This is a genomic window from Halorientalis sp. IM1011, from assembly GCF_001989615.1.
Lineage (GTDB): Archaea > Halobacteriota > Halobacteria > Halobacteriales > Haloarculaceae > Halorientalis.
This window is the reverse complement of record NZ_CP019067.1, coordinates 165,470-275,288: the sequence shown is the minus strand read 5'-3', so window position 1 is coordinate 275,288 and position 109,819 is coordinate 165,470. Positions and strand designations below refer to the sequence as shown.

At 67.1% G+C, this 109,819-nt stretch carries 121 protein-coding genes, 2 tRNA genes and 1 pseudogene (2 of these 124 cut by a window edge); 58 read left to right on the top strand and 66 right to left on the bottom strand.

From position 1 onward, the window contains the following. The 4 genes and pseudogenes from BV210_RS01450 to BV210_RS01435 all read left to right on the top strand — a co-directional run. A protein-coding gene (locus BV210_RS01450; protein ID WP_077204923.1) for a 4Fe-4S ferredoxin N-terminal domain-containing protein crosses the window boundary here: on the top strand, window positions 1-942 show its 3' portion. 303 nt of this gene lie to the left of the window's left edge; 942 of the gene's 1,245 nt are visible here — the last part of the coding sequence; its start codon lies beyond the left edge, outside the window; the stop codon is at window positions 940-942. Next, window positions 939-2,267 carry an NrfD/PsrC family molybdoenzyme membrane anchor subunit gene (gene nrfD, locus BV210_RS01445; RefSeq protein WP_084802537.1) on the top strand — a complete coding sequence of 443 codons (1,329 nt, stop codon included), beginning with the start codon at window positions 939-941 and terminating at the stop codon, window positions 2,265-2,267. Before BV210_RS01450 ends, nrfD begins: the two co-directional genes overlap by 4 nt. 35 nt (window positions 2,268-2,302) lie before the next feature. Continuing rightward, a pseudogene (locus BV210_RS01440) lies at window positions 2,303-2,500 on the top strand (hypothetical protein); the annotation flags it as partial. A 50-nt stretch (window positions 2,501-2,550) separates the two neighbouring features. After that, on the top strand, window positions 2,551-3,651 hold the full coding sequence (locus BV210_RS01435) for an Mrp/NBP35 family ATP-binding protein (RefSeq protein WP_077204921.1): 1,101 nt from the start codon (window positions 2,551-2,553) through the stop codon (window positions 3,649-3,651). A 41-nt stretch (window positions 3,652-3,692) separates the two neighbouring features. Here BV210_RS01435 and BV210_RS01430 read toward each other — a convergent pair whose 3' ends face one another. Continuing rightward, a complete protein-coding gene (locus tag BV210_RS01430; RefSeq protein WP_084802536.1) occupies window positions 3,693-4,475 on the bottom strand; it encodes a winged helix-turn-helix domain-containing protein in 783 nt (260 codons plus the stop codon). A 211-nt stretch (window positions 4,476-4,686) separates the two neighbouring features. On the opposite strand from BV210_RS01430, the gene BV210_RS01425 reads away from it, so the two are divergent. The 16 genes from BV210_RS01425 to BV210_RS01350 all read left to right on the top strand — a co-directional run bounded on the left by BV210_RS01425 (window position 4,687) and on the right by BV210_RS01350 (window position 18,426). Then, entirely contained in the window at window positions 4,687-5,541 is an 855-nt protein-coding gene (locus BV210_RS01425) for a hypothetical protein (protein ID WP_077204920.1), read from the top strand. 64 nt (window positions 5,542-5,605) lie between these two features. After that, entirely contained in the window at window positions 5,606-5,977 is a 372-nt protein-coding gene (locus tag BV210_RS01420; RefSeq protein ID WP_077204919.1) for a hypothetical protein, read from the top strand. A gap of 47 nt (window positions 5,978-6,024) precedes the next feature. Then, on the top strand, window positions 6,025-6,882 hold the full coding sequence (locus tag BV210_RS01415) for a hypothetical protein (protein WP_077204918.1): 858 nt from the start codon (window positions 6,025-6,027) through the stop codon (window positions 6,880-6,882). A gap of 108 nt (window positions 6,883-6,990) precedes the next feature. Further along, on the top strand, window positions 6,991-8,172 hold the full coding sequence (locus tag BV210_RS01410) for a thiolase domain-containing protein (protein WP_077204917.1): 1,182 nt from the start codon (window positions 6,991-6,993) through the stop codon (window positions 8,170-8,172). After that, complete coding sequence (locus BV210_RS01405; protein WP_077204916.1) at window positions 8,169-9,593, top strand: zinc ribbon domain-containing protein; 1,425 nt, start codon at window positions 8,169-8,171, stop codon at window positions 9,591-9,593. The genes BV210_RS01410 and BV210_RS01405 overlap by 4 nt, the downstream gene beginning before the upstream one ends. Window positions 9,594-9,646: 53 nt before the next feature. Further along, complete coding sequence (locus BV210_RS01400) at window positions 9,647-10,546, top strand: 3-hydroxyacyl-CoA dehydrogenase family protein (RefSeq protein WP_077204915.1); 900 nt, start codon at window positions 9,647-9,649, stop codon at window positions 10,544-10,546. A 4-nt stretch (window positions 10,547-10,550) separates the two neighbouring features. Continuing rightward, complete coding sequence (locus BV210_RS01395; protein ID WP_253741581.1) at window positions 10,551-11,183, top strand: DUF2391 domain-containing protein; 633 nt, start codon at window positions 10,551-10,553, stop codon at window positions 11,181-11,183. An 87-nt stretch (window positions 11,184-11,270) separates the two neighbouring features. Beyond that, window positions 11,271-11,450, top strand: a complete 180-nt coding sequence (locus BV210_RS01390) for an HVO_2753 family zinc finger protein (protein ID WP_077204914.1) — start codon at window positions 11,271-11,273, stop codon at window positions 11,448-11,450. 39 nt (window positions 11,451-11,489) lie between these two features. Further along, entirely contained in the window at window positions 11,490-11,756 is a 267-nt protein-coding gene (locus tag BV210_RS01385) for an elongation factor 1-beta (RefSeq protein ID WP_077204913.1), read from the top strand. A gap of 213 nt (window positions 11,757-11,969) precedes the next feature. Beyond that, a complete protein-coding gene (locus tag BV210_RS01380; protein ID WP_077204912.1) occupies window positions 11,970-14,249 on the top strand; it encodes a methyl-accepting chemotaxis protein in 2,280 nt (759 codons plus the stop codon). Between the two features lie 185 nt (window positions 14,250-14,434). Beyond that, complete coding sequence (locus tag BV210_RS01375) at window positions 14,435-14,725, top strand: 50S ribosomal protein L21e (RefSeq protein WP_077204911.1); 291 nt, start codon at window positions 14,435-14,437, stop codon at window positions 14,723-14,725. Then, a complete protein-coding gene (locus tag BV210_RS01370; RefSeq protein ID WP_077204910.1) occupies window positions 14,722-15,078 on the top strand; it encodes an RNA polymerase Rpb4 family protein in 357 nt (118 codons plus the stop codon). Before BV210_RS01375 ends, BV210_RS01370 begins: the two co-directional genes overlap by 4 nt. A 49-nt stretch (window positions 15,079-15,127) precedes the next feature. Further along, window positions 15,128-15,724: a DUF655 domain-containing protein gene (locus BV210_RS01365; RefSeq protein ID WP_077207926.1), complete on the top strand. Its 597-nt coding sequence runs from the start codon at window positions 15,128-15,130 to the stop codon at window positions 15,722-15,724. Window positions 15,725-15,758: 34 nt separating this feature from the next. Continuing rightward, window positions 15,759-16,631: a 16S ribosomal RNA methyltransferase A gene (locus tag BV210_RS01360; RefSeq protein ID WP_077204909.1), complete on the top strand. Its 873-nt coding sequence runs from the start codon at window positions 15,759-15,761 to the stop codon at window positions 16,629-16,631. Further along, window positions 16,628-17,848 carry a mechanosensitive ion channel family protein gene (locus BV210_RS01355; protein ID WP_077204908.1) on the top strand — a complete coding sequence of 407 codons (1,221 nt, stop codon included), beginning with the start codon at window positions 16,628-16,630 and terminating at the stop codon, window positions 17,846-17,848. Before BV210_RS01360 ends, BV210_RS01355 begins: the two co-directional genes overlap by 4 nt. Then, window positions 17,845-18,426: a HemK2/MTQ2 family protein methyltransferase gene (locus tag BV210_RS01350; RefSeq protein ID WP_077204907.1), complete on the top strand. Its 582-nt coding sequence runs from the start codon at window positions 17,845-17,847 to the stop codon at window positions 18,424-18,426. The genes BV210_RS01355 and BV210_RS01350 overlap by 4 nt, the downstream gene beginning before the upstream one ends. Before the next feature lie 72 nt (window positions 18,427-18,498). On the opposite strand, the gene BV210_RS01345 is transcribed toward BV210_RS01350, so the two are convergent. Further along, complete coding sequence (locus BV210_RS01345) at window positions 18,499-18,699, bottom strand: hypothetical protein (protein ID WP_077204906.1); 201 nt, start codon at window positions 18,697-18,699, stop codon at window positions 18,499-18,501. A gap of 272 nt (window positions 18,700-18,971) precedes the next feature. Here BV210_RS01345 and BV210_RS01340 point away from each other — a divergent pair, with 272 nt between their 5' ends. The 4 genes from BV210_RS01340 to BV210_RS01325 all read left to right on the top strand — a co-directional run bounded on the left by BV210_RS01340 (window position 18,972) and on the right by BV210_RS01325 (window position 23,364). Further along, window positions 18,972-19,967: a 5-methyltetrahydropteroyltriglutamate--homocysteine methyltransferase gene (locus BV210_RS01340; protein WP_077204905.1), complete on the top strand. Its 996-nt coding sequence runs from the start codon at window positions 18,972-18,974 to the stop codon at window positions 19,965-19,967. Beyond that, a complete protein-coding gene (locus BV210_RS01335; protein ID WP_077204904.1) occupies window positions 19,964-21,028 on the top strand; it encodes a methionine synthase in 1,065 nt (354 codons plus the stop codon). Before BV210_RS01340 ends, BV210_RS01335 begins: the two co-directional genes overlap by 4 nt. 54 nt (window positions 21,029-21,082) lie before the next feature. Beyond that, window positions 21,083-22,876 (top strand): glycosyltransferase family 39 protein, encoded by a 1,794-nt coding sequence (locus BV210_RS01330; RefSeq protein WP_077204903.1) that lies wholly within the window; start codon window positions 21,083-21,085, stop codon window positions 22,874-22,876. 101 nt (window positions 22,877-22,977) lie between these two features. Next, entirely contained in the window at window positions 22,978-23,364 is a 387-nt protein-coding gene (locus tag BV210_RS01325; protein ID WP_077204902.1) for a hypothetical protein, read from the top strand. An 18-nt stretch (window positions 23,365-23,382) separates the two neighbouring features. Here BV210_RS01325 and BV210_RS01320 read toward each other — a convergent pair whose 3' ends face one another. Next, window positions 23,383-24,417 carry a lysylphosphatidylglycerol synthase transmembrane domain-containing protein gene (locus BV210_RS01320; RefSeq protein WP_077204901.1) on the bottom strand — a complete coding sequence of 345 codons (1,035 nt, stop codon included), beginning with the start codon at window positions 24,415-24,417 and terminating at the stop codon, window positions 23,383-23,385. A gap of 1 nt (window position 24,418) precedes the next feature. Then, window positions 24,419-25,312 carry a polysaccharide deacetylase family protein gene (locus BV210_RS01315; protein WP_077204900.1) on the bottom strand — a complete coding sequence of 298 codons (894 nt, stop codon included), beginning with the start codon at window positions 25,310-25,312 and terminating at the stop codon, window positions 24,419-24,421. Between the two features lie 230 nt (window positions 25,313-25,542). Between BV210_RS01315 and BV210_RS01310 the strand changes: the two genes are divergently transcribed. From BV210_RS01310 to BV210_RS01300, 3 genes are all read left to right on the top strand, one after another. Then, window positions 25,543-27,087 carry an alkaline phosphatase family protein gene (locus BV210_RS01310; RefSeq protein WP_077204899.1) on the top strand — a complete coding sequence of 515 codons (1,545 nt, stop codon included), beginning with the start codon at window positions 25,543-25,545 and terminating at the stop codon, window positions 27,085-27,087. 63 nt (window positions 27,088-27,150) lie between these two features. Continuing rightward, window positions 27,151-28,107, top strand: coding sequence for a ribose 1,5-bisphosphate isomerase (locus BV210_RS01305; RefSeq protein ID WP_077204898.1), 957 nt, complete (start codon window positions 27,151-27,153; stop codon window positions 28,105-28,107). A gap of 10 nt (window positions 28,108-28,117) precedes the next feature. Continuing rightward, a complete protein-coding gene (locus BV210_RS01300; RefSeq protein WP_077204897.1) occupies window positions 28,118-29,002 on the top strand; it encodes a carbohydrate kinase family protein in 885 nt (294 codons plus the stop codon). Between the two features lies 1 nt (window position 29,003). On the opposite strand, the gene rbcL is transcribed toward BV210_RS01300, so the two are convergent. Beyond that, window positions 29,004-30,251, bottom strand: a complete 1,248-nt coding sequence (gene rbcL, locus BV210_RS01295) for a type III ribulose-bisphosphate carboxylase (RefSeq protein WP_077204896.1) — start codon at window positions 30,249-30,251, stop codon at window positions 29,004-29,006. 119 nt (window positions 30,252-30,370) lie between these two features. Here rbcL and BV210_RS01290 point away from each other — a divergent pair, with 119 nt between their 5' ends. Both BV210_RS01290 and BV210_RS01285 read left to right on the top strand, forming a co-directional pair. Further along, complete coding sequence (locus BV210_RS01290; RefSeq protein WP_157525748.1) at window positions 30,371-30,613, top strand: hypothetical protein; 243 nt, start codon at window positions 30,371-30,373, stop codon at window positions 30,611-30,613. A gap of 82 nt (window positions 30,614-30,695) precedes the next feature. Continuing rightward, the gene (locus BV210_RS01285; RefSeq protein WP_077204894.1) at window positions 30,696-31,307 is read left to right on the top strand and encodes a hypothetical protein; all 612 of its coding nucleotides are present in this window, start codon (window positions 30,696-30,698) and stop codon (window positions 31,305-31,307) included. 50 nt (window positions 31,308-31,357) lie between these two features. Here BV210_RS01285 and ndk read toward each other — a convergent pair whose 3' ends face one another. The 4 genes from ndk to rpl7ae are packed head-to-tail and all read right to left on the bottom strand — an operon-like array spanning window position 31,358 to window position 32,902. After that, a complete protein-coding gene (gene ndk / locus BV210_RS01280) occupies window positions 31,358-31,831 on the bottom strand; it encodes a nucleoside-diphosphate kinase (RefSeq protein WP_077204893.1) in 474 nt (157 codons plus the stop codon). After that, window positions 31,832-32,299, bottom strand: coding sequence for a 50S ribosomal protein L24e (locus tag BV210_RS01275; RefSeq protein ID WP_077204892.1), 468 nt, complete (start codon window positions 32,297-32,299; stop codon window positions 31,832-31,834). Further along, the gene (locus tag BV210_RS01270) at window positions 32,299-32,529 is read right to left on the bottom strand and encodes a 30S ribosomal protein S28e (protein ID WP_077204891.1); all 231 of its coding nucleotides are present in this window, start codon (window positions 32,527-32,529) and stop codon (window positions 32,299-32,301) included. The genes BV210_RS01275 and BV210_RS01270 overlap by 1 nt, the downstream gene beginning before the upstream one ends. Before the next feature lie 10 nt (window positions 32,530-32,539). After that, the gene (gene rpl7ae, locus BV210_RS01265; protein WP_077204890.1) at window positions 32,540-32,902 is read right to left on the bottom strand and encodes a 50S ribosomal protein L7Ae; all 363 of its coding nucleotides are present in this window, start codon (window positions 32,900-32,902) and stop codon (window positions 32,540-32,542) included. A gap of 307 nt (window positions 32,903-33,209) precedes the next feature. On the opposite strand from rpl7ae, the gene tmcA reads away from it, so the two are divergent. Both tmcA and BV210_RS01255 read left to right on the top strand, forming a co-directional pair. Further along, on the top strand, window positions 33,210-35,456 hold the full coding sequence (gene tmcA, locus BV210_RS01260; RefSeq protein WP_077204889.1) for a tRNA(Met) cytidine acetyltransferase TmcA: 2,247 nt from the start codon (window positions 33,210-33,212) through the stop codon (window positions 35,454-35,456). Further along, the gene (locus tag BV210_RS01255) at window positions 35,453-35,965 is read left to right on the top strand and encodes a DUF456 domain-containing protein (RefSeq protein WP_077204888.1); all 513 of its coding nucleotides are present in this window, start codon (window positions 35,453-35,455) and stop codon (window positions 35,963-35,965) included. Before tmcA ends, BV210_RS01255 begins: the two co-directional genes overlap by 4 nt. 189 nt (window positions 35,966-36,154) lie before the next feature. Here BV210_RS01255 and BV210_RS01250 read toward each other — a convergent pair whose 3' ends face one another. The 13 genes from BV210_RS01250 to BV210_RS01190 form a co-directional block, all read right to left on the bottom strand. After that, window positions 36,155-36,889 carry a GNAT family N-acetyltransferase gene (locus BV210_RS01250; RefSeq protein WP_077204887.1) on the bottom strand — a complete coding sequence of 245 codons (735 nt, stop codon included), beginning with the start codon at window positions 36,887-36,889 and terminating at the stop codon, window positions 36,155-36,157. A 297-nt stretch (window positions 36,890-37,186) separates the two neighbouring features. Further along, a complete protein-coding gene (locus tag BV210_RS01245) occupies window positions 37,187-37,603 on the bottom strand; it encodes a DoxX family membrane protein (RefSeq protein ID WP_077204886.1) in 417 nt (138 codons plus the stop codon). Window positions 37,604-37,655: 52 nt separating this feature from the next. Continuing rightward, on the bottom strand, window positions 37,656-38,048 hold the full coding sequence (locus BV210_RS01240; RefSeq protein WP_077204885.1) for a hypothetical protein: 393 nt from the start codon (window positions 38,046-38,048) through the stop codon (window positions 37,656-37,658). Window positions 38,049-38,069: 21 nt separating this feature from the next. Beyond that, on the bottom strand, window positions 38,070-39,737 hold the full coding sequence (locus BV210_RS01235; protein WP_077204884.1) for an FAD-dependent monooxygenase: 1,668 nt from the start codon (window positions 39,735-39,737) through the stop codon (window positions 38,070-38,072). Then, window positions 39,730-41,394, bottom strand: a complete 1,665-nt coding sequence (locus tag BV210_RS01230) for an electron transfer flavoprotein subunit alpha/FixB family protein (RefSeq protein WP_077204883.1) — start codon at window positions 41,392-41,394, stop codon at window positions 39,730-39,732. The genes BV210_RS01235 and BV210_RS01230 overlap by 8 nt, the downstream gene beginning before the upstream one ends. Window positions 41,395-41,396: 2 nt before the next feature. Then, complete coding sequence (locus BV210_RS01225; protein ID WP_077204882.1) at window positions 41,397-42,257, bottom strand: electron transfer flavoprotein subunit beta; 861 nt, start codon at window positions 42,255-42,257, stop codon at window positions 41,397-41,399. A gap of 148 nt (window positions 42,258-42,405) precedes the next feature. Next, complete coding sequence (locus tag BV210_RS01220; RefSeq protein ID WP_077204881.1) at window positions 42,406-42,735, bottom strand: ferredoxin family protein; 330 nt, start codon at window positions 42,733-42,735, stop codon at window positions 42,406-42,408. Between the two features lie 72 nt (window positions 42,736-42,807). After that, window positions 42,808-44,580, bottom strand: a complete 1,773-nt coding sequence (locus tag BV210_RS01215; RefSeq protein ID WP_077204880.1) for a glutamate--tRNA ligase — start codon at window positions 44,578-44,580, stop codon at window positions 42,808-42,810. A gap of 87 nt (window positions 44,581-44,667) precedes the next feature. After that, window positions 44,668-45,393: an MBL fold metallo-hydrolase gene (locus tag BV210_RS01210; protein ID WP_077204879.1), complete on the bottom strand. Its 726-nt coding sequence runs from the start codon at window positions 45,391-45,393 to the stop codon at window positions 44,668-44,670. A gap of 41 nt (window positions 45,394-45,434) precedes the next feature. Next, the gene (locus BV210_RS01205) at window positions 45,435-45,962 is read right to left on the bottom strand and encodes a hypothetical protein (protein WP_084802535.1); all 528 of its coding nucleotides are present in this window, start codon (window positions 45,960-45,962) and stop codon (window positions 45,435-45,437) included. Between the two features lie 95 nt (window positions 45,963-46,057). Further along, on the bottom strand, window positions 46,058-47,101 hold the full coding sequence (gene idsA3, locus BV210_RS01200; protein WP_077204878.1) for a geranylfarnesyl diphosphate synthase: 1,044 nt from the start codon (window positions 47,099-47,101) through the stop codon (window positions 46,058-46,060). Beyond that, window positions 47,098-48,447: a ribonuclease J gene (locus BV210_RS01195; RefSeq protein ID WP_077204877.1), complete on the bottom strand. Its 1,350-nt coding sequence runs from the start codon at window positions 48,445-48,447 to the stop codon at window positions 47,098-47,100. Before BV210_RS01195 ends, idsA3 begins: the two co-directional genes overlap by 4 nt. 296 nt (window positions 48,448-48,743) lie before the next feature. Next, window positions 48,744-49,553 carry an SDR family oxidoreductase gene (locus BV210_RS01190; protein WP_077204876.1) on the bottom strand — a complete coding sequence of 270 codons (810 nt, stop codon included), beginning with the start codon at window positions 49,551-49,553 and terminating at the stop codon, window positions 48,744-48,746. A gap of 139 nt (window positions 49,554-49,692) precedes the next feature. Here BV210_RS01190 and BV210_RS01185 point away from each other — a divergent pair, with 139 nt between their 5' ends. Beyond that, entirely contained in the window at window positions 49,693-50,871 is a 1,179-nt protein-coding gene (locus tag BV210_RS01185; RefSeq protein WP_077207924.1) for an acyl-CoA dehydrogenase family protein, read from the top strand. A 3-nt stretch (window positions 50,872-50,874) separates the two neighbouring features. On the opposite strand, the gene BV210_RS01180 is transcribed toward BV210_RS01185, so the two are convergent. The 17 genes from BV210_RS01180 to BV210_RS01100 all read right to left on the bottom strand — a co-directional run bounded on the left by BV210_RS01180 (window position 50,875) and on the right by BV210_RS01100 (window position 60,867). Next, a complete protein-coding gene (locus BV210_RS01180) occupies window positions 50,875-52,179 on the bottom strand; it encodes a hypothetical protein (RefSeq protein WP_157525746.1) in 1,305 nt (434 codons plus the stop codon). Between the two features lie 131 nt (window positions 52,180-52,310). Further along, window positions 52,311-53,060 (bottom strand): isopentenyl phosphate kinase, encoded by a 750-nt coding sequence (locus BV210_RS01175; protein ID WP_077204874.1) that lies wholly within the window; start codon window positions 53,058-53,060, stop codon window positions 52,311-52,313. Beyond that, complete coding sequence (gene mvk, locus BV210_RS01170; RefSeq protein ID WP_077204873.1) at window positions 53,057-54,049, bottom strand: mevalonate kinase; 993 nt, start codon at window positions 54,047-54,049, stop codon at window positions 53,057-53,059. The genes BV210_RS01175 and mvk overlap by 4 nt, the downstream gene beginning before the upstream one ends. 39 nt (window positions 54,050-54,088) lie before the next feature. After that, window positions 54,089-54,460 (bottom strand): DUF5518 domain-containing protein, encoded by a 372-nt coding sequence (locus BV210_RS01165; RefSeq protein ID WP_077204872.1) that lies wholly within the window; start codon window positions 54,458-54,460, stop codon window positions 54,089-54,091. Between the two features lie 188 nt (window positions 54,461-54,648). Further along, window positions 54,649-55,464 (bottom strand): 30S ribosomal protein S2, encoded by an 816-nt coding sequence (gene rpsB / locus BV210_RS01160; RefSeq protein WP_077204871.1) that lies wholly within the window; start codon window positions 55,462-55,464, stop codon window positions 54,649-54,651. Continuing rightward, complete coding sequence (gene eno / locus BV210_RS01155; protein ID WP_077204870.1) at window positions 55,461-56,663, bottom strand: phosphopyruvate hydratase; 1,203 nt, start codon at window positions 56,661-56,663, stop codon at window positions 55,461-55,463. Before eno ends, rpsB begins: the two co-directional genes overlap by 4 nt. Then, the gene (locus BV210_RS01150; RefSeq protein WP_077204869.1) at window positions 56,660-56,836 is read right to left on the bottom strand and encodes a DNA-directed RNA polymerase subunit K; all 177 of its coding nucleotides are present in this window, start codon (window positions 56,834-56,836) and stop codon (window positions 56,660-56,662) included. Before BV210_RS01150 ends, eno begins: the two co-directional genes overlap by 4 nt. A 3-nt stretch (window positions 56,837-56,839) precedes the next feature. Further along, window positions 56,840-57,034 carry a DNA-directed RNA polymerase subunit N gene (locus tag BV210_RS01145; protein ID WP_077204868.1) on the bottom strand — a complete coding sequence of 65 codons (195 nt, stop codon included), beginning with the start codon at window positions 57,032-57,034 and terminating at the stop codon, window positions 56,840-56,842. 12 nt (window positions 57,035-57,046) lie between these two features. Further along, on the bottom strand, window positions 57,047-57,445 hold the full coding sequence (locus BV210_RS01140) for a 30S ribosomal protein S9 (protein WP_077204867.1): 399 nt from the start codon (window positions 57,443-57,445) through the stop codon (window positions 57,047-57,049). Next, a complete protein-coding gene (locus BV210_RS01135; protein WP_077204866.1) occupies window positions 57,439-57,876 on the bottom strand; it encodes a 50S ribosomal protein L13 in 438 nt (145 codons plus the stop codon). Before BV210_RS01135 ends, BV210_RS01140 begins: the two co-directional genes overlap by 7 nt. Further along, window positions 57,873-58,223: a 50S ribosomal protein L18e gene (locus tag BV210_RS01130; protein WP_077204865.1), complete on the bottom strand. Its 351-nt coding sequence runs from the start codon at window positions 58,221-58,223 to the stop codon at window positions 57,873-57,875. Before BV210_RS01130 ends, BV210_RS01135 begins: the two co-directional genes overlap by 4 nt. Before the next feature lie 69 nt (window positions 58,224-58,292). Next, a tRNA-Leu gene (locus tag BV210_RS01125) sits at window positions 58,293-58,377 on the bottom strand. Window positions 58,378-58,491: 114 nt separating this feature from the next. Next, the gene (locus tag BV210_RS01120; RefSeq protein WP_077204864.1) at window positions 58,492-59,307 is read right to left on the bottom strand and encodes a DNA-directed RNA polymerase subunit D; all 816 of its coding nucleotides are present in this window, start codon (window positions 59,305-59,307) and stop codon (window positions 58,492-58,494) included. A gap of 3 nt (window positions 59,308-59,310) precedes the next feature. Then, window positions 59,311-59,703 carry a 30S ribosomal protein S11 gene (locus BV210_RS01115; RefSeq protein WP_077204863.1) on the bottom strand — a complete coding sequence of 131 codons (393 nt, stop codon included), beginning with the start codon at window positions 59,701-59,703 and terminating at the stop codon, window positions 59,311-59,313. A gap of 1 nt (window position 59,704) precedes the next feature. Beyond that, a complete protein-coding gene (locus tag BV210_RS01110; RefSeq protein WP_077204862.1) occupies window positions 59,705-60,223 on the bottom strand; it encodes a 30S ribosomal protein S4 in 519 nt (172 codons plus the stop codon). After that, a complete protein-coding gene (locus tag BV210_RS01105; protein ID WP_077204861.1) occupies window positions 60,223-60,762 on the bottom strand; it encodes a 30S ribosomal protein S13 in 540 nt (179 codons plus the stop codon). Before BV210_RS01105 ends, BV210_RS01110 begins: the two co-directional genes overlap by 1 nt. A gap of 20 nt (window positions 60,763-60,782) precedes the next feature. Continuing rightward, window positions 60,783-60,867 (bottom strand) — tRNA-Ser (locus BV210_RS01100). Window positions 60,868-61,266: 399 nt separating this feature from the next. Here BV210_RS01100 and BV210_RS01095 point away from each other — a divergent pair. Continuing rightward, window positions 61,267-62,097 (top strand): hypothetical protein, encoded by an 831-nt coding sequence (locus BV210_RS01095; RefSeq protein ID WP_077204860.1) that lies wholly within the window; start codon window positions 61,267-61,269, stop codon window positions 62,095-62,097. Here the strand turns inward: BV210_RS01095 and moaA are convergent. Beyond that, complete coding sequence (gene moaA, locus BV210_RS01090; RefSeq protein WP_077204859.1) at window positions 62,094-63,074, bottom strand: GTP 3',8-cyclase MoaA; 981 nt, start codon at window positions 63,072-63,074, stop codon at window positions 62,094-62,096. The genes BV210_RS01095 and moaA overlap by 4 nt on opposite strands. 137 nt (window positions 63,075-63,211) lie before the next feature. Here moaA and BV210_RS01085 point away from each other — a divergent pair, with 137 nt between their 5' ends. After that, window positions 63,212-64,306 (top strand): Mrp/NBP35 family ATP-binding protein, encoded by a 1,095-nt coding sequence (locus BV210_RS01085; RefSeq protein WP_077204858.1) that lies wholly within the window; start codon window positions 63,212-63,214, stop codon window positions 64,304-64,306. Between the two features lie 80 nt (window positions 64,307-64,386). Then, complete coding sequence (locus BV210_RS01080) at window positions 64,387-64,773, top strand: hypothetical protein (RefSeq protein ID WP_077204857.1); 387 nt, start codon at window positions 64,387-64,389, stop codon at window positions 64,771-64,773. Between the two features lie 27 nt (window positions 64,774-64,800). Here the strand turns inward: BV210_RS01080 and BV210_RS01075 are convergent, their stop codons facing one another. After that, on the bottom strand, window positions 64,801-65,262 hold the full coding sequence (locus BV210_RS01075) for a hypothetical protein (protein ID WP_077204856.1): 462 nt from the start codon (window positions 65,260-65,262) through the stop codon (window positions 64,801-64,803). A gap of 103 nt (window positions 65,263-65,365) precedes the next feature. On the opposite strand from BV210_RS01075, the gene BV210_RS01070 reads away from it, so the two are divergent. Both BV210_RS01070 and BV210_RS01065 read left to right on the top strand, forming a co-directional pair. Beyond that, window positions 65,366-66,397 (top strand): tyrosine--tRNA ligase, encoded by a 1,032-nt coding sequence (locus BV210_RS01070; RefSeq protein ID WP_077204855.1) that lies wholly within the window; start codon window positions 65,366-65,368, stop codon window positions 66,395-66,397. A gap of 50 nt (window positions 66,398-66,447) precedes the next feature. After that, the gene (locus tag BV210_RS01065; protein ID WP_077204854.1) at window positions 66,448-66,921 is read left to right on the top strand and encodes a universal stress protein; all 474 of its coding nucleotides are present in this window, start codon (window positions 66,448-66,450) and stop codon (window positions 66,919-66,921) included. Between the two features lie 194 nt (window positions 66,922-67,115). On the opposite strand, the gene BV210_RS01060 is transcribed toward BV210_RS01065, so the two are convergent. After that, window positions 67,116-68,957: a DASS family sodium-coupled anion symporter gene (locus tag BV210_RS01060; protein ID WP_077204853.1), complete on the bottom strand. Its 1,842-nt coding sequence runs from the start codon at window positions 68,955-68,957 to the stop codon at window positions 67,116-67,118. A 94-nt stretch (window positions 68,958-69,051) separates the two neighbouring features. Here BV210_RS01060 and BV210_RS01055 point away from each other — a divergent pair, with 94 nt between their 5' ends. Continuing rightward, on the top strand, window positions 69,052-69,426 hold the full coding sequence (locus BV210_RS01055; RefSeq protein WP_077204852.1) for a tautomerase: 375 nt from the start codon (window positions 69,052-69,054) through the stop codon (window positions 69,424-69,426). Between the two features lie 3 nt (window positions 69,427-69,429). Further along, window positions 69,430-70,626: an MFS transporter gene (locus BV210_RS01050; protein ID WP_077204851.1), complete on the top strand. Its 1,197-nt coding sequence runs from the start codon at window positions 69,430-69,432 to the stop codon at window positions 70,624-70,626. Window positions 70,627-70,669: 43 nt separating this feature from the next. On the opposite strand, the gene BV210_RS01045 is transcribed toward BV210_RS01050, so the two are convergent. Next, window positions 70,670-71,023: a helix-turn-helix domain-containing protein gene (locus BV210_RS01045; RefSeq protein ID WP_077207923.1), complete on the bottom strand. Its 354-nt coding sequence runs from the start codon at window positions 71,021-71,023 to the stop codon at window positions 70,670-70,672. A gap of 139 nt (window positions 71,024-71,162) precedes the next feature. Between BV210_RS01045 and BV210_RS01040 the strand changes: the two genes are divergently transcribed. Then, the gene (locus tag BV210_RS01040) at window positions 71,163-71,582 is read left to right on the top strand and encodes a DoxX family protein (protein WP_077204850.1); all 420 of its coding nucleotides are present in this window, start codon (window positions 71,163-71,165) and stop codon (window positions 71,580-71,582) included. A 57-nt stretch (window positions 71,583-71,639) separates the two neighbouring features. Beyond that, on the top strand, window positions 71,640-72,230 hold the full coding sequence (locus BV210_RS01035; protein WP_077204849.1) for a flavin reductase family protein: 591 nt from the start codon (window positions 71,640-71,642) through the stop codon (window positions 72,228-72,230). A 27-nt stretch (window positions 72,231-72,257) separates the two neighbouring features. Here BV210_RS01035 and BV210_RS01030 read toward each other — a convergent pair whose 3' ends face one another. The 4 genes from BV210_RS01030 to BV210_RS01015 form a co-directional block, all read right to left on the bottom strand. Continuing rightward, window positions 72,258-73,340 carry a hybrid sensor histidine kinase/response regulator gene (locus BV210_RS01030; RefSeq protein ID WP_077204848.1) on the bottom strand — a complete coding sequence of 361 codons (1,083 nt, stop codon included), beginning with the start codon at window positions 73,338-73,340 and terminating at the stop codon, window positions 72,258-72,260. Window positions 73,341-73,342: 2 nt separating this feature from the next. Beyond that, on the bottom strand, window positions 73,343-73,786 hold the full coding sequence (locus BV210_RS01025) for a response regulator (RefSeq protein ID WP_077204847.1): 444 nt from the start codon (window positions 73,784-73,786) through the stop codon (window positions 73,343-73,345). After that, window positions 73,783-76,143 (bottom strand): PAS domain-containing protein, encoded by a 2,361-nt coding sequence (locus tag BV210_RS01020; RefSeq protein ID WP_077204846.1) that lies wholly within the window; start codon window positions 76,141-76,143, stop codon window positions 73,783-73,785. Before BV210_RS01020 ends, BV210_RS01025 begins: the two co-directional genes overlap by 4 nt. Before the next feature lie 117 nt (window positions 76,144-76,260). Beyond that, entirely contained in the window at window positions 76,261-77,337 is a 1,077-nt protein-coding gene (locus tag BV210_RS01015) for a phosphotransferase family protein (protein ID WP_077204845.1), read from the bottom strand. A gap of 188 nt (window positions 77,338-77,525) precedes the next feature. Between BV210_RS01015 and BV210_RS01010 the strand changes: the two genes are divergently transcribed. Continuing rightward, window positions 77,526-78,746 carry an acyl-CoA dehydrogenase family protein gene (locus tag BV210_RS01010; RefSeq protein ID WP_077204844.1) on the top strand — a complete coding sequence of 407 codons (1,221 nt, stop codon included), beginning with the start codon at window positions 77,526-77,528 and terminating at the stop codon, window positions 78,744-78,746. Between the two features lie 43 nt (window positions 78,747-78,789). Further along, entirely contained in the window at window positions 78,790-80,469 is a 1,680-nt protein-coding gene (locus tag BV210_RS01005; RefSeq protein ID WP_077204843.1) for a rhomboid family intramembrane serine protease, read from the top strand. Here the strand turns inward: BV210_RS01005 and BV210_RS01000 are convergent. Further along, window positions 80,466-81,089 (bottom strand): METTL5 family protein, encoded by a 624-nt coding sequence (locus BV210_RS01000; RefSeq protein WP_077204842.1) that lies wholly within the window; start codon window positions 81,087-81,089, stop codon window positions 80,466-80,468. The two genes, BV210_RS01005 and BV210_RS01000, sit on opposite strands and share 4 nt — an antisense overlap. Before the next feature lie 215 nt (window positions 81,090-81,304). Between BV210_RS01000 and BV210_RS00995 the strand changes: the two genes are divergently transcribed. Beyond that, entirely contained in the window at window positions 81,305-82,246 is a 942-nt protein-coding gene (locus BV210_RS00995; protein ID WP_077204841.1) for an alpha/beta hydrolase, read from the top strand. Between the two features lie 9 nt (window positions 82,247-82,255). Here the strand turns inward: BV210_RS00995 and BV210_RS20435 are convergent, their stop codons facing one another. The 4 genes from BV210_RS20435 to BV210_RS00975 form a co-directional block, all read right to left on the bottom strand. Then, window positions 82,256-83,329, bottom strand: coding sequence for a hypothetical protein (locus BV210_RS20435; protein WP_216640633.1), 1,074 nt, complete (start codon window positions 83,327-83,329; stop codon window positions 82,256-82,258). A 128-nt stretch (window positions 83,330-83,457) separates the two neighbouring features. After that, window positions 83,458-84,333, bottom strand: a complete 876-nt coding sequence (locus tag BV210_RS00985; RefSeq protein WP_077204839.1) for a hypothetical protein — start codon at window positions 84,331-84,333, stop codon at window positions 83,458-83,460. A gap of 158 nt (window positions 84,334-84,491) precedes the next feature. Next, the gene (gene dph2 / locus BV210_RS00980) at window positions 84,492-85,547 is read right to left on the bottom strand and encodes a diphthamide biosynthesis enzyme Dph2 (protein WP_077204838.1); all 1,056 of its coding nucleotides are present in this window, start codon (window positions 85,545-85,547) and stop codon (window positions 84,492-84,494) included. Window positions 85,548-85,611: 64 nt separating this feature from the next. Continuing rightward, complete coding sequence (locus BV210_RS00975) at window positions 85,612-87,042, bottom strand: hypothetical protein (protein ID WP_077204837.1); 1,431 nt, start codon at window positions 87,040-87,042, stop codon at window positions 85,612-85,614. Window positions 87,043-87,222: 180 nt separating this feature from the next. On the opposite strand from BV210_RS00975, the gene BV210_RS00970 reads away from it, so the two are divergent. The 4 genes from BV210_RS00970 to BV210_RS00955 all read left to right on the top strand — a co-directional run bounded on the left by BV210_RS00970 (window position 87,223) and on the right by BV210_RS00955 (window position 90,882). Next, on the top strand, window positions 87,223-87,618 hold the full coding sequence (locus tag BV210_RS00970; RefSeq protein WP_077204836.1) for a YlbF family regulator: 396 nt from the start codon (window positions 87,223-87,225) through the stop codon (window positions 87,616-87,618). An 87-nt stretch (window positions 87,619-87,705) separates the two neighbouring features. Continuing rightward, complete coding sequence (locus tag BV210_RS00965) at window positions 87,706-88,536, top strand: MBL fold metallo-hydrolase (RefSeq protein WP_077204835.1); 831 nt, start codon at window positions 87,706-87,708, stop codon at window positions 88,534-88,536. A 111-nt stretch (window positions 88,537-88,647) separates the two neighbouring features. Beyond that, the gene (locus tag BV210_RS00960) at window positions 88,648-89,940 is read left to right on the top strand and encodes a hypothetical protein (protein ID WP_077204834.1); all 1,293 of its coding nucleotides are present in this window, start codon (window positions 88,648-88,650) and stop codon (window positions 89,938-89,940) included. A gap of 42 nt (window positions 89,941-89,982) precedes the next feature. After that, entirely contained in the window at window positions 89,983-90,882 is a 900-nt protein-coding gene (locus BV210_RS00955; RefSeq protein WP_077204833.1) for a hypothetical protein, read from the top strand. Between the two features lie 50 nt (window positions 90,883-90,932). On the opposite strand, the gene BV210_RS00950 is transcribed toward BV210_RS00955, so the two are convergent. From BV210_RS00950 to cyoE, 5 genes are read right to left on the bottom strand one after another with little or no spacing between them, the layout of a single operon-like run. Beyond that, complete coding sequence (locus tag BV210_RS00950; protein WP_077204832.1) at window positions 90,933-91,706, bottom strand: ABC transporter permease; 774 nt, start codon at window positions 91,704-91,706, stop codon at window positions 90,933-90,935. Further along, window positions 91,703-92,665, bottom strand: a complete 963-nt coding sequence (locus BV210_RS00945) for an ABC transporter ATP-binding protein (RefSeq protein WP_077204831.1) — start codon at window positions 92,663-92,665, stop codon at window positions 91,703-91,705. The genes BV210_RS00950 and BV210_RS00945 overlap by 4 nt, the downstream gene beginning before the upstream one ends. 49 nt (window positions 92,666-92,714) lie before the next feature. Continuing rightward, a complete protein-coding gene (locus BV210_RS00940; protein ID WP_077204830.1) occupies window positions 92,715-92,945 on the bottom strand; it encodes a SelT/SelW/SelH family protein in 231 nt (76 codons plus the stop codon). Between the two features lie 37 nt (window positions 92,946-92,982). Next, window positions 92,983-93,669, bottom strand: coding sequence for a hypothetical protein (locus BV210_RS00935; RefSeq protein WP_077204829.1), 687 nt, complete (start codon window positions 93,667-93,669; stop codon window positions 92,983-92,985). After that, a complete protein-coding gene (cyoE, locus tag BV210_RS00930) occupies window positions 93,666-95,096 on the bottom strand; it encodes a heme o synthase (RefSeq protein WP_253741579.1) in 1,431 nt (476 codons plus the stop codon). Before cyoE ends, BV210_RS00935 begins: the two co-directional genes overlap by 4 nt. 145 nt (window positions 95,097-95,241) lie before the next feature. Here cyoE and coxB point away from each other — a divergent pair, with 145 nt between their 5' ends. Further along, window positions 95,242-96,246 carry a cytochrome c oxidase subunit II gene (coxB, locus tag BV210_RS00925; RefSeq protein WP_077204828.1) on the top strand — a complete coding sequence of 335 codons (1,005 nt, stop codon included), beginning with the start codon at window positions 95,242-95,244 and terminating at the stop codon, window positions 96,244-96,246. Between the two features lie 39 nt (window positions 96,247-96,285). Here the strand turns inward: coxB and BV210_RS00920 are convergent, their stop codons facing one another. Continuing rightward, entirely contained in the window at window positions 96,286-96,555 is a 270-nt protein-coding gene (locus tag BV210_RS00920; protein WP_077204827.1) for a DUF2250 domain-containing protein, read from the bottom strand. 104 nt (window positions 96,556-96,659) lie between these two features. Continuing rightward, window positions 96,660-97,400 carry a CAP domain-containing protein gene (locus BV210_RS00915; RefSeq protein WP_077204826.1) on the bottom strand — a complete coding sequence of 247 codons (741 nt, stop codon included), beginning with the start codon at window positions 97,398-97,400 and terminating at the stop codon, window positions 96,660-96,662. A gap of 234 nt (window positions 97,401-97,634) precedes the next feature. Here BV210_RS00915 and BV210_RS00910 point away from each other — a divergent pair, with 234 nt between their 5' ends. The 4 genes from BV210_RS00910 (at window position 97,635) to BV210_RS00900 (ending at window position 100,966) form a co-directional block, all read left to right on the top strand. Beyond that, window positions 97,635-98,486 carry a CoA ester lyase gene (locus BV210_RS00910; RefSeq protein WP_077204825.1) on the top strand — a complete coding sequence of 284 codons (852 nt, stop codon included), beginning with the start codon at window positions 97,635-97,637 and terminating at the stop codon, window positions 98,484-98,486. Between the two features lie 44 nt (window positions 98,487-98,530). Then, complete coding sequence (locus tag BV210_RS20735; RefSeq protein ID WP_256385545.1) at window positions 98,531-98,656, top strand: hypothetical protein; 126 nt, start codon at window positions 98,531-98,533, stop codon at window positions 98,654-98,656. Between the two features lie 7 nt (window positions 98,657-98,663). Further along, the gene (locus BV210_RS00905; RefSeq protein WP_077204824.1) at window positions 98,664-99,143 is read left to right on the top strand and encodes an SRPBCC family protein; all 480 of its coding nucleotides are present in this window, start codon (window positions 98,664-98,666) and stop codon (window positions 99,141-99,143) included. Window positions 99,144-99,211: 68 nt separating this feature from the next. Continuing rightward, entirely contained in the window at window positions 99,212-100,966 is a 1,755-nt protein-coding gene (locus BV210_RS00900) for a DNA mismatch repair protein (RefSeq protein WP_077204823.1), read from the top strand. Here the strand turns inward: BV210_RS00900 and BV210_RS00895 are convergent. Next, the gene (locus tag BV210_RS00895) at window positions 100,963-101,166 is read right to left on the bottom strand and encodes a hypothetical protein (RefSeq protein WP_077204822.1); all 204 of its coding nucleotides are present in this window, start codon (window positions 101,164-101,166) and stop codon (window positions 100,963-100,965) included. The genes BV210_RS00900 and BV210_RS00895 overlap by 4 nt on opposite strands. A 160-nt stretch (window positions 101,167-101,326) precedes the next feature. After that, window positions 101,327-101,608 carry a HalOD1 output domain-containing protein gene (locus BV210_RS00890; RefSeq protein WP_172824867.1) on the bottom strand — a complete coding sequence of 94 codons (282 nt, stop codon included), beginning with the start codon at window positions 101,606-101,608 and terminating at the stop codon, window positions 101,327-101,329. Between the two features lie 215 nt (window positions 101,609-101,823). Between BV210_RS00890 and BV210_RS00885 the strand changes: the two genes are divergently transcribed. Then, complete coding sequence (locus tag BV210_RS00885; protein WP_077207919.1) at window positions 101,824-102,057, top strand: hypothetical protein; 234 nt, start codon at window positions 101,824-101,826, stop codon at window positions 102,055-102,057. 31 nt (window positions 102,058-102,088) lie between these two features. Here BV210_RS00885 and BV210_RS00880 read toward each other — a convergent pair whose 3' ends face one another. After that, complete coding sequence (locus BV210_RS00880; protein ID WP_077204821.1) at window positions 102,089-104,092, bottom strand: DEAD/DEAH box helicase; 2,004 nt, start codon at window positions 104,090-104,092, stop codon at window positions 102,089-102,091. Window positions 104,093-104,163: 71 nt separating this feature from the next. Further along, entirely contained in the window at window positions 104,164-104,298 is a 135-nt protein-coding gene (locus BV210_RS20730; protein ID WP_256385544.1) for a hypothetical protein, read from the bottom strand. 77 nt (window positions 104,299-104,375) lie between these two features. Between BV210_RS20730 and BV210_RS00875 the strand changes: the two genes are divergently transcribed. Both BV210_RS00875 and BV210_RS19625 read left to right on the top strand, forming a co-directional pair. After that, entirely contained in the window at window positions 104,376-106,544 is a 2,169-nt protein-coding gene (locus BV210_RS00875; protein ID WP_077204820.1) for an AAA family ATPase, read from the top strand. Window positions 106,545-106,699: 155 nt separating this feature from the next. Continuing rightward, window positions 106,700-106,837, top strand: coding sequence for a hypothetical protein (locus BV210_RS19625; protein ID WP_157525744.1), 138 nt, complete (start codon window positions 106,700-106,702; stop codon window positions 106,835-106,837). Window positions 106,838-106,845: 8 nt separating this feature from the next. On the opposite strand, the gene BV210_RS00870 is transcribed toward BV210_RS19625, so the two are convergent. Together BV210_RS00870 and BV210_RS00865 are read right to left on the bottom strand one after the other, a co-directional pair. After that, on the bottom strand, window positions 106,846-107,559 hold the full coding sequence (locus BV210_RS00870) for a cytochrome c biogenesis CcdA family protein (protein WP_077204819.1): 714 nt from the start codon (window positions 107,557-107,559) through the stop codon (window positions 106,846-106,848). Beyond that, the gene (locus BV210_RS00865; protein ID WP_077204818.1) at window positions 107,556-108,089 is read right to left on the bottom strand and encodes a TlpA disulfide reductase family protein; all 534 of its coding nucleotides are present in this window, start codon (window positions 108,087-108,089) and stop codon (window positions 107,556-107,558) included. Before BV210_RS00865 ends, BV210_RS00870 begins: the two co-directional genes overlap by 4 nt. A 129-nt stretch (window positions 108,090-108,218) precedes the next feature. On the opposite strand from BV210_RS00865, the gene BV210_RS00860 reads away from it, so the two are divergent. Together BV210_RS00860 and BV210_RS00855 are read left to right on the top strand one after the other, a co-directional pair. Next, window positions 108,219-108,827: a DUF998 domain-containing protein gene (locus BV210_RS00860; protein ID WP_077204817.1), complete on the top strand. Its 609-nt coding sequence runs from the start codon at window positions 108,219-108,221 to the stop codon at window positions 108,825-108,827. 78 nt (window positions 108,828-108,905) lie between these two features. Next, window positions 108,906-109,736: a hypothetical protein gene (locus BV210_RS00855; RefSeq protein ID WP_077204816.1), complete on the top strand. Its 831-nt coding sequence runs from the start codon at window positions 108,906-108,908 to the stop codon at window positions 109,734-109,736. Here the strand turns inward: BV210_RS00855 and BV210_RS00850 are convergent. Beyond that, a protein-coding gene (locus tag BV210_RS00850) for a TrkA family potassium uptake protein (RefSeq protein WP_077204815.1) crosses the window boundary here: on the bottom strand, window positions 109,733-109,819 show its 3' portion. Its footprint extends 1,545 nt past the window's final position; only the last 87 of its 1,632 coding nucleotides appear in the window; its start codon lies off the right edge, out of view; it ends in the stop codon at window positions 109,733-109,735. The two genes, BV210_RS00855 and BV210_RS00850, sit on opposite strands and share 4 nt — an antisense overlap.

Below are 109,819 nucleotides of genomic sequence, written 5' to 3'. Positions count from 1 at the left end.
GGGAAGGACCTCTCGCGCAGGGAGGTGATGAAGAAAGGCGGTGCGGCCGCGCTCGCGCTCGGGATGATCACGAGTGCCGGCGGGGGCGGTGCCTCCGCGGCCGAGGAGGAGTCCAGTGGCGACGGCACTCGATACGGGATGACGATCAACCTCAACAACTGCGACGGGTGTCTGGCCTGCGTGGTCGCCTGTCAGGAGGAACACGGCACCTCCCGCGGCGCCAACTGGATGTACGTCTTCACCTACGAAGACGAGGATCAGGGCGACGAGAACTTCCTCGTCCGGCCCTGCCAGCACTGCACCGACTCGCCGTGTACGAAGGTCTGTCCCGTCGGCGCGCGCCACACCCGCGAACAGGACGGCCTCGTGCTCACCGACTACGACATCTGTATCGGCTGTCGGTACTGCGAGGTGTCCTGCCCCTACGGAGTCAACTACTTCCAGTGGGGCGAACCCGACGTGCCCGAGTCGGAGATCGACGACGAGCACCAGATCGACGAGCGCGGGAAGTGGGTCGGTGCCCGCCCGCCGAAGGGTGCGATGGGCAAGTGTACCTTCTGTGTCGATCGCCAGGACGGCCAGATGGGCGAGGACAAGATCGGCACCACCGCCTGCGAGGACGCGTGTGCCATGGACGCCATCCACTTCGGCGACCTCAACGACCCCGAGAGCGCGCCCAACCAGCACCTAGAGGAGTACAAGGGCGAGCAGGAGAACGACCAGTCGACCTACCCCAACCGGAAGGACCACACCGTCTCGACGTTCGAGCTGATGGAAGAGCGCGGGACCAACCCAAACGTCAAATACATCGGCAACTCGCCGTCCCAGCACGCCGAACAGGTCGAGGGCCCGGTCGAATACGAGGACGTCGGGCTGGTCGACAACCGCAAAGAAGGAGTGCTGAGCGAGGGCGCGGCGGCCAACGAGGGTGAGAGCGCGTGAGTACCGACGTGACCGACGTGGGGCGGGACACGCTCGTTCGCCCCATCGAGTCCACCTCCAAGAAGTACCTGCTGGCGCTACTGGTGGCGCTCGCTGCCATCGGCGTCTGGCTGTTCTTCTACGTCCAGCAGCTCCAGCACGGGCTGATCGTCACGAACCTCGCCGACTGGGGTTCGGGCGGGGGCGTCCCCTGGGGGCTGTACATCGGCGCGTTCATCTGGTGGGTCGGCATCGCCCACGGCGGGATCATCCTGTCCGCGGCGGTCCGGCTCATCGGGCTGGACACCTACCAGCCGGTCGCCCGGATGGCCGAGTTGCTGACCATCGCGGCGCTGTCCTGTGCTGGGCTGTACATCCTGATCCACGTCGGGCGACCCGACCGGCTGGTGACGAGCGTCCTGCCGGCGTGGCCGTGGCGCGTCCAGTGGTCGCCGCTCGCGTGGGACGTGACCGTCATCACCGCCTACTTCGTGCTGACGGCGACCTATCTCCTCCTGACCATCCGGTACGACATCCACCGGCTGCGTGACCGGCTCCCGGACAAACTGGAGCCGGTCTACAAGATGCTGATGGTCGGCTACACCGAGACGGAAGACGAGATCGTCGAGCGGATGGTCTGGTGGGTCGCGTTCGCGATCATCATCATGGCCCCGCTGCTCCTGCACGGCGGCGTCATCCCGTGGCTGTTCTCGACGCTCCCCTCGATGGCCGGCTGGGCCGGCGGCGTCCAGGGGCCGTCCTTCCTCTCCATCGCGCTGACCTCCGCGGTGGCGGGGATCATCATCATCGCCGCGACCTTCCGCTGGATCTACGACTGGGAGGACCTGATCCCCCGGGCGGTGTTCCAGGGGCTGGCCAAGTGGCTCGGCTTCTTCAGCGTCATCTTCCTGTGGCTCCAGCTTCAGCAGGTGCTGACCGGCATCTTCGCCGCGCCGACGACGCTGCGACACGCCACACAGGTCAAGATCAGCACGCCCATCTACTGGGTCGCGCTGGGACTGGTCGGGATCACCCTGCTGTACATCTTCGTGACGGCGCTGAAGCCCCACCTGTTCAGCATTCCGGTGATGGTCGGCCTCTCGTTCGCCGTCCTCGTCGGAACCCTGATCGAGAAGACGCTGTTCGTCGTCGAGGGGCTCCAGCACGCCCACTTCGCGCTGTACGACGGCGTCCCCGGCCCCTACGTCCCCTCGGTCGTCGAACTGTCGTCGCTGCTGGGCACCGTCGGCATCGTCGCGTTGTTCTTCCTGATCGTCTCGAAGGCGATCCCGGTGGTCGAACTGCACGCCATTCAGGACGAACACGACGGAGGTGATCACGAATGATGCCACTCGCGAGTTCGCCCGAGTACACGCTCCCGTTCGTGGGTCCCGGCACGTACCTGATCTTCGGCATCGTGCTGGTGCCGGTGTATATCATGATCGCGGCGTGGTTCCTCGGGGACCCCAGTGACACGAAGAAGGGACTGCTCGGCGTCGGCTACGTCGTCGGGATGACGACGTCGCTGTGGGGCGGCCTCTTCGTCGCCACGATGGTGATCGACGTCCTGTTCTTCTGAGGAACAGGCCCGGTATCGCGCGCAAACCACGGCGGAGACACCACACACCCATGACACTCACCGAAGCGGAACTCGAAGACAGACTGGCCGAGGTAACGGATCCCCAGAACGACGACGACATCGTCTCGATGGGGCTCGTAAACGACATCCGGATCGACGACGGCACCGCCTCGGTGTCGCTGGCGTTCAACGCGCCGTACTCGCCGGCCGAAATAGACATCGGGAACGCGATCCGGGACACCGTCGAGGAAGCCGGGCTCGAACCCGACCTGACCGCCCGCGTCGGCGAGGAGATCGGGTTCGACGAGTCGATCCTGCCCGGCGTGAAGAACGTCATCGCCGTCGCTTCCGGGAAGGGCGGCGTCGGGAAGACCACCGTCGCCGCGAACCTCGCGGCCGGGCTCAACGACCGCGGGGCCCGCGTCGGCATCCTCGACGCCGACGTGCACGGCCCGAACGTCCCGCGGATCCTCCCGACCGAGGACGAACCGGGCGTGACGCCCAACGAGGACATCGTGCCGCCCCGCTCCGACGGCGTGATGGTGATGAGCACCGACCACCTCATGCCCGACAACGACGACCCGGCGGTGATGCGCGGCCCGATGGTCAACAACGTGATGATGAAGTTCATCGACGAGGTCCAGTGGGGCCGACTCGACTACCTCGTCGTCGACCTCCCGCCGGGGACCGGCGACGCGTCGCTGAACCTGCTCCAGACGCTGCCCGTCGCCGGCGTCGTCATCGTGACGACGCCACAGGAGATGGCAGTCGCCGACGCCCGGAAGGGGCTCAAACTGTTCGACGAGCACGACACGCCCGTGCTGGGCGTCGTCGAGAACATGAGCGGCTACCACTGTCCGAACTGCGAGGAGACCCACGAGGTGTTCGGGTCGGGCGGTGCCGACGAGATCAGTGAGGACTACGACGTGCCCACGCTCTCGAAGCTCCCCGTCCATCCCGATTTCGACAGTGCCGAGAGCGACGGGCCGACGATCCGCGACGAGGACAGCGAGATCCGCGACGACCTCTTTTCGTTCGTCGACTCGGTCTCGGACCGCGTCGGTGCGATAAACCGCCGCACCGTCGCCGAACACGTCGGAACCGCCGACGTGGAGGGCGAGACCATTCCGACTGACGCCGAGTCGGTCTAGTCGGTCGGATTCGCCGTTTCTGCCGTCGCCACCTGCGCCGGTCAGTCGGCGAAGATGGGCGTCGCGGCGGCCGCGGTCTCCTCGAACAGCCGGGTCGCCCAGCCGACGGCGACTCGGCTGTCGTTCTCGACGACACCGCCGATACCGTTCCTGCTACAGAGAATGAGGACGGCGACCCGGCGCTCCCCGCAGTCGAAGACGCCCAGCCCGAACGGGAACGGCGCCCCGTCCGCGTAACGCCGGATGTCTGACTCCGAGAGGACGACCGGCATCCGCTCGCGGTACCGCGATCGGAGACAGTTCAGTACCTCCTGGGTCACCACGAGTTCGAGGTCCAGCTGTCCGGTCGCGATCCGTTCGTGACATGCGTCGACGAGCTGGCCGAGGACGACCGGGGTGACCCCGCGGAACCGGTCGGCCGTCTCGACGCGGTCGAGGAGGTGCTGGAGCGGGCGGTCGGGTTCGTGGGGCTTCGGCCGGACGATCTCGGCACCGTCGAACACGGCGTGTTCCCCCAGCTCACCCCTCGGGAACGTCGATTCGACGGCCGACGCCGCGTAGACGCCCTCGATACTGTTCCAGAAGGAGTCGCGGGCGGCCGAGAGGAGCGAGCCGAGTTCGGTCTGCCGGTAGCCGTCCGGCGGTGATCGCTCGACGATATCGTAGTCGTCCAGTTCGTCGATCGCCCGATCGACGGTCGACCGCGACACCTCGACCGCCTCGCTGATCTCCGACTTCGAGCGCGGTCGCTCGCGGATGGTGTCCAGTACCTCCGCCCGCTTCGAGAGAACCGAAGCGACCTCGGCCGGCGACGGTCGTGACATGTACCGCCGTATTTGCTACTGTTGTAATAATTTTTCTAGGCCAGAATGTAACGACGAGCAGCCTGTCGTCGTTCCGGCGGACACGCGTCAGACGATATCGCCACACATCGGCGACGTTCGGTGACAGCTGACCCGCTTCCTCAGGACCCGGTCCGGATGCACGGACAGTAAGATAATATCAGTGCAGAACACTGTTTCATTCGAATTCACGATGGACGACACGCACGACGATACGACGGACGACTGGTTCCGAGCTGGCCACGGCGTGCTGCCGGACGACGCGGACGGCGTCGGTGGGCTGTGGCGCACCCTCGGCGGAATGGGGCCGGCGGGGGAGCGGGGCATCGCCGCACGACTCGTGCTCCGGGCGGACAGCGCGGGGGCCGTGGCAGCGCTGTTTCCCGACGCCGCGACGCGGGATCCCGACCGCGAGATCGACGTGGAGTGGCTGGCCGGGGACGCGGCGAACGGGGTGGCCATCCGGGCGCGCCGGACCGACGAGTACGCACGACTGCTGGACGTGGCTCGCAAACGCCACAGCCGGATTCGTCCGATCCCCGAGACGACGACGGCGGCCCGCGTCACCGACGGCGATCGGGTCCGCGAGGTCGTCACGTTCGACGTGGACACCCTGCAGACCGACACGGCCCACCTCACGGTCAGCCACCACCCGAACCGCGGCACGCGACCGGTCGCCGCCCTGGAGTACACGACCCGGAACGCGGACGACCGACCCGAAGCCGCGACAGTCTACCGCACCGACAGCCGGGCCCTCGACCAGCAGCGGATCGACGTCGCCCGCGCGCTGGCGACATCGAGCGAGACGGACGAGGACGGGCCGCCCTCGACGATAACCTGTGATTGCTGTCGGGTCGCAGTCGGACTCGTCCGCAGGGTCGGCCACACCGCGCCGCTGACGTTCACCTGTGGCCTCCTCGGCCCGTCGGAGATCGGACGGTTCGACACCCTCACGTTCGCCGCGATCGTCTCGCGTCTCGACGACCCCGATACCGCGTCCTCGCCCCGCGTAATCTGTGAACAGCCCGAAATCACACTTTGTCCCTGACCCGCCTTCCCGGTCGTTGCGACAAGTCCACACTTTCTTTACCCGATAGGGGGAAGGTTCAGATATGTCCGATGCCGATCTCGACGCCGTCGATCCGTTTCACCGGTTCGTGCTCCTCTCGGTGATCGATCTGCGGGCTCGTGACGACGTGCCCGTCCACTCCTTCGACGTGACCGGCGTCTGTGAGGACCTCCTCGACGAGTTCGAGGGACTGGACGAGATGGCTCCCGGCGGCGTCACGCGCCAGCGCGTCATCAACGCCCTGACGGAACTCGAATCGGCAGACCTGTTGGGGGAGGAACGGAAGGAGTCGCCAACGGGGAAGGGGCGTCCGGCCTACTCGCTCGACATCGCCGAGGAGGAGATCCTCGAGACTCTCGCCGAGGACGACCGGTTCGCCGACGCAGTCGAACTGATTCGCGACCGCCGCGACTAATCTGTCGCGCCGATACGTTTTCCTTCCACTCTTCGGTACCGGGAACCATGGGAACTGTACTGGATCGGGTTCGACGCCCCGAGTACACCGGGGAGAACCGCTGTGTCCCGTGCACGGCGGTCAACACCGTCATCGCGGTCGGGGCGAGCGCCGCCGTCGGCTACGCCATCTGGGTCACCGCTGATGGTGTCGCAGTCGCGGGTGGCGTGGGGGCCGTCGTCTTCCTCGTCTGTGTCGCCGCAATTTACCTTCGGGGGTACCTCGTTCCGGGGACGCCGACGCTGACCAAACGGTACTTCCCGGATCGCGTGCTGGCCTGGTTCGACAAGGCCGAAACCGGGGCTGCAACGGGGACGGAGACGGCTGGGGGCCCAGACACCCCCGACATCGACGTGGAGAGGGAACTGGTCGAGGCGGGCGTCCTGGAGGAGAAACCCCACGGCGATCTGGGATTGACGGCCGACTTCGCCGAGGCATTCCGCGAGCAGGTCCAGCGGGAACGCGACGCGGACGCCGACCGCGAGGCCGTCGCGGATATCGTCGGGATCGAACCATCGGACCTGGAGTTCGAGGAGTACGGTGACGCGTTCGTCGCTCACAGCGGCGGCCGCACCGTCGGCCGCTGGGAGTCCCGTGCGGCATTCCTCGCCGACGTGGCCGCCGGTCGCGTTCTGCCCGACTACTACGACGACTGGGCGGACACGAGCGCGGCGGGACGCGGCCAGTTGCTGGCCGGCCTCCGCCTGTTCGTCGAGCGCTGTCCGGCCTGTGACGGCCAGGTCCGGTTCGGACAGGAGGTCGTCGAGTCCTGCTGTCGGACCGTCGACGTAGTCGCGGTCACGTGCGAGGACTGTGAGGCCCGACTGTTCGAAGTCGAGGCATCGAATCTCGCGGCAGAGGTCTGAACGCTTCCCTGCGAGAACGTCCGGTCCAGACCCGATTGTGTGTCGAATTCTCTACAAACGAACGTTCCGTAGTGACAAGTTTATAGCCTGCCGGTTAGCAGGACAGGTATGCGCGACGCCTACCTCATCGGGGCGGGTCAGTCCGACTACGGCTCGTTCCCGGGCGAGAGCTACCGGTCGCTGTTCGCCACGGCGTTCGAGAACGCCTGCGACAGCGTCCCGGACGGTATCGAGACCGAGGACGTGGACGAAGCGGTCGTCGGCACCCTCGGCGTCGGCGGTCGGCAACTCGGCCTGTCCGGCCCCGCCGTCACCGAACACGTCGGCCTCCACGGCATCCCCGTCACCCGCGTCGAGAACGCCTGTGCGGCCTCCGGCTACTCCGTCCGGCAGGGCGTGCAGGCCATCCGCAGCGGGATGGCCGACGTGGTGCTGGCGAGCGGCGTCGAGATCATGACCGACGTGTCCGGCGACGCCGTGCGCTACTGGCTCGGCGTCTCCGGCGAAACCGAGTGGGAACGCCTCTCGGGTACTACCTTCGCCGGTGTCTACGCCCAGATGGCCAGCCGGCACATGCAGGAGTACGGCACGACCCGCGAAGAACTCTCCCACGTCGCCGTCAAGAACCACGAGAACGGCGCGAAGAACCCCCACGCACAGCTCGGGTTCGAGTGTTCGCTGGAGGACGCCATGGACGCGCCGACGGTCGCCGACCCCCTCAACCTCTATCACTGCTGTCCGACGACCGACGGCGCGGCCGCCGTCCTGCTGGCCAGCGAGGACGTGGTCGAGAACTACACGGACGACCCGATCCGCGTGGCCGGCGTCGGTGCCGGCAGCGACCGCGTGGGCCTGTTCCAGCGCGACACCTACACCGAAGTCCCCGCGTCGCAGTACGCCGCCGACCGCGCCTACGAGATGGCCGGCTACGGCCCCGACGACCTGGACTTCGCCGAGGTCCACGACTGCTTCGCCATCGCGGAACTGATGGCTTACTCCGACCTCGGGCTCTGCGAACCCGAGGAAGCCGGTGAGTTCGTCGCCAGCGGGAAGACGAAACGCGACGGCGAGATGCCCGTCAACACCTCCGGCGGCCTGAAGTCGAAGGGCCACCCCATCGGCGCGACCGGAGCTGGACAGGTCGTCGAGGCGTTCAAGCAACTCTCCGGCGACGCCGGCGAACGCCAGCTCGACGACCCGCAGGTCGGGCTGACCCACAACGTCGGCGGCTCGGGCGGTGCTGCCGTTGTCCATCTGTTCGAGAAGGGTCTCGGGGGTGATGCGGCATGACGGACGGTGCCCACGACGGCATCCACGCCGTCGGTGCCTACGCGCCCCGGCTCCGGGTGTCGGCCGAGGAGTTCGCCGACGCGTGGGGGAGCTTCGAGGCGTCGGGCATCGAGGAGAAGGCGGTCCCCGAGGCCGACGAGGACGCGCTCACGATGGGCTGGGAGGCCGCCCGTCGCGCCCTCGAAGCAGGCGACGCCGACGCCGCCGACGTGGACTGGGTCGGGTTCGCCACGACTACCCCGCCGATGGCTGAGGAAGACCCGACCGTTCGACTCGGCTCGTTCCTCGGCGTCGACGACGACGCCACCCGCCAGACGTTCACCGGGAGCACGCGAGCCGGCACGCGCGCGCTGTTCGCCGCGCTGGAGGCCGAGACCGACGGACTCGCACTCGTGGTCGCCGCGGACTGCCCGCGTGGCGAACCGAGCGACGAGCGCGAACACGCCGCCGGCGCGGGCGCGGCAGCGGTCCTCGTCGGCCCGGACGCCCCCGCGCCGATCACCGACCGCGCGGAACACGCCGAACCCTACCCAGGGACGCGGTTCCGGCGGGCCGGGAGCGACGACGTAGAGGGCATCGAGGTGACCAGCTACGACCGCGAGGCCTTCCGCGAGACGCTCGCGGCCGCGGTCGACGCCGTGGACGCGCCCGAGGACCCCGACGCCGCAGCGGTCCAGGCCCCCGACGGAGGCCTGCCCTACCGCGCCGCCGGCTCGATGGGACTCGACAACGAGACGATCCACACCTGCGCGACGGTGCAGGACCTCGGCGACACGGCCGCCGCGAGTGTGCCGCTGTCGCTCGCGCGGGCCCTCGCCGACGGCCACGAGACGGTGCTGGGCGCGGGTTACGGCAGCGGCGGCGGCGCGGACGCGTTCGTCGTCGAGGCCGACGACGACGTGCCCGCGGAACTTGCCCTCGACGGCAATACGGACCTCAGCTACGCCGAGTACCTGCGCCGGCGGGGCGACGTGACCAGCGGCGAACCGTCGGGCGGCGCGGCGTACGTCTCCGTTCCGACGTGGAAGCGATCGATCCCCCAGCGCCACCGCCTCGTGGCGGGCCGGTGTCCCGAGTGCGGGTCGCTGGCGTTCCCGCCGGAGGGTGCCTGTCCCGACTGCCGGGAACTGGTCGAGTTCGAACCGGTCGAACTGCCGTCGACCGGCGAAGTCGAGGCCGTCACCGCGGTCTCGCGGGGCGGGGAGCCGCCGGAGTTCGCGGTCCAGCAGCAGAAAAGCGGCGAGTACGGCGTCGCCATCGCCTCGTTCACGGCCGACGGCGAATCGGTCAGCATGCCCCTCCAGGTCGTCGGGGCCGAGACCTCGCCGGCAGTTGGCGACGCGGTGACCACTGTCATCCGGCGGATCTACGAGCAGGAGGGCGTGATCCGGTACGGCCGGAAGGCCCGGACGACGGAGTAGCCAGTGGGGAAACTCTCGTAAACGTTTAACCCCTCGCACTCGCGGTCTGTAGCATGCGAGTCACAGTTCTCGGCGCAGGGACGATGGGTGCCGGCATCGCCCACGTCTGTGCGGCGGCCGGCCACGACGTGAGCGTCCGCGACATCGACCCGAACATCGTGATGGACGCTATCGACACGATCACCAACCGCCTCAGCGGGGGCGTCGAGCGCGGCTACCTCACCGAATCCGAGAAGGAGCAGGCGGTCGAGGACCTCGACGGGACGACCGACCTCGAATCCGCGCTGTCGGGGGCCGACCTCGTCATCGAGGCCGTCCCCGAGGATCTGGACCTCAAACGCGAGACCTTCGCCGACACCGAGGACCACGTCGCCGAGGACACGATCATCGCGACGAACACCTCCTCGATGGCCGTCTCGTCCATCGCGGCGGCGCTGAAACACCCCGAGCGCGCGGTGGGCCTGCACTTCTTCAACCCGCCACACAAGATGGATCTGGTGGAAGTCGTGCTGGCCGACCAGACCGACGAGGAGACCGCCGAGCGCGCCGAGGAGTTCGTCGACGGTCTCGGCAAGGAACCAGTCGTCGTCACCGACACGCCCGGCTTCGCCTCCTCGCGACTGGGCGTCGCGCTGGGCGTCGAGGCCATGCGGATGGTCGAGAACGGCGTCGCCAGCGTCGAGGACATCGACGCCGCGATGGAACTGGGGTACAACCACCCCGTCGGCCCCCTCGAACTCACCGACCGCGTGGGACTGGACGTGCGCCTCGACATCTGTGAGTACCTCCACGAGGAGCTGGGCGACCGGTTCGAGCCGCCCGAGGTCCTGCGCGAGAAGGTCGAGAACGGTGAGACAGGGAAGAAGGTCGGCCGCGGCTTCTACGTCTGGGAGGGCGGCGAGCCCAAGGACGTGGCCGACGACGAGGACTACGACATAGAGGACGTAATCTGAGGCGATGGCCGACCGCGCTGGCGAGGACCTCGACGAGTTCGACGCCGACGAGCGTCGCCGATCCCGAAGCGATCGGGAGGGTGATGGGGACGAGGAGCCGCCGACGTTGGGCGACCTGCTCGACGAACTCGGCGAGTACGAGGAGTCTCTGACCGATCAGGCCCGCCGCGAGCGGATCCGGGACATCATCGAGACCGCGACCGAGGTCGAAGAGCCCGCCGTGTTCGGGCGGACCATCGTCGGCTTCGACCGCGCGGACCTCATGGAGGCGATGCTCGGCGCGCTCCTCTTCGGCATCCCGATGATGGTCGAGGGCGGCACCCAGGAGGTCGGCGCGTTCGTCGCCACCCATCCCCTCTATCTCGTCGGCACGCTCGCCTTCGCCGTCGCGACCACTGTGGGCATCCTCTACGTCGCGGAGTTCCAGGACGTTCGGATCTACAGGCCGATCCTGGGGTTCATCCCGCGACGGCTGCTGGGCGTCGTGGGGGTCGCGCTCGTCCTGTCGCTGGTGATGAGTACCGCCTGGGGCCGCGTGGACTGGGCGGACCCGTGGCTGGCGTTCTGTACCTGCGTCGTCGCGTTCGTCCCGATGGTCATCGGCGCGGCGCTGGGCGATATCCTGCCGGGGTCGTGATCGGCGAGTTCCGCCGTCCGGATCGGCCACGGTCCCCACCCGCGCCTTTTGTTAAGGGTTATATGTCGGGCTGTCCTCGCCGTAGGTATGAGCGACACTCAGCAAAAGCGGAAACAGAAGTGTATCTCCTGCGGGATCAACATCTCGGGGACGAACGCGGCCGCGTTCAAGTGCCCCGACTGCGGCCACCAGATCTACCGGTGTGCCAAGTGCCGCAAGCAGAGCAACCTCTATAAGTGCCCGGACTGCGGGTTCACCGGACCCTGAATCGCAACGGCAATCAACCCCCTGCCGCAATCTACTACCATGGGAAAAGTCGCAGCCAAGATCAAGGTAATGCCGCAGAGCCCGGACGTCGACCTGGACGCCCTCCAGGAGCGTCTCGAACAGTCCCTCCCGGAGGGAGCCAAGATCAACGGATTCGAGCGTGACGACGTGGCTTTCGGCCTCGTCGCGCTGTTCCCGACCGTCGTCGTCCCCGACGACTCCGGCGGCACCGACGCCGTCGAGGAGTCCTTCGCCGACGTCGAAGGCGTCGAGTCGATCGAAGTCGACTCGGTCGGCCGCCTCTAACTGCCACTGCCGCTTTCGTTGCCCCGGCCCGGAACCGCCGCTATACCTCGGTAGCTACGTCTCCACCGTGCCGTTCTCGGCATCGATACTGTTCTCGTGTACCTCCGAGGGAGTATCGGTCCCTGAAGTCGGATGCACGCCTCACTACGTAGATTATCAGGCCGAATAATGGGGGACGAATCCTTATGATAGTCGCTGGAGGAGCGGCGAGGTATGGATCTGGGACTCGCGCGGTTCCTGCCGAACAGCGTCCGCCGGACGTACATCCGGCAGTTCGTCTTCACAGTCACGGTGATTCTCCTGTTGCTGGCGGTGGCGCTGATCGGCGTCGTCGGCGTGCTCGGCGACACCGAACGCCAGACGGTGTACGATCGACTCGAAACGGATACCGACCGGAACAGCGGTGAAGTCGAGGGCTGGTTGACTCAGTACCGGACGACGGCCCGCACTGTGTCGACCTCCCGTGCGCTCGCGGCCGACCCCGGCCCGGCGCTACAGCGCGCGCTCAACGACACCGAGACGGGATTAGCCGACGAAGTGAGCGCGGTCCACTACGTCGACCTCACCCGGGGATCGGTCGTCGGGAGTACAGCCGACATCGAGACGGCGAGCAGGCGCATCCCCTGGATCACCAGACAGAGCTACGGTCTCGCCGGTACGGACGACGTGTACCTGTCCCAGTCGTATCTCGTCGACGGGCAGCGCTACGTCGCGTTCGTCAGTCCGGTTCCGGACGAGAACCGGTCGGTCGCGGTCGAAGTCGCAGTGAGTGATTCCTTCGACTTCCAGACGCAGGTCAACGGCTCGTCCGCGGTCGTGATGGACGGCAACGGCTTCATACTGTACGATAGCAACCAGTCCGGGACGTCCCTCTACACCGATGTCGGTGAGGAACGGATTCTCACGGAGACGGTCGCCGAAGGGGAGATCTTCGAGGCTAACGGGACGGTGTTGAGCTACACGCAGGTGCCGGGGACCGAGCTGATCGTGTTGCTGCGGGCACCCCAGTCCGCCTACGCTGTCGGCTGGGACTCGCTCCAGTATCTCGTGCTCATCTTCGGGATGGTCGCCGCGAGCCTGCTCTTGCTCGGCCTGCTGATCGTCCGCCCGACCGCGACGTCGATCAACCGGCTCGTCGACCGGGCGAACGCGATCGAGAACGGCGACCTCGACGTATCGATGGAGACGAACCGGAACGACGAGATCGGGACGCTGTTCGAATCGTTCGCGAGCATGCGCGACTCGCTCGCCGCCCGGATCGACGAGATCGAAACCGCCCGCGAGGAAGCGCGCGCCGACGCCGAGGCCGCACGCGAGGAGGCCGAAGCGGCCCGCCGGGAGGCCGAGGAGTTCACCGAACACCTGGAGGCGACCGCCGACGAGTACGGTTCGGTGATCCGGGCCTGTGCCGACGGGGACCTCACCCGCCGGCTCGATCCCGACGAGGAGAGTTCGGCGATGGCCGAGATCGCCCGGGCGTTCAACGAGACGATGAGCGAACTGGAGACGACGGTCGCTCGCGTCCGGGCCTTCGCCGACGAGGTCGCCGAGTCGACGACCCGCGCCGTCGAGGCCACGGAGTCCTCCCGGGAACGCAGCCGGACCGTCTCCGAGAACGTCCAGGGGATCGCCGAGGACGCCGTCGACCAGAACCGGCAACTCGGTAGCGTCACCGACGAGATGAACGACCTCAGCGCGACTGTCGAGGAGGTCGCGGCGACCGCCGACACCGTGGCCGAACTCGCGACCGAGACGGAGGCCGCGGCCGCGGAGGGGGCCGAGGCGGCCAGCGAGGCCACCGCGGAGATGACGGCCATCGAGGCGGCCACGGAGGAGACCGTCGCGGACGTGCGGGCGCTGGACGACGAGGTCGAGCGCGTGGCCGAGATCGTCGATCTGATCGACGACATCGCCGAACAGACGAACGTGCTGGCGCTGAACGCCTCCATCGAGGCGGCCCACGCCGACGGCGACGGCGACGGGTTCGCCGTCGTCGCCGACGAGGTGAAGGAACTCGCCGAGCAGACCCGCGAGGCCACCCAGGAGATCGATCACCTCCTGTCGGAACTGTCCGACCAGACCCGCGAGGCGGTCGCCGACATGGAAGGCATGCGGGACGACGTGGAGAGCGGCGTCGAGACGACCCAGGGCGCGCTCGACGCGCTCGAAGACATCGCGGACAAGGTCGAACACACGACCGACGGCGTCCGTGAGATCAGCGAGGCGACCGACGATCAGGCGGCCTCCGCACAGGAGGTCGTCACGATGACCGACCAGGCCACCGACGTCAGCGAACGAACCGCCGACCGCGCCGGCGAGGTGGCCGATACCGCCACGACACAGGCCGATCAGCTGGAGTCGGTGGCCGGAACCGCCCGAACCATCGCCGATCAGGCCGACGACCTCCGCTCGCTGATGGACGAGTTCACCGTCGACGCGACCGACGTGACGGTCGACGCCGCCGACCCGGACGTGGCGAGTTCCGACGATTGACTGGAGGCCGACCGCAGGGAGGCCTCCGAACGGGCGAACGGGGAGCGCGAGGTCCTCGACCTCGAATCGAACGGACGCAGTCCGTGAGATCGTCGCGACCCGTGAGCTGCGCGGGGCGCCGCCGCGGCCCCGACGGCGTCGGAACGCACGATTTATAAGCCCGACCACACAACCGACAGCCACGAATGCCCAATTCGCACGGTCCACTGAAGAAGACGCGCCACAAGCTGAAAAACGACCCCCGCGATCGGGGGACTTCGCCGCCCCAGCGCTCGATTCAGGAGTTCGAGGAGGGCCAGAAGGTCCACCTCAAGATCGACCCCTCGGTCAACGACGGGCGGTTCCACCCGCGATTCAACGGGTACACCGGAACGGTCGACGGCAAGCAGGGTGAGGCCTACAAGGTCCTGATCGAGGATCAGGGCAAAGAGAAGACGATCATCGTCAAGCCCGCCCACATCTCCGCTCAGGAATGACGATCTTCAAGGAGAAGGTCGGCGAGGAGTACCTGACGCTCGCCGAGACCAAGGAGATCCTCGAGACGCTCGAACTCGAGCGCGCCGAAGACGAGGATCGGGAGATGCGCTACGAACTCGCGCGGGCCATCGAGCACGTCAACCGGTTCGCGACGCTCGACCCCGAGGAGTCCCAGGAGTTCGTCGACGAACTGCTGGACCTCGAGAAGGTCGACGAGGCGACCGCCTACAAGATCGCCAACACGACGCCACGGGACCGCGACGAGTTGCGTGCCATCTACGCCCAGGAGCGATTCTCCCTCTCGGGCGACGAACTCGACGACATCCTCGACGTCGTCGCGAAGTACGTCTAACCGCTCGTCGGCTGGGGCTTTTATGTATCCCGTCGCCGTATCGGATCCCATGAGCGATTCCGAGAGCGGCGACCCGGCCGCCGACACCGAGCGCGAGACGGGTGTCGTCCTCGATTACCTTCCCCACGGTCGTACGGAGGACGACCGCCCACAGTACGAGAAGTCGCCGCTCGCGTACGTCCTGACCGAATCCGACTTCGAGCTCTTCGAACTCCGGATCGACGACGACGCCGGCGTCCAGATCGGGGACCGCGTCCCCGTCGAGCGCGGCGACGACAGCCCGGTCGAGCGCATTCGCCGCATCGAGTACGAGGATCTGCCCAGTGGCGCGCGCTCGGAACTGGAGTACGTCGTCGAGGAAATCGTCACCACCAACGAACAGCGGTTCGTCGACTTCTACAACGACGCCCAGCCGATCACGCTGCGGCTCCACCAGCTGAACCTGCTGCCGGGGATCGGCAAGAAGCTCCGCAACAACATCTTAGACGAGCGCGACCGCCGCCCCTTCCAGAACTTCGAGGATCTGGAGGCGCGCGTCAACGGCCTCCACAACCCCAGAGAAGTGCTCGTCGAACGCGTCCTCGAGGAGATGCGCGAGGACGACCTGAAGTACCGGACGTTCGTCGGGGCCGACGACCAGGACTGACACGTTTTTGGTCGGCGAGGTTCTGGATCCGCCAATGACTGGTGGCCACGCCGACGACGCGCCGACGACTGGCAGCCGCGATCCCGACGCCCTCCTCGCCCGTGCCGGCGTGCGCGGCGACCCCGGCCGGGACCAGCACTTCCTCGTCGACGACCGCGTTCTCGACCGACTCCCGGACTACGCCACCGAGATCGACGCCGACACGAGTCACGTCCTCGAGATCGGCGGCGGGACGGGCGCCCTCACCGATCGCCTGCTCGCCGTCGCCGACCGGGTGACCGTGATCGAACGCGACCCCGACCTGGCCGCCTTCCTCCGGACGGAGTTCGCCGCCGAGATCGACGCCGACCGGCTGACCGTGATCGAAGGCGACGCGCTCGACGTCGCCCTCCCCGAGTTCACCCTCTCGGTCTCGAACCTGCCCTACGGCGTCTCCAGCGAGATCGCCTTCCGGCTGCTCCCTCGCGACCGCCCGCTAATCCTGATGTTCCAGCGGGAGTTCGCCGAGCGGATGGCCGCCGAGCCCGCCACCGACGAGTACGGCCGGCTCTCGGTGACGGCCGGTCACTACGCCGACGTGGAGGTCGTCGAGACGGTCCCGAAGGAGGCGTTCTCGCCGCCACCGGCCGTCGAGAGCGCCGTCGTCCGCGCGCGGCCGCGCGATCCGGACTACACGGTTCCGGACGACGACTTCTTCCTCGATTTCGTCACGGCGGTGTTCACCCAGCGCCGGAAGACGATGCGTAACGCGGTCCGGAACACGGCGCACATCTCCGGGCTGGACGAGCCCGACGCGGTCGTGGACGCGGCCGAAGAGGAACTGATGGGTCGGCGGGCAGGCAAAGTCACGCCCGCGGAGTTCGCCGAACTGGCGCGGCTGGCGTGGGAGGTGGGTGATCCGACGTGACGGTCCTGCTGATCGACGGGATGCAGAGCGCCTTCGCCTCGCGGACGAGCCGACTGCTGGCGAGTCTCGCCGTGTTGCTGGCGCTCGCGGTCGTCGGGGTCGCGATACGGCGAGCGGGGCCGTGGCTCGAATCGCGATTCTCGGCCGACGACTCGGAGGCGATCCAGTCGATCACGTTCAGTCTGGTGGCCGCGCTGGCGAGTGCGTTTCTGGTGATCATCTGGCACGCCGTCGACGACGTCGAAGACAGTTTCCAGACGGTCAGGATCGGCCCGGAACAGGGGGTGCTCGCGCTCGTCGGCGTGCTCACGCTGATCGTCGCGTACACGATCACCCGGGTCAGCAAGGGGTTGCTCGAAACCCGAGGTGGTGACGTCCTCACGGCCCACCGGAGTGAGATAATCCACCACCTGATCCAGCTCGCGGTCTACGCCTTCGCGGCGGTGTTCATCATGTCACTGGCGGGCGTCAACCCGACCGATCTGCTCGTGGGGGCCGGTGTCATCGGGCTCGTCGTCGGGCTCGCTGCCCGCCAGACGCTGGGCGCGGTGCTCGCCGGGTTCGTCCTCATCTTCGCCCGTCCGTTCGAGGTGGGCGACTGGATCGTCGTCGAGGACCGCGAGGGCGTCGTCACCGACGTGTCTCTGTTCAACACCCGGTTGCGGACCTACGACGACGAACACGTCCTGATTCCCAACGACGAGGTGACCGCGACTCAGGTCGTCAACCGCTCGAAGTCCGGTCGGCTCCGGGTCTCCGTCGACGTTGGGGTCGACTACGAGGCCGACGTGACCCGCGCAGCCGAGGTCGCGGAACGGGCCATGCGGGACTGCGAGGCCGACCCGCTACTCTCCCACCCCGAACCCGTCGTCGTCGGCAAGCAGTTCGGGGACTCCGCGGTCGTGCTGGAGTGTCGGTTCTGGATCTCGGATCCGAGCGCGCCCCGGAAGTGGGAGACACAGACCGCCGTCATCGACGCCATCAAGGGGGCCTTCGCCGAGGACGGCATCAAGATTCCGTTCCCCCAGCGGGAACTGCTCGGCCGCGAGGAAGCCGGCGGCCTCCGGCTCGCGGGCAACGGCGTCGAGGTGGCCACCGGCGACACGTCGAACGGGGATCGAACGGCCGAGAACGGGGCTGAAGGCGAGTCTGCTGGTGACCGTGACACTCCTGCCGACACCGACGGCGAGTCCGCGCCGGAGACAGAGGACCCATGACGGACCTCGCCGAACGCCGGGACCTCGATCAGGTGTATCAACCCGCCGAGGACTCCCGGCTGCTGGCCGAGACGGCAGCCGACCGCGTCGGGGACGGCGACCTCGTGCTCGACGTGGGCACCGGGAGCGGCTACGTCGCGAGCGTCGCCGCCGACGCCGGGGCCGACGTGGTCGGTGCCGACATCAACCCGCTGGCCTGCCGCGAGGCCCGCGAGAACGGCGTCCCGGTCGTGCAGGCGAACCTGACCGCCCCGTTCCACGAGGGAGTCTTCGACTTCGTACTGTTCAACCCGCCGTACCTGCCGACACCCCCCGAGGACGAACGCGACGACTGGATGGAGTACGCACTCTCGGGCGGCGAGGACGGTCGCGCGGTGATCGAACCGTTCCTCGACGACGTGGGTCGGGTCCTCGCGCCCGGCGGCGAGGTGTTGTTGCTGGTGTCGACGTTAACCGGTGACGACGCGGTCATCGACTACGCCGACACCCGGGGGTTCGACGCCACCGAAGTGGCGAGCGAGAAACACGCCTTCGAGCGTCTGCTCGTACTGGGGCTTCGACCCTCGACCGACGGCTGACCACTGGGCGAGTTCGGACGGTCAAAAAGGAGGCGTCCGCGTTCCGTGAATCCGGAACGCCGTCACCACGATCTACACGAGACCGAGTGACGTTAGCAGGTCGAGGAGTGCCTGGTTCACTTCCGCCGGCAAATACTCCACCGACAGTCCGACGAGCTCCCCGAGGATCTGATCGAACTTGCTGGTGTCTCCCCCTGACTGTGCCGCTGCTGTTCCAACCCCGAACACTCCCGCCAGGACGGCGAGGATCACTTTCGTGGCAACTCGTTTCATGCCACTACCCCCTACTGGAACCTGTGAGTTATAGTAGGCGAAGAGACACGTACCGCTGTCTCAACGAAGATTATTTCATACACTTCCTAGAGAAAATTACCGACTCGGATTGGAACGGTGGATGTGATAACTGGATGGGAGACCCGACCCCTCCATCAGCGCCGTGTGGGCGCGACGCTATTCGTCCGGGCTCACCGCGACCGTGTAAGATAACTCACATGCATCAAATGGATTAGCAAATATTAAAGGCCGTCATTTCGTAGGAGGGTGCAATGTCAGAGGTAGTTACGACGACGCCGGGGTTGTACCCCTTGCCCGACTGGGCGAAAGACGAGTTATCCGATCTGAAGGGCCATCAGAAGGCCGATCTGATCGACGGGACGGAGGGCGACGAGATCACGGACGCGTACGACCGCGTCCGGAGTGAGTACGTCGAGCATCAGCAGTCGGCCGGCCTCGACCGGATCGTCGAGGGTCAGGGCCGCTGGGACGACATGATCGCTCACCCGCTCGCGGTCGCCGACGCCGTCGAGACGCGCGGGATCGTCCGGTACTACGACAACAACAACTTCTACCGGGAGCCGGTCGTCACCGAGGACCTCGCCGCGACCGGCGACGTGGCCGCCGAACTCGACGCCGCGAGCGAACAGGTCGACTCCGGCCTGCAGGCGGTCCTCCCAGGTCCGTACTCGCTCGCCGACCTCGCGACCGACGAACACTACGGCGACGACGCCGCGTTCCTCGACGCGGTCGCCGACTTCCTGGCCGACGAGATCGCCGAGTTCCCCGACGTGGAGACGCTGTTCCTGCTCGAACCCTCGCTGGTCGAGAACCCGCCCGCTGACGGCGAGGACGAACGTGCCAGCGAGGCCATCGACGCGGTCGCCGACGCCGCCGACGCAGACGTGGTCGCCCACACCTACTGGGGCGCGCTGGACGAGAAAGTCTACGCCCACCTGATGGACGCCGACGTGGACGCCGTCGGCTTCGACTTCGTGGCCGACCACGAGGACAACCTCTACAACATCAGCGAGTACGGCACCAAAGACGACATCGCGCTCGGCCTCGTCGACGGCCAGAACACGCTGGTCGAAGAGCCCGAGACCATCGCCGAGCGTATCGAGTGGGTCGAGGACAACACGCCCAGCACGGACTTCGAGACGATCTACGCGACGATCAACACCGAGACGTTCTATCTGCCGGTCAACAAGTACGAGGCGAAACTCGATGCGCTGGCCGCCGTGAACGAAGAGGTGATCTCCGCATGACCGACAACCGCGAGCAGTTCCGTCCCGAGAACCACCCGAACGACCACTTCCTGCTGACGACGGTCGTCGGCAGTTACAAGAAACCCAAGTGGCTCGACCGCGCCCGCGAACTCCTCGAAGACGAGGACGCGAGTTTCGACGAGGACGACTGGGAAGAGGCCACCGACGACGCCGCCCGCCTCATCACGAAGGAACACGAGCGCACCGGGATGGACGCCGTCGTCGACGGCGAGATGCGCCGGAACGAGATGGTCGAGTACTTCGCCCACCTGATCGAGGGCTACGAGTTCAACGGCCGCGTGAAGGTCTGGGGTCACAACTACTTCGATAAACCCTCCGTCGTCGAGAACGTCGAGTACGGCCAGGAGTGGCTCGTCGACGAGTTCGAGTTCACCGACTCCGTCTCCGAGCGCCCGGTCAAGGTCCCGATCACCGGCCCCTACACCCTCGCCAGCTGGTCGTTCAACGAGGTCTACGACGACGACGAGGCGCTGGCCTACGACCTGGCCGACCTCGTCAACGAGGAGATCGAACGCCTCGTGGACGCCGGCGCGAAGTACATCCAGATCGACGAGCCGGCGCTGGCGACGACGCCCGACGACCACGCCATCGTCGGGAACTGTCTCGACCGGATCGTCGAGGACATCCCCGAGGACGTGCGCGTCGGCCTCCACGTCTGTTACGGCGACTACTCGCGCATCTACCCCGAGATGCTCGACTATCCCGTCGACGAGTACGATCTGGAACTCTGTAACGGCAACTACGAGCAACTCGACGTGTTCACCGAGCACGAGTTCACGAAAGACCTCGCGCTGGGCGTCGTGGACGTCCACGTCGCCGAGGTCGAACCCGTCGAGGAGATCAAGGAGAACATCAAGAAAGGGTTCGAGATCGTCCCGCCCGAGCAGTTGACGGTCTCGCCCGACTGCGGGCTGAAGCTCCTGCCCCGCGAGGTCGCCTACGGCAAGATGGAGAACATGGTCCAGGCCGCCCGCGAGGTCGAGGAAGAACTCGACGCCGGCGAGATCGACGTGGGCCTGGCCGCGCCGACGAGCGACTGACGACGAGCGAGCGACTCCGGTCAGTTTTTACCCCAGTCGCGGATTGGGTCCGGTATGGCACTGCGAGCCCTCCTCGCCCGTGTCCGTGCGCAGGTCGAAGACGATCTCCGCGCGGATCCGTACCTGCCCTACATCGTCTTGCTCGCCGGTGTGCTCTGTAGCTTCTGGTTCTGGCACCGTATCCCCAACTTCGCCACCAGAGACGAGAAGAGCCGCCTGCTGGACGCGATGGTCCCCATGGGCCGGATGCTCGCCGATCCGAGCATCGAGACGCTCCAGCGCAGCGTCGAGTGGAGCCGCGTCCCGTTCGGCCCCACACTCTACCTGTTCGGGCTGGCGCTGTTGCCCGTCCTGCTCGTCTCGGTGCTGACCGGCGATCTGAACGCGTTCACCGGGCTTGGATTTCCCCCCGATCCGGAGTTCGGCTACTACCCGGTCTGGCACGGGACGCCGGAGTGGATCTGGACGTGGAGTCTCGTCTTCGTTCGGCTGTTCAACGTGGCGTTCGCCGTCGGCGCGGTCTATCTGACCTACCGGCTCGGCACCGAACTCCGGGACCGTGCGACCGGTCGGCTGGCGGCCCTCGTCCTGACGCTCACCTTCGGCTTCCTCACGATCGCCCACGAGGGCGGGGAGGACATGCCCGCACTCTTTTTCCTCCTGCTCGCACTCGTCCTGCTCGTCCGATACGTCCGGGCCGGCGACGGAACCGCCTTCTTCGCGGCCAGTGCGGCTGGCGGGATCGCCATCGCGTTCAAACTGACCGCCGCCCCCATCGTCCCGCTGATCGGCGTCGGGTTCGTCCTGCGGGCCTGGGGGACCGACGGGCCGACGTTACGGGCGCTGTTCCGGCCGCGACTGGTCGTCGGCGGCGCGCTCCTCGGACTGGTCGCGATTCTGGCCGGCTACCCGACCTTCCTCGTCGGGAGCTTCGAACCCGTCTTCGAGCGACTGTTCGGCCAGTCGATGGAACGCGGGACCCGCGTCACCGGCCCGACCGCACCGGTCTGGTGGTGGTTCCTCCGCGGGTACTTCAGCGCACTCGGCCTGCCGCTGTTCGTCGCGGCGCTGGCCGGCGTCGTCGCCAGTCTCGCCGCCGTGCGCGACCGGGCGACGTACACGCCCGCCTACGCGCTGACGGTCCTCCCGCTCGTGACCTACCTCCTGTTGTTCTCGCGCTGGCACGACTTCCGGGTTCACCACCTGCTGCCGACCTTCCCGCTGATCGCGCTCCTGCTCGCGCTGTCGCTGATCCGGTTGCGCGAGTGGGATCGCTCCGTCGGGACGGTCGTGATCGCCCTCATGCTGGTGACGACGGGGATCTACGCGGGGGTCGGCGTCGGCGGCTACGCCTCGATGCCTCGCGACGAGGCGACCGATTGGCTCCAGGAGAACGCCGACGAGAACGCGACGATGGAGGTGTACCGCCGGGACTTCCACGACGCCGCCATCCCCCACGACATGCGGATCAACCACCTGTTCGGGCCCGAAAGCGACGCCGAGGAGGCCGCCATCGACGACTGCCCCGAGTACATCCAGCTCGGGTACCGGGACCTGCTCTACCTGAAAAACGGGACGTACTACCGCAACGGGAAGGAACAACAGCAGTACTTCCGAGAACTCCTCTCTGGCGAGTACAGCTACCGGATCGTCGCGGAGTTCGGGCCGCGACCGCCGAACTTCGTCCCCGACCGACCGACGCCGGGGTCGCTGACCGACCTGTTCCACGTCGGGCTGGTTCCCCAGACCGACCAGTACGCCGACGAGCAGGAACTCGCGGAGAACCAGTACACGGTGATCCTCCAGCGGGACAGCGCCTGTGGCTACGGTCGATTCCCCCCGTTCTAGAAGTGCGGTACGGTTCGGGCAATCGATCTACCCGATCCCGCTACCGATCAGCCGGCACCCGGAAATCGAACTTTTCCGTCCGTTCGTGGTGCGTTCCGCGTATGTCCGCTCCGTCGTCCGCGACCGAAGGCGCGCAACCCCTGTTCGAACTACCGTCGAACCCCGTCGCGTACGTCGCCGTGTTCGCGGCGCTCCTGACGGGGGTGATCCACCTCGTTCTCGCGCCGCAGGTGGTCGGGTTCGATCCGACGACCGCGCTCCTGTTCGCGCTGAACGGCCTCGGATTCCTCGGCGGCCTCGTCCTGTTCGTGAGCCGCTACTGGCGACGCGAACTCTACCTCGTCGCGGCCGTCTACGCGCTGGTGACGGTGGTCGCCTACGTCGTGATGAGCGGCCCCGTCAATCCCCTCTCGATCGCCGCGAAGGCCGCGGAACTCGTGCTCGTGCTGGTTTCTCTGTACCTGTATCGCGCTACGCCGAAGAGGTGATGCAGAGGGGACCCACTGCTAGGCTTCCTGGTCCGGGGCGAGCGACGATACGTCGACTTTCAGCGAGGGGTACCAGCCCGCGACGGCGGGGAGGTAGGTGCCGAGGAAGCGGTCGATCAGGACGACGGTGACGATCACGTCGCCGGGGACACCCAGCGCGACGAACACGGCCGTCGCGGTCGCCTCCGTGACCCCGACCCCACCCGGCGTGAGCGGGAGCAGCGTGACGCTGTAGGCCGCCACGAGAACGAGCGGGAGCAAGACGGCGGGCTCGAAGCCCGACCCGAAGCCCCACAGCAGGAGCAGGACGCGCAGGCCGGGCGCGAGCACCAGTGCACCGAGCCAGCCTACGCCGTACTGGAGCCAGACCCGCGGATCGGTCGTCAGCCGCCGGAACGAGTCGGTCGATTCGGTCGTGTACTCCGTGATGTTGTGCAGACGTTCGGCTATCCGACCGCCGACCCGGGGAACGCGAGCGACGAGGCCGGCGAACCCCTCGATGAGCCGATCCAGGAATTCGAGGTTCATCCCGGCGAGCAACACGAACCCGCCGGCGGCGACGTAGAGGGCGGTCGACATCCCGACCAGCGCGAGCAGGCCCCAGGGGAGCCGTCCGAAGACGAAGCCCACGCCGACCAGTGCGACGAGACCGTAGTACACAGCGTAAATTCCGGTGTGGACGCCCGCCACGGCCGTCGCGTCGGCGTAGCCGATCCCGGTCTGGCTCCGGATGACGAAGGGCGCTGCGACCCGCCCGGAGAGCCGGGAGGGGAGCAACTGGTTGACGAACTTCACGATCAGATCGGCGCTGGCGGCCTCGCGGTAGCGAACCGCCCCGAACGGTCGGCTCACGACGTACCAGGTGTAAAACCGCGCCAGCAGGCCGGCGACGCTCACGGCCAGCACGGCCAGAATCGTCGCCGCGTCCAGGTTCCCGAGCAGATTCAGGACGTTCGCGATGTCGATCTGCGTGAGTAGCCACGCGAGCGCCGCCAGCCCGACCGCGTACTGCAGGATCGTGACCGCGATCCCGCGACGGGTGCGCCCGGACACGCTACCGTCCCTCCGGCCAGCTCTCGGCCCCACCGGCTCCACGTGCTGTCTCGGCCGGATCGACCGGATCGGTCGCGATGGCGTCGGCGACGACCGATCGGGCAGTCACGAACTCGAAGGGCTGTTCGAGAATGCGTTCGACCGCCCGCCGCATCCACTCGCCGGTGTGGTAGTAGACGCGACTCGGAACGCCCTCGACGGCCGGGAGGTCGACCAGTTCCCACGGGTGGACGTACAGTACCGGCGTAATTCCTCTGCGGGCGAGCAGTTTCATCCCGAGGATCGTGTAGCGCGGGCCGAAAAACCGGATCCAGGTCCCCGTCAGCGGGAGGCGCAGGCCCGGCATGACGCTCACGGGCAACTCCGCGAGTTCCTCGGGAGCGTCAGGGTCGACTTCGGTGGCGGGTGCGGGCCGGTGAAGGTCGAACTCGCCGCCGTACCAGCCCGGAATCGCCCGACTCGAAACGATGCTCGAGTCGTACCGGTAGCCGGCCTCACCCAGCGCTTCGAACTGGTTCGGGCCGATGTCGAACGAGGGTGCGCGAAACCCCGTCACCGGCTCGGCGGTGGTTCGTTCCAGTATCTCCTTCGAGCGGCCGATCTCCTCGCGGCAGTCGGCCGGCGACAGTTCGGAGAGATGGCGGTGCGTGTGCGTGTGCGACCCGATCTCGAAGCCGGTGTCGGCCAGCGCGGTCACGGCGTCGGGAAACTCCTCGGCCACCTCGGAGACGACGAAACAGGTCGCCGTCGCGTCGTGGGCGGCCAGCGTCTCCCGGAGGAACTCGCCACCCTCCAGCCCGACGCCAGTCTCGTCGGTCTCGCCGGCCGCGGATCGGTAGGCCGGCGTCTGGGAGAACAGCTCGAAGTCGATCGAGAGGACGGCGCGGTCGCTCATCGGCCCACCTCCGACGGCCGAAGCTTGGACTGCATGGACGAACCGCTCGCTGGTGAGGGGGAGGGGCGGCCGCGCGTACCGGCGGGACGGGCGACGGAAGGCACTGGTGAAGTGGCCCGGGTCGGCTCACTTCAAGCTGTCGTTGTGGCGGTTGCGGGGTGATCTCGGCCGTCTCGGGTTGCCAGCCGCGGACGGAAAGACATAGTTGCGTCCGTGTCGTCGACTCGGGCATGACACGGACGTTCGTCGTGGGCCTCGACGGGGCGAGCTGGCGGTTGCTCGACCCCTGGATCGAGGCCGGCGACCTCCCGAACCTCGCCGCCCTCCGCGAGGAATCGGCCTGGGCCGAGCACCGGAGTTGCCTGCCGCCCGTCACCTTCCCCAACTGGAAGTGCTACTCCTCGGGGAAGGACCCCGGCGGATTCGGCGTCTTCTGGTTCGAGCGGGTCGACCTCGACGAGGGGGTCATCGAGGTCGTCAACGGCGGCGACTACGACACCGCCGAACTCTGGGACTACCTCAACGACGACGGTCAGAGCACGGGCGTCGTCAACATGCCGACGATGTATCCACCCCGCGAGATCGACGGCCCCGTCGTCGCCGGCGGCCCCGACGCCGTCGAGGGTGAGTACCGCTCGATCGACTCGGGCTACACCACTCCCGAGTCGCTGGCCGCCGACCTCGAAGATCGGTTCGACTATCGGGTTCACCCCGACCCCCTCCTCTCGTCGAACGAGGAACGCGGCGCGGAAGTCGACGCCATCCTCGAGCTACTGGACAAGCGCTTCGAGGTCGCTCTCTCGCTGTTTCAGGAAGAAGAGCTCGACTTCATGCACGTGACGCTCTTCTATCTGAACGTCATCCACCACTTCTTCTGGGACGAAGAGCCCAGCAAGCGCGCCTGGGAACTCGTCGACGAGTGGCTCGGCCGACTGGACGATCTGGAGGATACCAACCTCGTCATTATGTCCGACCACGGCTCGGCGGCCACCCAGACGGAGTTCTACGTCAACGAGTGGCTGGCCGAGAACGACTACCAGACCCGCACCCAGACCGTCGACGGCCTCCTCAAGCGGGTCGGCATCGACCGAGAGACCGTCCTCTCGGCCGCCAAACGCGTCGGCGCCGTCGACTTCCTCGCGAAGGTCGTCCCCGAACGGATCCAGGAGCTGGTGCCCCAGAGCGCAGGGCTGAAACGCTCCCGGAAGCTGGAGGCTATCGAACTCGACGAGACGAAGGCCGTCGCCAGCGCGCAGGGACCGATCTACCTCAACCCCGACTTCGATACCGAGTCGGTCCGGGAAGAACTGATGGCCGACCTCGCCACCGTCGAGGACGAACACGGTCGGATCTTCACCGACGTCTACCGCGGCGAGGAGGTCTACGAGGGGCCATACGTCGACGAAGCGCCAGAAATTGTCGTCGACCAGCGCCCGGGCGTTCACGTCAACGACGGCGTCGGTGGCGGCGTGATCCAGACCGGCCCGGACCGCTGGGCTGCCGAGAACACCCCCAACGGCATCTTCGTCGCGTCGGGGCCGGACTTCGAGGAGGCGGGCGAGATGGACGACATCAGCATCCTCGACATCGCACCCACAGTGCTGGTCGCCAGCGGCTGTGACGTGCCCGAGGATATGACCGGCGAGGTGCTGGACATCTTCGCCGACGACCGCGACTGGGAGCGCAGGGAGCCGATCACGCTCGCCGATGAGGACGACAGCCGCGACGACGCCGAGGTCACCGAACGCCTCCAGCAGTTGGGCTACATGGAGTGAGATTACTGAAACGGGGGCCCTGCGCCCGGTCACTTTTTACTGCCGCCCTCGTAGTTCCGTGTCATGGACGGAGAGGTTGCCCCGGCGGTCGAAGCCGTCGCCGCCGACATCGCCGACATGGAGATTCGTGGGGCGGCGACCATCGCCCGCGCCGCGGCTGGCGCGCTGGCCACGCAGGCCAAAGCGAGCGACGCCGACTCCCCCGACCGATTCCGCGCTGACATGCACGCGGCCGCAGGCGTTCTCTACGACACCCGCCCCACCGCCGTCTCCTTGCCCAACGCCCTGCGCTTCGTCTTCCAGAGCATGGACGGGACGACCGTCGAGTCGCTCCGGCAGTCCGCCGTCGACGCCGCCGAGCGGTTTCAGTCCCAACTCGAACGCGCTCAGGACGACCTCGGCGAAATCGGGGCCAACCGCCTGCGCGACGGGGATACGGTGATGACCCACTGCCACTCGACGGACGCGCTGGCCTGTATCGAGGCCGCGCTCGAGCAGGGCAAGGAGCTATCGGCGGTCGTCAAGGAGACGCGACCGCGAAATCAGGGGCACATCACCGCCGAGCAACTTCGGGAGTGGGACGTACCGGTGACGCTGATCGTCGACGGCGCCGCCCGCCGGTACCTCGACGAGGTCGATCACGTGCTCGTGGGAGCCGACGCCGTCGCCGCCGACGGCTCGGTCATCAACAAGATCGGCACCAGTGGGCTCGCGGTGTCGGCCCGCGAGCGCGGCGTCCCGATCATGACCGCGGCCCAGACGATCAAGCTCCACCCGGGCACGCTGACGGGCCACACCGTCGAGATCGAGATGCGCGACGAAGCGGAAGTGATCGACGACGAGACCCGCGCGGATATCGGCGAGATCACCGTCGAGAACCCGGCCTTCGACGTGACGCCGCCCCGCTACATGGACGCCATCGTCACCGAGCGCGGCCAGTTCCCGCCCGAGAGTATCGTCACGCTGATGCGAGAGTTGTTCGGCGAGGCCTCCGCGCGACCGTGGGAGGGGCCGGCGTGAGAGGTGAACCGTGGCGCGCGTGATCTGTGCCGGGCACGTCAACTGGGACGTGACCCTCTCGGTCGACCGACTGCCCGTCGCCGACGGCGAGGCGACGATCACCGGCCAGACCCACGCCTGTGGCGGGAGCGCCTGCAACGTCGCGACCGGACTGACTGCGCTCGGGGACGAGGCAGCGATCCTCGGCAGCGTCGGCGACGACGAACACGGCACCCGCGCGGTCCGGAATCTCGAATCGGCCGGGGTCGACTGCGATCCGCTCGTGGTCACGGACGGCGAGACCGCGGTCAAGTACCTGGTCGTCGACCCCGACGGTGAGGTGGCGATCCTCGGCAACGACGGGGGAAACGAGGCGTTCGCGGCCGACGATCTTGACGAAGCGGACATCGCGGCCGCCGACCACCTCCACCTGACGAGTCAGGACCCCGAGACCGCCGCCGCGCTGGCCGACCGCGCCCACGACCACGGCCTCCGGGTGAGTTTCGACCCGGGACGACGGATCGACGCCCGGGACTTCGCGGCCCCGCTCGCCCGCGCCGATCTGGTGTTCGTCAACGAACGCGAGGCGGCGACGGCCATCGAGGATCACTTCGGCCCGGCCGACGACCTGGAGAAAACCGTCGTACTCAAACACGGATCTGGAGGCGCAGAAGTGCTGACGCCCTGCGGGCACTATGCCAGCCACCACGGGTTCTCGATCGAGGTCGTCGATACGACCGGTGCTGGCGACGCCTTCGCCGCCGGCTTCCTCTCTACCTGGCTCGACGGCGGGGCAGAGCCGGACTTCGACCGCTGTCTGGCCGTCGGCAACGCCTGTGGTGCCCTGGCCGCGGCCGAGCGCGGACCGCACGCCCCACTGTCACGGGACCGGGTAGCAAGCCTACTCGACGACTGACTCACCGCGGCGTCTCGGTTCCCCACATCTCGATGGCAGTCGCGAGTTCCGGCACGTCCTCGGCCTTCGACTCGATGTTCTCGCCGGAAGCGGCGGCGTCGACCGCCGCCCGGAGCGCTTTCGCGCCAGCGTGGGTGCCGTCGGGGTGGCCGTGGACGCCGCCGCCGGCCTGCACGCAGACGTTGGTTCCCACCCGGTCGATCAGTTCCGGAACGAGCCCGGGGTGGAGGCCGCCCGACGCGACCGGGAGGACGTCGTGCAGGCCGTACAGATCGGAATAGAGCCACTCGTTGATCCCCGTGGTGTCCTCGTTTTCGAGTTTCCCCAGGTCGGCGGTACCGGTGTGCAACTGGTCGGCACCGCAGAGCCGGGCGACCTGTGCGATGACGCGCATCGATACCCCGTGGTCGGGAATCCGGTCGAAGGCGGCGTGCATCGCGCGGTGGGCGTGGATGGCGAGGCCGTGCTCCTCGCAGCGCTCGCGAACCCGCTGGACGGCCGCCCAGCCACAGGTCACCACGTCGACCATGACGTACTCGCCGCCGTGTTCGGCCACCATGTCGACCCGTTCGAGCATCCGCCGGGTGTCGGCCGTGACGTTCACGAGGTAGGACTTCCGCTCGCCGGTTTCGTCCTCGGCGCGGTCGCGCTGGGCGAGCGACTCCGTGAGCCGGTCCCCGAAGGGGTTGAAATCCTGACTCGTGAGGTTCTCGTCGTCCTTGAGCAGGTCGAGCCCGCCGGTCCAGGCCTCGTAGCCGATCTGTGCGTGCTGATCGGTCGACAGTCCGACCTTCGGTTTGGGCACCGTCGCCGTGATCGGGCGGTCGCCCGCATCGAAGATCTCCTCGCGGACGCCGGTTCCGAACTGCGGTCCGGGGAAGGAGGTGGCCAGCGGTTCGGGCCAGTCACAGTCCAGCAGGCGGATGCGCTCGACGGCTTTCATGCCCATGATGTTGCCGGCGATACACGAGAGGACCTGGGCCATGTTGCCATCCTCGAACAGCGCGTCGGGGTAGGCCACCGTGACCCGATTATCGTCGATAGCACAGGCCGTCGCCGAGAGGTCGGTGATCGACCCCTCGACCTGGAGTTCGGCCCACGTGCCGTTGGAACTCTCGGAGGCGACGCGGCCGGCCGCGTCGTCCATGTCCATGTCGCTCGCGGGTTCGACGGCGAAGGTACAGATCAGATCCGAATCGCGGGGTTCGTAGCCGAGGTCGAGGAAGTCCTCGTAGTTGATGCCGGGCATGTCCCGACATTCGTGGGCACGGGACATAAACGCCGGGTAGCGGCCGCCGGGTCGCGATCTCGAAGTGTTGTCGGGAGCCGAAACGTGTAAGACGCCGGTTGGCGGAAAATGCACGTACGATGACTACCGCGCCCGCGGGCCGCGTCTCGCGCATGCTCGATCAGATCGACGACCCGGAGCGGGCCACCCTGTTGCGCGGACTCTGGCAGGCCTACCGCCTCGGCCGGCGCGTGGCCCGCACCTACCGCGTGTTCCTCTCGCTCGTCGAACGACTCCTCTCGACGTTCGCGGTGGCCGTTATCGCTCTCGTCGAGGCGTCGATGGATATCTTCGCCGGCGCGAACACGACCAGTAGCGCCTAAGATCGTCCGGATCATCGTCCTGTCGGGCGGATATCCGGCGTAAACGACTTTTCGATTCGCCCACTACGTTCTCGAACACGCGATGATGGCGACCACTCACGGGTTCCTCGGGGCCGCCCTCGCGAGCGTGACCGTGTTCTTCGCCCCCGAGGTAGCCCCGGCCGCGGTGGCCGCTGGCTTTCTCGGTGGTTTCCTGCCGGACCTCGATATGGTCTTCGAGCACCGCCGAACCTTCCACTTCCCCGTTCTCGCCCCGGTCGGTGCCGCCGCCGTCGTCGCCGCGGCGGCCGCCGTCCCCTCGCCGACGACGATCACACTCGCCGCGTTCGCCGTCGGCTTCGGCGTCCACGCCACGACCGACATCCTCGGCGGCAGCACCGAACCTCGTCCGTGGCGGCGCGAGTCCGACGAGGCCGTCTTCGACCACGTCCGGGGCCGCTGGCTGCGCGCCCGCCGTGTGATCCGCTACGACGGCGCACCCGAGGACCTCGCCGTCGCGACCGTCGCCAGCCTCCCGATGCTCGCGCTCGGGTCGAGGACGACCCGGGCGGTGGCAGTGGCCGCCCTCGCCGTCTCGGCCGGCTACGTCCTGCTCCGCAAACGGCTCTGGGACATCGCCGCCGTCATCCGACGGACTGCCCCGGAACCGATCGTCAGGCTCCTGCCGGTCGACGAGTGGCCCGACGACAACTGACGCTGTTCGACCGTGAAAATAGGGAAAATGCGACGGGATTCGTCGGTCGCTTACGCGTCCTCGTACACCCACTCGGCGTCCGATTTCTCCCAGTCGACCAGTTCCTCCTCGTCGAAGAACAGGTCGATCTCCCGCTCGTTCGCGCCGGAATCCTCGTGGTCGGAGCCGTGGATGACGTTCTGCCCGAGGTCCAGGCCGAGGTCGCCCCGGATGGTGCCCGGTGCGGCCTCGGCGGGGTCGGTCGTTCCCATCATCTGGCGGACCTGCCGGGTGGCGTCAGCGCCCTCCCAGACCATGGCCATCACCGGACCGGAGGTGATGAACTCGACCAGGCCGTCGAAGAAGGGCTTGTCCTCGTGTTCACCGTAGTGCTCGTGGGCGAGTTCCTCGTCGATCTGCATGAACTTCGCACCGGCGAGCTTCAGGCCGCGCTCTTCGAGACGGCCGATGATCTCGCCGATCAGGCCGCGCTGGACGCCGTCGGGCTTGACCATCACGAACGTGCGCTCGTCGTGATGACTCATTTACGCCTCGGCCTCCTCTTCTTCCGCGTCTTCGTCCTCTTCGTCGCTCGCGTCCTCGTCGACGGCCTCGGCGGAGTCGGCGTCCGCGTCGGCGGCCGCCTCGTCGGCACCCTCACCCTCGGGGCCGGGCGTGGCCTCGGACTCGGCGTCTTCGAGGTCGGGGGCTGCGCCCGTGTCCTCGACGACGTCGGCCTCGGTCGCGGCCGGGTCTTCGGGTTCGGCTTCGGATTCTTCCTCGGCTTCGGGTTCCTCGTCGGGTTCGTCGGCCGTCTCGGCGGCGCGCTTGCCGCCGGCGGCACGGCCGGCCTCGGTCCAGCCCACGTCGCGGGCCTCGCGGCCGAGGTCGGCGTTCTTCTCGCACTTCGAGGAGCAGAACATGACGGTCGACCCGTCGTTCTGCACGAACATGGTGCCCGTGCCGGGTTCGATGTCGTCGCCACAGAAGTCACATTCGCGGGTTCGTGGCATTATTGTCCTCCGATCTGGTCGGCCTCGCGGGCCGTCTCCCGGAGCTGTAGCACGTCGCCCTCGCGCACCGGGCCGAGGACGTTCCGGGTGATGATGCGGCCCTGGTTCTCGCCCTCGCGGATGCGACACTTGACCTGCATGGCCTCCCCGTGCATCCCGGTTCGGCCGACGACCTCGATGACCTCCGCGGGCGTCGAGCCGCCGTCGTCTTCAGTTTCTTCTGCGCTCATATCGAGTCACCTACTGGAGGTCCTCGAGTTTCTCTGCGATGTCGTCGACGTCGCCGCTGGCGTCGCCGGCCGTGACGATGGCCGCCGCGGCACTGCCGACTTCCAGTCCGGCTGCGTGACCCACGTCGGACTGGGACTCGACGAACAGATAGGGAACGTCCTTCTCGTCGGCCAGCTCGGGGAGATGCATGACGATCTCCTCGGGCTGAACGTCTTCGGCGATGAACACGAGGTCCGCGTTCCCTCGCTCGACTGCTTTGGTCGTCTCGTTTGTCCCTTTCTTTACAACTCCTGTGTCCCGTGCGACCTCGAGCGCCTCGAGGGCGTCCTCTGCGAGGTCGGCTGGGACGTCGAAATCGACGTATACTGACATTGGTAATCACCTCCCGCGCGTGGGCTCGCGCTCCCCCGCCTGAGAGTCGGCCGATCGTCCGTGCCGGCCGACGGTAAAGTCCTGAGAGGCTAGGAGCATCATCAACCCCGCGCAGGCTGTACCCTTCATTGGCTATCCCCTGCTAAAAGCGCTTTCGATGCCGCCACAACCGTGTCAGCCGTCCACATGTGATTTCTGGGCCGGTTGGTTCGGCCGGGCCCTGCTCACGACCGACGACAGTCCCTCGATGCGCTCGCGGACCCCCGAGACCGCCAGACCCAAGCCCGCGGCTCGTCGATGAGGCTGTATGATCGACGGCGTCGTCCGCCGGTTACGTGAGCAAGCCCGCGAGACGGACGAGCGCCGGCTGCTCGTCCTCGCGGGGGAGCCGGACGGGACGCGCCGCACCGCGGCCGACGCGCTCGACGCCGCGGGAATCGACCGATCCGACGCGACCCTCGTCGGTCCCGACCCCGCCCTCGACTGCGAACACCTCCTGCCCGAGCGCTCCGCGGAACTGCTCGGCACCACCCGTGACGCCGTCGTCCTCGACCTGCACGCGGCCTGTCGCCCCAACGCGATCGGTCGGGCCGTCGGCGTCGTGGACGGTGGCGGTCTCCTGATCCTGCTGACCCCACCGCTCGACGACTGGCCCGACCGCCGCGACGGGTTCGACGAGGGACTCGCGGTTCCGCCCGCCGACCTGTCCGCCGTCACCGGGAACTTCCGCCACCGGCTGGTCGAGACGCTCCGGGCACACCCCGGGATCGCCATCGTCGACGTCGGCGCCGAGCGAGTCGAACGCGACGGGCTGACCGATCCCGCGCCGGTGCGGGCTGGTGGCGGGCTCTCCGTGCCCGACGGACGCACGTTCCCCGATGCCGTCTACGAAGCTTGCCTGACGGACGATCAGGCGACGGCCGTGAACGAACTCGAACGCCTCCGCGACGAGGGGGCGGCCGTCGTGGTCGAGGCCGACCGCGGGCGCGGGAAATCCAGCGCCGCGGGACTGGCCGCCGGGGCGCTCGCGCTCGCCGGCCGAGACGTGCTGGTCGCAGCCCCGACCTATCGCAACGCTGCGGAAGTCCTCGCACGTGCCCGCGAGCGCCTCGCTGGCGCAGACGCCCTCGTCTCCGTCGACGACCCGGAGACGCCCCACGACCTGCGGGCCACCGACGGCCGGATTCGGTTCCGGCGAGCGGCCGACTGCGCCGACGGGGACGGCCTGCCCGGCGACCCGGACGCCGTGATCGTCGACGAGGCCGCAGCCCTCCCGGTCCACGTCCTCGAGTCGTTCCTCGACGCGCCGGCAGTCGCGTTCACCACCACCGTCCACGGCTACGAGGGCGCAGGCCGAGGTTTCTCCGTGCGGTTCCGGGACCGCCTCGACGAGAGCCACCACGAGGTGATCGAGGTCCGCATGGCCGAACCGATCCGCTACGCGGCGGGCGATCCAGTAGAGGTGTGGGCCTTCCGGGCGCTGTTGCTGGACGCCCGGCCGCCGGTCGATCCCCTCGTGGATGACGCACGACCCGAGACCGTGACGTACGAGGCCATAGATGCTGCCGGCTTGCTGGCCGACGAACACCTGTTGCGGGAGGTGTTCGGACTGCTCGTGCTCGCCCACTACCGGACCGAACCCGACGATCTGGCGCGGTTGCTGGACGCCCCGAACGTTGCGGTCCGCGCGCTCGTCCACGACGGCCACGTCGTCTCCGTCGCGCTGCTGGCTCGCGAGGGCGGGCTCGACGCCGGGACGCGCGCGGACATGTACGACGGCGGCCGGATCCGCGGGAACATGCTCCCGGACGTGCTGACGACCCAGCTCCGCGACGAGTCCGCCGGCGTCCCGGTCGGCTACCGCGTCCTCCGCATCGCGACCCACCACGCGGCCCGGTCGCGTGGCCTCGGGTCGCGCCTCCTCGACGAGATCCGCGCGGAGTTCGCCACAACTGCCGACTGGCTCGGCGTCGGCTACGGCGCGACCCCGGAACTGCTCTCCTTCTGGGCCGCCAACGGCTATCGATCCGTACATCTCTCGACGACCCGCAACGACGAGAGCGGCGAGTATTCCGCACTCATGCTCGACCCCACGAGTGAGGCGGGGACCGATCTGTTCGAACGTCACGCCGACCAGTTCGTCGCGCGCGTCGGCGACGTGCTGGCGGACCCGCTCGCCGACCTCGATCCGGACGTGGCGCGAGCGACGCTCTCGGCGCTGGACCGGGACGGCGACCCCGACCTCGACGACTGGGAGTGGCGACACGTCGCGAGCGCGGCCTTCGGCCCCGGCCTGTTCGACATGGCCCCTGGGTCCTACCGCCGGCTGGTGGTCGCGTACTTCGTCGGGGATACCGAACTGGACCTCACGGCCCGCGAGGAGCGACTGCTGGTCGTGAAACCTCTGCAGGGACGCCCGTGGGACGAAGTAGCGGCCGATCTCAACTATCACTCGACGGCGCAGGCGATGCGTGCGCTCGGCGACGCGCTGGAACCGCTCGTCGACGCGTTCGGCTCGGACGCGGCACACACGGAGGCCGATCGATACAGATGACTGGACCTGTCCTCACGACCGTTCTCGGCACCGACCTCGTGGTATGGCTCGCAGTCGGACTGGCGCTGGCCGGCGTCGTCGGATCACTCGTCCCGCTGGTTCCCGGCGCCCTCCTCTCACTGGGGGGCGTCTACCTCTACTGGTGGTCGACGGGCTACGTCGATCCCGGCCTGCTCGTGCTGGGCGCGCTGACGCTGCTGGGGCTGCTGATCGTCGTCATCGACTGGTTCGCCGGTGCGGTGTCGGCGAAAGTCAGCGGGGCCGGGAACCTGACGACGGTCATCGCAGGGGTGGCAGGCTTCCTCCTCTTTTTCGTCGCCGGTCCGTTCGGTATCCTCGCCGGCGTCGCCAGCGTCGTCTTCCTGTCGGAACTGCAACGCACCGGCGACACCGGTTCCAGCGCGCGCACGGCCGTCTACACGACCGTCGGGATGCTCGCCAGCACCGTGGCGCAGTTCCTGCTGACGACGTTGCTCGTCCTCGGGTTCCTGCTCGCCGTGTTGATCTAATCGAGTGAACGAAGTGGGCGGGCGCCAACGGTCACGCATGGCCACCTGTTCGGAGGCCGATTGCGAGGCGGCGGCCGCCGTCGAGTTACACATTCCCTGGGCGGATAACCGACTGGTGTGTGCCGGTCACGCCCGGGTCTGGGCGCAGAAAGACGGTGTCGTTGCCGATCCACTGGACGACGCAGACCTCTAGAGGTCGATCGCCAGCATCACCTCGTCGATGTAGTCGCCGTCGAGTTTGTAGTGGTCCTCGCGCCGGGCTTCCTCCTCCCAGCCGTGTTCTTTCAGGAACTCGATGGCGACCTCGTTGGTCGACGGGACGCTGTTGTAGATCCGCTCGTAGCCCTGCTGAGCGGCCCACTCCAGCCCGCGCTGGAGGAGGTGACTGCCGACCCCGTGTCCCCGGTACTCGTCCAGAACGCCGACGGTGAGTTCGGCCGTGTGTGACAGCTTCTCCATCTCCGGGTGGTCGAGGTGAACCCAGCCGACCACGTCGCCCTCGACGCAGGCCACGAAGAACATCCGCGACTCCAGTTCGTTGTGCCGGAGCAGGACCTCCTCGTGGTCGATCATGTCCGCGACGCTCTCGGCGACCACGTAGGTCTCCGCGTCGATCGCCGACCGCATCACGCCGACGATCCCCGTCATGTCCGCCTGCCGGGCCTGCCGGATGGTGTACTCGATATCGTCTTCTTCGTACTCCTCCTGCGCCCCCTCGTCGTAGGATATCTGGAGGTGCCCCTCTTCGGTCTCCGTGAGGACCCCGTCGCGTTTCAGGATCGCCACGTGGTGGCCGAACTCCCGTGGCTCCATGTTCAGGGCATCACGCGCCGTCGATTGGGATACGTCACCGTGACTCTCGACGTACTCGTACACGTCCTTGCGCCCGCGGTGCCCGAACTCTAACTGCTCCGTGAGCTCCATGGGCTACGTTACCACGCCGCGATACTTAACTGTTTGTCAACTGGGAGGCTGCCCGCTCCCGTACGTTCGAGGGAACGTAATCCACCGATACGGCCGTCGGAACTAATTCGGACAGATCCGAGATGGAACAGGACTTGCCGTCTGGTGACGGCAGTGTGACTACGTGATAGACGAACGGTATTTCTCTGCGACGGAGTTGTCCGCCCGACCGATTGAGGGGCACACGTCGCCGATATCACTCGGACACACGGCTGGTCGATTACCGTCACCGAGAGCGTCTGAGCCGGTGGCAACCAGTCAGATGGCGTTCTCTGGCGGGTCGGCCGTGTACCACCACGCCCACACGACGAGGACCACCTGAAGCGGGAGTCGGACCCAGCGCCCGACCCCAGGGTCCGCGATGGCCGGAGGTGCGCCCTGAATCACCACGCCGGAGGTCGCCATGTAGACGTTCGCCGGAAAGACGGCCAGCAACAGAGCCACCAGGCCCCAGGCGGCGACCCGTCGCGTCCGGGGCACCATCACACCGATACCGAGTCCGATCTCGGCGATCCCCGAGAGGTAGACGAGCGCCGTCGCTGCCGGCAGTTGCGGCGGGACGATCTGGGCGAACAGGTCCGGGACGAGGAAGTGCCCTACGCCCGCGATCACGTACACCGATCCCATCACGTACACGAGCGGCGTCTTCAGCCGCGCGAGTCGCTGCGTGGACATATCTCCAATCGGACCCGTCCGGGTTTCGGTCCTTCGCATCGCGACGAGGCGCTCAGTGCGCGTCGCCGGTCGCCGCACGCTCCGGAACACCGGTCAGCACCGCCGCAACGTCCCGGATGTTGTGGGTGTCGAGCAGGAGTTCGGCCGCTGCCCGGACCGTCGTGTCGGGGTCAGTCTCGACACCGTAACAGGCCGCGTACAGCGAGAGGTAGCCGTTCAGCGCCTCGTGGAGCAGGTCGAACTCGCGCTCGGAGAACTCCACACCCCAGTCGTTGGCGCGGGCGTCGACGTAGATCATCACCGTGGGGCCGAGCCCCTCCCGGCAGAAATCCATCGCCGACTCCTCGGCCGGCGGGTCGGCCGGGCGCTCGAACGCTTCCCGGTCCCGCCGGTATCGCTCGACGACGGTCTGGATCCGGGCGTGGTACGATTCTGTTTCGGTCATCGAAAGTGGGTGCCGTGGGCCTCAGCCCTGCTTGAACTCGACGCCCTTGCCGCCGGCGGGGTGTTCCCACTCCGTGTCGGCGACCACGGCGCAGGTCCCACACTCCACGCAGGGCTGGGTGTCCAGACTCACGAGGTGTTCCTCGTGGCCGTTGGTCTGGACCGTCTCGTCGCGGTAACAGCCGCCGCCGAAGTCCTTCGCGCTGACCGGGCAGGCCGCGACAGCCGCCCCGCTGGCCGCGTAGGAGTTGTCTTGCAACTCGATGTGGGGGTCGCCCACGTCGTAGGTCAGGTCGCCGATCCTGTCGTCCAGGTCCGGCGGTTCCACGTCGTTTTCCTCCCGAACCGGGGTTCCAAGCGCTTCCGCGATAGCCGTCGGCGCCGTGACGTACGGCGTCTTCGTGTCGGGCATGACCGACATCAGGAACGGCGAGTTGAACGCACGCTTGAGGACGCCCAGCCGATCGGCCGCCTTGATGCCGAGCCGACCTACCGCCGAGTCGACCAGACTGTCGGTCAGCGAGGCCACCGCGCCGTTCTCCCCGACCGCGCTCGCGACGTTGTACCGGGTCGGGCGGAGCTTCTTCATCACGCCCTCGTCGCGCAGTTTCGTCTCGTAGCGCTGGCCGGCCTCCTCCGGGCGGCCCCGGGACTCGGCCTCGACGAACGCCTCGGCGGCCAGTGCGCCCGCCGACACGGCGTGGTTCATCCCCTTGATGATCGGCCCCTGGGCCTGCATCTGCCCGGCGGCGTCCCCGACGAGCATGAGCCGACCCCGGTGGGGCGAGGGGTGGGCCACCTTCTTCGAGTCCGGGACGAGTTTCGCCCCGTACTCCAGTTCCTCGTACTCGCCCTGCAACCACTGGTCGAGCAGCGGGTGGGTGAGCAGGGCGTCCAGCAACTCGTGGGGTTCGGCCTCCTCCGCGACCAGCGAGTCCAGGTGGAAGACGGTTCCGATGGACAGCGAGTCGTCGTTGGTGTAGAGGAACCCGCCGCCCCGGACGTCCTCGAAGAGGTCGCCCGAGAACAGGTGCGCCGCGCCCTCGTCCTCGTCCACGCCGAACCGCTCGGCGACGGCTCCCTCGGGCATGTCGACGACGGCCTTGACGCCCTGGAACCACTCTTCCGGGTCCTCCCAGTCCATCAGCCCAGCGTCGCGGGCGAGTTCGGAGTTGACGCCGTCGGCGGCGATGATCGCGTCGGCTTTGATCGGATCGAGCTCCTCGCAGGTGACGCCGACGATCTCGCCGGCCTCCCGGAGGAGGCCGTCGACGCGGACGCCCGTCAGGAGGCCGCCGCCTGTCTCGCGAGTCATCTCGTGGACGCGTTGCTCCAGCCAGGAGTCCATCTGCCGCCGGAGGACGGCGTCGGACCACTCGGTGTCGTGTTCGTGGATGTCGGTCAGGTCGATCGTCTCGACCTGCCGGCCGGCCACGTTGTGGAGGTAATACTCCGTGATGGGCCGTTCGCTGGCTTCTTCGCGGAAGTCGGGGAACAGCCCGTCGATGGTGTAGGGTGCGGACGATTCGGCGTAGATCAACCCGCCCGAGACGTTCTTCGAACCGGACTCGACGCCCCGTTCGAGGACGAGGGTCTCCACGCCGTTCTGTGCGAGTGTCGCCGCCGCTGCCGCGCCGCCGGGGCCAGCCCCCACGACGACGGCCTCGTAGTGTTCGTAGTCGTCAGTCATCTGATGCACCTCCAGCCAGCGCCTGTACGTCCAGTTCGCCTTTCTCCAGCGAGTCGATCAACTCCGGCAGGATCTCGAAGAGGTCTCCCTCGATGAAGTAATCGGAGAAGTCGACGATGTCCGCCTCGGGGTCGGTGTTGATCGCGACGATCGTGTCCGACTCGTCCATGCCGACCTTGTGCTGGACGGCCCCGGAGATACCCGCCGCGATGTACACGTCGGGTTCGACCTCCTGGCCGGACTCGCCGATCTGGCGCTCCTCGGCCACGTACTGCTCGACGTGCCCGTCGAACTGGTAGGAGGCCGTGATGACGCCACGGGAGAGCCCGAGGTCGGCCTCCTCGAACTGATCGACCAGGTCGAGGCCGAGTTCGATCCCCTCGGTGGGTTCGTCGCCGATACCCCGCCCGAGCGCGACGATCACGTCGTTGCCCGTGAGGTCGACGCCGCCCTCTAGCTGGTCGTAGTCGGTCACTTCGACCTTGAACCAGTCGTCGTCCAGCGGCATCTCGTGTTCGATCACCTCACCTTGCCGTTCGGGGTCTGGGTCCGGCACGTCGAAACTGCCCGGGATCACCGAGGCACCCTGTGGGTGGAACTCCCGCCCGGGCTTGTCGAGACAGAGGATCGTCGAGTACTCGAACCCGGAGAAGTCCGGGCGCTTCATGTGGAGTACGCGCTGGAACTCGACGGTCTCACCGGGTTTGCCCGTCTTCGCGGGGTTGGAGATGTTCGCGGGCTCGATGAACAGGTCCGAACAGTCCGAGGCCAGCCCGGAGTCGAATTCTGCCTGGGCCAGCGCCGAGAGGTCCCGGCCGTTGTTCGTCGCCGGGAAGACGGTGTAACGCGGTTCGTCGTAGTCGCGCCAGTCGTCTTCGGCCCGGTCCTCGCGGCCGAACGGGTGGCCGCCGTTGCGCGCCATGTCACAGAAGATTTCGGTGTACGGCGTGTGGCGGAACCGGTCGAGCCGGTCGTCTTCGAGGTAGATCACTCGGTCGGCACCGTAGGCGAGGCACTCCTCGGCCAACTCGCCCACGCCGTCGCCGATCAGCACCGCGATGACCGACTCCGATTCGTCGTACTCCTCGTTGTACCCGTCCATCAGCTCACGGGCCTTCGCGAGCATTTCCCTCGACACGTCGATCAACTGTCCCTGCTGGGTCTCACAGTAGACCCACATGTCCCGGTAGTCGCCGTCCTCCAGCGCGCGGACGTGCTTTTTGTCCGCCGTCGGGTGATCGAGGTCCGGGTACTTCTCCTCGGGGGCCTCGATCACGACCTCCTCGTCGTCGCCATCGTCGTCGCTCTGTTGCAGGTTGTCGATCCGGCTCTCGATCTGGCTCTTGGCCGTCTTGCGGTCCTGCCCCGCTTCCTCGCGTTCGAGCAGATCCTCGAGGACCTCGACGTCCTCGATGCCCCGGACCATGTTCGCCACGTCGGCGACGGTCATGTCCTCGAGGTCGGCGTCGCTCGGATCGACGTCTTCGTCCTCGCCCTCGACCTTCTCGAGACGGTCCTCGATGAGCGTCTTCACGGGGACGCGGTCCTCGCCGTCTTCCTCCGCCTCGAGCATCGCCCGCAACTCCTCGGCGTCGTCGACGTCTTTGATCTTCGGTCCGAGGTCGGCGATCTCGTGCTCTGTGGGATCGATCTCCATGGTCAGTCGGCCTCCGCGAACGGCTCGAGTTCCTCGAACACCTGTGCCATCCCCTCCTCGTCACCGGGTTCGACCATCGTCGCCTCACGCTCGGATGGTGCCTTCGGGATCGGGTCGACGCCGGCCACGATGGTCGGCGAGCCGTCCAGCCCGATGAAGTCCGGATCGAGGTTCAGCGCCTCCTGGTCCCAGACCGTGACGTCCTCGTCCAGGTCGAGCTCGGCGGCACGCTCCTGGGTCTCGGCCCGGAGGTCCTTGTGCCGGAGCCGATGCTCGGCCTTCCGGTAGGTCGGCTCGAACTCCGGATCGGCGACGACGAAACAGGGCAGGGGTGCCTCGACCGTCTCGATCTCCTCCACGTCGCCCTCGACGAGTCGCTTGGCTCGCAGGGTGCGCTCCTCCTCGTCGATGTCGAGCGCGACGACGTGGGTGACGATGGGCCAGTCCTGACACCAGCAGGTCTGCGGGCCGGTGTGGCCCGTCTCCCCGTCCGCGGTCTTGAAACCCGCAAAGACCACGTCGGGCTCTTCCTCCATGTGGTCGATGCCCGTCGAGAGCGTGATCGACGTGGCCCACGTGTCGGCCGCGCCCATCTCCCGGTCCGAGAGGAGATAGAGGTCGTCGGCGTAGACGTCTTCCATCCCCTCCTGGAGGACTTCCTTGTAGCCCGGCGGGCCCATACTCATCAGCGATACGGTGCCGCCGTGACGGACCTTGGTCTGCAGCGCTGCCTCCAGCGCGTGCTTGTCGTTGGGGTTCATCACGGTCGGTGTCTTGCCGCGCTCTAAGTGGCCGTCCTCGTCGAACGACACCTGTCCTTCCCGGAAGTCCGGGACGCCTTTCGTAAGTACCAGTGTGTGCATAGGTATCACGCCATTCGGATGAACATCTCTACCACTGTCTTCCTGCTATTTCCCTATTGTGCTTATTCTAAGATTTTACAGATGGTCGAAAGCCTGGTAGGGGCTACCTACGGGCGAAAATCGCGATGTCTGCGTCGGTCGCGCTCGATCAGATGCGGCCGGCGCGGCCGGGGTCCACGTCGATAGCGTCGACCGGACAGACGTCGACACAGAGCATACAGTCGATACACTGTTCTTCCTTGGCGGGATCGGCCTTGATCTCGCTCTCGGGGTGGTCGGGCGTGTCGACCCACTCGAACACGTCGACCGGGCAGTCCTCCAGACACGCGCCGTCCGCGAGACAGATGTCGAAGTCGACGGCGACGTGTGTCCCGTGGATGCCCAGTTCTTCCGGTTCGTCGACCGGCCCCCACACGGCGTGGCCGTCGTGTTCCTCCACCTTCTCGCGGTTCTGCTCGAACTCGGGGTCTATGGCCATTGGTATCTATTCTGTAAGTCTCCGGGGAACTACTTAAAGCTTGGACCGAACGGCGGTGCGGCGATACCGCTGTCAGGAGTGGGCGTAGTAGGCGACGGTATCGTCGTCCTCGTGTTTGTCTCGCGGCTCGCCGTCCTCACCGCTCGACCGTTCCGTGCCCTGTTCGGGCACGCCGTCTATTCGGGCGAATCCGATCCGCTCGAACTGGACCACGGCGTCGGCGTCGTAGTCGGTGATACCGGGTTCCGCGTGGCCCGACACGTCGCCGTCCATCGTCCGGAGTCGGAGGGGCTGGCTCCCTTCGGCGGGCACCCAGTGGATCACGTCCACGTCGCCCGATCGGACGACGTCGATGTCGTCGTCGGTGTATTCGAGCGCGTCACCGTCTCGACGGACCGGTCCGAAGCCCTTCAGCCAGACCCGCTCGCCCTCGGCCGGGACGTCGTCGGGTTCGAGCAGGACCGCCTCGCCCACCGGAATGTCGCGCTCCCCGCGGTCCTCGTGGTTAGGGTGGATCGGCGGGTGTGCGGCGTCGGGGCCGCCCTCGATGGGGAACTCCTCGCCATCCCGAACCAGGAATCGCCGGTCGGTGTCCTCGTCGATCAGGTCGCGATTGTTCGCGTACACCGAGGACATCGCCAGATCGACGTTCGAGGTGGAGGTTCCCAGTTCGACCATCGCGTCGACGATGGCCTGTCCGCGAATGCCTCGCCGGCGGAGACTGGCGAGCGTCGGCGCGCGCGGGTCGTCCCAGCCGTCGAGTTCGCCGGCCTCGATCTGCTCCTTGATCGTCGAGGTACTCATCGACACGTCGTAGTCCTCGACCTGGACGTGACCCCAGTGGATCACCTCGGGGTACTCCCAGTCGAAGTAGTCGTAGACGAACCGCTGGCGCTTCGCGGAGTCCTGCAGGTCGATCCCGCGGATGATGTGGGAGATGCCCGTGAGGTGATCGTCGACCCCGCTCTGGAAGTCCAGCATCGGCCAGCACCGGTACTCGCTAGCTTCCTCGCGGGGATGGGGCGTGTCGATCATCCGGAAGGCCACCCAGTCCCGGAGCGCGGGGTTCTTGTGTTCGATGTCCGTCTTGACCCGGAGGACCTTCTCGCCGGCGGAGTACTCGCCGTCGATCATGGCCTCGAACTCCTCGCGGGTGGTCTCGATATCTTTGTCCCGGTGGGGACAGGCCTCGCCGGAGTTCTTCATGTCCGAGAACTCGCCTTGGGGACACGAGCAGGTATAGGCCCCGCCGAGGTCGATCAGTTCGCGGGCGTGGTCGTAGTAGGTCTCCAGGCGGTCGCTGGCCCGGATCACCTCGTCGGGCTCGAACCCGAGGTAGTCGATGGCGTCGAGGATCTCGTCGTAGGCGTCGAGATCCGGTCGCTTGGTCTCGGGGTCGGTGTCGTCGAACCGGACGACGAAGCTCCCGTCGTACCGGTCCTTGTACGTCCCGATGACCGAGGGCATCCGGGCGTGGCCGAGGTGCCACGGACCGTTCGGGTTCGGGGCGGCGCGCAGGCGGATCTCGTCGTACTCCTCGGCGTTGGGCAGATCCGGAAGGTCGTGTTCGTCTTCCTCGTCCTCGGCGTCGAGTTCTGCCACGAGGTCGGGGTCGAGTTCTTCGAGCCGCTCGCGGCGCTCCTCGGTCGACATGTTCCCGATCTTTCCCACGACCGGACCGATCACCTCGGGAATCTCGTCGCCGTACTCGCGGAACTCGGGGTTCTCGCCCATCAGCGGCCCCATGATCGCCCCGACCTGCGGATCGCTGTCGTGTTTGAGCGCGTTGAAGAGGGCGTTTTTCTCCGCGGCCTCCTCGACGCGTTCGCGTACCTCGTCGTCCATTTTGTCGTGATTCGGTCGCGGCCACTCAAAACTCCGCCGTTCCGCGCCGACCGCCTCGCCCTCCCGGTTCTCACTCACCCGGGCCGATCACAGGTCGACTCGCTCGCCGTCCGCGGGGATCGTGACGCCGTCGACCGCCGCACGCAGGTCCGCCCGCGTCGCGAGACAGTGGTTGATCGCATCCATGTGATCGGCGATCACCGGCACGTCGTCTGGGACGTGGTCCCGGACCTCGCCGACCTCCTCGGGCGTCATCGTGATCGGTTTCCCCTCCACGAACTGCGCAGCGCCCGCGTTGACCACCACAACGTCGGGGTCGTGGGCGTCGATCGTCTCCGGCACCGCGTCGTACCACACCGTATCGCCCGCGAGATAGATCGTCTGCGAGCCCTCGAGGACGTAGCCCGACGACGGTCCCATCTGCTCGGCGAGGTCCCCGTGACCGTGGCGAGCGGGCGTCCGGGTGATGTCGATTCCCTCGAAAGGGATCTCTTCATCGACCGGTCGAACGTCGGTGAACCCCTCGTTTCGGAACGCCTCTCCCTCCGCAGGTTGGCAGAGGATCGGGGTGTCGTCCGGGAGTTGTTCGGCCGCGGCGTCGTCGAAGTGATCCCGGTGGCGGTGGGTGACGAGGACGGCGTCGGCGGTCAGGTCCGCGTCGGGGAGTCCGACGAGGGGGTTCTCGCGGTCGTTGGGTGAGTTGGGAATCGGCGGAATCTCGCCCGGTTCGCTCAACATCGGATCGACGAGGAACGTCGTGCCGTCGAGTTCGACCCGGAGTGTGGCGTGTCGGAGAAGTTGTATGGCGGCCATACGGGTTGACGGGTCGGAATGGGCATAACTCCGGGGGTCGGTTACAGGTAGTCCCGGAGGACGGCTCCGAAGCCGGCCGCGCCGATACAGAACGCCACCAGCCCGCCGATCCCCGTCAGCGTCAGGCCGCCGTTGAGCGCGCCGGCGAGCAGGAGGGGCTTCAGCCAGCCATCGTCGGCGTCGAGCAACCGCTCGGCGATTGCGAGGAAGGCGATGGCCGATCCGACCCCCCAGACCAGAAGTAGAGCGAAAAACGACACGACCGCGACGGGGATCCCGATCAGGGAGAACACCAGCGCGACGAGGAGGATCACCGCGAGCACGAGGGTAAGCACGCCGTAAACGAACGAGTCCACGGGCTCGTCTCTGAGGGTCGCCATCTTCGACTCCGTGTACTTCGGTGCGATGGTGACCATGATCGCCCCGACGACGACCGTGAGGACGAAGGCCCCGACCGCGCTGGATGCGACCCCCGCCGCCGGGTCGACGGTCACGTTCACGGCCGGTCCACCGCTCGCGTCCCCGAACTGGAAGACTACCCACTTCGGCACGTCCGCGACATCGATCATGGGACTCCCGACGCCGGGTGTGGGTGAAAAGCTGTCGTCGATCTGCTATCACGCAGCGTGGGTCGTCGTCGCAGGGTTCCGACCGGATCGGCGGGTCAGTACTCTCGCTCGATCAGGTAGTCGGCGATGCCGCCCAGCAGGTCCCGGCTGTGGTTGTCCGGGAGGACTTCCAGGTTGGATTTGCCGCTGTGGATGAGGTCGTGGGCGGTCTCGCGGGCGTACTCGATGCTACCCGCTTCGCGCAACTCGCCGACTGCGGCCTCGATCTCGGCCTCGTCGACCGCCTCCACCGAGTCCGCGTCGACCAGTCCGTCCACGTCGACGCCGTGTTCGCGGGCGTGCAGCGTCACCAGCGTCTTCTTGCCTTCGATCAGGTCGCTCCCGCGTTGCTTGCCGAGTTTCTCACTGGGCGTCGTCAGGTCGAGCAGATCGTCCTGGATCTGGAAGGCCCGACCGATGTCGAGGCCGTAGCCGTAGAGCGCGTCGACCGCGTCGTCGTCGCCCAGCAGCATGGCGGGGACCCCCGCGGCCGCGGCGTACAGCACCGCGGTCTTGAGTTCCACCATGTCCAGATACTCGTCGGGTTCGACGGCGCTGCGGGACTCGAAGTCGATGTCGAAGGCCTGTCCCTCACAGATCTTCGTACAGGTCGTCGCCAGTTCCGACAGGGCCCTGACCGACCGCTCGGCCGGAGCGCCGGTCTCCAGCATGACCTCGAAGGCCTTCGAGTAGAGCGTGTCGCCCGCGAGGATCGCGGTTTCGAGGTCGTACTCGCGGTGGACGGCTGGCACGCCACGACGCATATCGTCGTCGTCCATGATGTCGTCGTGGATGAGGGTGAACGACTGGATGATCTCGATGCTGACCGCCGCCGACATCACGTCGACGGGGCCGTCCGGGGCGGGGAAGGCGTGGTAGTCCTCGCCGAGCGGGTCGGCGTCGGCGATGGCCTCCGCGGCCAGGAGGAGGATCGTCGGGCGCAGGCGCTTGCCGCCCGCGTCCAGCAGGTACCGGGACGCCTCGTAGAGGCGCTCGGGGCGAATGATCGGGAGTTGCTCGGGGATCGCGTCGTTGACCAGTTCGCGACGCGTGGCGATAGCCTCCTCGACGGCCGCCCGGTCGGCGCGTGGGGTCGTCATTCGTCGACGAGCGTGATCAGGTTCCCGTTGCGCGTGACGTGCAGGTCACGCCCGAGGTTGTACCCCATGTTCTCCGCGAGGTCCACGTACGGTGCGAACCCTTCCATGTCCTGGTGAGCCGGGATGACGTGCTGGGGCTGGAGCGTGTCCAGCATCTCGTAGTGGCCCTCCTGCCGGAGGTGACCCGAGACGTGGATATCGTCGTAGATACGCGCACCCTGCATGCCCAGCAGGCGTTCGCTCTGGTAGCGCTGGCCCTCGTTCGTCGGCTCCGGAATGACTCGGGCCGAGAAGATGACCTTGTCGCCGTTCTCCAGTTCGTACGGCGTCTCGCCCCGCCCCATCCGGGTGAGCATCGCGCGCGGCTCGCCCTGGTGACCCGTGACGATGGGCAGGAAGTTCTCCTTGCCCTCGTTCATGATTCGCTTGAAGGTCCGGTCGACGGACTTGCGGTGGCCGTACATCCCGAGGTCGTCCGGGAAGTCCACGAAGTCGAGTCGCTCGGCGGTGCCGGAGTACTTCTCCATCGAGCGCCCGAGCAGGACGGGCTGGCGGCCGATGTCCTCGGCGAACTCGACCAGCGAACTCACACGGGCGATGTGGGAGGAGAACGTGGTCGCGACGATGCCGCCGTCGTAGTCCTCGACGCTGTACATCACGTCTTTGAGGTGGCGACGGGCGACGGACTCGGAGGGCGTGCGGCCCTTCCGGCCGGCGTTGGTACAGTCCTCGATGTAACAGAGGACGCCGCCGTCCTCGCGGGCGATCTCCCGGAACCGCTTCATGTCGATGGGGTCGCCGATGACCGGCGTGTGATCCATCCGCTTGTCCAGCCCGTAGACGATGGAGCCCTCGGGCGTGTGGAGCACGGGGTTGATCGCGTCGATGATCGAGTGGGTGACGTTGACGAACTCCAGTTCGTTGCGCTCGCCGATCTGCATCGTCTCGCCGGCCTCCATCTTCTGGAGGTCGTTCTCGACGCCGAACTTCTCCTCGCCCTTGATCTGCTGTTTGACGAGTTCGATGGTGAACGGCGAGGCCACGATGGGCGCGTCGTAGCGGTGAGCCAGCTTCGAGATGGCACCGATGTGGTCGAGGTGGCCGTGGGTCGGCACGATGGCCTTCACGTCACCCTCCAGATCGGACATGACCCGGTCGTCCGGGATCGCGCCCATGTCGATCAGGTCGAGACTGTGCATCCGCTCGGTTTCGACGTTGTCGTGGATCAGGACCTTCGAGAGGTTCAGACCCATGTCGAAGACGACGACGTCGTCGCCCGCTCGCACCGCAGTCATCTGCCGTCCGACTTCCTGATAGCCGCCGATTGTCGCGATTTCGATTTCCATGGTTGTAGCTTCCGAGACGGGCCCCGCGGAGTCGGTCGACTCGCGGTGACCGGCAAACAGGCGATTCTGGTCCGTGGGCTAGCGACTCCCGACCCGCCGTCGGATTCCGTGCGTCGCCGGGCCGACCGAGGGCCCACGACGCGCAACGACGGACGGGAGTCGTCCCGTTCCGGACACACCGAACCGCTCGATGTGTTGCCGGCCGCCGCGTCCGAGTCCGGGCGGCCGTGCGCTCGGTTACGGAGGCCTTCGACGCCCGCTTTTAAAACTGTTGGGTTTGGACGGCTTTTTCGCCCTCACCCCATCGGCGACTGATGGAGCAGGTGCCCGCCGTCGACCGCGTAGTAACTCCCCGTCACGTAACTCGCCGCGGGGCTCGCGAGAAAGAGGACGACCGGCACGCAGTCCGCGGGCTCGCCGAACCGATCCGCAGCGAGGTCCTCCAGCAACTGGTCGGGCAGGGATCCACCGACCGCGCCGGCGATCCCCTCGGTCTCGATGATGCCCGGTGCGACCGTGTTCGCACGGATCCCGAACTTCGCCCACTCGCTGGCAAGCGACTGCATCAGGTTGTGGACGCCCGCCTTGCCCGCCCCCGAGTGGGCGTGATACGGCGCGCCGAACACGGAGTTGGTCGCGCCCATCGTGACGATCGACCCGCCGCCGTTGTCGATCATGTGCTCGCCGACCGCAAACGAGCAATAGGCCGTGCCGTCGAGGATGGTTCCCACCACGGAGCGCCAGCCGTTGGCCGACAGCTCCTCCGTGGGCGTGACGAAGTTCGCGCCGGCGTTGTTGACGAGGATCGTAATATCGCCGAGTTCGTCGATCACCGTCTCGGTCATCGCGTCGACCTCGTCCTCGTCGCGCACGTCGACCGTCGTCGCACAGGCCTGCTGACCCTTCTCCTCGATCGCATCGGCCACCGGTTCGAGGTGATCCATGTCACGGCTGGCGACGGCCACGTCCGCGCCGTGGTCTGCCATCGCCAGCGCGATCTCCTCGCCGATTCCCGTCCCGCCGCCGGTGATCAACGCCGTCTCACCCGCCAGCAGGTCGTCGGCGAACAGCTCCGTACTCGGCGGCGTCGGATCGAACCCTGTCATCCACTACACTCCCGACCAGACACGGTAAATCAGTTTCTAATTTCTTGTGATACGTGTTCGTGTCTCAGGGGAGTGAACTCGTGGGCAGTTCCTGTGGCTCGGAAACAGTTAACACACTTACTGTCGTCGGTGGCCCATGATCGATTTCTCCCTGACCGAGGAACAGCGGGCCGTGCGACAGACGGCCCGGGAGTTCGCCGAGAACGAGATCGAACCCGTCGCGCGCGAACACGAGGAGAGCGGCGAGTGGCCCGAAGCGGTCTGGGAGACAGCCGTCGACGCCGGTCTGATCGGCGTCTCGATCCCCGAGGAGTACGGCGGCGCGGGGATGGGACAGATCGAGGCCTCGATCTTCGCCGAGGAGATCGCGCGCGCCGACGCCGGGATGCTCGCGGCCATCGGCACCGAGTTCGGCACCCGGATGATCGCCGAGTACGGCACCGAGGAACAGAAAGAGTGGATTCTGGAGGGGATCACATCCGGCGAGTTGATCGGCGCGCTCGGCAACACCGAACCCGAGCACGGGAGCGACGCCGCGAGCATCGAGACGACGGCGGAGAAACGCGAGGCTTCAGCCTCGGAACGGAGCGGCGTAGCCGCGGAGAAGGACGGAGACGAGTACGTCATCGACGGCGTGAAGACCTTCATCACGCACGGCTCCATCGCCGACTACGTCCTGACGATGTGCCGAACGGGCGTCGAGGGTCACGCCGGCATCTCGGCGATCATCGTCGAGACCGATCGTGACGGGTTCGAGGTCGAGAGCCAGATTCACAAGATGGGCTGGAACGCATCCGACACCGCCCAGCTCCGCTACGACGGCGTCAGAGTCCCGGAAGAGAACCTCGTCGGCTACGAGGACGCCGGCTTCTACCAGCTCATGGAGTTCTTCGAGGAAGAACGGGTCGGCATCGCCGCCCAGGCCCTGGGAATCGCCCAGCGCTGTCTCGACGAGGCCGTCGACTACGTCGGCGAGCGCAGCCAGTTCGACCGGAAGCTAGAGCAGTTTCAGGCCGTCCAGCACACACTCGCCGACATGGCGGTCAAGGTGGAGAACGCCCGCCGGCTCACCTACGACGCCGCCGCCCGCATCGACCGCGACGAGAAGCCCACCAAACTCGCCAGCATGGCCAAACTCTACGCCTCCGAGGTCGCCGAGGAGGTGGCCAGCGACGCGATGCAACTCCACGGCGGCAACGGCTACACCCGCGATTACCCGGTCGAGCGACAGTATCGCCACGCGAAACTCTACCAGATCGGGGAAGGAACCAGCGAGATTCAGCGCAACATCATCGCCAAAGAGTTACTGGACCTCTGATCGTCAGTCGTCCTTCAGGTCGCTCTCGTCGAGCGGTTCCCAGTCGCCGGGTTCGTCGCTGGTGTCCTCGACTTCACCCGCTTCGATGGCGTCGTCGATGACCGTGTCCGCGTCGATGTCCGCGTCTTCTTCCTGCTCGAAGGCCCGGTCGATCACGTCGGCTTTCTCCGTCTCCGACGACTCCTCGTCGACGTCGACGGCCGGTTCGGTGAACGGATCGTCTGTCTCGTCGGTCCCGGTGTCGTCCGTGGCCCCCGACACCGCGTCGTCGTCGGTTCCCGATGCGCCGTTGTCGCCCTCGACGGCCGGTTCGCCGGCTCTCTCGATCGGATCGTCGGTTACTTCGGTCGGTTCGGCTGTCTCGGCAGCCGTCTCGTCAGACCCGACCGGTTCGGTCGACACGTCGTCGGATTCGTCGAGACTGGTCCCGGTCGCCTCGGTGACCGCCCGGTCGATGTCCGCCGGGGCCGACGGGTCGTCGTCCGTGGCTGATTCGGCCGCTACTGGCTCCACACCTTCTTCCTCTGTCGATTCCGGAGCAGTGCTGATCGCTTCCGCACCGTCCTCCGGTTCGAAGGCGACAGGTTCCGTATCTTGGCCGTCCGTCCGACCTGTTCCACCCGTCTCGTCCCTGTCGTCGCTCGATCCGGCCTGATCTGGCTCCGGGCCCGGGTCGGCCACGCTGTCCTCGACGGCGTCCTCTGCAGGTTCGCTCGACGACCGACTCTGCCCCGGCTTCTGAGTCGGCTCGTCCACCAGATCGACCGACTCCGGCTCGACTTTCCCCGTGTCCGGATCGATCTCCGAACCGGTCCCCTCCGCCACGGATTCCCCGGCTGGATCGCCCTCGTCTACGACGGGTTCTGCCGCCGACGAGTCGGCCGCGATCGGTTCTTCCTGTGCCCGTTCGTCGCGGTCGAAGGTCGTCGTGGTGCCGGACTCGGACGGGGACTCGGCGGTCTGTTCCGCCCTCGTACTCGCGGTATCCTCGCTCACCGAGACCGGTCCCGTGGCTGTCCCCTCCGCGTTCTCGAAACCGGCCGTGACGCTGTCGGCGATCAGCTTGTGGACGAGCCCGACGGATCCGGCGTAGAGGACCACGACGCCGGCCAGTCCGAAGAACCCACCCGCGGCCAGCATCGCCGGCTGTCCGAAGGCGAGCAGCGAACCCTGTACCGTCAGTTCGCCGCCGGTCGCCAGCAGGCCCCCCAGCGCGAACAGGACGCCGCTGATCACCAGTAGCCCGAAGACGAGACCGACCATCCTGAAGCCGTACCTGGCCCCGTCTACGATTCTGACAGTTGTCATATCGCTGTTATTGGTAACTATCACCAATAAGAGTACGCCACGTTTCGGGCGGTGCGAGGCCGCGCCGTGGCAGGGATGTCGCACACATCGGGGGTCGACGGACTATCACGGCGGTGAGGGATTTGATGCTCCTACCCTTCACCGCCACCGCCCGCGACCAGCGTTCCCGGTTCGTCTCCCTCGAAGAAGGCCTCGAGGTCGTCCAGCGCGAAGATCGACGCCGGTGTGTCCAGGTCCAGCAGCGTCCGGACCTTCGCGGCCATCCCGCCGGTCACGTCGGCGGCGTCGCTCCCACCCAGCACCGCGGCTACCTCCTCGAACGCGTCGATCCGGTCGATCACGTCGTCGTCGGCGTCGAGGACGCCCGGGACCGCCGAGCAGAGGCCCACGCTGTCGGCGTCGACGCCGGTCGCCAGCGCCACGACGAGTTCGTCGCCGCTGACGATGGTCGCACCCGAGCCCGCGTGGGCGAGCACGTCGCCGTGCAACACCGGGACGAACCCCTCGCCGAGCATCGTGGCGACCTGTCCGGTCGGCAGGTCGAGGTCGCCATCTACGTCCCGGCTCCCGGCCGACAGCGGGTGGACGGGGACCGCTGGGACGCCCGCGTCGGCGAGGGCGTCGACCATCGCGTCGTTCAACCGCTTCATCGCCTCGTGGATCTCCCGAACAGCCACGGCGTCGTGCGTTCCGTCGGTCCGGGAGACCCCGTGGCTGCTCGCGTGGTGGTGGCCGAAGCTCCCGCCACCGTGGACGACGACGACCGCCTCGTCGGCGGCGGCGACGGCTGCGGCCGCCTGCCCGATGGCCTCCTCGTCGAGCGTCTCCGGTTCGTCCTTCTCGGTGACGACACTTCCGCCGAGTTTGACGACGACCGTCATCGTTCCTCCACGCGCACGCCCTCGGTGTCCAGTTCTGCCCGGAACGTCTCCTCACAGCCCGGGGTATAGGACAGCGCCGTCCGCGCCTCTTCGGTCTCGTCCAGCACGACGATACACCCGCCGCCGCCCGCGCCGGTCAGTTTCGCCCCCAGCGCGTCGGACTCCCGGGCCGCCCACACCATCTCGTCCAGCGACCGCGAGGAGACACCCAGTGCCTCCAGCAGGCCGTGATTGAAGTCCATCAGCCGCCCGAGTTCTTCGAGATCTCCGGTTTCGAGTGCCCGCTCGCCCTGCCGGACGAGATCGCCGATGGTCTCGACGGTGTCGGCCGCGAACGGGTACTCCTCCTTGAGTCGGCGCACGCCCGCCACGAGTTCGCCCGTGTCGCCGGCCCCGCCGTCGTAGCCGATGACGAAGGGCAGGTTCGGCACGTCCGGGATGGGCTGGCAGTCGTCGCCTTCGACCCGGACCGCGCCGCCGACCGCCGAGCAGAAGGTGTCCGCCCGCGAGGCCTGTCCGTCCTGCACCTCGTGTTCGACCCGGTAGGCGCGCTCGGCGATCTCCCTCGAACTGAGTTCGACGCCGAGTTCCCGGGTCGCCGCGTCGATCCCTGCGACCACCACGGCGGCCGAGGAACCCAGCCCCGCCCCGAGCGGAATCTCGCTCTCGATGGTGATGTCGAAGCCCGCGTCGGGCCGGTCCGCGGCGTCGCGGGCCTGCGCGGCCGCCGCGTCGACGTAGCCCACGGCCGCCTCGACCAGCTGCTCTGGCACGTCCACGTCGGCCGAGGCGTCCGTCGCCTCCTCGTACTCCACCGTGAACCCGTCGAGTGTGAGGTCCGTCGAGTGGACCCGCAGGGCCCCGTCGTCGCGTTCCTCGACGGTCACCCGCGCCCGTCGCTCGATCGCGCAGGGCACCGCCGGCTCACCGTATACGACCGCGTGCTCCCCGAAGAGATAGACCTTCCCCGGTGCGCTGGAAACGACCATATCCGTCCGTTTCCCCCCTCGGTAATGGAACTACCGGGTTCAGAGCACGTCCTCTTCGTAGAGGTACTCACCGATATACCCGCCCAGCGCCGACAGGCCGACGATGATCGCCGCGGCGAAGGCGAACACGAAAGCCCCGAAGAAGAGACCGATCAGGCCCATCCCGGTCATCATCCCCGGTCCCATCCCGCTGAACGGAGTGAATGCTGCGAACACGGTCCCGAGGAAAGCGAACACGAGTATCAGCGGCACGAGCGCGATCACCCCGGCCAGCGCCCCGATTCGTACGCCGTCGCGCTGGTTCAGATAGCCCGCGACCGCGCCGCCGATCAGCGGTGAGAATCCGGTGAACGAGAGGACGATCGTGACGACGCCCCCGATCAGGGCGTTCATCGTCGTGTCTTGTGCCATGTTACCCCTCTCGAACGAGGGGAATAAAGCTCTTGAGGGGCTCCTCCGTCGTCGTCCCTTTATTCCTCGTTTCGTCTCCCCTGACACTGTCCGATTCTGTGCACGAGGGATAAAGCGGACCCCTACACCCGACGCTATCGCGACCGAACTGAGCGCAGTCGAAAAAGTCGAAGTGATGGCGACGAAATCTACAGTTCGCTCTCGAAGTCCTCGAGCGCGTAGGCCGGTTCGGCACCGCGCCGGTCCAGCGTCTCGTTGGCCAGCAGCCAGTAGACGACCGACAGGGCCTTGCGACCCTTGTTGTTCGTCGGGACCACGAGATCGACGTTGCTCGTCTGGTTGTTGGAGTCACACATCGCGATGACCGGGATGCCCACCGTGATGGCCTCCTTCACAGCCTGGGAGTCACCGATGGGGTCGGTCACGACCACGACGTCGGGCTCGATGTAGCCCTCGTAGTCGGGGTTCGTGAGCGTTCCGGGGATGAACCGACCGGTGCGTGCGCGAGCGCCGATGGCGTCCGCGAACTGCTCGGCCGGGAAGCGACCGTACTGGCGCGAGGAGGCCACGAGGATCTGCTCGGGGTCGTAATCGCCCAGGAAGTCGGCTGCCGTCCGGATGCGCTGGTCGGTCATCGAGACGTCCAGCACGTACAGCCCGTCGGTCCGGACGCGGTGGATGAACCGCTCCATGTCCGTGGTCTTCTGCTGGGTCCCGATGTGGACACCGGCCGCGAGGTAGTCCTCGACCGGGATGAGGAGGTCCGCCTCGTCGTCGGGCATGACGTCCTCGTCCAGCCGTGGCTCCTCTTCCGCTTCTTCGGCGGCCTCCTCGGCCGCCTCCTCTTCACCTGACTCGGCGTCGGGGGTCTGTGCTTCGTCGTCGTCGGCCTCGGCGACGTCCGCGTCGGGGTCGGGCTCCGGCTCCGCACCGGCTTCGCCGGTCGGCTCCGGGTCGACCTCCGACTCGGCGGCGTCGAGACCCTCTTCGTCGTTTCCACTCATGCGTTGTCCTCGATTCGGATCAGTTCGTTCAGCTTCGCGGTGCGCTCGCCGCCGACCGCGCCAGTCTTGATGAACGGCGCGTCCGTCGCGACGGCGAGGTGTGCGATCGTCGCGTCCTCGGTCTCTCCGCTCCGGTGGGAGACGACCGGCTCGTAGCCGTTCTCGACCGCCAGTTCGATGGCGTCGAAGGCGTCCGTCAGCGTGCCGATCTGGTTGGGCTTGATCAGGATGCTGTTTGCCGCACCCTGCTCGATCCCGTCGGCGAGCCGGTCCGTATTGGTCACGAACAGGTCGTCGCCACAGATCAGCGTCTCCTCCCCGACGCGGTCAGTCAACTCGGCAAAGGCCTCGTAGTCGTTCTCGTCGAGCGGGTCCTCGACGTAGACGAGGTCGTACTCGGAGACGAGGTCGGCGACGTAGTCGATCTGCTCGGCCGTGTCCCGCGTCCGGTCGCCGTATCGGTAGACGCCATCCTCGGCGTCGTACAGCTCCGCGCCGGCCACGTCCAGCCCCATCCGGACCTCGAAGCCGAACTCGTCTTCGACCTGTTCGGTCGCCTCGGCCACGATCTCGAACGCCTCGGCGTCGTCCACGGAAGGTGCCCACGCGCCTTCGTCGCCCTTGCCCGCGGCGATCCCGCGGTCGGTCAGGATGTCGTGGACCTCCTGGTGGACGGCCGCGTTGGCGAACACCGCGTCCGCGACGCTCGGCGCGCCGACGGGTGCGGCGAGGAACTCCTGGATGTGGGTCGCGTCCGCGGCGTGTTCGCCGCCGCCGACGACGTTGCCCAGCGGGACCGGGAAGTTCCGCCCCCGGAACGCACCGCCGAGGTGCTGGTAGAGGGGGATCCCCTGCGTGTCGGCACCGGCCTTGGCCGCGGCCATGCTGATCGCGACGGCGCTGTTGGCCCCGATCTTCGAGAAATCGTCGGTGCCGTCCGCGCCGTGGAGCGCCTGATCGACCCCGCGCTGGTCGCCGGCGAAGGTCTCGCCGACGAGTCGCGGTACCGCCAGCTCTCGGGCCTTCGCGATGGCCTCGCTCGGTTCGAGTTCGATCGCCTCGTACTCGCCCGTCGAGGCACCGCTGGGGGCGGCCGCGCGGCCGAACCCACCGTTCTCGGTGGTCACCTCCGCCTCGACCGTCCCGTTACCGCGGGAGTCGAGGATCCGCCGCAGCGACACGTCGGCGATCAGTGTCACTGTTCACCCCGCCTCACGGTGAACGGCAAGACCTCGGCGTCGTACTCCTCGGCCGCGATGAGGATCGGCTGGGTCTGCTCCGTGTCGATGAGCACCGGTGCGCCGTAGGCCACCTGCAGCGCTCGCGCGCCGATGATGCGTGCCTTCTCGTATCTGTTTTCCTGTCCTGCCATGTGTCACTGATACGGTGCCACGATGTCGACGAGGTCCTTGTGCGAGACGAGCATGCGGCGACAGCAGTGTCGCTCCACGCCCAGTTCGTCGAGGACCTTCTCCGGGTCCTCGTCGTCTTCTCTGGTCCGAGCTTTGAACTCCTCCCAGTGCTCGCCGACCACGTTGCCACAGGTGAAACACCGGACCGGTACCATCATACTTTGATCACCTCAGCGGTAGGACTTCTGGTAGCGCGCCCGAGCGCCCGGGCCGCCCCACTTCTTGGGTTCGGTCTGGCGCACGTCGTTGACCAGCAGCGACCGGTCGAATTCCATGTAGGCGTCCCGCAGTTCCGCGTCGTTGTGGAACTGCACCAGCCCGCGCGCGATGGCGGTCCGGACCGCGTCCGCCTGTCCGGAGGTCCCGCCGCCCTCGACCTGCACGTCGATGTCGACCTCGTCGCGCAGGTCGTCGTCGGCGATCCGGAACGGTTCCAGCATCTTCAGCCGCGACAGCTCCGGCTCGACGAGTTCGACGGGCTGGGAGTTCACCCGAACCCGACCCTCGCCGTCGGTGACCGTCGCGCGTGCGATGGCCGTCTTCTTCTTGCCTGACGTGTTAGTTACCATGTGACGTTCGCTCCGAGTTCTTCGCTGACCTCGCCCAGCTGGACGAAGTTGATGTTCGAGAGCCGATCCAGCGACGTCCCCTCGACGACCTCTGCGTCCTCGTCGTGGGGGTTGCCGATGTAGACACGGACGTTCTCGAAGGCCTCACGCCCGCGATCCTTCTTGTACGGCAGCATGCCGCGGATCGAGCGCTTGAGGATCCGGTCGGGCTGTTTCGGGTAGTACGGACCCCGGTCCGAGCCCAGATCGCGGCGCTTCCGGTACGTCTCCATCGTGTCCTCGGCGTTGCCGGTGATGACCGCCTGCTCGGCGTTGATCACGGCCACGCGCTCGCCGTCGAGCGCGCGCTGGGCCACCTCGCTGGCGACCCGACCGAGGATGCAGTCACGTGCCTCGACGACGACGTCCGCGTCGAATTCTGCGATACTCATCGAATCACCCGCACGTTACCGCCGTCGGGGTTGCGTTCGAGTGCCTGTTCTAGCGTGATGCTCTCGCCTACCTGGTCGATCTTGGTCTCGGCCGTGCCGGAAAAGTCCACGGCAGCGACCGTGACGTCCTTCTGGAGGACGCCGCTGCCCAGGACCTTCCCGGGCACGACCACTGTCTCGTCCTCCTGGGCGTACCGCTCGATTCGGCCCAGGTTGACTTCGGCGTGCGTGCTTCGCGGCTTCTCCAGCCGGTCGGCGACGTCGCCCCAGACGTTGCCGCCCGCGTCGCGGGCGGTCGACTTCAGGTCGGCGATGAGACTACTGAGTCTCGGGTTCGTCTTACTCATATCCTACCTCCGAAGCAAAGTGCTGTCTGCTCGCTTTTACGGCTCGCCGGTTTGTAGCGAGCCGAACAATGCAGGGAGCAGGATTTGAACCTGCGGACCCCTACGGGACAGCGCCCTGAACGCTGCGCCGTTGGCCTGACTTGGCTATCCCTGCGCGCATGTGTCAGTTCCGACTGCCCCTTCAAACAGCTTTCGATTGTCCACCGGTCGGCCCGGCCGCTCTTCAGGGGACGGGGGGCGTCATGTCGGTGTGGGGCAGTGTCGTTCATTATAGCTGTACTGCGTCTTTCAGTTCGTCGGCCCGGTCGTGGATCGTGTCCACCGCCGCCGTCACCAGATCGTCGACCGACATCGAACCGTCGGTCTCGACGTGGAACACGAAGGCGTTTGGCACGTCGTTGACTTCGACCTCCTTCCCCGGATACCGCTGGGTCAGGTCGTGGTCGAACTCCTCGGTCGGGATCAGTTCGCCGTCTCGCGGCTCGTCGCCGCTCGACGTTGCCGAGGCGTGGGACGCCTCGCTCTCCTCGATCACGCCCCGCAGAATGTGCGGGTCGTCGTCGCCGAACTCGTCGGCGTCGCCGACGACCTCCACAGTTTGAAGGTGACGGTAACCGACCGCCACGCCGCCCTGGTGTTTGGCGTGTTCCCGACCCACGTCGTAGACCGCGTCGGCCTCGACTTCGAGGCGCTGGGGGGTCTCGGATCCTTCCGGGTCCTTGAGGTCGATGATCGGGACGTTCTTGTCGGCCGGCTCGACGCGGTCGTCGGTGCTGACCAGGTCGCCCGAGTAGGCGGTTCCCGGCCCCTCGACGTCCAGCGCGAGCGTGACCGTCTCCCCGATCTCGTAGTCGTCGGGCGTGGTCAGCGGGACCAGCCCGAGCCGAAGCGCGATCTGCTCGTCGAACATGACCGACGAGTTCTCGATGACCCGCACCTCGTCGATCGAGAGCGTCGGCACGTCGGCGATCATCGCCCGCCGGATCCCGTTCGCGAACGCGGGGCTCACGTCACGCACGAGGAACCGTGCCTCGCGGTTGCGATCGCCCCGGTCGATGAACTCCACGTCGTAGTCCGGTGCCATGTGTTAGAACCCGCTGTTCTTCGGTGCGCGCGTCCCGTCGTGCGGGGTGGGTGTCACGTCCTCGATACGACCGATCTCCAGGCCGGCTCGTGCCAGCGCGCGAATCGTCGCCTGCGCGCCCGGACCGGGGTTGGTCTGCTGGTTCCCGCCGGGACCGCGCACGCGAACGTGGACGCCCTCGACGCCCTGCGCGAGGACTTCCTCTGCGACCGTCTCGGCCATCTGCATGGCCGCGTACGGCGAGGCCTCGTCGCGATTCTGCTTGACGACCGTCCCGCCGGAAGACTTCGCGAGCGTCTCCGCGCCGGTCTGGTCGGTGATCGTGATGATCGTGTTGTTGAACGATGCGTGCACGTGGGCGATGCCCCAGATGTCGTCTGGTCCTTCCTCTGGCATGTTACTGTTCCTCCGCGCGTTCGGGGTGGAGTTCGTCCGTCAGCGGACTCGTGCTGTCGAACTCGACGAGGTCACCTTCCGCGACGGCGACCTTCCGCGAGGGCTCGGTGACGCGACTTCCCTCGACCGTCACGTGTCCGTGGACGATGAACTGGCGGGCCTGCTTGGCCGTGTTGGCCAGGCCCTTGCGGTAGACGACCGTCTGGAGGCGACGCTCCAGCACGTCGGTCACGTCCAGCGACAGGATGGCGTCCAGGTCGTCCTCGTCGTTGAGGATGCCGAGTTTCTTCAGCCGGGCCAGGAACTCCTGGCTCTCGGCGGCTTCGGCGTCGCCCTGGGCGGCACCGAGCAGCTGGCGGGCCTCACGCCGGTAGGATCGCAGTTCCGACTGGGCGCGCCAGAGTTCCTCTTTGTTCTTGAGTCCGTAGCGAGCGACGAGGTCGTGCTCGTCGGCGATACGTTCACCCTGGAACGGGTGGTTCGGTGTCTCGTAGAGTTTCGTCTTCGTTCCGAGTGGCATTACTCTTCACCTCCCTCCTCTTCGCCGGCGGCCTCCTCGGCCTGCTCTTCCTTGATCGCCTCGACGTTGACGCCGATGGTCCCCTCGGTACGACCGGTGGACTTCGTGCGCTGTCCGCGGACCTTCTGTCCGCGCTTGTGGCGAACCCCGCGGTAGGAGTCGATCATCTTCATCCGGTTGATGTCCTGCCGGCGGGTCATGTTGAGATCGTTGCCGATCTCGTGGGTGGTCTCCCCCGAGAAGAAGTCCGACTGGTGGTTGGTCATCCACTCCGGGACTTCCTCGGCGAACCCTTCCACGAGGCCGACGATCTCCTCGATCTCCTCGTCTTCGAGCTTGCCGAAGACTTCGCGACGGTCGATGTCCGTCTTCTCGATGATGATCCGGGCGGCCCGGTGTCCGATACCGTTCATGTCAGTCAGTGCTCGCTCGACGGATTTCGTCCCGTCGAGGTCGGTCTGTCCGATACGGACGAAATAGCGGATGTCCTCCTCTTCTTCCTCCGCGTTCTCGTCCTCGGGTGGGTCTTCTGCACTCATGTGTAACCGTTGTCGGTGAGCGTCGTGGCGGGGATTCGAACCCCGGAGGCTTGACGCCACAGAGTTAGCAACCCTGCGCCTTGGGCCAGACTTGGCTACCACGACCCGCTTTTCTGTTGTATGTCCGCCCTGCGAGACCAACGGTCTCGATCGGACTCGGGGCCCGCAGCCCCTACACGATCTGTACTCACTCGTATTGCCAGGGTCTATTTAAACGCAACGGAACCGCCCCGTCGTCGAGTTCAGCACGGCATCGTGGGCGTGATCCGCCGCGGAAAGTGACAACACTGGTTCATTTATCTCGAAGCCCTGTCATCGTCCGATACAGCGAGCGACACGACCACCGCCGACAGACGACTGGCCAGAAGACGAACCCGCGCGACGTGGGAATCCTATCTTGTGAGGGAGTGGTATTTTGTACACTCGAGTGAACAGTTCAGATATGACGGGGGATCGACAGGGGCGAGGGACAGCGCTGGCGATCGTACTCGCCGTCCGGGGCCGATGACGACTCCGCGACCCGAACCGCGGTCCGACCGGATCTGGGCCGCCGTCGCGTCGCTTCCGGTCCCGGTCCGCCACGCTGTCTCCCTGCAGATCCGCTCGATCCGCTTTCTGACCGATCAGCTCTCCCTCGCTGCGCTGTATCTGGCCGTCGGCGTACTCACGGCGCTCGCACCCGCCTATCTCACGCCGCTGGAACTGCTTGCGGTCAAGTTCGTGGTCGCCTGTCCGGTGCTCGCGGTCACCTACCTCGCCGTCGCCGACTGGACCGGCGTCGATCCCCAGTCGCCGATCTCGTTCGTCCAGGGGACCGTCGTCGGATCCGGTGTCGTCGCCATTCCACTGCTCCCGATCTCGATGGGGACGCTCACGCTGGTCGCTCTGCTCGGCGGGACCGTCGCGGGGTTCGGTCCGGGACCCTGGACCGCTGGCGCGATCGATCTGTACCTGGTCCCGCTCTACCCCCTCCTGCTCTACCTGCTGGTGTCCTCGACGCTGATCGTCCCTGCCACCGTGATCGACCGCGCGCGCCCCACGTTCGCCGGTCGCCTCGGCTGGCGAGCGGTCCGGCACGCCCGCTGGACCGTCGTCAGTGCGCTGCTCTGCACCGCCCTCTTCGCGGGCACGATTCTGGCCGCCCTCGTCGGCCTGTTCGGTGTCCTGGCGTGGCTCTCACCCGGCAGCGCGCCGGCCCTCGACGTTCGCTTCGCCCGGGGCGTCGTCTACGAGGTGTGCAAGTGGCTGTTCGTCGTCGCGCTCGGGTTCCTGTACGTCGACGAACGCCCCGTGGCCGACGGCGGGCCGGGATCGGTCGGACTGGCCGATCACTAGACGCCGATGTACTCCTCGTTGATCGTCCAGTCGCCGTCGTCGTCCTTGATCATGTACTCGCCGTAGTAGGGCACCCGCTCGTGGACCGTCTCGCGGAACGCCTCGCGGATCTCAGCCTTCGTCATCTCACCCATCGACCGCAGGTCGTCGTTGCGGTTGAGACAGCCCTTGAGATATCCTTCGTGCGTGACGCGCACGCGATGGCAGTTCGCACAGAAGTCTGCGTTCCCGACGGGGTCGACGATCTCGACCATGCCACCGGACTCGTCTTCCGGCCGGCCGCCGACCCAGTAGCGTCGGCGGTCGTGCATCTCCCGCTGCTCGACGTGGTCGGCCTGGTCTTCGAGCCAGTCGTGGACTCGCTGGATGTCGACGGCCCACTCGGGCCGGCCGGCCAGTTCCGGCATGTACTCGATGAGCTGGAGCTGGAGCCCGTCGTTCTCGGCGACGTGGTCGACCATCTCCGGGACGTAGCCCGCGGTCCCCTCGAAGACGACCATGTTCAGCTTGACGGGATCGAGGCCTGCGGACAGCGCCGCCTCGACGCCCTCGATCACCGCCTCGTACTCGCCGCTCTTGGTGACCTCGGCGAAGGCCTCCTGATCGAGGGCGTCCTGTGAGACGTTCACCCGGTCGAGCCCGGCGTCCACCAGATCCGGGGCGCGGCCGGGGAGGTAGGTGCCGTTGGTCGTCAGCGAGGTCTCCATCCCGTCGGGCGTGCGCCGGACGATCTCTTCGAGGTCCTCCCGGAGCATCGGCTCGCCGCCGGTGAACTTCACGGCGTCCACGTCGAACTCGGCGGCGACCTCCAGAAAGCGGACCACGTCGTCGGTCGTCATCTCGTCGTCGCGGGGTTCCATCGGCCCGCGCGTGTCGCCCAGTCCCTCGTTGTGGCAGTAGACGCAGTCGAAGTTACACCGGTCCGTCAGCGACACCCGGACCCCCGACACCTCGCGCCCGAACTGGTCGACCAACATATCCGTGGGTCGGTCGGCCGCGTGCTTAAATCCGCTGTCGAATGCCGGCCCCGCGTAACTATTTCCAGTTACGCGCCACCGATCCCGCGTCCCCGAGTTCACAATCCTTATCGCTCCGCCGGGTCGTCTCTCGGGGTATGAACGAAGCCGACGTTCGGGAGCGCCTCCGGACCGTAGAGGACCCCGATCTGGGCGACGACATCGTCTCGCTCGACCTGGTCAACGACATCACCGTCGACGGCGAGACGGTCCACATCTCGCTGGCGCTTGGCGCGCCGTACTCCCCGACGGAGACGGCCATCGCGAACGACGTTCGCGAGGCGCTGGCCGACACGGGGCTGGAGGTCGACCTCTCGGCGGACGTCGACAGCGGGATCGATCCCGAGGAACAGATCCTGCCCAACGTCGAGAACGTCATCGCCGTCGCCTCGGGCAAGGGCGGCGTGGGCAAGAGCACCGTCGCCGTGAACCTCGCGGCCGGACTCTCACAGATGGGCGCGCGCGTCGGCCTCTTCGACGCCGACGTGTACGGCCCGAACGTCCCGCGGATGGTCTCGGCCGAGGAGCGACCGAAGGCGACCAAGGACGAGGAACTCGTCCCGGTCGAGAAGTTCGGGATGAAGCTGATGAGTATGGACTTCCTCGTCGGCGAGGACGACCCCGTAATCTGGCGCGGCCCGATGGTCCACAAGGTCCTCACCCAGCTCTGGGAGGACGTGGCCTGGGGCGCGCTCGATTACATGGTGATCGACCTTCCGCCGGGCACTGGCGACACGCAACTCAGCATGCTCCAGACCGTGCCCGTCACCGGTGCGGTCATCGTCACGACGCCCCAGGAGGTCGCCGTCGACGACGCCCGCAAGGGATTAGAGATGTTCGGCAAACACGACACGCCGGTGCTCGGTATCGTCGAGAACATGGCCACCTTCCAGTGTCCCGACTGTGGCTCAGAGCACCACATCTTCGGCGAGGGCGGCGGCCGCGAGTTCGCCGACGAGTCCGAGATGCCCTTCCTGGGCTCGATTCCGCTCGACCCCCGCGTCCGGGAGGGCGGCGACGACGGCGAGCCGACAGTGCTCGACGAGGACAGCGAGACCGGCGAGGCGTTCCGGGAATTCGCCGCCGACACGGCCGACATGCAGGGGATCGTCCACCGGCGCGGCCTCTCCATCGAGCGCTCGACGCCGGAACACGAGCACGACCACGACCACGGTCACGACCACGGACACTGACGGACTTCAATATCGAGACGAGCCACCGCCCCAGCGGCCTCGACAAAAATTATGTCCTGTCGTTCTGTCGTCACTCCTGTATGCGGACCGTATCGAAGTGGGGCGTGAGTATCGGGGTCGGCACCGGACTGTTCCTGTTGCAGCTTCTCCTCGTCGGTATCGACATGGCCGCGCTGACGACGGGAATCGTCTACGGGTGTGGAACCCGCCTCCTCGTCGACAATCCGGCTGGGATCGTCAGTCGGGACGAGACCGACCGGGCGACGAAACTCGGATTGGCGGCTGGAATGGTCCTCGTTTTCACGCCGCTGCTGACGTTCTCACATACCCAACTCCTCTCACAGCGGCACGGAGTCGGTCTGGGCATCCTCCTCTTCGGTTCGATGCTGACCATGTGGGTGTTCGGCTCGACGTACGAACGTGCGAAGATCGCCGACCCCGATTCGCCCGGGCACGAAGGCCGGTGATGACCCGTCGGAACGGTCGGGCCGCGCTCAGTCGTCGGCCGCCACGCGATCCTCGTCAGGTCCCAGATCCTCGAAGGCCCAGGAAATCACGCGGGCCTCGACCAGATCCCGAACGTCGAGGTGATCGTCCTCGTCGTACGCCTCGATCACGCGCTCGCTCTCCGCGCGCATCTCTCTTTCCAGTGGGGTCTGGTCGGGTTCGTCGCGCACGTCGTTCAGCAGCGCCTCGAAGTCCTCCCGCAGGTCGAAGTCGGCGCGAGCGGCGTTACACCGCCCGAGCGGACTCATGCCGGCGTCGAGGACGAGGTCCACGACGGTCTCCCAGTCGCTCGCACAGAAGTGGATCGACACCTCGCCGACGATGTCCTGCCACGCGATGGGGCCGCTGTTGTCGAGCAACTGGACGGCGCGGGGCGGCAGGTCCAGCCGCGACTCCGTGTCGGGATTTCCGCACAGGCAACAGGGCTGCTCCGTCTTCCCCGTGTACATGGCCGCGGTTAGGGGCTGGGTCGGTTTGGGTCTGTCCCCCAGTTCCGGGGCAGCACCGACGCGACTGACAAGGTTTTAATCGCGGGCACCGGGTAGCGTGGGTATGAACACGGCCGACCGGCTCGACCTCCTGAAGCGCTACACCGAGGAGGTCGTCACCGAGGAGGAACTCGAGGAACTGCTCGACGGGGAGCCGACCGCCTACATCGGTTACGCCCCCACCGGCGAGATGCACATCGGCCACTTCACCACGATCCGCAAACTCGCGGACTTCCAGCGGGCCGGCGTCGACGTCACGGTCCTGATCGCGGACCTGCACGCCCACCTCGACAGCGAGAAGAGCCCGTGGGACCTGCTCGACGCTCGCAGCGAGTACTACGAGGAGTCGATCCGCGCCATGCTCGACTCGGCCGGCGGCGACCCCGAGTCCGTCGACTTCGTGCGGGGGCAGGAGTTCCAGCTCGACGAGGAGTACACGCTGGACATGTACCGGATGGCCGCCGAGACGACGGTCTCGCGCGCCCAGCGGGCCGGAAGCGAGGTCGTCCGCGAGAGCGAGAGCCCGAACCTCGGCGGGCTGATCTACTCGCTGATGCAGAGTCTGGACGTGAAACACTTAGACGCCGACATCGCCTACGGCGGGATCGACCAGCGCGGCATCTACATGCTCGGCCGCGAGATCCTCCCCGACCACGGCGGCGAAGCCCCCGTCTGCCTGTTCGCGCCCCTCCTCTCCGGCCTCTCCGGCGGGAAGATGAGCGCCTCCGACGCCACCTCGAAGATCAACCTCACCGACGATCCCGGGCAGGTCGAAGAGAAGATCAACGGTGCCTACTGCCCGCAGGGCGAGGTCGAGGACAACGGCGTGCTGGAGTACGTCCGTTATCTGGTCTTCCCGATCATCGAGCAGCGCGGCGAGGACTTCGTCGTCGAGCGGCCCGAGGAGTACGGCGGCGACCTCACCTTCGAGCGCTACGACGACCTCGAATCGACGTACGTCGAGGGCGACCTCCACCCGCAGGACCTCAAGAACGCCGCCGCCGGCTACATCGACGAGGTCATCGCGCCGATCCGCGAGCGCCTGACCGACCAGCCGGAACTGCTGGCCGAGGCGTATCCCGAAAGCGAGGAGTGACGACGGGTCCGCGGTGAACGCCTTTACCGCTGAGGGTCGAACAGACGGATATGTACCGCGTACTGCTCCCGATCAAGACGACGGAATCCCGGGCCCAGGCCCAGATCGAAACGGTGCTCGAACTCCCCGCGGCCGCCGGCGACCTCGCCGTCGATATCGTCCACGTGCACGACGACGTGTCGACGGCCGACACGGAGTGGGTCGCCGGTGACACGTTCAGCGAGACGTACGCCGAGGAGATGGCCGAGAGCATTCGCGAGACCGATCGCATCCCCGCGTCGGTCGAGACCGCCGTCGACCGCCTCGAATCGACCGACATCGAGTTCACGGTCCACGAGCGAACCGGCGATCCGGCCGAAGAGATCCTCGAACTCGCGGCGGAACTGGACAGCGACGTGATCGTCCTCGGTGTCGATCAGCGGTCGCCCGTCGGCAAAGTGCTGTTCGGCAGCGTCGCGCAGGCGGTCGTCCTGAACAGTGATCGGCCGGTGACCGTGGTTCCCGAGCAGACTCCGGAGTCGTAGGGTATCGGGTGCGGGTCGGCGTCGAGAGCTCCGGATTCGGGTCGGGACGGAGGTTTTTCCGTTCGGATAGCGTTTGCCGAGGTATGGCTAGCGGAGACCGCTCCGACGAAGCGTTCGAGTGTCCCGTGTGTGGCGAGACCTTCGACAACGAAGCCGACAGGGACGAGCACCTCGAACAGAGCCACCCCGACTGATCACGGGGGTGGGACGATCAGCCCGGCCCACTGGGGGAGCTGGCCGACGTCGATGCCCCAGACGAGCGGGAGCCAGGTCAGCGAGAGCGCGATGACCAGCAGGACGCCGATGATGTTGAGTCCGAAGCCGGTCTTGGCCATCTGGGGCATCGTGATGTACCCGGAGCCGAAGACGACGGCGTTCGGGGGCGTGGCCACGGGGAGCATGAACGCGAACGACGCGGCGGTCGCCGCGGCGATCATGATCCCGTAGGGATGGATCGAGAGCCCGACCGCGAGCGAGGCCATGATCGGCATCAACATCGCGGTGGTCGCCGTGTTCGAGGTGACTTCCGTCATGAATATCGTCAGGACGACGACGACAGTCATGACGAGGAGTATGGAGACTCCCTGCAGCGCGCCGAGTTGCTCGCCGATCCACACGGCGAGTCCAGCCTGTTCGAAGCCAGCGGCGATCGACAGCCCACCGCCGAACAGGAGGATGATTCCCCACGGGATGCCGACGGCGGTGTCCCAGTCCAGCAGGAAAGTGAACGACCCGTCGTCCTCGCTCGCGGGGATCAGGAACAGCGCCAGCGCGCCGGCGATGGCGATCACGCTGTCGGAGATGCCGGGGACGATGGGCTCCAGGACGAACGACCGGGAAATCCAGGCGGCCGCGGTCACGGTGAACACGGCGAGGACGAGTTTCTCTTCGCGACTCATCGTACCGAGCGCGTCGAGTTCGTCGTCGATGACGTCCATCCCGCCGGGGAGCGTGTCCATCCGCGGGGGCAACAGGAATCTGGTGACGTACACCCAGATGATCGCGACGCCCAGCGCGGCGATGGGGACGCCGTAGAGCATCCACTGGGCGAACGAGATCGACTGCCCGAACGTCTCGTTGATCGCACCGACCAACACGAGGTTCGGCGGGGTGCCGATTATCGTGCCGACGCCGCCGACCGAGGCCGAGTAGGCGATACAGAGCATCAGGGCCGTGCCGAACCTGAACTCACCCTGTGCCGTCGGGACGTCCGAGTCGGCCCGGTCGACCAGGTCGCTCGTCTGGAGGATCACCGCGAGCCCGATGGGCGTCATCATCATCGTCGTCGCGGTGTTAGAGACCCACATGGAGAGGAAGGCGGTCGCGACCATGAACCCGAGGATGATCCGCTCCGGTCCGGCCCCGATCACCCGGATCGTTCGCAGCGCGATCCGGCGGTGGAGGTCCCAGCGCTGCATCGCCATCGCGATGAAAAAGCCGCCCATGAACAGGAAGATCAGGTCGTTCGCGTAGGGCGCGGTGGTCGCGTCGACGTCCAGCGCCCCGGTCAGCGGGAACAACACGATCGGAAGCAGCGACGTGGCCGGGATGGGGATGGCCTCCGAGATCCACCACACCGCCACCCAGGCCGTCGTCGCGCCGACCGCCTGCCCGCCCGGCGACAGCCCCTCCGGGGTCGGGAGCAGCATGATCGCCGCGAACAGCACCGGTCCGAGCACGAGGCCGACCTTCTGTCGGCGGCCGTACGTCCCGCCGACGTCGAAGGCCGAGCCGCCGTCATCACCGCCGTCGTCCCCGTCCCCGCCGTCGGCCCCGCCTCCGCCGGCGTCGGGTGGCCCGCCGCCGTCCCCTCCGTCACCGCCGGGAGTACCCGATCCGTCGCCGCCGGCCCGCCCCGTCGGTGGATCCCGGCCGCCGTCGCTGGCGAGGCGGTCGGCGAGTTCCCGTTCCTCTGGGGAGAGTTGCGACCGATCCAGCAGCGCGGTCGGACGCATCCGCAACGCGGATCTGGTCTCTCGATCGAGTCGCCAGAGGTACTCCCACAGTCGCTCGGAGTGGCCTTGCGAGTCGCCCATAGTCCAACACTTCGTGAATATAACTGAAAATACTACTGCCGCCTCGCGGGGTCGGCGGCACAACCCTTACTCCGCGACCGATCGAGTGTAGGATATGCCGCTGCTCCAGTTCGACACGACCCTCTCGCCCTCGGCCGCGGAGAAGGACGCGCTCGCCGAGCGGGTGACCGACATCTACACCGAGGAGATGGCGACGACTGCGGGCCACGTCGCGGTGACCATCCGCGAGCGCGAGCCGGCCGATCTTCACCTCGGGCGTGCGATCGAGGGCCCGCTCGTATTCCTCGACGCCGAGATCCGGCAGGGACGGTCGTTCGACCGCAAACGCGCGTTCGCACTGGAGACGTTTGCGTACGTCGCCGAGACCTTCGACGTACCCGACGAGAACATGAAGGTCGTCTTCACCGAACACCCCGGTGAGTCGATGATGGGCGTCGATCGCGTCGGCGGTGAGTGGGACGGCGAGTAGTCGATGGACCGGTCGTACTGGCGGACGGTCTCGCTCGTGACGCTGTGGCAGGTCGCGGCGAGTATCTGTTACTACACGGTGTTCGCAGCGACCCCGTTCTTCCGGGACGCGTTCGGCCTCTCGCGGTTCACCGTCGGCCTCGTCGTGACCGCACTCACGCTGGGTTACGCGGTCTGGTTGCTACCCGTCGGCGCATCGATCGACCGCTTCGGCGAGAAACGCATGCTCGTGATCGGCCTCGTCGGGCTCTCCACCGGGGCCGTGGCGGTCGCGGGCGCGCCCACGTACGCCCTCCTGCTCGTGGCGGTCTTCTTCCTCGGGTCGACGTACGCGACGGCCATCCCGGGAACGAACAAGGCCGTCTACGACGGTATCGCTGCGGGCCACCAGAACCTCGCGATGGGGATCAAACAGGTCGGCGTCACAGCCGGGAGCGGGTCCAGCGCGTTGCTCGTCACCGGCCTCGCTGGCGTCCTGTTCTGGCAGGCCGGATTCCTCGTCGCCGCCGCGTTCGGCCTCGTCGTCGCCCTCGTCTTCGCGCTCGCCTATCACCGCAATGACGGCGGCGGCGCGGCGGAGTATCCGGACTTCCGCGCCCTCTCGCGCAACCGACCGTACCGCGTGCTCGTCGCCGCGGGGGTCTTCCTCGGCGCGGCGCTGTTCACGACGACGGGGTACACCGTCCTCTACGTCGAGGAAGCGATCGGCGCCTCGATCGCGTTCGGTGGTGTCGTGCTCGCGCTCGTGCAACTGTTCGGCAGCGCCGGCCGCCTCGTCGGCGGGTGGCTGAGCGACAACCTCCCGGGCGATCCCCAGACGAGAATCGGCGCGATCCTGCTCGTCCAGGCCGTGGTCGGCGCGTTCCTGTTTCTCGTCGTCGCCGCGACCGACAGCCCGTGGAGCGCCGTCGTCGCCTTCTCCGCGCTCGGCTTCTTCGTCCTCGGGAACACCGGGGTCTACTACTCCTACATGGCGACGCTGGTCGCGGCCGACGAGATGGGCGGTGCGACCGCCGGCGGCCAGCTCGCCCTCGTCGTCGGATCGATCCTCGCTCCGCCGGCATTCGGGTACCTCGCGGACACCGTCGGCTACCGGGGGTCGTGGTGGCTGCTGGCCGCCGGCACCGTCGCCGCGACCGGGCTGCTCGCCTACAGCATGCGACTGGACCCGCCGAGCGAGGACGTGGCGATGAGAGAGTGAAAACGGGAGTGTACCTGACAGCGAGCCGAGCGGCCGAGCGCGATCAGTCCGCCGTCGCGGTTTCGGCTTCGGGTTCCGTCTCGGGCGCGAGCCATTCGTCGGCCCAGGTCTCGATCTCGTCGAAGACCGGACACAGCGACGCGCCCTTCTCGGTCAGCGTGTAGTAGGTCGCGACCGGTGCGTCCTCCTCCAGTCGCCGGGAGACGAAACCCATCTCCTGGAGGTCGTCGAGCACCCGCGAGAGCGTCCGGGAACTCGCGCCCGTCGACCGCTTGAGCTCGTTGAACCGCTTCTCCGTCTCTCGGAGGTCGTGTAAGACCACCAGCCGCCACTGTGACCCGATCTGCTCGATCGACCGCACGATCGGACAGGCGTCGGGATTGTCTTCCGCTGTCATCGATGTCACCTACTAACCCTCTTGTCCGGGAACGGATATATAGGTTCGGATCCTTACCAGGTATTGCAATGGAAGCAGGTATCAAAGTGAAATCGGATATCGACCCACGACTGCTCGCGGCCGCGGAGGTGACGGCCTGATGGTGTTCGACACCGCAGGTGCCGGCGTCGCGTTCCTGCTCGGACGCGTCCTGTTCGGGGCCATCCTGGCGTTCACCGGGCTGAATCACTTCCTGAACGGAGCGGAGATGGTCCCCTACGCCGAGTTCAAGGGCATCCCGCTCCCCGGGCTCGCGGTCCCGTTCAGCGGCGGGATGTTACTGTTCGGGGGCCTCGCTATCGTCCTCGGGGTCTACCCCGTCCTCGGCGCGGGCGCGCTCGCACTCTTCCTGCTCGTGGCGACGCCGACGATGCACGACTTCTGGGCGGTCGCCGAGGACGAGCAGCAGGACGAGATGACCAGTTTCCTCAAGAACGTCGGGCTGCTGGGCGGCGCGCTCGTCTTCCTGGCGCTGGGCGGTGTCGACTGGCCCTACGCCATCGGCGTCGGACTCTTCTGAGTCGGAAGCGGCACCGTTAGAGGGACGCGGTCCGTCCGTCTCCACGTTCCACCCACCATGCAGATCGACCCGGAGACGCACGACCGGTCGCTGTATCGCACGATGACGGGCGCGGTCGTTCCCCGCCCCATCGGCTGGATATCGACGACGAGCGAGGAGGGGGTCGACAACCTCGCCCCGTACAGCTACTTCAACGTGGTCAGCGTCGACCCGCCGGTGGTGATGTTCTCGCCCGCCGACAAGGGTCCCGACGAACTGAAAGACTCCGCGCGCAACGTCGTCGACACCGGCGAGTTCGTCCACAACGTGGTTACCCGGCCGCTGTCCGAGTCGATGAACGAGTCGAGCGCCACGCTCCCGCCCGAGGAGAGCGAATTCGACCATACGGGACTGGAACGCGCCGAGAGCGAGAAGGTCGATCCGCCACGCGTCGCCGCGGCCGACGTGGCCTTCGAGTGTGAACTGTACGACGTGGTCGACGTGGGCGTCGGGACGATGCTCCTCGGCGAGATCGTGCTGGTCCACGTCGACGACGAGGTGACCACCGACGGGAAAGTCGACGTGGAGAAGATCGACGCGGTCGGGCGACTGGCGGGCAACTACTACGCGAGCACCGACGACAGGTTCCGCATCGAGCGACCCGACTGACCGCTAATCCGTGATAGGCCGCGTGGTTCAGGCCGACGGAAGTTCGACCGTGACGACCGTGCCGCCGCGATCGCTGTCGCCGAGTGACACCTCGCCGCCGTAGACCGAGACCATCGAGTGGACGAAATAGAGGCCGAAGCCGGTGCCGCCGGACTGGTCGCCGGTCGCGCCGCGGTCGAAGACACGCTGTTTCGTCTGGTCGGGGATGCCAGGTCCGTCGTCGCGCACTTCGAGTCGCACCTCGCCGTTGGTCTCGGCGACGTCCACTTCGATCTCCACGGGGCCGTCGCCGCCGTGTTCCACGGCGTTCGTCAGGAGATTCCCGACCACTTCCGCGAGGAGGTCGTCCGCGACGACCGACGCCTCGTCGGGCGCGTCGGTCGTGATCGTCACGTCGTCGTCCATTCCGCGGACGCGCTCGGCTTCGCTCTCGACGATCGGCACGAGATCGACCTGCTGGAGTTCCGGATCGGACTCGTCGGTGAGCGTGTCCAGCACCGACTTGACCTTCCGGGTGAGGTCGATGATGTTGTCGCTCCACTCGACGATGGTCTCGGCGTCCCCGGCGATGTCGCCCTCGCCGCGTCGCTCCAGCAGCTCCGCCCGCATCTTGATGACCTCCATCCCGTTGAGCATGTCGTGGCGCAGGATGGAGTTGAAAAACTCCATCTGTTCTTTCTGCCGGCGGAGTTCCCGTTCGCTCTTCTTTCGCTCGATGGCGTAGCGAAGCGACCGCGCGAGGGTGTCTCCGTCGATCTCGTCTTTCACCAGGTAGTCCTGTGCGCCCCGCTGGATCGCCTCGATGGCCCGCTCGTGGTTGTCCAGCCCCGTCAGTACGACGACCGGGACGGTCGTGTGGCGATCGACGAATCGTTCGAGGGTCGCGATGCCGGAACTCTCGGGGAGCCCCAGATCGAGAAAGACCACGTCGTAGCTGTCGTCGGCGAGCGCATCGAACCCCGCTTCGAGCCGCTCGACGTGGTTGATGTCCGGGCCACTCCCGCCACCCGTGAGCGAACTCTGCTGGAGGTGGTGACGCAGGAGCTTGGCGTCGCCGGGGTTGTCCTCCACGACCAGCACGTCCCTGGGTTGGGAAATGTTCTCGGACATCGTTACTCTGGGGGGACCTTCACGACGGTCAGCCAGAAGTCCTCGATGGTGTTCACCACTTCGAGAAAGCCGTCGAAGTCGACCGGTTTCGTGAGGTACGCGTTGGCGTGCAGATCGTACGAGCTGACGATGTCCTCTTCCGCCTCGGAACTGGTGAGGATCACCACCGGGATGCGTTTGAGTTCCGGGTCGTCCTTGATGTCTTTGAGAACCTCTTTGCCGTCTTTCCGCGGCATGTTCAGGTCCAGCAGGATCAGGTCCGGACGGGGGCTGTCGGCGTACTCGTTTTCCTGCCGGAGGTACTGCATCGCCTCGATCCCGTCGTTGACGACGTGGAGGTTGTTCATGACGTTGCCCTGCTCGAAGGCCTTCTGTGTGAGTTTCACGTCGCCGGGGTTGTCCTCGGCCAACAGCACCTCGATGGGCGTCTGCCGATCGGACGTCATCGCGCATCACCCTCCTCGGTCACGGTCAGTGGAGCGTCCGTCGACGTTCGCTTCGGGATGGTGAAACAGAACGTGGAACCGACCCCGTCCTCGGACTCGATCCAGATATCTCCGCCGTGGCGGGAGACGATCCGGTCGCAGACGGCGAGCCCGATGCCGGTTCCGCCGTCGCTGTCCCGGGCTCCCTGCTGGAACAGCTTGAAGATACGTTCGGTCTGGTTCTCCGGGATACCCGAGCCGTCGTCCTCGACCTCGAACCGGTAGTGATCGTCGGTCTCGGTCGCGCGCACGGTCACCGTCGGCGACTCGCCGGCGTGGGTGAGCGCGTTACTCACGAGGTTCTGGACCACCTGCCCGAGCTGTTCGCGGTCGGCCTCGACCGTCGGAAGCGGTTCGACCGAAACGGTCGCGTCGGCCTCGTCGATGGCGAGTTCGAGGCTCTGGACGGTCTCCTCGACGACGGCTGCCGCGTCGACGCTCTCGAATTCGTCGGCCTCCGTCGAGACCCGGGAGTACTGGAGGAGATCCTCGATCATCGACTGCATTCGTTCGGCCCCGTTGACGGCGAAGTCGATGTACTCGTCGGCCTCCTCGTCGAGTTCGTCCCCGTACTCTGCCGCGAGCAGGTCGACGTAACTCGACACCATCCGGATCGGCTCCTGGAGGTCGTGCGAGGCGATGTGGGCGAACTCCTGAAGTCGCTGGTTGGACTGTTCGAGTTCCGTTCGGTAGGCTTCGAGTTCGGCCTCGCGTTCGGACCGTTCCAGGGCGGCCTCGGCGTTCCGCGCCAGTATCTCGATGATGTTCAGCTCCGCCTCCGTCGGGACCGTCACGTCCGTCGATCCGACGTGGAGCTGTCCGTATTCCCCCAGCGGGATCATGATCAACGTCCCGACTGGACTGTCCGGCATCGACGGATTCTCGAGGGTCTCGTACTCCTCGACGACCTGCGGGCCTCCGTTCCGGAACGTCTCCATCTCGTCGGTTCCAGGTGTGATAGTCGTGAGTGCCTCGTCGGGTGTCTCGGCGTCCAGTATATCCAGGACGCGCTCGGTGGTCGCCACGGGAACCAGTTCCTCGGTCCCGTCGACCGTGGTGTAGATACTCGATAGCGGCATATCGAGCAGTTCCGTGGCCAGTTCCATGACGATGTCAGCGACCTCCCGCTGTGATTCGGCGGTGATCAGTTCGCTCGTTGCGTCGTTGACGGCCTCGATGCGTCGTTCCTGTCGCTTTTCCTCCGTCACGTCCACGCTGACGGCGATGACCTTCTCCACGTCGCCGTCACGAGTGACGGGTCGGAACCACGACCGGGCGATGAGCGGCCCGACGTCGTGAACGACACTGAACTCCTCGCCGGTGACCGCCTTGTCGAAGTTCGACAGGAACGCCCTCTGTCCCTCGAAGACGTCGTACATGTTCTGCCCGACGAGTTCGCCGGGCTCCAAACCGAGGCCCTCGAGCCCTCGCCCCTGTGAGAGCTCGATATTCCCGTCCGAGTCGGCCGTCCAGAGCGCCAGCGGAACGTTGTCCAGTACCGTTTCGAGGCGGTTCGTCCAGGCTTCGAGGTCACGCTCGCGCTCGCGCAGTTCGGTCACGTCCCGGGAGATGCCGATGACCTGATCGAGGTCCCCGGTCTCGTCGAAGACCGGCTGGTAGACCGTATGGAAGTAGAGGTCTCCTTGCTGGACCTGCACCTCGACGCGTTCGCCCGAGAGCGCCCGCTCGGCGGCATCGGTGACTTCGGGCTCGTCCCCGAACATGTCGAAGACCGACTGCCCGACGGCCTCGCCGGGCTCCAGCCCGAGTTTGTCGAGCGCGTTGCCCCGGGAGTAGGTGAACTCGCCGTCCGGGTCGAGCGCGAACAGGACCAGCGGCACGTTGTCGAGGAGCGTGTCCATCCGCTCTCGCTGGATCTGCAGCCGCTCCTCGCGTCGCGCCTGCTCGGTCACGTCGACCCCCTGGGCGACGAGTGACTCGACTCGCCCGTCCTCGTCCAGAACCGGATTGATCGTCCCGTCGATGGCGATCGGGTCGCCGTCGGGGGTGAGATGCGTCGCCTCGAACTCGGCTTCTGTGCCGTCGCCGGCGCGGTCGACCGCCGTCCGGATCCGATCCTGTAACGCCTCGTCGTGTGCGAACCACGGCCCCTCCCAGAACGGGTTGCCGACGTACGACGACGGCTCGTCCGCGACGAACTCCCTGGCGACCGCGTTCACGCGCAGGATGGTCCCATCGGCGTCGAGAACGCCGATGAACGTCCCCGTCGCCTCGAACACCGCTTCGAGTTGTCGGTTCCGCGCCGGGCCGCTGCCGGGCACCTCCCCGGTCCGATCGTCGACTTCTGGCTGATCCATGATCCGTCCCTCACCGTCCCGATACAACGTTCTACCGCACCGATATCAGATTCTGATACTGACTCGGTCGCCGCGGCGACGGCGACCGTGCCGGTGATAGTCTACGGTTCGGGGGTCTTACAGCGGCTCCTCGCCGTCGATGATACGCTGGGCGCGGTCGGCCAGCGCGGGGACGCCGTGGCGCATCTTCGGGTACATCGGGTCGTCGCTGTTGCCCTCCAGGTAGCGCCGGAAGAACATCTCACCGAGCGCGGCGAGCTTGTACACCGCCAGCGCCCGGTAGAACCGCTCGTTCTCGAACTCGAAACCGGTCGCGTCCTCGTAGCGGGCGACCAGTTCTTGCCGGGTCGGGTAGTCCGGGTTCGCCATGAACGTCGTCGACAGGGTGTCCGTCGACTCGGGCGGGTCGGGGTCCTTCTCGTCCCACCAGTACGACAGCATCCACCCGAGGTCGGTGAGCGGGTCGCCGAGCGTGGCCATCTCCCAGTCGAAGATGCTCGCGATCTCGGGTTCGTCCGCGGGCGCGTACATCACGTTGTCGAGTTTGTAGTCCCCGTGGACGAGCGTCTCGGGGTGGTCCTCTGGAGCGTTCGCTTTCAGCCACTCCATCACGTCGTGGACGACCGGGACCTCGCGCTCGTCGGTCGTGACCTGAAAGGCCCACTCGAACTGCTCGCTCCAGCGCTTTACCTGGCGCTGGGTGAACCCCTCGGGGTAACCGAACTCGCCGAGACCCACGGCCTCGTAGTCGATCGCGTGGATCTCGGCCAGCCGGTCGACGAGTTCCTCGCCCACTTGCCGGCGTGCATCCGCGTTCGCGAACCGGTCGGGCTCTTCGTCCCGGAGGACGGTCCCCTCCTCGCGCTCCATAACGTAGAAGTCCGAGCCGATGACGTCGTGGTCGTCGGTGGCTGCGACAGTGGTCGGGACCCGCACGTCGGTGTCCTGAAGCGCGTCGACGACTCGATACTCCCGCAACACGTCGTGGGCCTTGTCGGCGGTCTCGCCCGGCGGCGGCCGGCGGATGACCAGTTCCTGCTCGCCCCAGGTGACGAACAGCGTCTCGTTGGAGTGGCCTTCCTGATGGTGGGACACGTCGTAGGTGTCGACTGGCCCCAATTGCGCTTCGAGGTACTCGGCCAGTTTCTCCTCGTCGACGATCCGGTCGAAGTACGCCTCGGTCTCGTCGGTCACGGGACGGTCACCTCGGCCGTCGCGACTGTGAACGCTAACATTGTTAGGCCGATTGCGGCCCACGTATGAATAAGTGGGGGTTGGCCCACGCGGGCGCGACCTGACCGGAATATGAACCGGGGGTGATCCGTGGGGCGTGCTGTCACGAGTAGGGGATGTTTTACAATGTTGTGTTTGCAAGGGGTGGTATGGTAGTCGAGTACGAGGATTCCGACACGGCGTCAGAGCTGCGGGAGACGGCCCACGAGTTCGTCCAGAACGAGGTCATTCCCGTCGAACGAGAGTACCTCGGTGACGGGCCAGTGCCCCACGAGAAGATCGCGGATCTCCGCGATATCGCCCAGGAGCGGGGGATCTACTGCCCCCAGATCGACGAGGAGTTCGGTGGCGGTGGGTACGACTTCCGCGACGTGCTCCCGCTGTTCGAGGAGGCCGGCAAGAGCCTGCTCGGACAGGCGGCGATGCGTGTCGACGCGCCCGACGAGGGGAACATGCACACGCTGGAGATGTTCGGGACGGACGAACAGCAAGAGGAGTGGCTGAAACCCCTCGTGGCCGGCGAGGTCCGCTCGGGCTTCTCGATGACCGAGCCGATGCAGGGCGCGGGCTCGGACCCGAAGATGATGCAGACCACGGCGGAGAAAGACGGCGACGAGTGGGTCATCGACGGCCACAAGTGGTGGACCACGCAGGGTGACGAGGCCGATCTACTGCTCGTGATGGCCCGGACGGACATGGACGCCCACCCTTACTCGGGCACGTCGATCATCCTCGTGCCCGCCGACGCCGACGGCGTGGAGATCGTCGAACCGACCCCCCACCTCGGACCGTCCGTCGTCCACGAGAGCCACGCCGAGATCCGGTACGATAACGTCAGGGTCCCGGAGGAGAACCTGCTCGGCCCGGAGAACGAGGGCTTCGCCATCGCGCAGGAACGGCTCGGTCCGGCCCGGCTGACTCACTGCATGCGCTTCTCCGGCATGGCCGAGCGCGCGCTGGGCATCGCCAAGGAGTACATGCAGGAGCGGACGGCGTTCGACGAACAGTTGAGCGAGAAGCAGGCCCAGCGGTTCGCCATCGCCGAGCAGGAGACCAAACTCCACGCCGCGCGGACGATGACGCGCCACGCGGCCGAGAAGATATCCCGCGGCGAGCAGGCCCGCATCGAGGTCGCGATGAGCAAGTACTACACCGCGAACGTCGTCCAGGAGACGATCGACCTGGCGGTCCAGGCATGCGGTGCCTCGGGCATCTCCCGGCACCTCCCGCTCGCGGACTTCTACGAGTCGGTGCGGGCGTTCCGGATCATCGACGGGGCCGACGAGGTCCACAAGCGCTCCATCGCCCGGGAGGCCTTCGAGGAGGAGAACGTCCCCGAGGGCGAACTGGCGAACCTGCCGCGATACTGAGGAGTCCGGTACGCCTAAACGACCGGCGGTCGAGCCACCGGGTATGTCGCCCGGCGCGTTGCAGATCTCGCTGGTGTCTGAGATTCCCGGCTGGGTGTGGACCCTCGGCGTCCTCGCGAGCGTGCTGCTCTCGCTCGGCCTCGTCTTCCGCCTCGAACGACCCCGGGGCCACTGGGGCCACGCCCTCCGTCGCCGATTCGTCCTCGGCGTCCCGTGGGGGACGCTGCTGACGGTCGCCGGCGTCGCTGCCGTCTATCTCTTCGTGCAGGGCGGTCTCGACCATCCCCGGAATCCCGTCGCGCTCCCTTTCCACGCGTGGTCGTACTTCTACCCGCTCGGGATGGTGGCGGCCCCCTTCTCACACGCCGGGCTGAATCACGTCACCGGGAACCTGCAGGCGACGCTCCTGTTCGCCCCCATCGCCGAGTACGCCTGGGGTCACTTCCCTCGTTCCCGGGGGAGCCAGTCGTTCGCCGGTCTCCGGACCAATCCGTTCGTGCGGATGCTCGCCGTCCCCGTGGTCGCCGTCGGCGTCGGGCTCCTGACGGGGGCGTTCTCGTGGGGACCGGTCATCGGCTTTTCGGGCGTCGTGTTCGCTTTCGCCGGGTTCGCGCTGGCCTCGTACCCGATCACCACGGTCGTCGCGCTGGCTGGCAGTCAGGTACTCGGCCTCCTCCTGCGGGCGCTGCGGTCGCCGATCACAGTCGCCGGGTCGGAGACCGTCATCTCCACGCCCGGCTGGGCGCAGGTGGCGATCCAGGGGCACGCGTTCGGCCTGCTGGTCGGACTGCTCCTCGGCGGCTATCTGGCATATCGACGCGACCGGCTTCCGGCACCGGCCCGGCTCTGGCTCGCGACGGTTATCTTCGCGGTCTTTCAGGCGCTGTGGGCCGTCTACGTCCCCGTCAGCGGCGGCCGGTTCGTCCTCTTCCGAGGGGTCGGGGTCGTGATCGTGTTCCTGTTCGCGGTCGTCGCGACGGCCGCCGTCGCCGCCCCCGGTGACCGCACGCTCCTGTCGACGCTCTCGATTCCGGGAACCGCCCGCGAGGTAGTCGTCGATCTCCGGACGCGGGAGCTGGCGGTGATCGTCCTCGGGGCGACGCTCGTCGCGTTCGCCCTGGTCGCCGCCGTGACGAACCTGATCCTGCTCGATCCGGCCGTCTCCGGCGGCGTCAGCGTGGACGACTACACCGTCACCTACGCCGAGAACGTGACTCACCAGTACTACTCCGCGTTCGGACTGGGAGTGTTCGGTGACGGCGAGTTCAACACAAGCGGCGTCATCGTGGCCAGCGACGAGCGGAACTTCTTCTGGACCACCGTCACGAAGGGAGAACTGGCGTTCCACGGCGACCGGACCGTCGTCCTCGGCGGGCCGGGGACCCGCGAGACCGTCGTCGCCAACCGGACCGGCTGGAATCCCGTCGGAAACGAGTCGGCCTACAGTGTCTCGCTCCGGCACGGCGACGACCGCCGCCTCGCGTTCAGTTCACCCCCCACGACCGCACGGCCGCGGATCGCCGGCCGGCAGGTCACCATCGCTCCTGCTGATGGCGGGTTCGACCTTCTGGTCGGAAACGGTAGCGCGAGGCTCGGACGGACGGAGATCCCGTCGGTCGGCTCCAACCGGACCGCCGGCGGGCTGACGTTCAACCGGACGGGAGACGGTGAACTGTTCGCGGCCAGAAACGACACGCGAGTCAGAATTGCGGGCCGGAGCTAGGGCCACTCGATGCGGAACACTTCCGCGTCGATGGTGCGGGACTCGTCGGTGTGGTGGTCGAACTGATTGGGCAACTCGAAGGTGGCCCTGAAGGCGTGGGTGACCTCGCCGCCCTCGTCGTCGGCGAAGGCTTCGACGAACTCCTCGCTGCCCTCGTTGTGGATCGAGTAGGACACGTCCGCGATCTCGGCGGCGGTTTCGAGGAACGCGCGGTCGGCGTGTTCGTTGCCCTTCTGCGCCCCGAACGGGGGGTTCATCACGACCGTCGTCGGGCCGTCGGGATCGAGCGGGACCCGGGTCGCGTCCGCGCGGAGCCACTCGACCGCCGACGCGGAGGCCACCTTCCGCTCGTTCTCCGTCGCGGTCGCGAGCGGCGCTGGATCCACGTCGATCCCGACGACCCGCGTCGGTCCGCGGAGTGCGGCCCCCAGTGCCAGCATTCCCGTCCCACAGCCCAGGTCGACGACGGTCCGATCCTCGATGTCGCCCTGCAGGTCGGCCGTGTGGACCAAATGGGCCGCCAGTTCCGGCGGGGTCCGGTACTGCTCCAGCGACGCCGACGGGTTCTCGAAGCCCGCGACGATCGCCAGTCGCTGTGCCAGCCCGCTTTTCGTACTCATACGGGACACTCACCTCGACGACCGACCCGGAGAACACCTGTGCTCATCGCTACGATGGAATACGCTACATTCATTGAAAAATGTTTGTGTATGCATGGTAGTAATCTCGGATCGCCGCTCGGAGGCAACAGTGGAGTGCTGAGGTATCCGTTCAGTTTACGTCGTTAGGTGAGTGTGGGCCAGAGTTAACACACTCCCGGTCCGTGGGGTACGGTATGGCAGACCAACCCCATCCGCAGGTACAGGCCGTGTTGCAGATGATCGACGACCAGCCCGTGCCGCCGATCCACGCGGTGTCGGTAGCGGAGGCCCGCGGCCAGATGGAGGCGATGGCGTCGATGCGGGGTGACGGCGAGGACGTGGGGAACGTCGAGACCTTCGAGATCCAGGGGCCAGAGGAACCGCTCCCGGTGCGGCTCTACCACCCGGACGGCGACGGGCCTCATCCCGTACTCGTCTACTTCCACGGCGGCGGCTTCGTCATCGGGAGTCTGGAGACACACGACGCGCTCTGTCGGTCGCTCACCAACGCCGCCGACTGTGCGGTGCTGTCGGTCGACTACCGCCTCGCCCCCGAAAACCCCTTCCCGGCGGCCGTCGAGGACGCCTACGCCGCCGTCGAGTGGGTAGCCGACCACGGCGAGCCCGTCGATCTGGACCCCGGCCGGATCGCGGTCGGGGGTGACTCCGCGGGGGCAAATCTAGCGGCCGCGACGACCCTCGCAGTACAGGACCGAGGCGGTCCGGAACTCGCCCACCAGGCGCTGATCTATCCGGTGGTGAGTTCACCGGTCGTCGGCGAGGAGTTCGACTCCTACGAGGAGAACGCCGAGGGGTACTTCCTCGAACGCGACACCATGGAGTGGTTCCACGAGAAGTACGTTCGGGACGAGATCCACCTCCGCAACGAGTACTTCGCGCCGCTGCTCGCCGCCGACCTCTCCGGAGTCCCGTCGGCGACGATCGTCACTGCCGGCTTCGACCCGCTCCGGGACGAGGGGATCGCCTACGCCGACCGCCTCGAATCCGAGGGCGTCGACGTGACCCGCGACCACTACGAGGACATGATCCACGGCTTCGCCAGCATGGTCGGCGTCGTCGACGCCGCCGAGGAGTCCATCGACAGTATCGCCGCGGACCTCGACGACGCCTTCTGAGCTACCGGTCTACGGGCCACCCGGACCCGGCCCACCCGGACCCGGCCCGCCCGGACCCGGCCCGCCCGGACCTGGCCCTTGTCCCGGACCTGGCCCTTGTCCCGGACCTCGATCAGTTCCCGGCTCGCCCGGACCCGGCCCTGGACCCGGTCCGGGGCCCATCCCCGGTCCGGCGGGCGTTCGTGCCTCGTCTCGCGCTTCGGAGAGCCAGTCGGGTTCGTCGACGGTCGTCACGCCGACCTCCTCGACGGTGAGTCGGTAGGACATCGTCACGTCCTGGGCTGGGGCCTCGACCGTCGCGTTCACGGCTCTGACGACACCACGGTCGTCGACGGCGAGCGTGACGTTCCCGGTGGCGTCGAGTCGGCCCCGCTCCATCTCGATCGGGGCCGTCAGCGTGACGGTATCCGGTCCGGTGTCGGCCTCGGCGAGGGGTTCCTCGGCGACGGTGAACTCGCCGGTGCCGTTGTCGAGCGCCACGAGTACGCTGCCGGGCACGTCGTGTCCGGCCATCGGTCCGTGGCCGGCCGGGGCCATCGGGCCGGGTGGCTGTGCCGTATCGTTCGAGCCCTGCTGGGGACCGTAGCCTGCCATCGGGCCGTACCGGGTCGGCATCTCCCGGTACGTCACGTTGCCGGCCCGCTCCATGCGGACGAACCGCTCGTCGTCGTCCGTCCAGACCGAGAGCTGGCTGGTTCGGCCGAGCATCGTCGCGTTCGTGACGGACAGCGACCGGTTCCCGTCCGTCGCCGTCTCGGACACGTTCAACGTGTGACTGATCGTGTCGTTCATCTCGACGCTGATATTCTCCGTCGCCCGGTACCCCTCCGACCGCAACACGTCACTGTGATTGCCGTACAGCGCTGTCAGGTTCACCGACCCGTTCTCGACGGCCGCCTCGGGCAACGTCGCGAGCGGGTCATCACCGTCACCATCGTCGGCGTCCGTCGGTGTCTCGTCTGGCGTTTCTTGCTGGGACAGGACGTCGCCGGCCGCGACCGACTGCCCGGCTGCCGAGCCGATGGCGGCCACTGTGCCGACAGCGAGCACGATGACCACGCAGAGTGTTACTGTGCGAACCACGGAGGGCGTGCCACGGCAAGCGACGTAGGCGCTCTTGCAGACTACCCCGCCGTCGTCGTGGCTCCCCGTGGCTCGCTCACCTGACGTGGCCGAGTTGGTCGCGGTCTGGGTTCGGGTGGTTTCGACTCTCAGTCGCCGCTGGCGGCGGGCGCAGAGCCGAGTCGATCTCGGGTCGGCGACCGCTCCGATTCGGTGGCGTTCGCCGACACGTTCGCGGTCCAGTCGGGCTGTCGTACGCTCTCGACGCCGAGGTCGACGAGCCGGTAGGTCATCCGCTCGGTCCCGTCGGCGGTGGATCGGGTCGCGGTCGCGTTCCGGACGATGCCGCGGTCGTCGACCCGGAGGGTCAACGTTCCGGGGTTCGCGTCCCGTTCGGCCGTCCGTTCGAGCGGTGCGGCCAGCGTCACCACCCGGTGACCGTCGACCGTCTCCGCGTCGGTGACGACGAACTCGCCGTCGACGCGACTGAACGCCGCGGCGAAGGGGTCGGTCGTCGGCGGAACCGGGGTGACCGGGACGCGTCCGGCCACGTCGTAGCTATCGGCTCCGTCGGTCGCCTCTCGCGTGAACCGGTAGCTGTCGTTGGCCCAGACGGTCGTGGCGCTGGTCGCTCCCTGCCCGTCGGTCTCGCGCTCGACGAGCAACAGGTTCGACCCGTTTTCGGTCGCCCGATACGTCTGGTTCCGCGTCGCGATCACCGAGCCGTCGGCTCGCCGGGTCGCGTTGGTCACGGCGACGTAGCCGCGTTCGGAGAGGGCGCTCCGGTGTGATTCGAGGACGGCAGAGATGTTGGCGGTGCCGTTCGCAGTGACGCCGGGAACGGACGCGTTCCCGGTGTCGGCTGCGCTATCGGAGGAATCGGATGGAGGGTCGGAACCGAGTGCGAAGTCACCGGCGATCTGGCCGGCCGCAGCCACAAGCGCGGTGCCGGCCGTCAGAACGAACGTGACGCCGACGGCGACGAGCACGACGATTCCGACTGTGACGAGTGGCGTCCGTGACACGTTCGAAAACAGAACCCCGGGGGTTGAATGACATTCTGCGGATCCGTCGCCACCTGCGCGTCGGATACTTGCGGCATCGACGCGAAGCGGATCGAAAATCGTCCTCGCTCGAATTCAGGTTCCGTCCGGGATGGTCCCCGCGCGCTCTCGCGCGCAGGTCACCAGGTGCCGTGGAAGGTGTCGAAGGAGAGTTCGTCGAGTGGTTTCTGTCCCGTCGCGATCTCGTACTCGCCGGGGGTGAGCATCGGCTTCTTGAACTGCGGGCCGTCGTCGGTCGTGATCCGCGGACAGCCCGTGTTGACGTAGGCGTCGAACCCGAAGTTCGTCAGTCGGTCGGGCGTCACCTCGTCCATCGTGATCAGGTAGGCGTCGTCGTTTTCCTCGACGATCTCCTCGGCCTGATCCCAGCGACCCTGACCGATCTTGGTACAGAAGATGACGCCCCACTCCTCGGCGTCCATTGCCTTGTGGACCGAGGCGTAGCGCTGCTTGAGGAACTTCTCGGGGTCGGCGACGGTGACGGCGTTGTTCACCGGGTCGGCGATGACGACGTGTTTGTCGGGGTGTTCCATCGCGAGGCCGAGCGGGTGGAACTTCCCGCCGCCGACGTAGAGGATCTGGTCGGCGTCCACGTCCGCGCTGGCGTAGTTACAGCCGAGTACCTGCCCCTCGTGGGTCAGCCGGTCGTCGCCACGGCGGGTGTGGACCTCGTAGTCGCGCTCTTCCAGCCACTCGCGCATCTCCTCGAACTTGTTCATGTGCTGGGCGGTCGTCACCAGCCCCACGTCCGGGTCGTCCTCGGGGTCGGCGAGTTCGGAAAGCGACTCCTCCATGATCGGCGTGACGGAGACGTTCGAGAAGAGGGGAACGTAGATAATCTTCTCCGACTCCTTCATCGGGCTGTGGCCGAAGTGGACGAACACGTCGGTCCGGCGCATCATGTAGGTATCGAGGTCGCAGGCCCCGTAGCAGGGCTGGCCCGAGGTCATGATCGTCACGTCGTCGGGGAGCTCTTCCCGGAGGTCGTCGGTGACGGCGCTGGCCCGGCGTTTCAGCCCCTCGGGAAACTGCAGACCGACCGTCTCTGCGTCGCGCTCGGCGACGGCCTCGGTGATCCGGTCGAGTTCGTAGTCCCACTCGCGGTCGTGTTTCAGGGACATGCCCGTGCCCCGGAGGTCCCCCTCCGGATACTGGTCCGACGAGTCCTGGCTCATTGCACCCGCCTAACCGACGAGCGCGTAAAACGCCGACGTTTTCCCGATACCCGGCTCCAACCTCTCAGGCTGGCCGGCCCGGCCGCTCGTCCCGTCCGTCGGCGTCCTCCTCGGCGAGACCGTCGAGGTAGCGGTACAGCGGCACCGATCCGACACCGCTCAGCAGGACCGACAACACGAGAAAGACGCCCGCGGGTCCCGCGTCGGACAGTAGCGCCCACAGGCCGCCGAGCAGCCCCGTCCGTGCCGGCCCGCCAGGGTAAAAGCCCGCGACCGGCGTGGTCCCGTCGACGTAGCGGTCGAGCCAGCCGTCCATCCGGTGGCCTGTGACGGCGGCGACCGCGTCCTTGAAGTCGGCGTAGGTGACCAGTCCGTCGTGGGTGTTCAGCCGGCGGAACACGTCCTCCAGGGATCGTTTACCGTCCGTCGAGAGCCGGATATTCCGGTCCACGAGCGCGAGGACGCGCGCGCCTTTCGTGTACGGGACGTGCGGGTCGTCCCACGACCCGGGGTCGGTCAGCGCCGCCGCCTTCGGCTCGCCGTCGAGGTGGGCTTCCATCGCGGCCCTGTCGATCCGACCCTGTTCGTGGGCCAGTCGGGCGGCGTAGTACTCGGCGCTTGCCTCCCGGAACCAGCGCATGTCCGCGGCGAGGCGGAAGTCCTGCCGGGTGTGGACGTACTCGTGGAGCCACACACTGTTGGGGTCGTCGAGCCGCGTATCGGCGTTGATCCACCCCTCGTCGTCGACCGGGAACGACTCGCCGCCGCGACGGACCGGACTCCCCAGCGCGAACAGCAACACGTCGTCACCGCGGTCGCCCACGTCCAGTCGGTCGGCGGCGTCGGCGAGCGCCGCCGTCAGGTCGGTCGCGTCCGGCCCGAGCTCAGTATTAACGGGTCTGACGATGCGAATCTCCCCACCGGCGGCTGTGACTGTCGTCTGGTGGTGCTCGCCGACGAGTGCGTACCGATCGCCCGCCGTGACGGACGCCGACCTGCCCCGAACGTTCCCAAGGAGTCGCCGGCGGTCGATGCGTCCGTCGTCTGCCGCCCAGCGCAGTTCCACGAGGGGGACCCGGCCCAGCAGCCATCCCTCGGCGGCGAAGAACTCGCCGTCACTACCGGAACGGTCGGTCGCCGAGACGGTCGTCCGAACGCGGACGGTGGCCTCGTCGCCGTCTTCCGGCCGAAGCCAGGTCCGCCCGTCGCGTACCGTGGCCGACATCCCGTCGGTCGCCGTCACTGTCGCGTCACGGCCGACGACGACACTCACGCGGTCGTACGTCGACAGGTCGTCGAAGGCGAGTTCGTAGTCGAGCGCGCCGGTCGCCCCGACGCGCTCGACCGTGGCCGTGACGGGTGGCCCGCCGTCGACGGTCGCGTTCGCCACACTGCTGGTGGGTGCAGCGCCGGCCCCTCCAGCCGCGACCGTCGTGAATACGATTATCGATAATAAATAGGTCACGACGGCCCACACGGTTACGTCCCGATACATCACTGAACCTCTCTATTAGACGCATTCTTTCACACCGATATATCACTGGCTCTCGAAATATCGATACTGATACCAAGAAGTGGCCAGGTGGTTGCCGAGGCCGGTGGGCGACGAGCTGTGTGGGCGGTCCCGGCGGACGGTTCGGCAGGTTGAAGCCGTTGAAGAACGAAGGCCACGGCGATGAGCATCGATACGGAATCCGGCGAGACGCCCCAGTCGACAGTCGACCAGCTCAGCCGCGACCTCGGTGAGGCGATCGCCGATCTGCCGGCCTACCAGCGGTTCGAGGAGGCCAAGGAAGCCGTCGAGAACGACGAGGAAGCTCAGGAGAAGATCCAGGAGTTCGAGGAGTTCCGTGAGGAGTTCATGCTGGCCCGCCAGACCGGCGAGGCGACACAGGACGACCTCCGCGAACTACAGGCCAAACAGGAGGCGCTCCACGACATCCCCGTGATGGCCGAGTTCCTGCAGGCTCAGAACGAACTCGAACTCCACCTCCAGGAGATCAACGAGACCATCTCCGAGCCCCTGCGGATCGACTTCGGCCAGAAGGCCGGCGGTTGCTGCGAGGACTGAGGTCCACCTTCTTCTGTCTACTCTCGACTCACGGCCAGCGGTGCGTGGGTCGAAATCCTCTTTGGAGGTCCCGGCGGATCCACGGACATGGTTCACAGCGACTGGGGCGACTGGCTGCCCGCGGCCGTCGCCGACGCCGATCCCGACGGACTGGCGATCTGGTATCTCGGCTGTAACGGCTTCGTCCTGAAAGCCCACGACGGGACGACCGTCTTCGTCGACCCGTACCTCGGCACCGGCGACCCGCCCCGGACCGTGCGGATGATTCCGGTCCCGTTCGACCCGACCGACGTGCGCGAGGCCGACGCCGTCCTGGCGACCCACGAACACTCCGATCACGTCCACGGGCCGAGTCAGGCCCCGATCCTCGCCGAAACCGGTGCCGACTACGTCGGTCCGGACGACTCGCTCGCAGTCGCCGACGAAGAGGGCTGGACCGACGAGTGGGGCGTCGACGACGCACAGTTCCACGAGGTGAGCGAGGGCGATACGTTCGAGGTCGGGAGTCTCACGATCCACGTCGAGGCGGCCAACGATCCCGACGCGACCCATCCCGTCTCTTACGTCTTCGAACACGACGCCGGGACCTTCTTCCACGGCGGCGACGCTCGCCCCGGCGAGCCGTTCGAGACTGTCGGCGACAACTACGACCTCGACCTCGGCGTCCTCGCGTTCGGCTCGGACGGCCATATCCTCGACAAACAGACGCGCGAGCCCAAGTACACGAAGTGGTACAGCGACGAGAACGAGATCAGCGAGGCCGCCCGTCAGCTGGAACTCGACCGTCTGCTCCCGACCCACTGGGACATGTGGAAGGGGCTGACCGCGGACCCGACGGCACTGCACGACCACGTCCGGAGTCACGAGTATCCCCGGCGTCTCGAAATCGCCGAGATCGGCGATCGGGTCGACCTGTAAGCGGCCGTTACCCCTCGGGTTTCGGGGCCGGTGACAGGTGCGTGTGAGTAACTACCACGCCCCGAGAAACGGTACGTAGCTTTAATACCGTTGGTTACTCGACGTGTAAGTATGAGCGAATCGCAAAATTACGAGGAGGTGACCGTCGCCTCGGACGGGGTCACCGTGATCAAGACGTTCGAGGCCGACGCGTTTCCTGTTCCGGCGATCGCGTTCCGGATCGACTCGGACAGGACGGAGGCGGTGACGGTCAGGCTGGTCGACGAGGTGCCCGAAAACGTCGCCGTAGAGGATCTGGGGTTCCATCCGGAGTACGGCAGCGAGTACTGGACGATCGAGGACGACGAGATCACCTTCGAGCGGGAGATCGAGGCCGAAGAGCAGTACACGACCGTCTACGGGATTCGGGCGACCGGGACGGACAACGTCGAGCAGTTCCTCACCGAACCCGAACTCGCGGAGGTCGACCCGCCGCTCGAGGACGAGGACGGCGTGGTGGGCGGGAGCGGCAGCGACGTGGTCCGCGACGTGATCTCCGGCAACGCGGATTCGGTCCCCGGACTCGACGACGACGAGGCCGAGGAAGAGGACATCGGCACACTTGATCTGACCGATCCCAACGCGGAACAGGGGGAGGCGGACCCCGAGGAGGTCGATCTCGTCGACGACGGTGACGACGAGGACGAGGAGGAAGCCGAAGAAGCCGAAGAAGCCGACGCCGAGGAAGAGGACGAGGCGGAGACCGACGACGAAGCCGAGGAGACCGAGGCGGAAGCCGAGACCGAGAGCGAGACCGATGACGCCGACACCGCGGAGAGCGAACCCGACACTGGCGGGTCGCTCGACGTGGAGAGCGTCGCATCGGCGCTCGCCACCGAGATCGAAGCAGGCGAGGTCGACGACGACGATCTCGACGTGCTCCGTGAAGAGCTCGAAATCGAGGGCGGTAGCGGCGCTGGGACCGGCGGTGCCGTCGAGGCCCGCATCGAGAAACTCCAGAGCGACGTGAGCGAACTCGACGCGTACGTCGACGCGCTGGAGGAGTTCCTCGAGGAGAACGGTACCGGGCAGGACCTGATCGAGGGGCTCCAGGACGACGTGGCGAACCTCGAAGACCAGCTCGGGGGGCTGGAAGACGACATCGAGGACAACAGCCAGCAGGTCGCCTCGCTCGAAGACAGCGTCGGGGGCATCCAGAGCGACCTCCAGTCGCTGAAAGGGGACGTGAAGGACGTCGACGACGACATCGACGAGATCGAGGGGGCCATCGACGATCTGGAGGACGAACTCGACGATATCGATCAGGTCGACGACCGCGTCGACGACATCGAGGACGACATCGTGGAACTCAAAGAGTGGCGCGAACAGCTCAGCAACGTTCTGGGCGCGGCCGACGGCGACTAGAAACCGGACGCGTTTTACTCTCGGCTCGCGACCTGTCTCCTAATGACTACTGTCCGCGTCGCCGTCCCGCGCAAGGGACGGCCGCTGGAGGCCGTCCTCGAACGGCTCGCGGCCCGGACGGGCACGACCGACCTCGCCGACGACGTCATCTCGACGCTCCAGTACGAGAAAGCGATCACCAAGGACAACCAGACCGCCGAGCGTGACGTGTACGACCGGCTGGCGGCCTATTCTGACACCGACGACCCGTCGGCCCCGGAGTTCACGCTCCTGCGCGACGACCGCGCCGGCATGCCCCGCCGGATCGTCTTCGACAGCCTCACGCTCGATCTGGACGGGTACGACCTCCAACTGGTGGGCCGCGAGGAGCCCTTCCGCGCGCTCCGGACCCACGAGTTCGCCCTCGGGTTCGACAGCGCCGACCTCGTCCTCGAAGAGGTGGTCGGACTCGACACCGAACCCCTTACGGGGCTGGACGAGGTCAACGACCGGATCGACCCCCGCGACACCGACGTGCGGGTGGTCTCCGGCCTCGGCGATACCGTCTGGCACACACTGCTCGCGACGCCGGACATCCAGCGACAACTCGACGCGGATCTCGACCGGTCGTTCGTCGATGCCTACGAGGGGAAACTGTGTATCTCACCTCGCTACGAGCGCCTCGTCGAGGCCGTCCTCGGGTCCGACGCCGTCGAAGGCATCGAGTTCACGTATCCCGAGGAGGGCGCGGTCGAGGAGGCGGCCATCGCGGACACCGGTATCGGTGTGTATCTGACGGTGACCGGATCGACCGCTCACGAATACGGCCTGGAACTGGGGGAACGCCTGTTCCCGAGCGAGACGGTGATGCTCGAAAACGTCGCGGAGACGACCGACGCGACCCGGCAGGCGACCGACCTGTTCGTCGGCGCGGATCTGGAGACGAAACTCGCCAGCACCTGACTACGCGGTCGACGAGTCCACGCCGCTATGCGAAGTACGGCCCTCCCCTCTCAGTCCGTCCGCGGGAGTGCGGCCGCCCCACCTGCGAAGAAGACCAGCGTCAACCCGGCCAGCACGCCGAGGTAGAACAGCGGTCCCGTCGGCAGACCTGCCAGCGGTTCGATCCCCGGGCCGTAGGTCGCCGCCCGCACGCCTCGTGAGAAGTACGTCAATGGCGAGAGCAGGATGGCGGGGCGGAACCACTCGGGCAGCATCGACGGCGGGACGAACGTCTCGGAGAGAAAGAGCAGCGGCAGGGCGATGCCGTTGCTCGCGGCGATGACGCCGTCCTGTGACCCGGCGAAACTGCCGATCAGTGCGCCCCCGCCACAGAACAGCGCGACGCCGAGGCCGACGAACGGGATCAACAGGGGCGAGAACGCGATCTCGGCGCCGGTCACGAGGACGATCAGGCCGAGCAGGAGCAGGCCGGCCAGCCCGATGATGGCCACGTTGACCAGCGTCTGGGCCAGCAGCCACTCCCAGCTGGCGAGTGGCGTGGTCGCCAGTTTCTCGAACTGGTTGCCCTCGCGGTGGCGGGCAACCTCGCTTCCAACCCGCGAGAGCGGTGTGAACAGGACCACGACCGCGAGATAGCCCGGCACGTAGTAAGCCGCCGGTTCGGTGAACAGGCCGGTCCCGCCCGCGCCGGTCTGGACGAGCGACCCGAAGATCAGGATGATGATCACCGGGAAGAAGAAGGTGAAGAAGACGGCCGTCCGCCGCCGGAGGAACGACTTCCCGGCGGCGACGGTTGCCGCCCAGATCCGACCGACAGCGCTCACGATCGGTCACCTCCAGTTACTTTGCCACCGTCGGCCAGCGGCGTCTCCCCGCGGCTGACCGTCTCGCCGCTCGCCGTGACAGCTTGCCCCGTCAGATCCAGGTACACGTCTTCGAGGTCGGGTTCGGTCCACTCGATCGAGTCGCAGGTCGCCCCGGCCGAATCGAGGGCGGCGACGACCTCGCCGATCTCCTCGGGCGGCACGTCGTAGACCGTCAGCCGGCCCTCGGCGAGTTCGGCGGGGTAACCCAGATCACCGGTGATCGCAGGCTCGGCGTCGGTGTCGATCACCAGTCGACTCTCCCCGCCGTGCTCGGCGATCAGCGCCGCCGGCGAGTCGCGGGCGACGAGTCGGCCGTCGGCCAGCAGGCCCACCTCGTCGGCCAGTCGTTCCGCTTCGGCCATGTAGTGGGTCGTCAGAAAGACCGTCGTCCCGCCGGCAGCGAGATCCTCGATCAGCCGCCAGAGTGCCCGCCGACCTGCGGGGTCGATGCCCGTCGTCGGTTCGTCGAGCACGAGCAGGTCGGGGTCGTTGACCAGCGCCGTCCCGACACAGACACGGCGCTGTTGGCCACCGGAGAGGTTCTCGTACCAGGTATCGGCGTCCTCGGCGAGTCCCACGTCGGCCAGCACGTCGTCGACCGGGCGGGCGTCGTCGTAGAGCCCGCCGTAGTAGTCGAGCAGTTCACGGGCGGTGAGCCGGGCGGGCGGATCGAACGACTGAGGGAGCGAGCCGAGTCGCGCCCGCTCGACCTCGCGGGGCGATTTCCCGAACACCTCGACCGTCCCCTCGGCGTCGGTGGTACCGAGCAGTGCCCGGACGAGGGTGGTCTTTCCCGCGCCGTTGGGCCCGATCAGCGCGAACACGTCCCCCTCGTCGACCGTGAGCGAGACGCCGTCGAGTGCGGTCGTGTCGCCGTAGCTCCGACGAACGTCCTCGGCGACGACGGCTGCTGTCATTGTCGAATCGGGGTCCGGATCCGTCCTAAGCCCGTCGATTCGGGACCGGTCAGACGTACTCGCGAACCTGCCGGGTTATCTCGTCCACGTCGAACGCGTCTTCCTGTTTGTCGAACACCCGTTCGCCGTCGACGGTCACGCGGAACACACCGTTCGCGCCGGTTCGCAACGTCACCGCGTCCAGTTTCTCGCCAAACGTCGAGAGCAGGACGTGCTGGACGTTCTCGGCGCGATCGAGGAAGCCACAGGGGACGCAGTATTCGATCTCGACCTCGGTCATACTCGCAGTTCGGGTGCAGCGGGGAAAAGCCCGTCCGTCAGCGGCCGAACGGCCGCCAGTACAGCAGCCCGACCGTCACCACGAACACCACGGTCGAGATGCCGTAGGACTGGGCGGTCACTGCGCCGGCGATTGCAGTCCCGCTTCCCAGGAGACTGGATGCCACTGTGGCCAGCACAGGCCAGGTGCAACTGACACAGGAGAGCAGGCCGAGCAGGCCCGTCACCGCGGAGCCAGCCGCGTCGAGCACCGTCGCGTACACCAGATACGCCAGCGCGGCGTAGCCGACCAGCTTGAACGGGATCAGTGACATCGCGAAATACGACCCGTTGTACAGAAGCGTCGGTGCCCAGCCCGGCGGCAGCCCCAGCACCGTGAGACTGAGGTTCTTTTCGGCCATGCTGATGTCGGGGCCGACGAGGCCGCCGACGTACGCAAGCACCGCGAAGTAGCCGACCGCGATGGCACCGGCGAGCCAGCGGTCCCGGCTGCTGGCGGCCACGGGCGTCGTCTTGACGATGGCCAGCAGGCCGACGTTGATCCAGACGAACGGGTAGATCCAGTACCGGATCGCGAGGGTTCCCGTCAGTTCGGCCGAACTGACGACCCAGTACACGCCCAGCAGGAGCAACTCGGAGTTCAAGATCAGCAGAGCGATCAGTAACTCCTCCCGGTCCGGTCTGAGTCCCGCGAGCCGATCGGTGATCGTTGCGTCGGTAGTCATACCACGAGGGTGTCGACGACGATTGCGAGCAGGAGCGCCCCGAGGTAGGCGTTCGAGGCGTGGAACGCCCGGAACGCCGCGGACTCGTCGCGCTCGCGGTGGAGTCTGACGACCGCCCACAGGAACACCGACCCGAGCCCGATGGTCGTGACGGCGTACACCCAGCCGAGGTTCGTCAGGGCGGCCAGTGCGGCCGCGGCCAGCAGCGTCGCAGCCAGCCACAGCAGGATGTGTTTGCGGGTGGTCGCTTCACCGCGGACCACCGGCATCATCGGGAAGCCGCCACGGGCGTAGTCGTCCTTGTACGCGAGCGCGAGGTTGTAGAAGTGCGCGGGCGTCCAGACGAAGATGACACCGGCCAGCACGAGTCCCGGCAGGCCGACGGTGCCGGTCACCGCCGCCGAGCCGATCAGGGCGGGCAGCGCGCCGGCGCCACCGCCGATGACCGTGTTCTGGACCGTGTTGGGTTTGAGCACGAGCGTGTAGATCACGCTGTAATACAGGATCGCCGAGAGCCCGAGGGCGGCCGCGAGCGGGTTCACCTGCAGGAAGACGGCGACGGAGGCGGCCGCCAGTGCCAGTCCGAACGCGACGGCGTTGCGGACGGGGAGCTGGTGGGTCGCAACCGGTCGGTCGCTCGTCCGGTCCATCTTCTTGTCCCGGTCACGTTCGAGGACGTGGTTGAAGGTCCCGCTCGCGCCGATGGCGAGGACGCCGCCGCCGAGGGTCAACACGATGGTCTGGACCGTCAGGTCCATTCCGGCGGTCCCGGCCGCCAGCGCCATCCCGGCAGAGGCGACGAGACAGAGCAGCCACATCAGCCGGGGCTTCATCAGCCGGAAGTACGCCCCGGCGACGTGTTTCGCACGCGCGAACGAGCTATCCGGGAGGGGTGGCTGCTCGGTCGATTCGGGCTGCGGAGTGGCGGTCGGAGCCGGTTCGGGGTCGGGCTCGGTCGCCGGCTCGTCGGCGTCGCGCGGTTCGAGTTGCCACGCGAGCGCAAGCGTCAACCCGACGAAGATTCCCATGCCGGTAAGCAGGTGGGCCGCCGGGAACGGGTCGGCGGCACCGGTCGTCGCGACCTGTGCGCCGAGCGCGATCTGCACGGGGAAGAGAACGAACGCGAACGCGAGCGCGCCCTTCACGCGTCGCGAGACGCTGGCTCGGGTCAGGCCGACCGCCGCGGTGGCCAGCACGATCAGTCCTACGAGGACGGCAGCCACGCGATGTCCCCAGGCGACGAGCAGGGTGGGTTCGGCCAGTGACGGCGGGCGGGAACACACAGGCCACGCCGAGCAGGCGCTCGCGGCGTCCGCGATGGACGCTGTCGCGCCCGCGACTACGAGCAGGTAGACACCGACGGCCGATCCGGCCAGAAGGGTCGCGAAACGGGGACGAACGCGTTCGATCACGGCTGTACCTCTCACTACCTCGAATCTTGGTGTGACCGTACTTATGACCCGCGCTTTCGGTCGGTCGGCACCGAACTGTCGTCGCGTGGAACCGTCGCACGGGGGCCGGACTCGCCGGAAGACAGCAGCTATTTATGGCCCACTTCCTAACCCCCGCGTAATGATGAACCGCAAGCGTGCCGGGGCGTTGGCGCTTTTCGGTGCTGTACTGGGGCTGCTGGCGGTCGAACCCGCCGCTGCCCAGTCGACGTACTCGTCGACCACCGATGCAGCCATCCAGGGGCTGAACAGCAACCTGATCTACGTGGCGGTCCCGATCACGATCCTCGTCGAGGGGATCCTGATCTACACCGTCTGGAAGTACCGGAAGACCGAGGAGGCCAAGCCGACCCAGGAGAACCGTCGACTCGAGATCACATGGACCATCGCGACGGCGATCATCCTCCTTTTCGTCGGCGTCGCCTCCTATCAGGTGCTCGGGAATCCCTACGTGGCCGCCGAGTCACAGAACGAACTCCCCGGCGATGCAGCCGAAGAGATCGAAGTGTACGGCCAGAAGTACAACTGGAACTTCGTCTACCGGAACGTGAGTGTCGACGGTGCGAGCGCGACCGACGTGGCGCTGACGAACGCCTCGATAGAAGGTGCAACCGTCGAGAACGTCACTGACGAAGGGATCGTAATATCGGGTGGTTCCGCCTCCAGTGCCACCGACGGGGCGCTCGAGAGCGCCTCACTCGTCAACGGGACGGTGACTGCCGGAGCCGGAAACGCGAGCCAGTACGAGAACCGCACCGGCGAGACCGTCACGTTCTCCGACGTGACCGTCAGTGGGGCGGCCGTCGAGGACGCGACTATCTCGGACGCGACCATCCAGAGTACCAACACGATGGTCATGCCGAACGAGCGGAACGTCCGGCTGAACATCACCTCCCGGGACTGGCTGCACTCGTTCCACGTCCCCGAACTGGGACTCAAGACCGACGCGCTGCCGGGCCAGTCGAACTATCTCGTCACCAAGGCCCAGTCGACCGGCGAGTATCAGCTCTACTGCGCCGAGTACTGTGGCGTCGGCCACTCGGGTATGCTCGGATCCGTGGATGTCAGGTCACAGGAGGACTACGACTCCTGGCTGGCCGAGCAGTGGTTCGGCGCACAGGGATAGGAGGAGGCCGTTCTCGGCTCGAATAACGACGACGCTCTTCTAGTCGCTCGTCGCCGCTTCGGCGGCGTCGGACTCGACTTCCGCACTCTCGGCCAGGAACTCCTCACCGCGCTCTGTCGTCCGGTAGACGACTTCACCACTCACCGGCTCGACCAACCCGTGGTCGACCAGAACGGAACAGCGCCGTTCGACGTACCGCAGATGCATCCCGAGGCGGTTCGCGACCAGCGCGAGGTAGTCCGGCCGCTCGTCACGCAGTTGTCTGAGGATCCGCTCGTCCGCCGGCCGCATCCAGTTGGGTCCGGACATCGTTCTCCATCGTAGTGTGTGGGTTGGTCACATATAACACTATCGCAAGTATTGCCGTCGGCCGTGGACGAGTCGCGAACGCGGAAAACGAAGGGCGGTTCCGGTCAGCAGAGATTACCGGTCGCGTAGACGTCGCCGTCCTGCGTAACTTCGATGCCGATGCCGAGTTGATTCGCGTTCTCGTAGAGAAGGCGGTCGCGGCTAGTGCCGGAGAACCAGTCGGAGACGATGGCTTCCGCGACGTTCTCCTCGGTCTCGTGGAACTCACCATCGTGAGCGCGTCCAGCGACGGTGTACCCGATCACTTCGAGGCGGTTGTACCGCGCGTCGACCACGAAGGTACCCGGATCGGACTCGAACTGGCAGGTCCCGAACAGCCCCGCGTCCTTGTAGCGACTCACACTCGTGTTTCCGTCGATACTGTGACTGACGCGGTCCTCGTCGGCCATCTCGACGCTGTGGCCGCGGGCCATCCGGTCGAGTCGGTCGGCTATCTGCCCACCGGTGCTCAGTTCGGAGAGGTCCCGGTTCGCACGACGCTGGTTGATCAGCGTCTTCATCTCCGCTCTGATCTCAGCGGGCTCGAACTGTCTGGCCGGAATCGTCTCTCGTTCGGCCGGCGGTTGGGCCGTCGCCGCCTCGTCGCCGGGTATCGTCGTTCGTCTGGCCGGGCCGGAGTCACCGTTTCCGGCCGCCCCCTGTTCCGTGCTCGGCCCCGCTGTCGGGGTCGACTCACTCGTCGTGCCGGCACCGCCGCCACCGATCTGCATCCCGATGAGGACGCCGACTCCCATCGAGACCAGAACGATGACGCCCAGGACCGACAACGCCGCCTTGTTCACCATACTATATGTCCAATAACCGACCTAGTAAATCAACCTTTGGTGGATTTTACCACCGGTGTAATCGACCGTTACGACCGGTTCGACGGCAGTCTCGCCAGCAGGTCGACCGTTTCTCCGACAGAACTGTCCGATCGAACTCACTGACCTACCGTTCGTTTGCGCCGCCCCTCTACTACCCGGGAGATACCGCTGGCCTCCCCAAACGGACTTACGGCTGGGCGAACACGCCCGCGTATGGCTCGCAGAAGCGTCCTCTTCTCCCCAGGCGATCAGCCCGACCTCATGCGGAAAGCCCCCGGATCCGGGGCCGACGCCGTCGTCTTCGATCTGGAAGACGGAGTCGCACCCGACCGCAAGCCCGAGGCTCGGGACGCCGTCCGCGACGTACTGACCGACTCCGAGTTCGACCCGGACTGCTCGGTCTGGGTGCGGATCAACCCGCCCGGGACGGTGGCCGCCGAGGACGTGGCGACCGCACTCGCGGACGCGCCGCCAATCGACGCCGTGATGGTCCCGAAGGTCGCCGACGCGGCGGCAGTCGAACGAATCGACGGTCTGCTGGACGACCACGGGATCGACGCGCCCGTGGTCGCCCTGATCGAGTCGGCGGCGGGCGTCCTTCACGCCGAGGAGATCGCTGCGGTAGAGCGGGTCGACGCCGTCGCCATCGGTGCCGAAGACCTGGCGGCCGACATCGGTGCGACCCGGACCGAGGAAGGTACCGAGGTGCTCCACGCCCGCGAGCAGGTCGTCCTCGCCGCGGCGGCCGCGGGCGTCGACGCACTCGATACGATCCACGTCGACGTGGACGACCCCGACGGACTGGAGTCGGCGGCTGAGTTCACCGTCCAACTGGGGTTCGACGGGAAGATGGCGATCCATCCCGCACAGGTCCCGATCATAAACGACGCGTTCACACCCAGCGAGGAGCGCATCGACTGGGCCGAACGCGTACTGGACGTCAAAGCCGAGGCCGACGCCGAGGGGCGAGGGGTGTTCCGCGTCGACGACGAGATGATCGACGCGCCGCTGATCGCCCAGGCCGAGCAGATCCTCGACCGCGCCCGCGCCGCTGGCAAGCGGTAGCACGACCCCCACCACGTACTGGCCAAACGCCCGACGGGATGGTCGTGTCCGCCGAGGGTAATCCGTTCGAGACACTGCAGGAGCGGACCGAGGACCCGGCGGCATTCGTCGGCGTCGACGGAGCCGGGGCCTTCCCGACGCCGCCGGGTTCTTACTGGTGTACGCCCTAGTACGGGCGTGTCTCAGTACCAGCGAACGGTCCGGGTCGACGCACCCTTCGAGGAGGTGTGGGACTTTCACTCCCGCGTGACCGGTCTCGAAGCATTGACGCCCGACTGGATGAACCTGGAGATCGAGTCCGTCACCGGCCCCGAGGGCGACCCCGATCCAGGGATCCTCGATACGAACTCACGGATCGAATCGTCTATCCGCCCGTTCGACGTTGGCCCACGTCAGCAGTGGACCTCCGTCATTACCGAGCGCGAGGAGGGCGACGGCTCCGCGATGTTCCGCGATACGATGGAGGGCGGTCCCTTCGCGGAGTGGGAGCACACCCACTCGTTTTTCGCCGACGGCGACGGGACCGTCGTCCACGACAGCGTCGAATACGAACTTCCGCTCGGTGGGCTCGGCCGGGCGGTCTCCCCACTGGCGGTCGTCGGCATGGAGCCGATGTTCCGCTATCGCCACCGGAAGACGAAGGAATTGCTGGAGTAGCGGGCGAACCTGCGCCCCGGCGTACCGAGTCCCCAACCGCTAAGACCGCCCCAGTTCTGGCGGAGGGTATGCGACTGGAGGAGTACTGGGGCATCGGCCCCAAGACGAAGACGGTGCTGGCCGAGAGCATCGGCGAGGCGGCGGCCATCGAGGCCATCGAGAACGCCGACAGCCGCGCGCTGATGGAGGCCGGACTCGGTCGGGGGCGAGCCACCCGGATTCTCCGGCGCGCCAACGGCGGCGAGGGGATGGCCGTCCTCGCCACCCGGGACACGCGTGACGTGTACAAGTCGATCCTCGATCTGGCCAGCGCGTTCGCGGTCACCCGCCACGCCGAGGACCGCATCCGGGTGCTGACGCCACTCCGGGACCGCGAGGCGATGACGGATCGCCTCGACACTGTCCTCGCGGCCGTCGACGCCTGGCGAGACCTCTCGGCGAGCGACCGCGAGGCAGTCGTCGAGGCCTTCGAGGCTCACGACAGCGTCAGCGGCGGCGAACGCTCGGCGGTCGAGACGGCCGTCGAACTCCTCGATCTCGGGGTCGGCGGCGGCGTCTTCGACCGCGTGGCCGAACTGGACCGCGACGCACTGGCCGACGCCGCCGACGCGCTCGCGGCGCTGGGCGAGGGCGGGGTCGACCGCGGCGTCGACGACCGCCTCGACGAGTTGCGCGACCAGTACGCCGCCGTCGACGAACTCACCGCCAACCGGAGCGCGGTCGTCGAGACCGTTCAGGAGAGCGCCCGCGGGGCCGACGAGTTCCGCGAGGCCTTCCGTCGGTACGTCGCCGACGAGACCAGTGTCCCGGCGGCCGAGATCAGTGAGGCCATGCCCGGCGACGCCACCGACGCCGCCGACTTCGTGGGGGAGACGCTCCGGGCGCTGGCCGACGACCGCCGCGAGGCAGTCGAGGAGCGCGAGGCCGAGATCACGGCCGATCTGGAGGGTGCCATCGAAGACGCCCGCGAGGAGATCGACGCCGCCGTCACGGCCGTCGACGACGCAGCGCTGTACGTCTCGCTGGCTCGCTTCGCCGACGCGTACGATCTGACCCGGCCGACCTTCGTCGAGGGCCGCGAGACCGTCGCCGTCCGCGGCGCGCGCAACCTCGATCTCGAAGCGGCCGATGCACCTGTGCAAGCCGTCGACTACGCTGTCGGCGACCACGATATCGAGTTCCCGAGTGGGTCGTCGCCGCCGACTGGCGACCGCGTGACCGTTCTCACCGGGGCGAACAGCGGGGGGAAGACGACCCTGCTGGAGACGCTCTGTCAGGTGCAGTTGCTCGCCCAGATGGGCCTGCCCGTCCCGGCCGAGGCCGCGGAGGTGGGTATCGTCGACGTGGTCGTGTTCCACCGCCGGCACGCGAGTTTCAACGCCGGCGTGCTGGAGTCGACCCTCCAGACCGTCGTGCCGCCGCTGACCGACGGGGGCCGGACGCTGATGCTCGTCGACGAGTTCGAGGCCATCACGGAGCCGGGGAGCGCCGCCGACCTGTTGCACGGACTGGTGACGCTCACCGTCGACGAGGACGCGCTCGGCGTGTTCGTCACCCACCTGGCCGACGACCTCGAACCGCTCCCCGAGGAGGCCCGGACCGACGGCATCTTCGCCGAGGGACTGGATCCGGATCTCGACCTCTCGGTGGACTACCAGCCACGCTTCGGCACGGTCGGGAAGTCGACCCCGGAGTTCATCGTCTCACGGCTGGTCGCCAACGCCGACGACCGCAAGGAACGCGCCGGGTTCGAGACACTCGCGAGCGCAGTCGGGCAGGAAGCGGTCCAGCGGACGCTGGCCGACGCGGAGTGGTCGAGTTAGTCGATCTCGTCGAGGTCCTCGACGGCGACGGCGACCGCTCTCCGCCCGTCCGCTGCTGGTTCGTCGAGCGACACTCTCGCGATCAGATTCCCCTTCTTCGGCGTGTACGTCACGGACTCGACGGTACCGCGGACGGCCCGTCCGTCGAGGCGTGTCTCCACGCGCTGGCCCTCCGCCGGCCGACTCCCGGATTCGTCCATACCCGGCGTTACGGCCGAACCGTTCTGTGTCTTGTGGAGCGTGCCGACTCATACTGGCGGACGGACACTCGTACCCGTCGTTCGACGAATCTGAGCAGATAGACTGTCGCTACCGTCCTCCTCGACACCCGCCGGACGTGAAATCCGCTGTTCGACAGTATCAACTCACGGTCACGCCGTCGATGGTCGAGACGACGACTGCCAGCCCGGCGTACTCGAAGGACAGTTCGGTGTCGGTTTCGCGCGTGAACAGTCGGTTCAGCGCGTCCCCGTCTAGGACCTCCTCTAGCGGTGGCAGCGACACTGCATCGGTGCCGGTCTTCGACACGACCGCATCGACGACGGCACTGCTGATGGGGTCACGACGCGACCAGTCTATCGGGTGGACCGTGGTCTCCTGATCCGCCGTCGAAGCCGAGTCGTCGTCCGCATCCGAATTCATCGACAACCCTTGCATCCCGACCGAGATAAGCATCGTGAGGGACTTTGTCGTCGACACTGCGACGAATTGCACCCGTCTGACTGCATACGGTCTCTGTATTATTCTAAAATTATTCACTGAACCGCCTTCGGTGTTCGAAGTGTGTTCACAGAACCGTATCGGAGTAAGATTTTAGTGGGATTGTGCGGTACTTACGGGTGGAGGAGGTGACACCGATGCTCCGGAGTGACAACACTCGTTCTGATCGTATCGGATTCGAGACGCTGGACTCCCTGTCGCGATACGATCTGGTGCTCGCGTTCATTCCGGTGGTGTTCCTGCTGAGCGTCGTCCTCGGGTACCTGCTGTCCGTTCCGTTCCGGACGACGCTAACCGGCGCGTCGGCAGTCGGCGCACTCGCACTGCTGGACGCGCTGTTCGTCAACCCGCCGATTCGGCCGACACAGTGACTATCCCGTCCTTCGCGCTGTCCCGAACTCGTTAGCCACTGTTGTCGGTCTCGCTATCGACAGTGCCGTCGTTTTCGTGGTCAGTGGCATCCCCGTCGTCAGCGTCACCCTCGTTCTCGCCGTCACCATCCGCATCGTCGTCGCCGACCGCCTCCGCCTCGGCCTCGGAGACGCGGACGCCCTTCGAGGAGAGGTGGCGCATCCGTCGCTGTGCGAAGTCCTCCTCGCGGCTGCCCCGGGTCGCCAGTACGTAGACCAGCGACCGCCCCTCAGGTCGCATGGTCCGCCCGGCGCGCTGGGCTCCCTGCCGACGCGATCCGCCGAGACCGGAGGCGACGACTGCTAGCTCGGCGTCGGGCAGGTCGATCCCCTCGTCGCCGACTCGGGAGACCAGCAGCGTGTCGCGGTCGCCCCGGCGGAACTCGTCGAGCAGTCGCTCGCGGCGGCTGTGTGGCATCTGACCGTTGACGAAAGGTACGTCGAGATACGCCGACAGCTCCCGACCCTGGTCGAGGTAGTCACAGAAGACGAGCGCCTTCTTGTCGGGGTGCCGGGAGAGGATGTGGCGGACCTCCTCCCGTTTGGCCGGGTTCGTCGCCGCTTGCTGGCGGCGCTCGTGGCCGTCCGCACTCACGTACTGGTTGCGGGCGTCGTCGTCGACCCAGGGGACGTATCGGATCTCGACCTCCGGCTCGGCGACGAAGCCGGCCTCGAACAGCGCGTCCCAGTCCGTTCCGATGGGCGGCCCGATCAGCGTGTAGATCTCCTCTTCCCTGTCGTCCTCCCGGACGGGCGAGGAGGAGAGGCCGAGGCGGTGTTTGGTCTGGAGGTCCGCGCTGCGTCGCGCTACCGAGGCCGGAATGTGGTGGACCTCGTCGTAGATCACCAGCCCCCACTCGCGGCTGTCGAACAGCTGGCGGTGTCGGTCCATCCCCGCGGTCTGGTAGGTGGCGATGGTGACCGGGGCGACGGTCTTCTCGCCGCCGTGGTACTCGCCGACCTGCTCCTCGGTCAGCGTCGTCCGCGCGAGGATCTCCTCGCGCCACTGGCCGGCCAGTTCCCGACTCGGGACGAGGATCAGGCTCTCGCCGCCGACGCGTTCGAGGATGCCCAGCGCCGCGACGGTCTTGCCCGCGCCGGGTGGCCCCACCAGCACGCCGGATTTGGTCTCCATGAACTCGCTCACCCACTCGTGCTGGTAGTCCCGGAGATCGAGGTTCAACTCCAGCTCCAGAGCCTCCCCGGTGTCCAGATCCCGTTCGTCCTGGACCGGGTAGCCGGCCTCATAGAGGGTTCGCTTGACCTCGGCGACGGCCTCCTCGGCGACCCAGCTCTCGGTGTCGGAGATGGCCGCCCGGAGCTGTCCGTCGTCCAGTTTCTCGCGGGCGACGTTGCCCATCAGCGAGTCCGTCGCGGCTTCGAGGACGACGTAGCCGTCCTCGTGGGTCTTGAGCGTGAAGCGGTGGGCGCGTTTCCACTGGTCTTCGAGCCACTCCTCCAGTTCGGGCGAGCGCTCTGGCAGTACGTCTCTGACCGTCCCGAGCAGATCCTCGAAGTCGTCGTACGGCGCGCCCCAGATGTCCTCGCGTCGGAGTTCGTAGAGGTAGCCCCCGCGGTGGGTCGTGTCGACGAGGTGGGCGAACTGTGAGAGTTGTGCGCGTGTGAACTGGGTCGGGTGGTCGACGACGATCTCGCGGCGGCCGGGAAAGAGGATCACCCGTTCGCGGTCGACGAGGTCCGCCCAGTCCGTGGGATACCAGACGACGGGATCGGCGGACACGTCGAGCCGGTCGACCGCGCGCTCGTCGGCCAGCCGATCCAGTTCGGTGCTGGCCACCTCCTGCGTGCAGTCGAGCGTCTGCGCGACGCGACTGGCAGTGACGACGGGGCGGCCGATCTCCTGAACCACGTCGGCGAACGTCTCGGTGTCGAGGAGCGCCGCCTCGTCGCCGTTCTCGTCGGTCGCCGACGGATCGTCGAGCTGGTCACTCTCGCGTTCGGCATTCGTGCCGCCGGTGTCGTCGCTGTCGGTCACTGCCCGTCGCTTGGCCGCGGACGGACAAACGGCTTACGTCCCGCGAACGTCGGAGAAAACACCCGGTGTGCTCACTGGATGTAAGACGGATCCTCCCCGTCGCAGTCGCTCTCGTGGGCGCGGGCGTCCTCTTTCTCGTCGAACATGAGCCCGCACTCCTCGCATTTGTACCAGGTCACGTCGTCGCGCTGCGTTTGCACGACCATGCGAGAGAGTGGTACGCCCGGCGGTATATGCGTTTCTCCGGGGAAACCTGAAGGCTGTGGCGCGGGTAGGGTCGCGCATGACCGACGAGCACGGCGTCGAGTTGACGGTCGCCGGGGCCGACAAGCGCGACGCCGGCCGGGGCGTGGCCCGGCTTCCCGAACCCGCGCGCCGCCGACTGGGCGTGCTCAGCGGCGACCCCGTCGTCGTCCGGGGCGACCGCGAGACCGTGGCGAAGGTCTGGCCCACCGACGATGCCGACGACGTGGTCCGGATCGACGCCGACACGCGCGCCAACGCCGGCGTCAACGTCGGCGACACCGTCACCGTCGCCACCACCTCAGTCGACGACGCCGCCATCGTCTCCGTCCGCCCCACCGAGTCCCTCCCCGAGGACACCGACACCGACGCCCTCGTCGCGGACGCCCTCCTCGACCGCCCGATCCGGGAAGGTGAACGCGTCCACGTCGACGGACTGGGCGTCGTGGTCGTCTCCCTGACCGACCCCGACGGCCCCGTCAGGGTGGTCGAGGACACCGAGGTTACCGTCCTGCCCGGGATCGACCTCGATCTGGGCGACGGCGCGCCGGCCGGGGACGCCATCCCGGGCGACGCTTCCGATCGCGACGCAGACACCGATGCCGGCGCAGAAACCGAGGAGGCCGCGGGGGCCGCCGGGCAACCCGAGGATCTGGGCGCGACCTACGAGGACATCGGCGGGCTCGACGACGAACTCGACATGGTACGGGAGATGATCGAGCTTCCGCTCTCCGAGCCGGACCTGTTCCGCCGGCTCGGGATCGACCCGCCGAAGGGCGTCCTCCTCTACGGCCCGCCCGGCACCGGGAAGACGCTGATCGCCCGCGCCGTGGCGAACGAGGTCGACGCCCATTTCCAGACCATCTCCGGCCCCGAGATCGTCTCGAAGTACAAGGGGGAAAGCGAGGAGCGACTCCGGGAGGCCTTCGAGGAGGCCGAAGCCAACGCGCCGGCGATCCTCTTCGTCGACGAGATCGATTCCATCGCTGGCCAGCGCGACGAGGACGCCGACATGGAGAATCGCGTGGTCGCCCAGTTGCTGACCCTTCTGGATGGACTGGAGGACCGCGGCCGGGTGATCGTCATCGGCGCGACTAACCGGGTGGACAGCATCGACCCGGCGCTACGGCGTGGCGGCCGGTTCGACCGAGAGATCGAGATCGGCGTCCCCGACGAGACCGGTCGCCACGAGGTCATCGAGGTCCACACGCGCGGGATGCCACTCGCCGAGGACGTGGATCTCGATCGGCTGGCCGCCCGCACACACGGGTTCGTCGGCGCGGATCTCCAGTCGCTGGTGACCGAGGCGGCGATGTCGGCGCTCCGGCGCACCCGGGAGGAACCCGAAGTCACCCGCGAGGACTTCGAGGCGGCGCTGGCGGCGGTCGACCCCTCCGCGATGCGGGAGTACGTCGCCGAGTCGCCGGCGATCTCGTTCGACGACGTGGGCGGACTGGACGAGGCCAAGGATCGGCTCACCGAGGCCGTCGAGTGGCCCCTCGCCTACACCGAACTGTTCGAGGCCACGAAGACCGACCCACCCTCCGGTGTCCTGCTGTACGGCCCGCCGGGGACGGGAAAGACCCTGCTCGCGCGGGCGCTGGCCGGCGAGAGCGACGTGAACTTCGTCCACGTGGCCGGTCCGGAACTGCTCGACAAGTACGTCGGCGAGAGCGAGAAGGCGGTACGGGAGGTGTTCGAGCGCGCCCGGCAGGCCGCGCCCTCGATCGTCTTCTTCGACGAAATCGACGCCATCGCGGGGCGGCGCGGCGAGACCGGCGAGGCGACCGAACGCGTCGTCTCCCAACTCCTGACCGAACTCGACGGGCTGACGGACAATCCCAATCTCGTCGTGCTGGCGGCGACGAACCGTCGTGACGCGCTCGATCCCGCCCTCCTTCGGCCGGGGCGACTGGAGGAACACGTCGAGGTACCGAACCCGGACGCCGACGCCCGCCGGGAGATTCTGGCGGTCCACACCGACGAGAAACCGATCGGCGAGGACGTGTCGCTGGTCGATCTCGCCGGCGAGACCGAGGGGTACTCCGGCGCGGACCTGGACGCGCTCGTCCGGGACGCCTCGATGCGCGCCATCCGCGAGTTCGCCCGCGAACACGGCCCGACCGAGGCCACCGAACGGGCCGACGAAGTCGTCATTGGTGCCGAACACTTCGAGACCGCACTCGCGGCGACCGACCGCCCGGAATGAATCGAATTCCCGGATGCCTGATTTAGCAGGAACATTTATTATAGATAGCCGACTACCCCTACCTGTCACGATGATTCCGATCGTATGCGGGCACTGTTCCCTTCTCTCCTGACGGATCCGGTATCGCTCGCAGACCGCAGCCCGCACATATCACGATGAGCACCCACACACCGACACCGACGACCCGCCCGACGATCACCGACGACGAGAGCGGCGACGCACCGCTGACGTTCGCGACCGACAACGAGGTGCCGATCAGGGGTCTGTTCGACGCCGAGAGCGACCAGCACTGAGCCGGTCGTCAGGCCAGCCCGAGCGTCGCCAGTCCGTCGAAGACCACGAGGAAGTAGTACAACTGGACCAGCCCAGCCAGCACGACGACCGCGCCGGCGACCCGCGAAATCCGGCCGGTCGCGCCCGAGAGCCGGCGCAGGAGTGTGTCACGACCCAGCGCCGTCGCGGTCGTGACGCCGACCATCAGGACGCTCATTCCGGCGGCGTACGCGCCCAGTGTCGCCACGGTCGCGACGGGGCCGGTCGTCACCGCTTCGAAGGACACCCCCAGAAACAGCGGCGCAGTACAGCCCGCGGCCGCCGCGGCGTAGACGACGCCGAACAGCACGTAGCCAGCAGCGGAGCGCCGACGTTCAGGGAGCGGTACGTGGAGGGTAGCCACCTGAAACCGGCCCGTCGCCATCACGCCACCGACGACGATCAGTGCCAGTCCGACGACGAGTTCGAGCGCCGCGATGTTCTCGACGATCCGCGGCCCGACCGCCGCAAGCAAAAGCCCGAGCGCCCCGTACACCAGCGCGAAGCCGAGACTCACGAGCAGGCCGACCCCGGCGGCTCGTCCCAGGCGAGTCGCCCGCGACCCGCCGGCCGAATCCGTCTCGGACGTACCGAGGTAGTAGGCCACGTAGCCGGGCAACAGTGGGAACGCACAGGGAGCGAAGAAGGTGGCGGTCCCGAGGGTGAACGCCCACCCCAGCCGGGCCACCCCGATGTCGGTCACTGCCGGGCCGCCTCCAGTTCCGCCTCGATGGTCGCCGCCTCGGCGAGGCCCTTGTCTCGCCAGGTCTCGGTTCCGTCGGCGTCGAGGACGATCATCGTCGGGAGCGCCTCGACGCCGTAGGTCGGCCCCGTCTCGACCTCGGGATCCATCGCCACGGGCCACGTGCCGTCGTACTCGTTCCAGAACGAGCGCACGGTCGGCTCGTCCCGCTCCCAGGTGATCGACAGCATGTGTACGTCGGGGAACGCCGACCGCACCTCCCGCAACTCCGCCATCTGGGGCTTGCAGGGGGCACAGTAGGTCGCGAAGAAGTCGAGCAGCGTCACCGTTCCGTCCGGGACGACCGCCATCGACTCGCCGGGCGAACCGCCCACGTCGAGCGTGTCGAGGGTCTGCTGGCCACCCCCGGAGCTTTCCCCCTCGCTCGCGCCCGGCGCGTCACGGGTGCCGGGGAGTTGCGTACACCCGCTCAGGGCTGTCACTGCTGCGCCTGTCGCGGCGAGGAACGTCCGACGGTCGTACCCGCGCATACTCGGGCGTCGGAGCCGCGTGTAGAAAAAAGGCGCGTCATCGTGAGCGCCCGATACACGACCGCGAGCGTCGCCGAACGCCGCGTAGAGACCGAACCGTTGATTACGAGTCGATCTGACAACGATTCTATGACGAACACGGTCGAGCGAGCGAGCGTGTGGGCCGGGTTGCTCGCTCCGATCCTCTCGTTCGGCGGCCTCCTGCTCGCGACGCTCGTCTCCCCGGCGTTCACGTGGACCGGACACGCGCTCTCGGAACTGGGCGCGCCGACCGGCCCCGTCGCGACGGATCTGACTCGGCTGCTGTTCAACGGCGGCCTGATAGCCGGCGGACTCGTGGCGCTCGGGTTCGGATACGCGCTGTTCCTCGCGGCCCGGAACCTCGTCGAACTCGCCGGCATCGCCCTCTTCGGACTCACCTCGATCTCGATGGCGGGGATCGGCGTGTTCCCGATGCCACAGGCCGCTCACTTCGTCGTCGCCGTCTCCTTTTACGTCCTCCTGTCGCTCGCGCTGTGGGTGTACGGTACTGGAAACCTGCTCGCCGGCGAGCGGACCCGCGGCGGCACGACGATCGGGCTGGGCGTCCTGAACGCCGGTGCGTGGGCCGTGTGGGGACTCACCGGGGAGTTCTCGCGGCCGGGGCTAGCAGTACCGGAGATCGTCGGGGCGGCGGCCCTGGCCGGGTGGATCGTCGCGACGGCGTTCTCCGTTCGACGACGGCTCGCCGGCGACTGATGACCTTCCGTTCACGCGTCTCTCAGCAAAGATAATGCGGGCGATACGTTTACAAAAGGCGGTTGTCGATAGAAAGACATGCGAAAACGAGTACTCGCGACGCTGGCGGTGACGGTCCTCGTCGCTCTCGCGGGGTGTGCGGGTGGCCCGCTCGGTGGAGAGGGGACAGCGACCGACACGGATTCCGGTGACGACGACCGGGCGATCGAATCGGAGACGGCGACGGTGAGTTCCTTCGCCTACCCGGCCGGGGCCACACCCTCGGGGATCGAGAACGTCTCGACGCTGCTGGACGAACACGAATCCGCGCTCTCGGGGTCCAGCGTGACGCTCTCTGGAACCACGGGGTTCAGCGCCGGGGGGAGTTCGAACTCCGCGAGCGCCGGGATCGAGTACACCATCGAACACGAGGCGAGCAGTAACGAGACGCTGACGCGCGTCGTCGGCGGCGACTCGGGCGACACGTTCACCTCCTACATCACGGACGGCACGACCGCTTACCGGGTCAACGGCTCCGACGGCGTCGAGTACGGCACCGCACAGGCGTCGGTCGACGCGCCGTACGCCGAAACTGCGCCCGCGAACTTCACCGGTCGCAGTGTGTTGCTGACCATCCTCGGCTCGGGCGAGTACAACGCGACCGACGTGGTCGCCCGCAACGGGACCGAACTCGTCCGCTACGACCTCGAAACCGTGACGGAGACCCCGGAGGGTCAGCTGAACATCGGTGGTGACACCGAGGTCAACGGCACGGTGTTCGTCGACTCAGACGGAATCGTCCACGAGGCCTACCTGACCGCGTCGTCGGGCTCCGAGCAGGGGTTCTCCTTCGGCTACGAGGCCAGCGCCGTCTTCTCCGATATCGACTCGACGACGGTCGAGGAACCCGAGTGGACGGACGAGGTCTAGTTGTAGCGGGCGGCGAAGTCGGTGATATTCTCGTCGGGACCGGCGACGATCACGTCGTCTCCCGCCCGAATCTCGAAGTCCGG

Bases quoted from the DNA above. Each gene is read 5' to 3' on its own strand.
- BV210_RS01435 (WP_077204921.1), top strand. From the start codon at position 2,551: ATGACACTCACCGAAGCGGAACTCGAAGACAGACTGGCCGAGGTAACG.
- BV210_RS01430 (WP_084802536.1), bottom strand. From the start codon at position 4,475: ATGTCACGACCGTCGCCGGCCGAGGTCGCTTCGGTTCTCTCGAAGCGG.
- BV210_RS01425 (WP_077204920.1), top strand. From the start codon at position 4,687: ATGGACGACACGCACGACGATACGACGGACGACTGGTTCCGAGCTGGC.
- BV210_RS01420 (WP_077204919.1), top strand. From the start codon at position 5,606: ATGTCCGATGCCGATCTCGACGCCGTCGATCCGTTTCACCGGTTCGTG.
- BV210_RS01415 (WP_077204918.1), top strand. From the start codon at position 6,025: ATGGGAACTGTACTGGATCGGGTTCGACGCCCCGAGTACACCGGGGAG.
- BV210_RS01410 (WP_077204917.1), top strand. From the start codon at position 6,991: ATGCGCGACGCCTACCTCATCGGGGCGGGTCAGTCCGACTACGGCTCG.
- BV210_RS01405 (WP_077204916.1), top strand. From the start codon at position 8,169: ATGACGGACGGTGCCCACGACGGCATCCACGCCGTCGGTGCCTACGCG.
- BV210_RS01400 (WP_077204915.1), top strand. From the start codon at position 9,647: ATGCGAGTCACAGTTCTCGGCGCAGGGACGATGGGTGCCGGCATCGCC.
- BV210_RS01395 (WP_253741581.1), top strand. From the start codon at position 10,551: ATGGCCGACCGCGCTGGCGAGGACCTCGACGAGTTCGACGCCGACGAG.
- BV210_RS01390 (WP_077204914.1), top strand. From the start codon at position 11,271: ATGAGCGACACTCAGCAAAAGCGGAAACAGAAGTGTATCTCCTGCGGG.
- BV210_RS01385 (WP_077204913.1), top strand. From the start codon at position 11,490: ATGGGAAAAGTCGCAGCCAAGATCAAGGTAATGCCGCAGAGCCCGGAC.
- BV210_RS01380 (WP_077204912.1), top strand. From the start codon at position 11,970: ATGGATCTGGGACTCGCGCGGTTCCTGCCGAACAGCGTCCGCCGGACG.
- BV210_RS01375 (WP_077204911.1), top strand. From the start codon at position 14,435: ATGCCCAATTCGCACGGTCCACTGAAGAAGACGCGCCACAAGCTGAAA.
- BV210_RS01370 (WP_077204910.1), top strand. From the start codon at position 14,722: ATGACGATCTTCAAGGAGAAGGTCGGCGAGGAGTACCTGACGCTCGCC.
- BV210_RS01365 (WP_077207926.1), top strand. From the start codon at position 15,128: ATGAGCGATTCCGAGAGCGGCGACCCGGCCGCCGACACCGAGCGCGAG.
- BV210_RS01360 (WP_077204909.1), top strand. From the start codon at position 15,759: ATGACTGGTGGCCACGCCGACGACGCGCCGACGACTGGCAGCCGCGAT.
- BV210_RS01350 (WP_077204907.1), top strand. From the start codon at position 17,845: ATGACGGACCTCGCCGAACGCCGGGACCTCGATCAGGTGTATCAACCC.
- BV210_RS01345 (WP_077204906.1), bottom strand. From the start codon at position 18,699: ATGAAACGAGTTGCCACGAAAGTGATCCTCGCCGTCCTGGCGGGAGTG.
- BV210_RS01340 (WP_077204905.1), top strand. From the start codon at position 18,972: ATGTCAGAGGTAGTTACGACGACGCCGGGGTTGTACCCCTTGCCCGAC.
- BV210_RS01335 (WP_077204904.1), top strand. From the start codon at position 19,964: ATGACCGACAACCGCGAGCAGTTCCGTCCCGAGAACCACCCGAACGAC.
- BV210_RS01330 (WP_077204903.1), top strand. From the start codon at position 21,083: ATGGCACTGCGAGCCCTCCTCGCCCGTGTCCGTGCGCAGGTCGAAGAC.
- BV210_RS01325 (WP_077204902.1), top strand. From the start codon at position 22,978: ATGTCCGCTCCGTCGTCCGCGACCGAAGGCGCGCAACCCCTGTTCGAA.
- BV210_RS01315 (WP_077204900.1), bottom strand. From the start codon at position 25,312: ATGAGCGACCGCGCCGTCCTCTCGATCGACTTCGAGCTGTTCTCCCAG.
- BV210_RS01310 (WP_077204899.1), top strand. From the start codon at position 25,543: ATGACACGGACGTTCGTCGTGGGCCTCGACGGGGCGAGCTGGCGGTTG.
- BV210_RS01305 (WP_077204898.1), top strand. From the start codon at position 27,151: ATGGACGGAGAGGTTGCCCCGGCGGTCGAAGCCGTCGCCGCCGACATC.
- rbcL (WP_077204896.1), bottom strand. From the start codon at position 30,251: ATGCCCGGCATCAACTACGAGGACTTCCTCGACCTCGGCTACGAACCC.
- BV210_RS01290 (WP_157525748.1), top strand. From the start codon at position 30,371: ATGACTACCGCGCCCGCGGGCCGCGTCTCGCGCATGCTCGATCAGATC.
- BV210_RS01285 (WP_077204894.1), top strand. From the start codon at position 30,696: ATGATGGCGACCACTCACGGGTTCCTCGGGGCCGCCCTCGCGAGCGTG.
- ndk (WP_077204893.1), bottom strand. From the start codon at position 31,831: ATGAGTCATCACGACGAGCGCACGTTCGTGATGGTCAAGCCCGACGGC.
- BV210_RS01275 (WP_077204892.1), bottom strand. From the start codon at position 32,299: ATGCCACGAACCCGCGAATGTGACTTCTGTGGCGACGACATCGAACCC.
- BV210_RS01270 (WP_077204891.1), bottom strand. From the start codon at position 32,529: ATGAGCGCAGAAGAAACTGAAGACGACGGCGGCTCGACGCCCGCGGAG.
- rpl7ae (WP_077204890.1), bottom strand. From the start codon at position 32,902: ATGTCAGTATACGTCGATTTCGACGTCCCAGCCGACCTCGCAGAGGAC.
- tmcA (WP_077204889.1), top strand. From the start codon at position 33,210: ATGATCGACGGCGTCGTCCGCCGGTTACGTGAGCAAGCCCGCGAGACG.
- BV210_RS01255 (WP_077204888.1), top strand. From the start codon at position 35,453: ATGACTGGACCTGTCCTCACGACCGTTCTCGGCACCGACCTCGTGGTA.
- BV210_RS01250 (WP_077204887.1), bottom strand. From the start codon at position 36,889: ATGGAGCTCACGGAGCAGTTAGAGTTCGGGCACCGCGGGCGCAAGGAC.
- BV210_RS01245 (WP_077204886.1), bottom strand. From the start codon at position 37,603: ATGTCCACGCAGCGACTCGCGCGGCTGAAGACGCCGCTCGTGTACGTG.
- BV210_RS01240 (WP_077204885.1), bottom strand. From the start codon at position 38,048: ATGACCGAAACAGAATCGTACCACGCCCGGATCCAGACCGTCGTCGAG.
- BV210_RS01235 (WP_077204884.1), bottom strand. From the start codon at position 39,737: ATGACTGACGACTACGAACACTACGAGGCCGTCGTCGTGGGGGCTGGC.
- BV210_RS01230 (WP_077204883.1), bottom strand. From the start codon at position 41,394: ATGGAGATCGATCCCACAGAGCACGAGATCGCCGACCTCGGACCGAAG.
- BV210_RS01225 (WP_077204882.1), bottom strand. From the start codon at position 42,257: ATGCACACACTGGTACTTACGAAAGGCGTCCCGGACTTCCGGGAAGGA.
- BV210_RS01220 (WP_077204881.1), bottom strand. From the start codon at position 42,735: ATGGCCATAGACCCCGAGTTCGAGCAGAACCGCGAGAAGGTGGAGGAA.
- BV210_RS01215 (WP_077204880.1), bottom strand. From the start codon at position 44,580: ATGGACGACGAGGTACGCGAACGCGTCGAGGAGGCCGCGGAGAAAAAC.
- BV210_RS01210 (WP_077204879.1), bottom strand. From the start codon at position 45,393: ATGGCCGCCATACAACTTCTCCGACACGCCACACTCCGGGTCGAACTC.
- BV210_RS01205 (WP_084802535.1), bottom strand. From the start codon at position 45,962: ATGATCGATGTCGCGGACGTGCCGAAGTGGGTAGTCTTCCAGTTCGGG.
- idsA3 (WP_077204878.1), bottom strand. From the start codon at position 47,101: ATGACGACCCCACGCGCCGACCGGGCGGCCGTCGAGGAGGCTATCGCC.
- BV210_RS01195 (WP_077204877.1), bottom strand. From the start codon at position 48,447: ATGGAAATCGAAATCGCGACAATCGGCGGCTATCAGGAAGTCGGACGG.
- BV210_RS01190 (WP_077204876.1), bottom strand. From the start codon at position 49,553: ATGACAGGGTTCGATCCGACGCCGCCGAGTACGGAGCTGTTCGCCGAC.
- BV210_RS01180 (WP_157525746.1), bottom strand. From the start codon at position 52,179: ATGACAACTGTCAGAATCGTAGACGGGGCCAGGTACGGCTTCAGGATG.
- BV210_RS01175 (WP_077204874.1), bottom strand. From the start codon at position 53,060: ATGACGGTCGTCGTCAAACTCGGCGGAAGTGTCGTCACCGAGAAGGAC.
- mvk (WP_077204873.1), bottom strand. From the start codon at position 54,049: ATGGTCGTTTCCAGCGCACCGGGGAAGGTCTATCTCTTCGGGGAGCAC.
- BV210_RS01165 (WP_077204872.1), bottom strand. From the start codon at position 54,460: ATGGCACAAGACACGACGATGAACGCCCTGATCGGGGGCGTCGTCACG.
- rpsB (WP_077204871.1), bottom strand. From the start codon at position 55,464: ATGAGTGGAAACGACGAAGAGGGTCTCGACGCCGCCGAGTCGGAGGTC.
- BV210_RS01150 (WP_077204869.1), bottom strand. From the start codon at position 56,836: ATGGCAGGACAGGAAAACAGATACGAGAAGGCACGCATCATCGGCGCG.
- BV210_RS01145 (WP_077204868.1), bottom strand. From the start codon at position 57,034: ATGATGGTACCGGTCCGGTGTTTCACCTGTGGCAACGTGGTCGGCGAG.
- BV210_RS01140 (WP_077204867.1), bottom strand. From the start codon at position 57,445: ATGGTAACTAACACGTCAGGCAAGAAGAAGACGGCCATCGCACGCGCG.
- BV210_RS01135 (WP_077204866.1), bottom strand. From the start codon at position 57,876: ATGAGTATCGCAGAATTCGACGCGGACGTCGTCGTCGAGGCACGTGAC.
- BV210_RS01130 (WP_077204865.1), bottom strand. From the start codon at position 58,223: ATGAGTAAGACGAACCCGAGACTCAGTAGTCTCATCGCCGACCTGAAG.
- BV210_RS01120 (WP_077204864.1), bottom strand. From the start codon at position 59,307: ATGGCACCGGACTACGACGTGGAGTTCATCGACCGGGGCGATCGCAAC.
- BV210_RS01115 (WP_077204863.1), bottom strand. From the start codon at position 59,703: ATGCCAGAGGAAGGACCAGACGACATCTGGGGCATCGCCCACGTGCAC.
- BV210_RS01110 (WP_077204862.1), bottom strand. From the start codon at position 60,223: ATGCCACTCGGAACGAAGACGAAACTCTACGAGACACCGAACCACCCG.
- BV210_RS01105 (WP_077204861.1), bottom strand. From the start codon at position 60,762: ATGAGTGCAGAAGACCCACCCGAGGACGAGAACGCGGAGGAAGAAGAG.
- BV210_RS01095 (WP_077204860.1), top strand. From the start codon at position 61,267: ATGACGACTCCGCGACCCGAACCGCGGTCCGACCGGATCTGGGCCGCC.
- moaA (WP_077204859.1), bottom strand. From the start codon at position 63,074: ATGTTGGTCGACCAGTTCGGGCGCGAGGTGTCGGGGGTCCGGGTGTCG.
- BV210_RS01085 (WP_077204858.1), top strand. From the start codon at position 63,212: ATGAACGAAGCCGACGTTCGGGAGCGCCTCCGGACCGTAGAGGACCCC.
- BV210_RS01080 (WP_077204857.1), top strand. From the start codon at position 64,387: ATGCGGACCGTATCGAAGTGGGGCGTGAGTATCGGGGTCGGCACCGGA.
- BV210_RS01075 (WP_077204856.1), bottom strand. From the start codon at position 65,262: ATGTACACGGGGAAGACGGAGCAGCCCTGTTGCCTGTGCGGAAATCCC.
- BV210_RS01070 (WP_077204855.1), top strand. From the start codon at position 65,366: ATGAACACGGCCGACCGGCTCGACCTCCTGAAGCGCTACACCGAGGAG.
- BV210_RS01065 (WP_077204854.1), top strand. From the start codon at position 66,448: ATGTACCGCGTACTGCTCCCGATCAAGACGACGGAATCCCGGGCCCAG.
- BV210_RS01060 (WP_077204853.1), bottom strand. From the start codon at position 68,957: ATGGGCGACTCGCAAGGCCACTCCGAGCGACTGTGGGAGTACCTCTGG.
- BV210_RS01055 (WP_077204852.1), top strand. From the start codon at position 69,052: ATGCCGCTGCTCCAGTTCGACACGACCCTCTCGCCCTCGGCCGCGGAG.
- BV210_RS01050 (WP_077204851.1), top strand. From the start codon at position 69,430: ATGGACCGGTCGTACTGGCGGACGGTCTCGCTCGTGACGCTGTGGCAG.
- BV210_RS01045 (WP_077207923.1), bottom strand. From the start codon at position 71,023: ATGACAGCGGAAGACAATCCCGACGCCTGTCCGATCGTGCGGTCGATC.
- BV210_RS01040 (WP_077204850.1), top strand. From the start codon at position 71,163: ATGGTGTTCGACACCGCAGGTGCCGGCGTCGCGTTCCTGCTCGGACGC.
- BV210_RS01035 (WP_077204849.1), top strand. From the start codon at position 71,640: ATGCAGATCGACCCGGAGACGCACGACCGGTCGCTGTATCGCACGATG.
- BV210_RS01030 (WP_077204848.1), bottom strand. From the start codon at position 73,340: ATGTCCGAGAACATTTCCCAACCCAGGGACGTGCTGGTCGTGGAGGAC.
- BV210_RS01025 (WP_077204847.1), bottom strand. From the start codon at position 73,786: ATGACGTCCGATCGGCAGACGCCCATCGAGGTGCTGTTGGCCGAGGAC.
- BV210_RS01020 (WP_077204846.1), bottom strand. From the start codon at position 76,143: ATGGATCAGCCAGAAGTCGACGATCGGACCGGGGAGGTGCCCGGCAGC.
- BV210_RS01010 (WP_077204844.1), top strand. From the start codon at position 77,526: ATGGTAGTCGAGTACGAGGATTCCGACACGGCGTCAGAGCTGCGGGAG.
- BV210_RS01005 (WP_077204843.1), top strand. From the start codon at position 78,790: ATGTCGCCCGGCGCGTTGCAGATCTCGCTGGTGTCTGAGATTCCCGGC.
- BV210_RS01000 (WP_077204842.1), bottom strand. From the start codon at position 81,089: ATGAGTACGAAAAGCGGGCTGGCACAGCGACTGGCGATCGTCGCGGGC.
- BV210_RS00995 (WP_077204841.1), top strand. From the start codon at position 81,305: ATGGCAGACCAACCCCATCCGCAGGTACAGGCCGTGTTGCAGATGATC.
- dph2 (WP_077204838.1), bottom strand. From the start codon at position 85,547: ATGAGCCAGGACTCGTCGGACCAGTATCCGGAGGGGGACCTCCGGGGC.
- BV210_RS00975 (WP_077204837.1), bottom strand. From the start codon at position 87,042: ATGTATCGGGACGTAACCGTGTGGGCCGTCGTGACCTATTTATTATCG.
- BV210_RS00970 (WP_077204836.1), top strand. From the start codon at position 87,223: ATGAGCATCGATACGGAATCCGGCGAGACGCCCCAGTCGACAGTCGAC.
- BV210_RS00965 (WP_077204835.1), top strand. From the start codon at position 87,706: ATGGTTCACAGCGACTGGGGCGACTGGCTGCCCGCGGCCGTCGCCGAC.
- BV210_RS00960 (WP_077204834.1), top strand. From the start codon at position 88,648: ATGAGCGAATCGCAAAATTACGAGGAGGTGACCGTCGCCTCGGACGGG.
- BV210_RS00955 (WP_077204833.1), top strand. From the start codon at position 89,983: ATGACTACTGTCCGCGTCGCCGTCCCGCGCAAGGGACGGCCGCTGGAG.
- BV210_RS00945 (WP_077204831.1), bottom strand. From the start codon at position 92,665: ATGACAGCAGCCGTCGTCGCCGAGGACGTTCGTCGGAGCTACGGCGAC.
- BV210_RS00940 (WP_077204830.1), bottom strand. From the start codon at position 92,945: ATGACCGAGGTCGAGATCGAATACTGCGTCCCCTGTGGCTTCCTCGAT.
- BV210_RS00935 (WP_077204829.1), bottom strand. From the start codon at position 93,669: ATGACTACCGACGCAACGATCACCGATCGGCTCGCGGGACTCAGACCG.
- coxB (WP_077204828.1), top strand. From the start codon at position 95,242: ATGATGAACCGCAAGCGTGCCGGGGCGTTGGCGCTTTTCGGTGCTGTA.
- BV210_RS00920 (WP_077204827.1), bottom strand. From the start codon at position 96,555: ATGTCCGGACCCAACTGGATGCGGCCGGCGGACGAGCGGATCCTCAGA.
- BV210_RS00915 (WP_077204826.1), bottom strand. From the start codon at position 97,400: ATGGTGAACAAGGCGGCGTTGTCGGTCCTGGGCGTCATCGTTCTGGTC.
- BV210_RS00910 (WP_077204825.1), top strand. From the start codon at position 97,635: ATGGCTCGCAGAAGCGTCCTCTTCTCCCCAGGCGATCAGCCCGACCTC.
- BV210_RS00900 (WP_077204823.1), top strand. From the start codon at position 99,212: ATGCGACTGGAGGAGTACTGGGGCATCGGCCCCAAGACGAAGACGGTG.
- BV210_RS00895 (WP_077204822.1), bottom strand. From the start codon at position 101,166: ATGGACGAATCCGGGAGTCGGCCGGCGGAGGGCCAGCGCGTGGAGACA.
- BV210_RS00890 (WP_172824867.1), bottom strand. From the start codon at position 101,608: ATGAATTCGGATGCGGACGACGACTCGGCTTCGACGGCGGATCAGGAG.
- BV210_RS00885 (WP_077207919.1), top strand. From the start codon at position 101,824: ATGCTCCGGAGTGACAACACTCGTTCTGATCGTATCGGATTCGAGACG.
- BV210_RS20730 (WP_256385544.1), bottom strand. From the start codon at position 104,298: ATGGTCGTGCAAACGCAGCGCGACGACGTGACCTGGTACAAATGCGAG.
- BV210_RS00875 (WP_077204820.1), top strand. From the start codon at position 104,376: ATGACCGACGAGCACGGCGTCGAGTTGACGGTCGCCGGGGCCGACAAG.
- BV210_RS19625 (WP_157525744.1), top strand. From the start codon at position 106,700: ATGAGCACCCACACACCGACACCGACGACCCGCCCGACGATCACCGAC.
- BV210_RS00865 (WP_077204818.1), bottom strand. From the start codon at position 108,089: ATGCGCGGGTACGACCGTCGGACGTTCCTCGCCGCGACAGGCGCAGCA.
- BV210_RS00860 (WP_077204817.1), top strand. From the start codon at position 108,219: ATGACGAACACGGTCGAGCGAGCGAGCGTGTGGGCCGGGTTGCTCGCT.
- BV210_RS00855 (WP_077204816.1), top strand. From the start codon at position 108,906: ATGCGAAAACGAGTACTCGCGACGCTGGCGGTGACGGTCCTCGTCGCT.